Raw genomic sequence first — 115,343 nt, 5'->3', positions numbered from 1 at the left:
CGCGCACACCGTCGCGCAGGGCGGTCATTTCAGGACCACGTTCGATCGCATCGGTCCACATAAACATGGAGATGCTGGTCTGAACCGGGTTATCCAGCGTCGGCATACGTTCAAACGGCACTTCATACGAGCCTTCACGCGCGCCGGTGTTACCGCCGTGAATACCGACGTTGCCGGTCAGAATGGAGAGCATGGAGATGGCACGGGTCGCGATTTCGCCGTTCGCATGGCGCTGCGGTCCCCAGCCCTGGCTGATGTAGGCCGGTTTGGCCGAGCCAATCTCACGCGCCAGCTGAACGATACGCTCGGGCGGAATACCGGTGATGGTGGACGCCCACTCGGGTGTTTTCGCCACGCCGTCGCTGCCCTGCCCGAGAATATAGGCTTTGTAATGACCGTTAGCAGGCGCGCTGGCTGGCAGGGTTTTCTCGTCATAGCCGACGCAGTATTTATCCAGGAAAGGCTGATCGACGAGGTTTTCTGTGATCATTACCCACGCAAGCGCCGAGACCAGCGCTGCATCGGTACCCGGACGGATTGGGATCCACTCATCTTCACGTCCGGCGCCGGTGTCGGTATAGCGCGGATCGATAATGATCATGCGGGCATTGGATTTGGCGCGGGCCTGTTCGAGGTAATAGGTTACCCCGCCGCCGCTCATGCGGGTTTCGCCCGGGTTGTTACCGAACAGGACGACCAACTTACTGTTTTCGATATCGGACGGGCTGTTGCCGTCCGCCCAGCCGCCGTAGGTATAGTTCAGGCCCGCAGCAATCTGCGCCGATGAGTAGTCGCCGTAGTGGTTGAGATAACCGCCGCAACAGTTCATCAGGCGTGCCACCAGCGTTTTACCCGGTGGCCAGGAGCGGGTCAGCGTACCGCCGAGCGTCCCAGTGCCGTAGTTCAGGTAGATGGATTCGTTGCCGTACTCTTTGATAAGGCGCTGCATATTGGTGGCGATAATGTCGTAGGCTTCATCCCAGCTAATCCGCTCGAACTTCCCTTCCCCACGCTTACCGACGCGCTTCATCGGATATTTCAGGCGGTCCGGATTATACACGCGACGACGCATTGAGCGGCCGCGCAAACAGGCACGAACCTGATGTAACCCTTCATAGTTATCGTCCCCGGTATTGTCGGTTTCGACATATTTTATTTCGCCATCCACCACGTGCATACGCAGCGGACAACGGCTACCGCAGTTTACGGTACAGGCACTCCACACCACTTTTTCCGGAGCTGAGGCTGGGGATAGTGCATCAGCCGCTGAGGCCAGTCGGGTAAAAGGAAGCGTGAAGGCGCTGCTGGCTACGGCCAGGCCGCCTATTGCCGTGGTTTTCATCAACCCACGGCGAGTGACCTCGGCAGCCATTAATGCTTCAGGCGCGTTGATTTTCATAGAGACTCACTTTGGTTGCTCACAAAGAAAAGAGTGGCGGCGCAAACCGCTATGTAGTTTTATATACAACGAATTTTTACGTAATCAGCTTTTTATGCTGACTTTCATTCGGAGGAGTATTACTACTTTAGAGGGAGGGGGTATTGCGTCGTGTCAATTCAGAGGCATAAAAAAAGCGCCCAAAGGCGCTTTTTTGTTGTGAGGCAAAGAATTAGCCGATGTACTGCTGGCCTTTCATGTATGGACGCAGCACTTCAGGGATCTCAATACGACCGTCTGCCTGCTGGTAGTTTTCCAGCACGGCAACCAGCGTACGGCCCACAGCCAGACCAGAACCATTCAGGGTATGCACCAGACGGGTTTTCTTGTCAGATTTGCTGCGGCAGCGTGCCTGCATACGACGCGCCTGGAAATCCCAGACGTTAGAGCAGGAGGAGATCTCACGATAGGTGTTCTGAGCAGGCACCCACACTTCCAGATCGAAGGTTTTGCAGGCGCCAAAGCCCATATCACCGGTGCACAGGGCCATACGACGGTACGGCAGGCCCAGCAGCTCCAGCACTTTCTCAGCGTGGCCGGTCATCTCTTCCAGCGCGTCCATGGACTCTTCAGGGCGGACGATCTGCACCATCTCAACTTTGTCGAACTGGTGCATACGGATCAGACCGCGCGTGTCGCGACCGTAAGAACCTGCTTCAGAACGGAAGCACGGTGAATGTGCCGTCAGCTTAATTGGCAGATCGTCTTCATCGATGATCTCATCACGCACGAGGTTAGTCAGCGGCACTTCAGCGGTTGGGATCAGCGCGTAGTTGCTGCTGTCTGCTTCCTCGTCAAGCGGACGGGTATGGAACAGATCGCCGGCAAATTTCGGCAGCTGGCCCGTACCGTACAGCGTATCGTGGTTGACCAGATACGGCACGTAGGTTTCGCTGTAGCCATGCTGCTCGGTGTGCAGATCCAGCATGAACTGCGCCAGCGCGCGGTGCAGATGGGCAATCTGGCCTTTCATCACCACAAAACGGGAGCCGGTCAGCTTAACCGCTGCCGCAAAGTCCAGGCCCGCGTGCATTTCGCCCAGCGTCACATGATCGCGCACTTCGAAGTCAAACTCACGAGGCGTACCCCAGCGTTTCACTTCAACGTTGTCGTTTTCATCTTTGCCGACAGGCACGCTGTCGTCAGGAATATTCGGGATAGCCAGGGCAATATCACGAATCTCGGCCTGAAGAACGTCCAGCTCAGCTTTTGCCTGATCCAGTTCTTCACCCAGTTTGTTCACTTCCAGGCGTAATGGCTCAATATCTTCCCCGCGCGCTTTCGCCTGGCCGATGGATTTCGATCGAGAGTTACGCTCTGCCTGCAGATTTTCAGTTTGTACCTGCAGAACTTTACGACGCTCTTCGAGAGCGCGCAGCTTATCTACATCCAGCTTAAAGCCCCGGCGTGCCAGTTTTTCAGCGACTGCGTCTGGCTCATTACGCAGCAGATTGGGATCGAGCATGCTTATCCTGTGCTTATCGAATTAAAATAGGAAAATGTGACCACAGCCTGCGGCCACAAGGATACATTGCCAACATTACCGCAACGATTGAACTAACGGTAGCGTTTTATAGGGCTATTTTGATCCTGTCCGGCGAGCCAGGTGAGCTTTTCACCAATCTTGCCTTCAAGACCTCTGTTTGTGGGGTGATAATAGCGCGTTTGTGCCATCTCCTGCGGGAAATATTCCTCCCCGGCAGCGTAGGCATTGGGTTCATCATGAGCGTAACGGTACTCCTGCCCATACCCCATCTCTTTCATCAGTTTGGTCGGCGCGTTACGCAGGTGAACCGGCACATCGTAGTCAGGACGTTCACGCGCGTCGGACATCGCCGCTTTAAAGGCGGTATAAACCGCATTGCTTTTCGGCGCGCAGGCCAGATAAACAATCGCCTGCGCAATGGCACGTTCGCCTTCCGCAGGTCCAACGCGGGTGAAGCAGTCCCAGGCCGACAGCGCAACCTGCATGGCGCGAGGATCGGCATTGCCGACATCTTCTGACGCAATCGCCAGACAGCGACGCGCGACATATAAAGGATCGCCGCCCGCAGTGATAATGCGCGCGTACCAGTAAAGCGCCGCATCCGGCGCGCTGCCGCGCACGGACTTATGCAGCGCCGAGATCAGGTCGTAAAAACGGTCGCCTTTGTTATCGAAACGCGCGCTGCGCTCCCCCGCAATCTCGGTGAGCAGTTCCGGTTTCAGCACCCGCTTCCCGGCATCGTCGATTTCGGCCATATCGGCCATCATTTCCAGCGTGTTCAGCGCACGCCGCGCATCACCGTTGACCAGCTCGGCAATCGCACGACGCGTGTCGTCAGGCAGAACGATATCCTGCCCGCCGTAGCCGCGCGCTTTGTCGTCCATCGCCTGGGTGAGAACCTTTTCGATATCCTCGGTGGTCAGCGATTTAAGCAGGTAAACGCGCGCGCGGGAAAGGAGCGCCGAGTTCAGTTCAAACGATGGGTTTTCGGTGGTCGCACCGATGAAGAAGATCGTGCCGTCTTCAATATGCGGCAGGAAGGCATCCTGCTGGCTTTTGTTGAAGCGGTGGACTTCGTCCACGAAGAGGATGGTACGCCGCCCGGCGTTGCGGTTCTGCCGCGCACGCTCGATCGCCTCGCGGATCTCTTTCACGCCGGAGGTGACCGCCGAGATACGTTCAACGTCCGCGTTGGCATAGCGGGCGATAACTTCTGCAAGCGTGGTCTTGCCGGTGCCCGGGGGGCCCCAGAGGATCATGGAGTGAAGATGCCCGGCCTCAATGGCGCGCGGCAATGGCTTACCGGCAGCCAGCAGATGTTGCTGGCCGATGTACTGCGCTAAATTTTCTGGCCGCATACGGGCGGCCAGAGGTTGAAACGCGTTATCTGAAAAATCGAGCGACAGATTGCCCACTCACGCCTCTTACTTATTGCGTTGGTCGTCCACCGTTACGCCCTGCGGCGGGGTAAAGGTGAATTTCGATGCATCAACGGCGCCGTTTTGCTGAGACTTGAGCTGGTAGCTGCTGCGCTGATCGTCCTGCTCAACCGCGCCAAACTGATTAATCGTACCGTTGGTGCTTACGTTAATGGTGAACTGCTTCAGGTTGCCGTTACTGCCTTTCGGCGTCAGGACAAACTCGTCACCCGTCTGTTTAATATTGTACTGCTGCCAGTCGCTGGACTGGTTACGGGCAATCAGCATAAACGGCGTATTGCTGGTGGCATCTTTCAGCCAGGTCGCCGTTGCCTGCTCAACGAACGGGTTGAAGAACCATAAGGTTTTGCCGTCAGAGACCAGGATGCTCTCATCCGGCTGGGTCATGTGCCAGTTGAACAGATTTGGGCGTTTTACCCACAAATCTCCCTGACCTTCCTGCACCGCGTTGCCGCTGCCGTCAGTCACTTTTTGCGTGAAGCTGGCGTGGAAGCTGCTTACTTTATCCAGTCGGCTTTTAAGGTCGCTGGCTGCATCAGCCCAGACGCTGCTGGCGGCAAAACTGGTGAGTAATGCACAGGCGATGGCGATTTTTTTCATTGTTATTCCTTAAAATACGTCTTCCCGATATGGGGTTTCCGTCTTCTATTCTGGACCTGCCCGAAGGCAGGCGACAGAAGAAAATGCTTAATTTTGGCTGATTTACCCTTCTTTGCAATCGCTGAAGGTTAATCAAACGGCGGTGGTGCCAGCACCTCGCGGTTACCGTTATGCCCCTGCTCGCTCACAATACCCTGCGCTTCCATCTGCTCGATGATGCGCGCTGCGCGGTTATAGCCGATGCGGAACTGACGCTGCACGCCAGAGATGGACGCTTTGCGTTTTTCGGTAACGAAGTTAACCGCCTGATCGAATAACGGATCCAGCTCTTCGCCGCCGTCGAAGCCACCGCCGCCGCCTTCGCTTTCCGTGTCGCTGGTAATACCGTCAACGTATTGCGGACGACCGCGCGCTTTCCAGTCCTGCACGACGGCGTGAACTTCCTCATCGCGGACGAACGCACCGTGGACACGCACCGGAGAGGTGGAGTTCGGGCCTGAATAGAGCATGTCACCCATACCCAGCAGCGACTCTGCGCCGCCCTGGTCAAGAATGGTACGGGAGTCAATTTTACTGGATACGGTAAAGGCGATACGCGTCGGGATGTTCGCTTTGATAAGACCAGTGATCACGTCCACGGAAGGACGCTGGGTCGCCAGCACAAGGTGAATACCGGCCGCACGCGCTTTCTGCGCCAGACGGGCAATCAACTCTTCTACTTTCTTACCGACGGTCATCATAAGGTCAGCGAATTCATCGACCAGCACGACGATATAAGGCAGTTTTTCCAGCACCGGATGCTGGGCATCCATGCTGTCACCCGGCTTCCAGTAAGGATCCGGGATCGGACGCCCCATGCGCACAGCCTGGGCAATTTTCTCGTTATAACCGGCCAGGTTACGCACGCCCAACGCAGACATCAGCTTGTAGCGGCGTTCCATCTCGTTGACGCTCCAGCGCAGGGCGTTGGCGGCGTCCTTCATATCGGTGACCACTTCGGTCAGTAAATGTGGGATGCCTTCGTAGACCGACAGTTCGAGCATTTTCGGGTCGATCATAATGAAACGCACATCTTCCGGCTGCGCTTTATAGAGCATGCTGAGGATCATGGCGTTCACACCAACAGACTTACCGGAACCTGTGGTACCCGCTACCAGCAGGTGAGGCATTTTGGCGAGATCCGCGACTACCGGATCGCCAGCGATATCTTTACCCAGCACCACCGTCAGCGGAGATGGGTTATCCCGGAATTTGGTGTTATCCAACACTTCACGCAGGTAGACGGTCTGACGTTTCTTGTTCGGCAGCTCAAGGCCAACGTACGGTTTGCCCGGTATCACTTCCACCACACGTACCGCAACGGTCGAGAGAGAACGCGCCAGGTCGCGGGACAGGTTGGAAATACGCGCGGCTTTAACGCCGGGCGCCAGGTTCAGTTCAAAACGGGTGATCACAGGACCCGGTGAGTAGTTCACCACGTCCGCTTTGATGCGGAAGTCAGCCAGACGCGCTTCAACCAGACGCGCCATCTGCTCCAGCGCGAAGGTATCGACCGGCTCCACTTCTGACGGCGGAGGCGTTAACAGATCCAGCGACGGCAGCGGAGTGCTTGGACGCTGCAGCGGACGGCTGTCACCGTTACGCATCAGCAGCGGGTGAATCAGGCTTTCCTGCGGCTGAGGCGCAGGCTGCTGGAACTGCGGTGGCTGCTGCGGTTGCTGAACAGGTTGATGCGGCTGCGCATACGGCTGCTGAACAGGCTGCTGCGGCTGCGCGTAGGCCTGTGGTGCCGGCTGCTGGCGCACAGGCTCCGCTTCCGGCATCACGCTCGGGGTAAATAAAGGCTCGCTAGGGCCATCATCCACCAGATCCTTCATCGGCGAGAATTCAAAATCAGACAGCGAGAACGGATTTGCACCAGCCGGTTGTTCACCTGAATAGCGCTGCTGCTGGGTGGCGGCAAACTGGCGCGCCAGTTCTGCTTCAGCCGCGTCCTCTTCGTCTTCCAGCATAGGTTCATCGTGCTGGTATTCATTACCGTAGCGCTGATTCTGCTGCGCGGCGAACTGACGGGCCAGCTCGTCCTGCTGCATTTCATCGGCGTCATCTTCGTACTCAGGCTCGCGCGCTTTCTCTTCCGCCATACGCTGGGAAGGCAGCTTGATGCCATAAGAGGCAAGCTCACGGCGGGTTGGAACGCGAACGCGGTTAGGGCGAGGCAGTTGCGGACCAATCCCCTCCTTCACCTGAGGACGTGGCGCGCCTCCTGTTGCCAGGCTAAAGACAGGTGCAGCCACGGCAGCGGCCGCGGTAGCCTGCTTCACGCTTTCCGCTACGGGTGCGACTGCAGGCGTCGGGTCGATCGGTGGAACGGAAACAGAAGGCGCTTTCGTCACCGGCTCCTGCACCGGTTCAGGCACAGGCTGGTACCAGGCCGCCAGCTGCTCGCGTTCACGCGCACGACGCTCTTCAACTTCTTCAAAATAGTACATTGGTGGACGAGAGGGTTTTACCTCTTCCACGATTTCAGGTTCAGGCTGCGGCTCTACATAAGGCTGCACAGGTTCAACCGGTTCAGGCACATACTCCTGATAAGGTTGGGCCACAGGCTGTTCATAGTGCGGGGACTCTTGCGGTTCATACGCAGGCTGCGGCGGCTGATATGGCTGCTGCCACTGCTCCTGCTGCACAGGGATGTAGCTTTCAGGTTCAGGCGCGATAACCGGCTCCGGCGTGTGAACGCCTGGCGCAGTCTGCCAGTCAACCTGAGGCTGCTGAATAACGGATTCCGGCGGCGAAACCGGCGCGGATGGCATCACGGCGTCGACAGGCGCGGCATACGCCTGCGCAGCGGTCGTCGCGGCTGCGGCGGCTGCAACCGGCTCGGTAACCGAATGGCCATTTAACAGCGGATCGTATTCGTCGAAGTCACCCGGAGTGGCCCGGCTGCCGGAGAAGAGCACATCGTCAGGATCGACGGCGACACCCGCAGCGCGATACGCCACCTGCTCGTCTTCATCCATGCGTTTACCGGAGAAGAGCGCCGCATCGGTTTTACGACCCAGCGGGTTGGCAAATTTCTCTGCAACACGCTGACGACGCGCCAGCGCGCCGCGCAAAATACGCGCACGACGAGACTCGCGACGCTGCACAGGCGCGTCATCTTCCTCTTCATCTTCGTATTCGTCTTCATCAACCCACGTATCGTCACGGCGGGTACGGTTGCTGGCGAAAGTCAGAATGGTGAGGATAAAACTTCCGATCTTCTCAGCAATGCTCACCCAGGACCAGCCGGTAAACAACGTCAGCCCGGCCGCCCAGATGCAGAGCAGCGCCAGCGTGCCGCCGCTGCTGTGCAGCATCGGCTGCAGCGCAGAACTGAGTAAACTGCCGATCACTCCGCCAGAGGCGAAGTACCAGATATCATCCGCATTGATTGCCGCCAGCCCGCACGAGGTGAGGATCAGCGCCAGCGCGCCAATCAGGCGCAGCGACACGGCAAAATAGTCGATGTAATCATCGTTCTGACGATGACGCCACGCAAACCAGCATCCGCCAATGATAATGACGGGAAGGGTGTAGGCCATCACACCGAAAATGAAGAACAGCGTGTCCGCAAGCCAGGCACCGGGGACACCGCCTAAATTATGGATAGGCTCATGCCATGCAGTTTGTGACCAGCTGGGATCTGAGGGGTTGAAACTGAGTAAGGCTGCCATCAGCCAGACGGCAAAAAGGGCAATAACAATCAGCAAAGCCTCGAGGAGACGACGTCCGCTGCTTAGCTTCGATAGTGTGACTTCTTTGTCTTCAGTGTATTCCTGGCTCAAAAAAGGCTCTCCAGGTATCAGGCATATCCTGCCTTTTTGCTAAAACGGACAACAGCGCCGGGACTCCCCGGCACTGTTGCTGTATGGATTAACAGGAGTGTAATCAAACTACGCTGATTTTGCACCTGTTCCGTGTTAGCGCGTCTTAATAACCAGACGATTGCTCTGTTTGACCTCTTCCATCACCACATATGTACGGGTGTCGTTCACGCCTGGCAGACGCAGCAGGGTTTCCCCCAGCAGCTTACGGTAGGCGGACATATCAGGCACACGGGTTTTCAACAGGTAGTCGAAATCACCGGATACCAGATGACACTCTTGAATTTCTTCAAGTTTTTGTACAGCGGCGTTAAATTGCTCAAACACATCCGGCGCACCACGATTCAGAGTAATCTCAACAAATACCAGAAGTGAGGCATCCAGATAATGCGGGTTCAGCAGAGCAGTATAGCCCTGAATGAAACCCTGTCTTTCCAGTCGGCGCACACGCTCAAGGCACGGCGTCGGGGAAAGTCCCACACGTTTTGAAAGCTCGACGTTGGAAATACGCCCATCCTTTTGCAATTCATTAAGAATGTTACGATCGATACGGTCGAGATCTTTGCCAGGGCGCTTCTTGCTATCTACCATTATTATTGTCTCTCTGTATTCCTTCCCTACTCCTGCCTGGACCCTGTGCACATCACTGTTCAGAGCCTGTACCCGTTAGTCATCACATCGCCTGGTTTTGTATTAGACGCGATGCGGATTCGGGTTCTGTTGGTAAGAAGACCGTTGCCCGAAGGCAGTCACCGACATCACGTATGGCGTCTGTCCACGCCATGCGTAGATTTCACTGACCCGGTAAAAATGGCATTTACGTGCATGCCTATGCGGCATACGGTTAACGCGGTTTTTTTTCTTCCTTGAATGTTTTCGCAAAAGCGCAGGGGATTGTCAAAGCAAAACATCGTTTTTTAGTACAACATGCCGGATATTCATTACGGCAGGGTATTAATCCTCATTTTATTGCCTTACAAACGACCGGTTTTCAGGCGAAAGCGTGATGTTATAGCGCCTCATTCATCGCTCGTGGCTATTACACAGATTGATATCAAAATTGCTGCGCTCTTTTTTTACGACAACAAATTCCCTACAATCCAGCCAAATGTCTGCCAACAACAATGGGGATCTCATGGGCACGGCCAAACACAGTAAGCTGCTAATCCTTGGTTCTGGACCTGCGGGATATACCGCAGCGGTCTATGCTGCACGCGCTAACCTGCACCCGGTACTCATCACCGGCATGGAAAAAGGCGGTCAGCTGACCACCACCACCGAAGTGGAAAATTGGCCAGGGGACCCGAACGACCTGACCGGGCCGCTGCTGATGGAACGTATGCACGAGCATGCCGCTAAATTCGAAACTGAAATTCTGTTCGACCACATCAATAAGGTCGATCTGCAGAACCGTCCGTTCCGCCTGACGGGCGACAGCGGCGAATACACCTGTGACGCGCTGATCATCGCCACCGGCGCCTCTGCCCGTTACCTCGGTCTGCCATCTGAAGAAGCGTTCAAAGGCCGCGGCGTCTCTGCCTGCGCAACCTGTGACGGTTTCTTCTACCGTAATCAGAAAGTCGCGGTCATCGGCGGCGGCAACACCGCAGTGGAAGAAGCGCTCTACCTGGCGAACATTGCCTCTGAAGTGCACCTGATCCACCGTCGCGAAACCTTCCGCGCGGAGAAGATCCTGATCAAACGTCTGATGGATAAAGTGGCCAGCGGCAACATCGTGCTGCACACCAACCGTACCCTGGAAGAGGTGACGGGCGACCAGATGGGCGTTGCCGGTCTGCGCATTCGTGATACCCAGAACACCGATAACGTCGAAACGCTTGAAGTGGCGGGCCTGTTCGTGGCGATCGGTCACAGCCCGAACACCGCGATCTTCGACGGTCAGCTGGAGCTGGAAAACGGCTACATCAAAGTGCAGTCCGGCATTCACGGTAACGCGACCCAGACCAGCATCCCGGGCGTGTTCGCGGCTGGCGACGTAATGGACCATATTTATCGTCAGGCGATCACCTCTGCGGGCACCGGCTGTATGGCCGCGCTGGACGCTGAACGCTACCTCGATGGACTGGCTGAACAAGGTAAATAATCTTTACAAGTCAGTAACAAACGTAAATAAAGGCGGCGATAAGTCGCCTTTATTGTCTCCCCGTTGTAACATTGCGCTGCCCAATTTCTAATAACGTCACCTGCAAAGTACGCAATGGAAAAAACCCGTCAACAAGAGTTAACACGCTGGCTGAAACAGCAAAGCGTTATTTCCCGCCGCTGGCTTACGATTTCCCGTCTCCTGGGGTTCGTTAGCGGTCTGTTGATTGTTGCCCAGGCATGGCTGCTGGCCCGCATTCTTAATCACATGATCCTGGAGAACATCCCGCGCGAAGCGCTGTTGCTGCCTTTTATTGTCCTGATCCTGATTTTTATCCTGCGCGCCTGGGTGGTGTGGCTGCGTGAGCGCGTCGGTTTTCACGCCGGACAGCACATCCGCTACGAGATCCGCCGCCAGGTGCTCGATCGTCTTCAGGAAGCCGGGCCCGCGTGGATCCAGGGTAAACCTGCCGGTAGCTGGGCGACGCTGATCCTTGAGCAGATTGACGATATGCACGACTACTATGCGCGCTATCTGCCGCAGATGGCCCTTGCCGTCTTCGTTCCGCTGCTGATCGTGATCGCCATCTTCCCGGTGAACTGGATGGCTGCGCTGATTCTGATGGGCACCGCCCCGCTGATCCCGCTGTTTATGGCGCTGGTCGGCATGGGGGCAGCGGATGCCAACCGCCGTAACTTCCTGGCACTGGGTCGCCTGAGCGGTCATTTCCTCGATCGTCTTCGAGGCATGGAGACGTTACGCATTTTTGGCCGCGGTGAAGCAGAAACCGAAAACATTCGCCAGGCATCGCAGGACTTCCGTCAGCGCACCATGGAAGTGTTACGCCTTGCCTTCTTGTCCTCCGGTGTACTGGAGTTCTTTACCTCGCTGTCGATTGCCCTCGTGGCGGTCTACTTCGGCTTCTCCTATCTCGGCGCGCTGGATTTCGGCCATTACGGCACGGCGGTAACCCTTTCTGCCGGCTTCCTGGCGCTGATCCTGGCTCCGGAATTTTTCCAGCCGCTTCGCGATCTGGGAACCTTCTATCACGCCAAAGCGCAGGCAGTTGGCGCAGCCGATAGTCTGAAAACGTTCCTGGAAACGCCGCTGGCACACCCGGAGCGGGGTGACGTGACGCTGAATGCTAAAGACCCCGTGACGATTGAAGCGCAGGACTTTTCTATTCTATCACCCGAAGGCAAAGTGCTCGCGGGTCCGCTGAACTTTACCTTACCTGCCGGACAACGGGTGGTGCTCGTCGGCACCAGCGGTTCCGGTAAAAGTTCTCTGCTGAATGCGCTATCCGGCTTTATGGCCTACACGGGTTCACTGCGGATCAACAAAACCGAACTGCGCAACCTCGATCCAGACGCCTGGCGTAAACAGCTTAGCTGGGTGGGCCAAAACCCACAGCTTCCAGCCTCAACGCTGCGCGAAAACGTCCTGCTGGCGCGCCCGGACGCGCGTGAAGATGAACTGCAGTCGGTGCTCGACCGCGCCTGGGTCAGCGAGTTTCTGCCGCTGCTTCCGCAGGGGGTAGATACCGTGGTCGGCGATCAGTCCGCCGGGCTGTCGGTCGGACAGGCGCAGCGCGTGGCCGTTGCCCGCGCGTTGTTGAATCCTTGTCAGCTGATGCTGCTGGATGAGCCCGCCGCCAGCCTGGACGCGCACAGCGAACAGCGCGTGATGGAGGCCCTGAACGCCGCCTCCCGGCAGCAAACCACCCTGATGGTTACCCACCAGCTGGAGGGGATTGCCGACTGGGACCAGATCTGGGTCATGGAGGACGGCCGTATTGTTGAGCAAGGCGATTACGCCTCTCTCGTTGCCGCCCAGGGACCGTTTGCCGCCCTGCTGGCGAACCGTCAGGAGGACATCTGATGCGTGCTCTGCTGCCTTATCTTGCGCTCTATAAACGCCACAAATGGATGCTGACGCTGGGGATTGTGCTGGCGATTGTCACGCTGCTCGCCAGCATTGGCCTGCTCACGCTTTCCGGCTGGTTCCTGTCGGCCTCGGCCGTCGCGGGCTTTGCCGGTTTATACAGCTTCAACTATATGCTCCCGGCTGCCGGTGTTCGCGGTACCGCCATCACCCGTACAGCCGGGCGCTATTTCGAACGTCTTGTCAGCCACGACGCCACTTTCCGCGTGCTGCAGCACCTGCGCATCTACACCTTTAGCAAACTGCTGCCCCTCTCCCCTGCCGGGCTGGCGCGTTTTCGTCAGGGTGAGTTACTTAACCGTGTCGTTGCGGATGTCGACACGCTGGATCACCTTTACCTGCGCGTGATTTCCCCGATCGTGGGCGCGTTTGTGGTGATTGTGGTGGTCACGCTGGGGCTGTCTGTTCTGGATGTTTCCGTTGCGCTGACGCTGGGCGGGATCATGCTGCTGACGCTCATCATTCTGCCGCCGCTGTTTTACCGCGCCGGGAAATCCACCGGGGAAAACCTGACGCGCCTGCGCGGAGACTACCGCCAGCAGCTCACCTCCTGGCTTCAGGGGCAGGCAGAGCTGACGATATTTGGCGCCAGCAAGCGCTATCGCGCCCGCATGGAAAGTACGGAGCTTAACTGGCATGAGGCCCAGCGCCGCCAGTCGGAGCTGACGGCCTTCTCTCAGGCGCTGATGATGTTAATCGGCGGCGTGGCGGTGATTGCCATGCTGTGGCTGGCTTCCAGCGATGTCGGGGGGAATTCACAGCCGGGTCCTCTTATTGCCCTTTTCGTCTTCTGCGCGCTGGCGGCGTTTGAGGCGCTGGCCCCGGTAACGGGCGCCTTCCAGCATCTGGGCCAGGTGATCGCCTCTGCCCTGCGCATCACGCAGATTGCCGAGCAGGAGCCTGAAGTCACGTTCAGTGCCGGGCAGACCGCGGTACAAGAGCAGGTTGCGCTGACGCTTGAAGATGTCACCTTCGCCTATGACAAACAGGCGCTGAACGCGCTGGACGGTATCAACCTTTCTGTTAATGCAGGACAGCGGATGGCGATCCTCGGCCGTACCGGCTGCGGTAAATCGACGCTGCTGCAGTTGCTGACCCGCGCCTGGGATCCGCAGCGCGGCCAGATTCGTTTTAATAACACGTTGCTGACTGATTTTAGCGAGCAGGCCCTGCGCAAGACGGTGAGCGTCGTTCCGCAGCGCGTGCATCTGTTTAGCGCCACACTGCGCGATAACCTGCTGCTGGCCGCGCCAGAGGCCTCTGATGATGCGCTTCGCGCCGTGCTGGAGCAGGTCGGACTGCAAAAACTGCTTGAGGACGACGGGCTAAACAGCTGGCTGGGCGAAGGCGGCCGTCAGCTGTCCGGCGGTGAACTGCGCCGTCTGGCCATTGCGCGCGCGCTGCTGCACGATGCGCCGCTGATGCTGCTCGACGAACCCACCGAGGGGCTGGATGCCACCACCGAGAGCCAAATCCTTGATTTACTGGCAAATGTTATGACCGGCAAAACCGTGCTGATGGTCACACACCGCCTGCGCGGACTGGCGAGTTTTGATCGGATAATTGTGATGGACAACGGACACATTATTGAGCAAGGTAGTCACGCAGAGCTGTTGGCGAAACAGGGTCGCTACTACCAGTTTAAACAGCGTCTGTAGACTATATTTGTAGCGTCCTTACTCGCGTACTGGAGTTTTGCTGTCATGCGCCTGGTCCAGCTTTCTCGTCATAACATCGCGTTCCCTTCTCCGGAAGGGGCGCTGCGTGAGCCCAACGGGCTGCTGGCCCTTGGTGGTGACCTCAGTCCCGCACGGCTTTTGATGGCGTACCAGCGCGGTATATTTCCCTGGTTTTCCCCCGGCGATCCGATTTTATGGTGGTCCCCCGATCCGCGTGCCGTGCTGTGGCCAGCGCAGTTTCACGCGAGCCGCAGCATGAAGCGTTTCCATGCGAAATCACCCTACCGCGTCACCCTCAACCACGCCTTTGGTCAGGTCATTGAAGGCTGCGCTGAAGACCGCTATGAAGGGACATGGATAACCCGCGATATCATTACTGCCTACCACCAGCTCCATGAGCTTGGCTACGCCCACTCCATCGAGGTGTGGGAAGGCGGAGCACTCGTCGGCGGCATGTACGGCGTGGCGCAAGGCACGCTATTTTGCGGCGAGTCGATGTTCTCTCGTGCGGTTAACGCCTCGAAAACCGCACTGCTGGTCTTCTGCGAGGCGTTTGCCCAGCGCGGCGGACGCCTGATCGATTGTCAGGTGCTCAACGAGCACACGGCCTCGCTGGGTGCTGTTGAAATCCCGCGACGCCAGTACATCGAACATCTCGATACCAGCCGTCAGGAGAAGCTCCCGCGCGACTTCTGGATACCGAGAACGCTCTTTATGCCCAATGCCTAAATGTTTTCCGCATATTTTTTGTGAGGGTGTTATAATTATGCCGCAGAGTAGCTTCTGCCTGTTGCCCCGCCGCCGTTTGGGACCCTCGCTTCAGATAACGTCCTGACGTTTATCCTGTTGTCTCCCCTTTACGAATGCGCTTCCTGTTCGGTTGTACCGTGACGCTTGGGCAATGCGCCGAAACTGTTTTGCTGCGTTTTAATCGCGCAATTCTTTACTTAATTGATGAATTTCGGCATTATCTTGCCGGTTCAAAACTTGGTAGTGATACCCCAGAGGATTAGATGGCCAAAGAAGACAATATTGAAATGCAGGGTACCGTACTTGATACGTTGCCTAATACCATGTTTCGCGTAGAGCTGGAAAACGGTCACGTGGTAACTGCGCACATCTCCGGTAAAATGCGCAAAAACTACATCCGCATTTTGACGGGCGACAAAGTGACTGTTGAACTGACCCCGTACGACCTGAGCAAAGGCCGCATTGTCTTCCGTAGTCGCTAATTGTTTTCGCCTGTAATGGCAGATGAATATTAATTAAGGCCGGGATTTTCCCGGCCTTACTTTTTTGTGCTGCAGGCTATTATTTGAACAATTATTTGTCCGTTCGATTCAGCGTCAGGGCTGTCTGTTCGACAGCAATGCCCTTTTAATGGCTGTGTCTGGCTATGCTATCAGCCGTTTGCCACCTGATAACCTATATTTATCAAAGCATCAAGCTCGTCTTTTGCAAACAACCTTGCCCGGTAGCATTCACCAGAGAACTCTGGATAGCCATCCATCGAGCAAATCAGATCGTAGATTGTGGCAATAATATGGCCAGTTGCATCGCTGATAAAGAAAGAGCGTGCGTGGTTGGTGTAGATGCCATAGTAGTCACCATAATCTATTGCTGCCCCCATAAAATCAGTGACCTGAGGAACACGATCGGAGGGTAACTGGATAATGCTACCTGCCTGGGTTGCTGTATTGGCGACGAGATCAACAGCATAGAACATGACTCTCGCAGGATCGGTTTTGTAAGAATCAGTCGTTGAATCACGTGTAATATCTCGAGTAACCGCATTGCCTTCATTATCAACGCAGGAGCGATTATCAAAGAGCGAAAGAACAAATTTTCCTTCAGTCTCATTGCTTAACCCAGCAAAAGCGCTATTTTTAGTGACGAATACGGTATGAGCGCCATTTTCAAAACTCTCAATACCGGAAGTATCTATCTGCGTAACGCCCTGTCCTGCTGCGAAATTACTGTTAAATCCCCCGGTATTAATACTCCATAATATCTTGCCGTCGGCAGGAGAAATACCAAACGTCAGGCCTGCGGAGCGACTATGGACAACAATCGCTTCAGCATTTGCCTCGCCTGCGGGGATCCAGGAAAGCGAGTTAAGGTGAGCATCGTTTGTGGGGCTATTATTCAGGATCTGAGTATTATCAAATGCACGGGTATAATTTTTTGCCCACAGCATCACGCCTGTCTTTTCATCAAATTTTAAAATTGATGCGTCCTGTCTCATCGTGTTGGTCGAACGGTCCGGGTTATCATTACCAATCATGAAAAGATTATCGGCGGAATCCCAAATCAGATCGTGTGTGTTAGCATAGCGGTTACCATCGCGGTCACGTAAATCAAACTCCAGAATCTCGTTGCCCAAAATATCGATTTTGAAAAAGCGTCGCCCATACCAGTGTTCATCTTCATCACTGCCGATATAGAAATAACCATTATGCGTTTTTAGCATCTGATTACGGTAGGGCTGAGCATAATAGCAGCGAAGATCGCCGTTCCGGTCGTAGCCATCACAATTGGTAGTCATTAACCAACTGTTTCCCCATACGGTCGTGAAGTTAGCGGGATCCGTTTGCTCAATATCGATATGGAAAATCGTCCCATCGCGGTAGAGTTGTTGCTGTGTGCTTACCTGGATGGTTTGATTAAAAACTTCCACTCCGCTAAGGTTTTTAAAGACAACCTGCACCTGGTTAAGGTAGTTTGCATACAGCCCAATAACCGGAATTTTTATCTCAGGTAAAGAGACAATGTCATTTGAAGAATACGTAAAGTCTAAACTTGTCGTGCTAGTCGATCTTCCCAGTACCGTATAGGAATATGTTATCGCCTCATCAATTATAAACTTCAGATAGACCGCAAGCTGGTTGTTAGCAGGGGCGAGTTCCATTCCAAGATAGGTAATTGCCATATTATTCACCTGTTGTTAATTATTACTGTGTAACTTCTTTTACTCGCATCTCATTCACCTGTTGGGGAATGATCTTATTTCCTTTCACCAGATAATCAATAACCGCATTGGAAAGGTTATATCCACCTTTTACCTGTTTGTTCTGACCATCAATGAATGCAGTAAAGCCATCGCCACCAGGAGCAAGGAAACTATTTGTCGCTACGCGATAGGTTTCAGAGTCTACAATTGGCTTGCCATTAAGCGTAAGTAGCACAACGCGTTGCCCGACAGGTTTATGTTGGTCGTAGCGCATTTCCAGTCCTTTCGACATCTGCAAAACACCGTTAGTGAGTGACGCACTGTGCTCCATAAGATTTCGTAAGGATTTCCCATTCAAATCCATTACGGTAAGCTCATTTGGAAACGGGAACGCGCTAATAACATCGCCGAGGGTTATCGGACCGGCATTCAAATCAGCACGCAGACCACCTGAATTAGTGAGCGCCAGTTGCGCATCAGGCGCAGCAGCAAGCATTGCATCGGTAAATAAATTGCCCAGCGAAGATGATTCCCCGTAGGCGCGCGTAAGCGTAACAGGCGTCTCTCCAACTTTTTGGCGAACCGTTTCGGAGAGCTTTTTATTCCAGCTATCAATAACACTCTGAGTTGCCGGATCGGGTTTCCATTCATCAGCGTAAAGGGTTTTAAGTTCGAAGCTTTTTATTTTGTTGTGATGTTTTTTTAGATCCACATCCAGGACCAGTTTACCAATATCAATCCCACCGCTGTCAGTCGAAAGCACCAGCGTGTTACCTACTTTAAGCGGCTCCGGTGTTCCAACATGCGCATGTCCGGTAATCAGAATATCCAGTCCTTTCACCTGCTTCGCCGTCTGGATATCCTTATCAAGGGCGCGTTTGACATCAGTATTGCCGATACTGGACTGGCGTGCAGGGAAACCTTCATGCATGAGTGCAACGGTTATATCTACTTTTCCACGTAGTTCATCCAGATAACGCTGGAGATATTTCACCTCGTCACGCGCTTCAATGCCCTGACGCATTGACGATGAAACGGTATCATCAAAAGCGAATACGCCATGCAACCCAATGACCCCAATTTTAATGCCATCCTTTTCAAGGATTGTATACGGCTTATTCCAGAAAAGGACATTACTATTTTTATAAAACACGTTACCTAACAGTATCGGGAATTTAGCCTGACTGAGCTGTATCAGCGTATTATCCCATCCATGGTCGAACTCATGATTGCCGACAGACGCAGCATCAAATGACATTGTATTCATAATATCTATGATTGCCCGCCCTTTTGTCAGGCTGCTAATGTACGGACCGGTAAAGTAATCTCCAGCATCGAAATAAAAAGTAGCCTTATTCTTTTGCTTTTCTTGCTTGACGTAAGTCGCAATATTTGCGAAGCCACCGACAGCTCTTTTACCTTCTGCAACATAAGGGAGTTTATAGGGCTCAACATGTGCATGCAGGTCATTGGTATAAATGACGGTAACGTCCTGCGCTGGACTTAGCGAAGCATATCCCGATAGTAATAAAACCGCGATTACTGTTTTTTTCATTTTTAAACTCTCGAATTAAAGAAAGAATTTCATTATCGATTAGCAAAAAACAGATTTTGTGAACCTTCTCACGACATATGGAAAAGGGAGACACGAAAATTTACGACTAACAGAATCAGTTGGTGAAGCCCATGGAATCCGCTCCAAAAATAGATCTCAATGTTTGTAAAAGCTGGTCATGTCCAAATCTCGGAATACCAGATGCGAATGATTATGTTTTTCCTGTTTATCGTCTGGGCTACGCTGCACTTGAATGTCAAAAATGTGGCAGTCTTCCTCCACTGTTTAATACCAAAGAATGTGACGAGTGGTTCAGTCAATTCATGCAACGAAAATTAGGAAATACAGGACAAGGTTGTCCCCGCTGTTTTACAGCGCACATCATTCGCTATGGATACACAAAAGCCAGAACACCCCGCTTTCAATGTTGTACCTGCCGTTATGTATTTACTCCACACTATGACAATGCTGTAGGCCGGAATAAAAATATCACCCTTCTTTCCCAGCTCGAACAAGGGGTGCACTCTGGTGAAACGACAAACCAAAGGGTCCTTGCGCAAGCGGTTAACGGATTCGAGCACGATCTGCATGTTTCACTCCCTGCGCTAACAAGGGTGTCAACGACCACAATGGTTATACCGTTTCAGGGTCATTCTGCGAGACAGAAACTGTATGTTGTAATCAGTGCCGATGCTGACTCCGGCAAAATTATTCAAATAACAACCAACTATTGCGACTGGAAGGCAGGTGATTCATTGCTCTATCAGGATTCTAAGTCTTTCCCTTCTTCGATACTACCGTCGAGCGACACCGATCTTATTCGGGAGCAAGAGATGCAATTTCTTAAACGGAGTCAATTTGATGAAATTCAGTACGGTAGTGCCGAGCTTAAGCGAAACGATCGCGGAAGCATGGTCCGTCCTGTCATTACCATACACAGTCATTTCCAGAGATTAAAACGACGCTTCCCGGGTGTAACCGATCATTATCTCGCCCATGAGTGCGTTTTGCGCGGCGGCGCTATAACTGCCTGGTCAACAGAAGTCCGACTCGGGAAAACCGATCTTTGGTTTGTGTCTGAAAATATTGAAAACGCCAACCTCTCTGACAAAGCATTTTGCCTTACTGGTAGCTGGAAAATGGGATGGTGGAAAAATGTGTGGCAGCGTTGGGATAATGGCAAGATATGCAAGATGATTGGCCTACTGACCGGACAGCAGAGTACAGCGGAGCCCGCGTTGATTTCACTTGCATCCTGCACTGCATTTGCTGTCTGGCTGAAATCCCATCCATGGTCATTACAGTGTCATAACTTTGGGGCGCGGGTAGTGAGCCAGCATTTAGTGGGTCTTGGCTGTATTTACAACCAACAGATGAAGGAAAATTCAGGCAGTTAAGGGCTACATAACGCGAGCTGTACGGCAGCGAACTGCACTATTTTATTGTCATCAAAAGTTATTAACGGCTTCCCGTAACACCCATTTTTACGAAGATTAATCCATTTGGCGTCAGAGGAACTCCCCCGACGCCTCGGATCGACGTCAGGAAATAATGTGAATTACCGTTTTTGCACTTTGAGGTGCAACGACATCTGCGGCCATCGAATGCGTTATGTCATGCAGCAGTCCCGTCAGGTGCGGCAACATATCGCGGTCAAAATGCGATACCAGCAGTATGTGGTTTAACGCCCGGCAGTAATCACACTGTGCTTCGGTGTCTTCCAGCAACCACTCTTTTTGTCGCGGTTGTTCTGCTTCATCCTCAAATTCCACCACCTGAAAATCACGCATTGATTCTTTGAGGCCGGATTTCATTTCTTCCAGATACGCTCCCAGGCAGCGACAGACGGGCTGCGTTTGTGGGAGTGATGTGCAGTCGAGGAGGATTTCAGTGAGCAATTTGCAGCGCTCTGCAAGGGTTGGGAGATCGGGGTTAAGGGAGAGTTCGCTGTAAAGCAGTGAAAGATTGTTATGTTCCATTTGATTTTGACTCCGTGTGAAATGATGAGATCTCCACCCGAACGCCAACTCAGGTGGCAGACTGAACCGGTTTGGCGTACCGACCCACACGGGAAAATCGGCGCTTCAAAAGAAGCCCCGGTTCAGCCCACCATAATTGAGTCTGCGGATTATATCGCTAGCTTTCAAAAGTGTGAACGAACCTGATGATAGTTGACGTATCAACATCATTTCTCGTGTGTAATCAGGACGCCAATCCTGACACCTGATTTTGCAGGTGCGCCGCCATTTTATTACTGTGGATTTATCCAGCAACTGACTTCGAAAGAAACTGGAAAGCGCCTCGCAAAATTCCTCTGTGGTCTGTTGCCCTCACCCCAACCCTCTCCCACAGGGAGAGGGAGAAAACCCTAAAAACGACAACACTGTTGTCGTTTTGCTTTTACCTTGGCAGGCATAAAAAAACCGGGCAAATGCCCGGTTTTTTACATTAACGTTTAACTCAGTGAGCCGCTTCCGGCTTGTGCTTCGCCGCACTCTGGAAATCGTACGTCAGTTCGTTCTTCGCCTGATCCAGCGCCACGGTCACCTGACCGCCGTCCACCAGCGAGCCAAACAGCAGCTCGTTCGCCAGCGGTTTCTTCAGGTTGTCCTGAATCACGCGCGCCATCGGACGGGCCCCCATCGCACGGTCGTAGCCTTTCTCGGCCAGCCAGTTGCGGGCCTCTTGGCTCACTTCCAGCGACACGCCTTTCTGATCCAGCTGAACCTGCAGCTCGACGATGAACTTGTCCACAACCTGATGGATCACCTCGGTAGACAGATGATCGAACCAGATAATGTTGTCCAGACGGTTACGGAACTCCGGCGTGAAGATCTTCTTGATCTCCTCCATCGCATCGGTGCTGTTATCCTGGTGGATCAGGCCGATGGATTTACGCTCGGTTTCACGCACGCCGGCGTTGGTGGTCATCACCAGCACCACGTTGCGGAAGTCCGCCTTGCGCCCGTTGTTGTCGGTCAGCGTCCCGTTGTCCATCACCTGCAGCAGGATGTTGAACACGTCCGGGTGCGCTTTCTCGATTTCATCGAGCAGCAGGACCGCGTGCGGATGCTTGATCACCGCGTCGGTGAGCAGGCCGCCCTGGTCAAAGCCCACGTAGCCCGGAGGCGCACCAATCAAACGGCTGACGGTGTGACGCTCCATATACTCGGACATATCAAAGCGCAGCAGCTCAATGCCCAGCGCTTTGGAGAGCTGAACCGTCACCTCGGTTTTCCCCACGCCGGTCGGGCCAGCGAACAGGAAGGAACCGACAGGCTTGTGGTCATGCCCCAGCCCGGCGCGGGCCATCTTGATCGCTTCGGTTAAGGCCTCAATGGCTTTATCCTGACCAAAGACCAGCATTTTCAGGCGATTGCCGAGGGTGCGCAGCGTGTCGCGGTCGCTCTGAGAAACGCTCTTCTCAGGGATACGCGCGATGCGGGCCACCACGGACTCAATATCCGCCACGTTAACGGTTTTCTTACGCTTGCTGGCCGGCATCAGGCGCGCACGCGCCCCTGCCTCATCAATCACGTCAATCGCCTTATCCGGCAGATGACGGTCGTTGATGTATTTCACCGCCAGCTCCACCGCGGCACGGACCGCTTTCGCAGTGTAACGCACGTCGTGGTGCGCTTCGTACTTCGGCTTCAGGCCGTTGATGATCTGCACCGTTTCCTCGACGGACGGTTCGGTCACGTCGATTTTCTGGAAGCGACGCGCCAGCGCACGGTCTTTCTCAAAGATGTTGCTGAACTCCTGGTAGGTCGTGGAGCCAATCACGCGGATCTTGCCGCTGGAGAGCAGCGGTTTGATCAGGTTCGCGGCATCCACCTGGCCACCGGAGGCCGCACCTGCGCCGATGATGGTGTGGATCTCATCGATAAACAGGATGCTGTTGGTGTCCTGCTCCAGCTGTTTCAACAGCGCCTTGAAGCGTTTTTCAAAATCACCGCGGTATTTTGTGCCCGCCAGCAGCGAGCCGATATCCAGCGAGTAGATGGTGCAGTCGGCAATCACTTCCGGCACGTCACCCTGCACAATGCGCCAGGCAAGCCCTTCGGCAATCGCGGTTTTACCCACGCCTGACTCACCCACCAGCAGCGGGTTGTTCTTGCGGCGACGGCACAGCACCTGGATCGCGCGCTCCAGCTCTTTATCGCGACCAATCAGCGGGTCGATACCGCCAACGCGAGCAAGCTGGTTAAGGTTGGTGGTGAAGTTTTCCATACGATCCTCCCCGCCTGCTTGCTCTTCATTGTTATTGACCTGATTGCTGGAATCCGATGCCTGGTTAGGCTCGTCTTTGCGCGTTCCGTGAGAAATAAAGTTAACCACGTCGAGGCGGCTGACTTCGTGTTTGCGCAGCAGGTAGGCAGCCTGTGACTCCTGCTCGCTGAAGATGGCGACTAAGACGTTTGCGCCAGTCACTTCGCTACGCCCGGAAGACTGGACGTGGAATACCGCGCGCTGCAGCACGCGCTGGAAGCTGAGCGTCGGCTGCGTGTCGCGCTCTTCTTCACTGGCTGGCAGCACCGGTGTGGTTTGTTCGATGAAGGCTTCGAGTTCCTGACGTAGCGCCACCAGATCCACGGAGCAGGCTTCCAGCGCTTCGCGGGCAGATGGGTTGCTAAGCAGTGCGAGCAGTAAATGCTCGACGGTCATAAACTCATGTCGGTGCTCACGCGCTCTGGCGAAAGCCATGTTTAAACTGAGTTCCAGTTCTTGATTGAGCATAGGCACCTCCCCCAATTTTATGCCTTATCAGGCCTTTTCCAGCGTACACAGCAACGGATGCTCGTTCTCCCTCGCATAGTCGTTCACCATCGCCACTTTGGTTTCCGCCACTTCGGCTGTGAAGATGCCGCAGATAGCTTTGCCACGATAATGAACGGTAAGCATCAGTTGCGTTGCACGTTCTACATCATAAGAAAAGAACTTTTGTAGCACGTCAATAACAAATTCCATCGGCGTGTAATCATCGTTCATTAACATAACTTTATACATAGATGGCGGTTTTAGCGCGTCGCGCACTTTGTCTTCCGCCAGCTGGTCGAAATCCAGCCAATCGTTGGTCTTACCCATTATGCATAACCACTTTGAATCTACCTCAGATGTTAGATAACAATCATCTATTACTGTCATCCGCGATGTCTGTCACAAACTGTTGCAATAGCGTTAACTGCTTCAAACTTTGGTTGATTATTGTCCCATCTCCAGCGCCAAACGCTTGACGACTTCTTTCGTTTCTCTAAATTGTACAAGCGTGAGATGGCGAGGTTTTGAACAGCCCCCACTCCACCACCGGTTCATTCCATCTTAACTTATAAGATTTACGAAGGATGTCGAAGCATGGAAATGGGTACTGTTAAGTGGTTCAACAACGCCAAAGGGTTTGGCTTCATCTGCCCCGAAGGCGGCGGCGAGGATATCTTCGCTCACTATTCCACCATTCAGATGGATGGTTACAGAACGCTCAAAGCCGGGCAGTCCGTCCGGTTCGATGTACATCAGGGACCAAAAGGCAATCATGCCAGCCTAATCGTACCCGTTGAAGCAGAGACGGTTGCATAGCTCTCTGTTTTATTGTGTACATCCCGCAGTCAAAATGCCAGCCCGATCGGCTGGCATTTTTATTTTCGGGTTATTCCCGAGCCAGCGCGTCCACCGGATCCAGCCGCGCCGCGTTGCGGGCGGGCAACCAGCCAAACAAAATGCCGGTAAAGGTCGAACACAAAAATGCGGTAATAATGGCAACCGGCGAGAAGCCAATCTCCCAGCCGGGTAAAAAGAGCTGAAGCGCAAACGCGATCATCATCGAGAGCGCAATACCCATCGCCCCGCCAACCAGACACACCAGCACCGCTTCAATCAAAAACTGCTGCAGCACGTCGCTGGCCCGGGCGCCGACCGCCATGCGAATGCCGATCTCCCGGGTACGTTCGGTTACCGACACCAGCATGATATTCATCACCCCGATGCCGCCGACGACCAGCGAAATCACCGCCACCAGCGTGAGGAACAGCTGAAGAGTACGTGTGGTCTTTTCCGCCGTTTTCAAGAGGCCGTCCATATTCCAGGTGAAGAAATCTTTCTTCCCGTGGCGCAGGGTTAACAGCCGTTCAAGCTGCTGTTCGGCCAGCGCGCTGTCGTAGCCCTCCTTCACGCGTACGGTGATGGAGTTGAGCCAGGACTGCCCCATAATCCGCCCTGAGATGGTGGTGTAGGGCAGCCAGACGCGCAGGATCTTACTGCTGCCAAACATCGACTGCTTCTCTTCCGCCACGCCGATGACCGTGGCAGGCATGTTGCCGACCAGAATCACTTCGCCCACCACGTTGGCTTTGTTTGGGAAGAGCTGCCTGCGCGAGTTCGCGTCCAGCACCACCACCTGCGCCCTGCCCGCCAGCTGCTCGGCGTTGAAGGTAGCGCCTTCGCTGAAGGTCATGCCGTAGACGTTGAAATAGTCTCCGCTCACGCCGTTAGCGCTGGCGGCCACGTCAACGTTGCCCACGCGCAGACGCAGGTTCTGCGAAACCGCAGGCGTGGCGGAGTTCACCCACGGCTGCTTTTGAATCGCCGCCAGATCGTCGTATTTCAGCGCCTGCTGATACTGCGGCTCGTCGTCGCCAAAGTCTTTGCCGGGATAGACATCAATGGTGTTGGTGCCGATGGCGCGAATATCGGCCAGCACCAGCTGCTTCGCCGCGTCGCCCACCACCACGATCGACACCACCGAGGCGATACCGATAATGATGCCGAGCATCGTCAACAGGGTACGCATTTTGTTGGCCGCCATCGCCAGCCAGGCCATGGTCAGCGCTTCGCGAAAGCCGCTGGAGAACTGCCCCCAGCCGGTTGATGCCGGCAGCGCTTCTTTCGGCGCCGCAGCCCTGGACTCACGCGGCGGCGGGTTGCTGACCAGCTCGCCGTCGTGGATCTCGATAATGCGTTCCGCCTGCGCCGCCACCTGCGGATCGTGGGTAACAATGATGACAGTGTGGCCCTGATCGCGAAGCTGGTGAAGGATCGCCATCACCTCTTCGCCGGAATGGCTGTCAAGTGCCCCGGTCGGTTCATCCGCGAGGATCACCTGCCCGCCGTTCATCAGAGCACGGGCAATACTCACGCGCTGCTGCTGGCCGCCGGACAGCTGCGAGGGCTGGTACTCCACCCGCTCCGCCAGCCCCAGACGCGTCAGCAGCATCTGCGCGCGCTCAAGTCGCTTTTTCCGCTCGACGCCCGCATACACCGCAGGCACTTCCACGTTCTGCGCCGCATTCAGGTGAGAAAGCAAATGGTAACGCTGGAAGATAAAGCCGAAATGTTCCCGACGCAGCTTCGCCAGCGCGTCGCCGTCCAGCGTGGAGACATCCGTCCCGGCCACGCGATAGGTACCGCTGGTCGGTTTATCCAGACAGCCGAGAATGTTCATCAGCGTCGATTTACCGGAACCCGATGCCCCGACAATCGCCACCATCTCGCCCGCTTCCACGCGCAGGGAGATGCCCTTCAGCACCTCCACCGGACCGTCGCCTGACGGATAGCTGCGACGAATGTTATTCAGCTCAAGCAGCGCCGTCATTTAGCGGCTCCGGGCAGGCTTTCGCTGACAACAACCTCCTCGCCCTCTTCCAGACCTTTCACCACCACCACGTCGGTGTCGTTGCGCGCGCCGATCACGACCTCACGCTCGCGCGTTTCGCCGTTGCGCAGCACTTTCACTTTATAACGGCTATCCCCGGCGGACTCGCCGAGCGCAGAGAGCGGAATGGTCAGCACGTTCTTCACGCCGGTCAGCTGGATATGCACCTGTGCGGTCATGTCCAGACGCAGCACGCCCTGCGGGTTTGGCACCTCAAAGCGGGCATAGTAGAAGATAGCGTCGTTAACTTTTTCCGGCGTCGGCAGAATGTCTTTCAGCACGCCTTCGTAGCGCGTCTGCGGGTCGCCCAGCACCGTAAACCAGGCGTTTTGTCCGGGCTTAAGATGGATAACATCCGCCTCTGAGACCTGGGCTTTGACCAGCATGGTGCTCATGTCAGCCAGCGTCAGAATGTTTGGCGCCTGCTGCGCGGCAATCACCGTCTGGCCCTGCAGCGTGGTGATCTGGGTGACTTCGCCCGCCATCGGCGCGACGATTTTGGTGTAGTCGAGGTTGGTTTTTGCCGTATCCAGTGAGGCCTGGTTGCGTTTGATCTGCGCGTCAATCGTGCCAATTTGCGCCTGTTTGACCGCCAGTTCTGTGGTGGCAGTATCTAAATCCTGTTTTGAAATAGCCTGGGTTTTGGCCAGCGCCTGCTGACGGGTCAGCGTTACCTGAGCCAGGTTACGCTCTGCCAGCGCCTGCGCACGCTGCGCGCGCAGCTCCATCAGCGTGGCTTCCACCTCGCGGATCTGGTTCTCAGCCTGCTCAGGATCGATAACGCCGAGCAGCTGGCCTTTTTTCACCTTGTCGCCAATCTCAACCGACAGCGTTTTCAGCTGGCCGCTGACCTGAGCGCCGACGTCAACCTTGCGCAGCGCGTCAAGCTTGCCCGTCGCGAGGACGTTTTGCTGCAGTTCGCCCGGGCGAACAATCAGCGTCTGATACTGCGGCACCGGCGCATTCAGCACCTGCCATAGCCAGTACCCACCGGCTAAAACCGCGACCGCCAGCAGCAGAAACAGCGTTCTGCGTTTTCCCTTGAGGTTCATAAATATTCCAAATAAATGTTCTGGCAATTATAAATGTTGATTCTATCTAAACGACTCCTCAACGAAACCCCTGTTCTCCGAAATCGTCCTAATTTGTTTACGAGACGTTGACATTTCCCCTGTTGAAATAGCGATATTCCAAAAGGATTAGGATCTACCATGTCTTCTATCGTCGATACATCACTTTCAAACCTGCCGCAGCCAAAAACCGGCTGGCAACTCTTCAAAAACCTGGCTTTTGGTGAGATCGCACCCGGGCTGGCATGGGAAAAAACCGCCTACCGACGTAAGTTCATGCTGCGTTCACTGGCGACACCGCTCAGCACCGCTCGCCTGCTGTCTGATCTTGCGAAACATCCGCACCTGATGCAAATGCTCCAGGTTCAGCCGGGGCTGCCGTGTCGCCTTCATCGTCCGTGGCTGACGGTCAATATGGATCGACAGCGTGCGCTGGAATCGCTGTCCTGGCACTATCAGATGATGTGCCGCCAGCTGCCGGCGACGCTGACTCATGGTTACCTTTCAAAGCAGGGCGTGACTCTGCTGACCTTAACCGGAAAAGATGAACAGCAATTTACCGTCCGCCTGTGTGCCGACGCGTTTATGGATAAAGAGGGAGAAGCTACCCTCGTTTTCTGTGACAGTCAAAATACGGCGCTGGCGGAGATGACCTTTACGCTATGCCAGTTTGAGGGAAAATCAACGCTGTTCATTGGCGGTTTGCAGGGCGCAAAAGCGCTTGTTCCCCACGAGCTGATCCAGGGTGCGACGAAAGCCTGCCACGGTCTGTTCCCGAAACGTCTGCTGGTCGAGGCCGCAATGACGCTCGGCGCCGCGTTCCCGGTAGAGCAAATAGTCGCCGTCAGTAACGATACCCATATTTATCGCAGCTGGCGCTACCGCAAGAAAAAAGAGGGGAAACTGCTGGCCGATTACGACAGTTTCTGGATCTCCATCGGCGGTGAAAAGCAGGACAACGGTAACTTTATGCTGCCGCTCGTCATGCCGCGTAAACCGATGGAAGAGATTGCCAGCAAAAAACGTTCCGAATATCGCCGCCGCTACGAACTGCTGGATAGCCTGATTCAGCAGGTGAAACAGGCGACCCAGCGCTAATCCGCTTTCCCGCGTGCCAGCCACAGCACGCGGGAGAACATCTTCCGCAGCAGGGTCGGTACCGCCTCCACGCCCCGCCTCCCCGCTTCCGTCGCCACTTCAATGGCTAAATCCGGTTTTGACGAACGGTGAATGGCTTTGGCGATCACCCGCCGCATGTTCATTGGGACATCGACCGGCACCATGGCAATTCGGTGGAAGACGTCGTCGAACCCCTGCCGATACATAAAGTGTTCCATGTCCATCGCGGGCAGCATGGTTAAATGGTCGCGCTCTTCCTCGCGCTCGTTATTCAGCAGGCTCCGCACGGTCGAGGCATATTTTTTACCCGCCTCATCACCGTCTACCAGCACGTGCCACTCGATCCCCATCCGGCGGGCAAATTTTATCAGCGGCTTTAATCCCGACTGGGCGAATTCGATCACCTTAATGCCTTCCGCATCAAAATGGTGGCCGCACTGGCGCGCCAGCTCGTTGATGACCCAGGTTTCCGTCTCCCCCTCCACCAGCAGCCAGCAGCGGGCAAAGAGCGACGACGCCCGATTAAAGCGAATATGAAACGCGATGCGCCGCCCGTCTTCCGCGTTCAAACCGCCCGGCCCAAGCCGGAAAGCGGAGACGCGGGAGGATTCACGCACCAGGCGACAGACGTGTTCTACCGGCGTCAGCGATAATAATTCCCCGGAATTGGTGGTCGTAATGCGCTGTAGCGGCAACAGATTCAGCAGATGCCATGCCACAGAGAGCATGATGGGATGCAGGCGCGTTTCCGGGTCTTCCACCAGCAGCAGCGGCCGGGCGTCCCGGTCCAGACGAACGGTGCCTTTGGCCTGCAGAAGCGTTGAAAACAGCCCCAGCAAAATCACCCGATGGGTGCGACCGCCGGGCCGGTCGATCATCCGGTTAATGATGTCGAGGTAACGCCAGCTTCGCTGCTCATCATGAGAGCGGCGGCGCATCAGACGGTGGCGCGATTCCGACGTGCCCTGCTCGGAAAAATAGTGCTCAAGGAGTTGCACCATTGCGGACAATCCCTGACGAATTTGACCATCCGTCAGATTCTGCGGACGCGACACCAGCTCTCTGGCCAGAAAATCCAGCTCGCGGGCGGTGACTTCCACTTCCGGCATATTGGGTACGGTTCCGTTACGAATACGCCGCATAAAGCGTGCATCGCGCAGGCGTAACACCGGCGTCAGGCGGATCAGGTGGCGGGCCAGATCGTCGATATTGTCCAGCGGGATCGGGTTGGCTTTCTCATCGAGAAAATCACGCAGGGTGAGTACCCCCTCGTTCTCCGCCATCTCGCCTTCCAGCCGATAGAAAATCCGGTGGAAACCGTCATCGCACGGCACCCAGCAGGGTGACAGCGGGCGGAAGCGACGCACGCGGTGACGTCCGGGTTCGGATTCGCGGAACGTCAGGATGATATGCAGGTGCTTCTCGCGCCCCGTCACGTCGCCGGGCGGGAACCAGAAATCGTCGCGGACGAAGTGATACAGATCGTCCTCGGGCGAAAGCAGTAGCGTCAACGCATCCAGCAGGCTGGACTTACCCCACGCGTTCTCGCCGATCAGGACGTTGTTTTGCTCCAGCTGCAGCGACAGGCGGTTAATACCGCGAAACCCGACAATTTCCACACGTTCGAGAAGCATAAATCCCCCGCGATATGATCACTTTTTCCTTCAAGTTATCAGCAGTATAGCGGGATGCAGACGGGCTTGACACTGCAATCCGCCTCCATAACCTGGCGGAAGCACGAAAAATTCAGAATTTATCCATCAGGTTTCATTTGAAATAACCCACATCTCGCAAGATACTACCGCCCGCAAATTGGACTATGCTCTATTTACCTCCAGTTTGAACAAGGATTGACATCACATTGCCTTAAATCAAATTAATCGAATTTATTTAAGTGGCGAAGGGGTGTTGTTGGTTTTTAAAATACGGGCTCTTTGAGTCGTCATCCCTTTATGGCGATATATCCCGCGCGCGGGAATGCGTGCGGATAATTATTTGAGGTGGTTATGTTTAGAAAATTGGCAGCAGAATGCTTTGGTACATTCTGGCTGGTATTTGGTGGCTGCGGTAGCGCCGTTCTGGCAGCAGCATTCCCGGAATTAGGTATCGGTTTTGTCGGCGTCGCGCTGGCGTTTGGTTTAACCGTATTAACCATGGCGTTTGCCGTGGGGCATATTTCCGGCGGTCATTTTAACCCGGCAGTGACGTTAGGTTTATGGGCGGGCGGCCGTTTCCCGGCGAAAGACGTGATTGGCTATATTGTGGCGCAGGTGGTTGGCGGTATTATCGCGGCGGGCGTTCTGTACGTGATTGCCAGCGGTAAAGCCGGCTTCGACGCGGCGGCCAGCGGCTTTGCCTCTAACGGCTTTGGCGAACACTCTCCGGGCGGCTACTCCATGCTGTCTGCCATTGTGATTGAAATCGTGCTGACCGCAGGCTTCCTGCTGGTGATCCACGGCGCAACGGACAAACACGCCCCAGCCGGTTTTGCCCCGATTGCCATTGGTCTGGCGCTGACGCTTATCCACCTGATTTCTATTCCGGTCACCAACACCTCCGTTAACCCGGCACGCAGTACCGCCGTCGCCATCTTCCAGGGCGGCTGGGCGCTTGAGCAGCTGTGGCTGTTCTGGGTGATGCCAGTTATCGGCGGTATTCTGGGTGGCGTGCTGTATCGCACCCTGCTGGAAAAACGCGATTAATCTTTCCTCCCTCTCCCCGTGGTAGAGGGCCGGGGTGAGGGCTACAGGCCGTACACCCCACGTAGACACAAGCCGGGTAAGGCGTAGCCGCCCGGCTTTCTTTTGCCGCTTTACTGAACAGCCTTTATTGGGTAGTGTCACTGGCGCTTAACCGATACTCAAAAAGGACCGGCTGTTCATGTTTTCAGGACTCCTCATCATTTTGCTGCCCTTGATCGTGGGCTATCTTATTCCGCTGCATCGTGAATCCGCATTAAGGCTCATTAATCGATTCCTGAGCTGGATTGTCTACGTTATTCTTTTCTTTATGGGGATTAGCCTGGCATTTCTGGACAACTTATCGGCGAATTTACTCTCCATCCTCCATTATTCTGTCGTCACCGTAGTGGTTATTTTGCTGTGCAATATTGCCGCGCTGCTGTGGCTGGAACGCACTATTCCATGGAAAAATCACCATCATCAGGAAAAACTCCCTTCACGAATTGCAATGGCGCTTGAATCATTAAAATTATGCGGCGTCGTGGTGCTCGGTTTTCTTCTTGGGCTGACCGGTTGGGCATTTTTACAGCACGCGACTGAGGCCAGTGAATATACGCTGATCTTCCTGCTGTTCCTGATCGGTATTCAGCTGCGAAATAATGGCATGACGCTGAAACAAATTGTCCTCAACCGTCGGGGAATGATGGTTGCGGTTATGGTTGTTGCCAGTTCAATGGTGGCGGGCGTCATCAACGCCTTTATTCTCGATCTTCCCCTGAAAACCGGCCTGGCGATGGCGTCCGGTTTTGGCTGGTATTCGCTCTCCGGTATTCTGCTGACCGAATCATTCGGACCGGTGATCGGCAGCGCCGCCTTCTTTAACGATCTGGCGCGCGAGCTGATTGCCATCATGCTGATCCCGAGCCTGGTTCGCCGCAGTCGTTCTACCGCGCTGGGTCTGTGCGGCGCGACGTCGATGGACTTTACCCTGCCGGTACTACAACGCTCCGGAGGTCTGGAGATGGTTCCCGCGGCTATCGTGCACGGCTTTATTTTAAGCCTGCTGGTTCCGGTCCTGATGGCCTTCTTCTCTGCCTGATACTTCTTTGGCGGTAGGTTTCCTGCCGCCAAAATTGCGCTAAATCAATCTCCCTCTATTTTGTAGCAGAAAGCCCTTTTCTCCGTTCTGGCACAGGCATAATCTTAAACATGTATATCAAATATAACTTTAACAGGTGTGATTATGTTTTGTGTGCAATGTGAACAAACCATCCGTACCCCGGCAGGCAATGGCTGCTCTTACGCACAGGGTATGTGCGGCAAAACCGCAGAAACATCTGACCTGCAGGACCTGCTGATTGCGGCTCTGCAAGGCCTTTCCGCATGGGCGTTCAAAGCCCGCGAATACGGTATTGTCGACCACTACGTCGACAGCTTCGCCCCGCGCGCGTTTTTCTCCACGCTGACCAACGTTAACTTCGACTCTCCGCGCATTGTCGGCTACGCCCGCGAAGCGATTGCCCTGCGTGAGGCGCTGAAAGCCCAGTGCCTGAAGGCGGATGCCTCCGCTCGCGTGGAAAACCCGATGTCAGAACTTCAGCTGGTCAGCGACGATTTGGGCGACCTCCAGCGTCAGGCGGCAGAATTCACCCCGAATAAAGACAAAGCGGCGATTGGCGAGAACATTCTCGGCCTGCGCCTGCTGTGCCTGTACGGCCTGAAAGGCGCTGCGGCCTATATGGAGCACGCGCACGTTCTGGGTCAGTACGACAATGAGATTTATGCCCAGTACCACAAAATCATGGCGTGGCTGGGCACCTGGCCTGCCGATATGAACGCCCTGCTTGAGTGCTCAATGGAAATCGGCCAGATGAACTTCCGCGTGATGAGCATTCTGGATGCCGGTGAAACCAGCACCTACGGCCACCCGACGCCGACGCAGGTCAACGTCAAGGCAACCGAAGGCAAGTGCATTCTGATTTCCGGTCACGACCTGAAAGATCTCTACAACCTGCTGAAGCAAACCGAAGGCACCGGCGTTAACGTTTATACCCACGGCGAAATGCTGCCGGCGCACGGCTACCCGGAGCTGCGTAAATTTAAGCATCTCATCGGTAACTACGGCAGCGGCTGGCAGAACCAGCAGGTGGAGTTCGCCCGCTTCCCTGGCCCTATCGTGATGACCTCTAACTGCATCATCGACCCGACCGTCGGCGCGTACGATGACCGCATCTGGACCCGCAGCATCGTTGGCTGGCCGGGCGTGAGCCATCTTGAAGGTGACGATTTCGGTCCGGTTATCGCCCAGGCGCAGCAGATGGCAGGCTTCCCGTACAGCGAGATCCCGCACCTTATTACCGTCGGCTTCGGTCGTGAAACCCTGCTGGGTGCCGCTGATTCGCTGATCGATCTCGTCAGCCGTGAAAAGCTGCGCCACATCTTCCTCGTCGGCGGCTGCGACGGCGCGCGCGGCGAGCGTAACTACTTCACCGATTTCGCCACCAGCGTGCCGGAAGACTGCCTGATCCTGACCCTGGCGTGCGGCAAATACCGTTTCAACAAGCTGGACTTCGGCGACATCGAAGGTCTGCCGCGTCTGATCGATGCAGGCCAGTGTAACGATGCTTACTCGGCCATCATTCTGGCGGTCACCCTGGCGGAGAAACTGGGCTGCGGCGTGAACGACCTGCCGCTGTCGCTGGTGCTGTCATGGTTCGAGCAGAAAGCGATTGTCATCCTCCTGACCCTGCTCTCTCTCGGCGTCACCAACATCGTGACCGGCCCGACCGCGCCTGGCTTCCTGACGCCGGACCTGCTGGCGGTGCTGAACGAGAAATTCGGCCTGCGTTCCGTGACCAACGTTGAAGATGATATGAAACAGCTGCTGAGCGCGTAAGGAGTTATTCATGACCATGCCAACCTCACAATGTCCGTGGCGGATGCAGGTTCATCACATCCATCAGGAGACGCCGGATGTGTGGACGCTGTCGCTGCTGTGCCATGACTACTATCCGTACCGTGCAGGCCAGTACGCGCTGGTCAGCGTTCGCAATTCGGCGGATACGCTGCGCGCCTACACGATCTCCTCCACGCCGGGCGTGAGCGAGTACATTACGCTCACCGTCCGCCGCATTGACGACGGCGCGGGCTCTCAGTGGCTGACGCGGGACGTCAAGCGCGGGGATTATATCTGGCTGTCCGACGCGCAGGGGGAATTCACCTGTGACGATAAGACGGACGATAAATTCCTGCTGCTGGCGGCGGGCTGTGGCGTAACGCCAATTATGTCGATGCGCCGCTGGCTGGCAAAAAATCGCCCGCAGGCCGATGTGCAGTCGATCTTCAGCGTCCGTTCCCCGGAAGATGTGATTTTTGCCGGGGAATGGCGTGATTATCCGGTGACGCTGGTGGCGGAGCACAACGCGACCCACGGCTTTGTGCCCGGTCGCCTGAGCCGCGAGCTGCTGCAAAGCGTACCGGATATCGCGAACCGCACCGTGATGACCTGCGGCCCGGCGCCGTACATGGATATCGTGGAGAAAGAGGTGAAAGCGCTTGGCGTGACCCGCTTCTTCAAAGAGCAGTTCTTCACGCCGGTGGCGGAAGCGGCAACAAGCGGCATTACCTTCACCAAACTGCAGCCTGCGCAGACCTTCTTTGGCCGCGTGGGGACCACGCTGCTGGAGGCGCTGGAAAGCAACAAGGTGCCGGTAGTGGCTGCCTGTCGTGCGGGCGTGTGCGGCTGCTGTAAGACGAAGGTGGTTTCCGGGGAGTACACCGTCACCAGCACCATGACGCTGTCCGACGCGGAAATTGCCGAGGGTTACGTGCTGGCGTGCTCATGCCATCCACAGGGCGATCTGGTCCTCGCATAAACGGTAAGCGTTCGATCGTAGGCCCGGTAAGCGTCAGCGCCACCGGGCTTTTTGTCGGGTGACGCTGCGTTTACCCGACCTACAACAACCTCACCGCCACGCGGGCGCTTTACCCAGCGCAAACCGCCCCGCCCCTAAAAACGCGACCGCCAGCGAGCCGATAAAGAAGTACACCAGGCTTTCAATCGCCCATGCGCCTACCTTATCGAGGGCGAGCGTTTCCCCCATTCCCACCATCAGCCACGCAACAATCATCGTAAAGGCCAGCACCAGCGCAGCAGGACGCGTAAAGAGCCCGACAATAATCATGATCGGTGCCACCACTTCGCCAACCAACACGCCGTAGGCGATAAATCCCGGCAGCCCTTTTTCCACCAGCATGCCGCTAATAAAGCCCACGCCGCCAAAAAGCTTGTGCAAACCGTGAAAAAGCATCAGCCCGCCGACGGCAAGTCGTAACAAGAGTTTGCCAAGATCGTCGCACGATAGCTTTTCATTAACAGCGATTAACAATGATTTAACCATTTGAAATAATTCCTGTTTTTACCGAGGTAACACCAGATTATGCCGAATAATTGCGCATGAAAAGCACCTTTTAATTGGGGGGATGCGACGGGCAATACGGAGACTTTCTTCTAAGCTTGTAAGCGATATCACAAAAAGGAGACGGACAACCATGAAACAAACCGTGGCTGCATATATAGCGAAAACGCTCGAACAGGCTGGCGTGAAACGTATCTGGGGCGTAACCGGCGATTCCCTGAACGGACTTAGCGACAGCCTCAACAAGATGAAGACTATCGAATGGATGCCCACCCGCCATGAAGAGGTTGCCGCCTTCGCCGCAGGCGCTGAAGCACAGCTTACGGGGGAACTGGCCGTCTGCGCCGGATCGTGCGGTCCCGGCAACCTGCATCTGATCAACGGGCTGTTCGACTGTCACCGCAATCACGTGCCGGTGCTGGCGATTGCCGCCCACATCCCCTCTTCCGAAATCGGCAGCGGCTATTTTCAGGAGACGCATCCGCAGGAGCTGTTCCGTGAATGCAGCCACTATTGCGAGCTGGTTTCATCCCCGGAGCAGATCCCGCAGGTGCTGGCGATCGCCATGCGCAAGGCCGTGCTGAACCGCGGCGTTTCTGTAGTCGTTATCCCGGGCGATGTGGCCCTCAAGGCTGCGCCAGAAGGGGCCAGCACCCACTGGTATCACGCCCCACAGCCGGTGGTGAGGCCTGCGGAAGAGGAGCTGAAAAAGCTGGCTCAGCTGCTGCGTTACTCCAGCAATATCGCCCTGATGTGCGGCAGCGGCTGCGCGGGCGCGCACAAGGAGCTGCTTGAATTTGCGGGTAAGCTTAAGGCCCCTATTGTCCACGCCCTGCGCGGCAAAGAGCACGTCGAGTACGACAACCCCTTTGATGTGGGGATGACCGGTCTGATCGGTTTCTCCAGCGGCTTCCACACCATGATGAACGCCGACACGCTGATCCTGCTCGGCACCCAATTCCCGTATCGCGCGTTCTACCCGACGGATGCCAAAATCATTCAGATTGATATCAACCCGGCCAGCATCGGCGCGCACAGCAAGATCGATATGGCGCTGGTGGGCGACATCAAATCCACGCTTGCCGCCCTGCTGCCGCTGCTTGAAGAAAAAACGGACCGCAAGTTCCTTGATAAGGCCCTGAGCGACTATCGCGACGCCCGCAAGGGGCTGGACGACCTCGCCAAACCGAGCGACAAAGCGATTCACCCGCAGTATCTGGCGCAGCAGATCAGTCATTTCGCGGACGACGACGCCATCTTCACCTGCGACGTGGGCACGCCAACCGTCTGGGCGGCACGCTATCTGAAGATGAACGGCAAGCGTCGCCTGCTCGGCTCGTTCAACCACGGCTCGATGGCCAACGCCATGCCGCAGGCGCTGGGCGCAAAAGCGACGGCCCCGGAGCGTCAGGTGGTGGCGATGTGCGGCGACGGCGGGTTCAGCATGCTGATGGGGGATTTCCTGTCGGTGGTGCAGATGAAGCTCCCGCTGAAAATCGTGGTCTTTAACAACAGCGTGCTGGGCTTCGTGGCGATGGAGATGAAGGCCGGAGGCTATCTCACGGACGGCACCGAGCTGCAAGACACCAACTTCGCACGCATCGCCGAGGCCTGCGGTATCACCGGTATTCGCGTGGAGAAAGCCTCAGAGGTGGATGAAGCCCTGCAGCGCGCATTTTCCATCGACGGCCCGGTGCTGGTGGATGTCGTCGTCGCCAAAGAAGAGCTGGCGATCCCGCCGCAGATCAAGCTTGAACAGGCCAAAGGCTTTAGCCTGTATATGCTGCGCGCCATCATCAGCGGGCGCGGCGACGAGGTGATCGAACTGGCAAAAACCAACTGGCTCAGGTAAAACATCTGGCATCGCCTTTTTAATAATAAGGACATGCCATGATCGATTTACGCAGTGATACCGTAACCCGCCCGAGCCGCGCCATGCTCGAAGAGATGATGGCCGCCCCGGTCGGGGATGACGTCTACGGCGATGACCCAACGGTCAACGAACTGCAGCGTTACGCGGCAGAGCTGAGCGGCAAGGAAGCGGCCCTGTTTCTGCCAACCGGCACGCAGGCTAACCTGGTGGCGCTGCTCAGCCACTGCGAGCGGGGGGAAGAGTATATCGTCGGCCAGGGCGCGCATAACTATCTCTATGAAGCAGGCGGCGCGGCGGTGCTCGGCAGCATTCAGCCGCAGCCGATTGACGCCGCGCCGGACGGCTCCCTGCCGCTCGATAAAGTCGCGGCGAAAATCAAAGCTGACGATATTCACTTCGCCCGCACCCGACTGCTCAGCCTCGAAAACACCCACAACGGCAAAGTGCTGCCGCGCGAATACCTGAAAGCAGCGTGGGAATTCACCCGCGAGCGCCGGCTCGGCCTGCACGTGGACGGCGCGCGCATCTTTAACGCCGTCGTGGAGTATGGCTGCGAGCTGAAAGAGATTGCGCAATACTGCGACTCGTTCACCATCTGCCTCTCAAAAGGGCTGGGCACGCCGGTGGGCTCTCTGCTTGTGGGCGACGCGGACTACATCAAGCGCGCCAACCGCTGGCGTAAAATGACCGGCGGCGGCATGCGTCAGGCGGGTATTCTGGCGGCTGCCGGGCTGTATGCCCTGAAAAATAACGTGGCGCGCCTGAAGGACGATCACGACAACGCCGCGTGGATGGCGGCGCAGCTGCGCGAGATTGGCGCCGACGTGATGCGCCACGACACCAACATGCTGTTCGTACGCGTGGGCGATGACCGCGCCGCCGCGCTGGGTGAGTTTATGAAATCACGTGGCGTGCTGATCAACGCCTCACCCGTCGTGCGCCTGGTCATGCATCTCGACGTGAGCCGCGAACAGCTGGCGGACGTGGTGAAACACTGGCAGGCGTTTTTACAGCGATAAGGAGCATCACGTGCCGCAACGAATTCTGGTGCTCGGCGCCAGCGGGTACATCGGTCAGCATCTTACCGCGGCGTTAAGCCAGCAGGGACACCAGGTGCTGGCAGCGGCACGCAACACCGAACGCCTGCAAAAGCTCAGTTTGCCTGGCGTCACCTGCCACAGCGTTGACCTCAACTGGCCGAAGGAACTTCCCGCCCTGCTGGAAGGGGTCGACACGCTTTACTACCTGGTGCACAGCATGGGCGAAGGCGGGGATTTCATCGCCCACGAGCGGCAGGTGGCGATGAACGTTCGCGACGCCCTGCTGCAAACCCCGGTGAAGCAGGTCATTTTTTTAAGCTCGCTCCAAGCGCCCGAACACGAGCAGTCCGATCACCTGCGCGCCCGCCAGCTGACGGCTGACACCCTGCGCGGGGCGAATATCCCCGTCACCGAACTGCGCGCCGGGATCATCGTCGGCGCAGGCTCCGCCGCCTTCGAAGTGATGCGCGATATGGTTTACAACCTGCCCGTACTCACGCCGCCGCGCTGGGTACGCTCGCGCACCACGCCGATTGCGCTGGAGAATTTACTGCATTATCTGGTGGCCCTGCTGGATCACCCGGCGGAGCAACACCGCGTGCTGGAGGCGGCAGGCTCTGAAGTGCTGAGCTATCAGGAGCAGTTCGAACATTTCATGCGCGTCAGCGGCCGCCGCCGCTGGCTGATCCCCATCCCCTTTCCAACCCGCTGGATTTCGGTGTGGTTTTTGAATGTGATCACCTCGGTGCCGCCGACGATCGCCAAAGCGCTGATCCAGGGGCTCAAACATGATTTACTGGCGGACGATCGCGAACTGCGGGCACTCATTCCCCAGGATCTGATCCGCTTTGATGATGCCGTGCGCAATACGCTGAAAGAGGAAGAGCAGCTGGTGAACTCCAGCGACTGGGGTTACGACGCTCAGGCGTTTGCCCGCTGGCGGCCGGAGTACGGCTATTACCCGAAACAGGCGGGCTGCACGGTGAAAACCCACGCCAGCATGGCCGCGCTGTGGGAGGTGGTGAACCAGATTGGCGGCAAAGACGGTTATTTCTTCGGTAATATCCTGTGGCAAACGCGCGGAGCAATGGATCTGCTGGTGGGGCACAGGCTGGCAAAAGGCCGCCCGGCACGCCCGTATCTTGAGGTGGGCGACGCGGTCGACAGCTGGAAGGTCATCATCGTCGAGCCGGAAAAACAGCTGGCGCTGCTGTTCGGTATGAAAGCCCCGGGGCTGGGCCGGCTCTGCTTTACCCTGAAAGACAAAGGCGATTGTCGTGAACTGGACGTCCTCGCCTGGTGGCATCCCCACGGAATGCCGGGTCTGTTCTACTGGCTGTTGATGATCCCCGCCCACCTGTTTATCTTCCGCGGGATGGCAAAGCGGATTGCGCAACGGGCAGAACAAAAGACGGAAAAGATCTAAATAAAACTCTCTTTCTTTCACCTTTCCCATTGCATAGCGCCGTAATTCACGAAAGAATGCGCACGAAATTCTTTTCAACACAGTGGATTGATATGAAGGTACTGGTTACCGGGGCGACCAGCGGCTTAGGCCGAAATGCGGTCGAATTTCTGCGCAACAAGGGCATCAGCGTCAGGGCTACCGGTCGCAACGAAGCGATGGGAAAACTGCTGCAAAAAATGGGCGCGGAGTTCGTCCATGCTGACCTGACGGAGCTGGTCTCCTCTCAGGCGAAAGTGATGCTCGCCGGTATCGACACGCTGTGGCACTGCTCCAGCTTCACCTCCCCGTGGGGTACCCAGGAAGCCTTCGATCTCGCCAACGTGCGGGCAACCCGCCGTCTGGGCGAATGGGCCGTTGCCTGGGGCGTGCGTAACTTTATTCATATCTCGTCACCTTCACTCTATTTCGACTATCACCACCATCGTGACGTGCAGGAAGATTTCCGTCCCGCTCGCTTTGCCTGCGAGTTTGCCCGCAGCAAGGCGGCCAGCGAAGAGGTGATTGACCTGCTGGCACAGTCGAACCCGCACACCCGTTTTACGGTCTTACGTCCGCAGAGCCTGTTCGGGCCGCACGACAAAGTATTTATTCCGCGCCTCGCGCAGATGATGCACCACTACGGCAGCGTGCTGCTGCCGCGCGGCGGCGATGCGCTGGTGGATATGACCTATTACGAAAACGCCGTTCACGCCATGTGGCTGGCAAGCCAGCCGGACTGCGATAAGCTGATCTCCGGTCGCGCCTACAACATCACGAACGGCGAACCCTGCACGCTGCGCAGCATTGTGCAGCGTTTAATTGACGAGCTGCAGATCGACTGCCGCATCCGTTCAGTCCCTTACCCAATGCTGGATATGATTGCCCGCAGCATGGAGCGTTTTGGCAGTAAATCGGCCAAAGAGCCTGCGCTGACGCATTACGGCGTATCGAAGCTTAACTTTGATTTCACGCTGGATATTTCGCGTGCGGAGAACGAGCTTGGGTACAAACCGATCGTGACGCTGGATGAAGGGATTACGCGTACGGCGGCGTGGCTGCGGGATCACGGGAAGTTGCACCGATAGCCTTAATTCACGGAGAGGGATATCCGAAGGATTACCCCTGCCCGTATTTCTCTAAAAGCGCTTCTGCAATAGCCATCGTTTCCACATCAGCTACGCCGTTCCACAGCTGCGGCCTGAAGTGCATCTGGAACACCATGATGATGCGCTTCTGCTGGGCAGGCGTGCTGTTGTCGGGCACCTCATAACCATAGCGTGCGAGTAAATCCAGCAGCGCTGCGGTGTCTACCGGCTGATAAGGCGGTCGCCCGTTTATATAGAACGCAACGCGCCCGGCATCGGGCCATGCACCAATCCCCTGCTGCGCCAGCTCACGCCACGGGAACAGCGGGCCGGGATCGTCTTTGCGCTGCGGGGCGATGTCCGAATGGGCCACCACGTTTTCAGGCCTGATGTTGTAGCGGGTAATAATGTCTTTGGCGAGCGGAACCAGCGCCGCAATTTGCGCCGGCTCAAACGGTGTAAAATGCTTAACGCCCGACGTTTTTTGCCAGCCACGGTTCTCCAGCTCAATGCCGACAGACGTATCGTTAATCCGGTTGGTGCCGCGCCAGAAGCTGATGCCCGCATGCCAGGCCAGTTCGCTTTCAGGCACCAGCTGCCAGATGCGGGGCTTACCGTCCGGTGCCGGGGGTTTAGCCGGGATCAAATAGTGGGAGCTGACGTTCTTATCCGTCAGCGTGGCCAGCGAGCTGTCAAAGTCATCTGCGGTGTAGTGGATCACCAGCACCTTTATACGCGGGTAAGCCGCCTGCGCCTGATGACGCGTGTCCAGCTCGTAGGCGCCTTTGTCGATAATCCCTTTTTCCGTGGCACACCCTGCCAGCAGCAGCGCCAGCAGGAGCGTTGCAAGCGAACGCGTCATCGGAGGGTTTTCACCGCCGTACCGCTTACGCTCACCATCAGCATGCTGGCATCTTTCCCGACCGTTTCGTAGTCGATATCAATCCCCACAACCGCATCAGCGCCGAGGGCTTCCGCCTGCTCGCCAAGCTCTTTAAAGGCGATTTCACGCGCTTTGCGCAGCTCTTTTTCGTATGCGCCCGAGCGGCCGCCAACGATATCGCGGATACCGGCAAAAAAGTCGCGGAAGATATTGGCGCCGAGAATGGCTTCGCCGGTAACCACACCGCAATACTCGGTTATTGTCTGCCCTTCCAGGGTTGGCGTTGTTGAAAACTGCATGGTTTCTCTCCTTCTTTAGCGTTCAATGCCTTAGGCACAGCATTATCGGTTCGTTACGCTATGATTGAAAGGATAGTTAATAAATAAGGAAATCAACATGCGCTATTCTGCTTTAACACTTTTGGTGCCCTGCGCGCTGGTGCTCAGCGCCTGTACCACCACGGTCACGCCAGCCTTTAAGGATATCGGTACCCGCAGCGGCCCCTGCATTGAGGGCGGCCCGGACGCCGTGGCGCAGCAGTTCTATGATTATCGCATTCAGCACCGCAGCAACGATCTCACCGGCCTGCGCCCGTACCTAAGCGACGGTCTGGCAAAACTGCTTAACGACGCTACCCGCGATCCGCAGCATAACGCCCTGCTGAAATCCGATCCGTTCTCCAGCCGCACCACGCTGCCGGACAGCGCCGAAGTAGCCAGCGCGTCAACCATCCCGAACACGGATGCGCGTAATATTCCGCTGCGCGTTAAGCTGACGCAGGGAACCCAAACCTGGCAGGATGAAGTACTGATGATCCGTGAAGGACAGTGCTGGGCGGTAGACGACGTGCGCTACGTTGGCGGCAGCGTTCATGCCCCGGCAGGCACGCTTCGCCAGTCGATTGAAAATCGCTAAACCCGCCGATACAACCCGGTAACCCCCGTAAAATGTGCGGCATTTCATGCGGAATGCCGACATTTATTCTCGCCGACCTTACCGTTCGCTATTTTGTGCTATGTTTAAGAGGAAACACGGGTTATATTTAACTTTTAACGCATAAATATTGCATAACTATTCTGTCAACGGTACTATCTGCGGCCTCAATTGCTATAGATTGCCTGGATGAGTAAAGACTGCCCCGATGAGTATTAAACTAAACGGCATTAACTGCTTCTACGGCGCACACCAGGCGCTGTTTGACATCACGCTGAACTGCCCGGAAGGCGAAACGCTGGTTTTGCTTGGCCCAAGCGGTGCAGGCAAAAGCTCCCTTCTGCGCGTCCTTAATCTGCTTGAAATGCCCCGTTCAGGTACGCTGGCAATTGCCGGTAACCATTTTGACTTCGCGAAAACGCCGTCTGATAAAGCGATTCGCGAACTGCGTCAAAACGTCGGCATGGTCTTCCAGCAATACAATCTCTGGCCGCATCTGACCGTCCTGCAAAACCTGATTGAAGCGCCGTGCCGCGTGCTGGGGTTAAGCAAGGAGCAGGCGATCGCGCGCGCTGAAAAGCTGCTGGATCGTCTGCGCCTTAAGCCTTACAGCGACCGCTATCCGCTGCACCTTTCCGGTGGCCAGCAGCAGCGCGTAGCCATTGCCCGCGCGCTGATGATGGAGCCTGCGGTATTGCTGTTTGATGAGCCAACCGCGGCGCTGGACCCGGAAATTACCGCCCAGATCGTCAGCATCATTCGCGAGCTGGCGGAAACCAATATTACGCAGGTTATCGTCACCCACGAAGTGGAAGTGGCGCGTAAAACCGCCAGCCGTGTGGTCTACATGGAAAACGGGTATATCGTTGAGCAAGGTGATGCGAGCTGCTTCGCGAACCCGCAAACCGATGCCTTCAAAAACTATTTATCTCATTGATTGTGTCAGGGGAAATATAATGAAAAAAGTATTACTTGCCGTGCTGCTTGCTGGCGTTACCCTTTCCGCTACCGCAGCTCAGACCATTCGTTTCGCCACGGAAGCCTCTTACCCTCCGTTTGAGTCCATTGATGCGAACAACAAAATTGTTGGCTTCGACGTGGACCTGGCTAACGCCCTGTGTAAAGAGATCGACGCGACCTGTACCTTCAGCAACCAGGCGTTCGACAGCCTGATCCCAAGCCTGAAGTTCCGCCGTATCGACGCCGTGATGGCCGGTATGGACATCACCCCGGAGCGTGAAAAGCAGGTTCTGTTCTCTACGCCTTACTACGACAACTCCGCCCTGTTCATTGGTCAGAAAGGGAAATTCACCTCTGTCGATCAGCTGAAAGGCAAAAAAGTTGGCGTGCAGAACGGCACCACGCACCAGAAATTCATCATGGATAAACATCCGGAAATCACTACCGTTCCGTATGACAGCTACCAGAACGCGAAGCTGGATCTGCAAAATGGCCGTATCGACGGCGTATTTGGTGATACCGCGGTCGTAACCGAGTGGCTGAAAGCCAACGATAAACTGGCGCCAGTGGGCGACAAAGTGACCGATAAGGATTACTTCGGTACCGGTCTGGGGATTGCCGTTCGTCAGGGCAACACTGAGCTGCAGCAGAAATTCAACGCTGCGCTGGAAAAAGTGAAGAAAGACGGCACCTACGAAACCATCTACAAAAAATGGTTCCAGAAGTAATTCCTGATGAATGAAATTTTTCCTTTAGCAAGCGCCGCCGGGATGACCGTCGGCCTTGCCGTTTGCGCACTGATTATCGGCCTCGTGCTGGCGATGTTCTTTGCGGTGTGGGAATCCGCGAAATGGTTCCCCGTCGCCTGGACAGGCTCCGCGCTGGTCACCGTGCTGCGTGGGCTTCCGGAAATTCTGGTGGTCCTGTTTATCTATTTCGGCTCCTCACAGCTGCTGCTGACGCTGTCGGACGGTTTTACGATCAATCTTGGCTTTGCGCAGATCCCGGTGCAGATGCAGATTGAAAACTTCGACGTCAGCCCGTTCCTGTGCGGCGTGATTGCCCTCTCCCTGCTCTACTCCGCGTACGCGTCGCAAACCCTGCGCGGTGCGCTGAAAGCCGTGCCGCAGGGTCAGTGGGAGTCGGGTCAGGCGTTAGGCCTGTCGAAATCAGCGATCTTCTTCCGTCTGGTCATGCCGCAGATGTGGCGCCATGCCCTGCCGGGCCTCGGCAACCAGTGGCTGGTGCTGCTGAAAGATACCGCGCTGGTGAGCCTGATCAGCGTTAACGATTTGATGCTGCAAACTAAAAGCATCGCCACCCGTACCCAGGAGCCTTTTACCTGGTACATTGTGGCGGCGGCTATCTACCTGGTGATCACGTTGCTCAGTCAGTACATCCTCAAGCGTATTGACCTGCGTGCGACGCGCTTTGAACGGAGACCAGGCTGATGCTTGAATATTTCCCCGAGCTGATGAAAGGGCTGCACACCAGCCTGACGCTGACCGTGGCGTCCATTATCGTGGCGCTGATCCTGGCCCTTATCTTCACCATCATCCTGACGCTGAAAACGCCGGTGCTGGTGTGGATTGTGCGCGGCTACATCACCCTGTTTACCGGTACGCCGCTGCTGGTGCAGATCTTCCTGATTTACTACGGCCCGGGCCAGTTCCCGTCGCTGCAGGAGTATCCGGTTATCTGGCATCTGCTTTCTGAACCGTGGCTGTGTGCCCTGATTGCCCTTTCGCTGAACAGTGCGGCCTATACCACCCAGCTGTTCTACGGCGCGATCCGCGCCATTCCGGAAGGACAATGGCAGTCCTGCGGAGCGCTGGGCATGAGCAAGAAAGACACGCTGGCGATCCTGCTGCCGTACGCCTTTAAGCGCGCGCTCTCCTCTTACTCCAACGAAGTGGTGCTGGTGTTCAAAAGTACCTCTCTGGCCTACACCATCACCCTGATGGAGGTGATGGGTCACGGACAGCTGCTCTATGGGCGCACCTATGACGTGATGGTGTTCGGTGCGGCAGGCGTGGTCTATCTGGTGGTTAACGGCCTGTTGACGCTGATGATGCGCCTGATCGAGCGTAAAGCGCTGGCGTTTGAGCGCAGATCGTAGGCCGGGTAAGCGCAGCGCCGCCCGGCAAGAAGTGCATAAATGTGATTAATCAATGCGGGTAACTTTCTGGTTATCCGCTTTTTTTTGCCATAAAAATAATACTTAATCATTTTTATTGCATATAAATTCATTAAATGGCATTGTACATCCATGCCGCAGACACGGCGCATAAATAAGACAGACGGGAGTATTACAATGAAAAAGTTAGTTCTGGCCGCATTACTCGCCACCTTCGCCGCTGGCGCATCCGCAGCTGATAAAATCAATTTTGGCGTGTCCGCCACCTATCCGCCGTTCGAATCGCTGGATGCCAGCAACCAGATCGTGGGCTTCGACATTGACCTGGCGAAAGCGCTGTGCAAACAAATGCAGGCCGACTGCACCTTTACCAACCATGCCTTCGACAGCCTGATCCCGTCGCTGAAATTCAAAAAATACGACGCGGTGATCTCCGGGATGGACATCACGCCTGAGCGCAGCAAGCAGGTTGCGTTTACCGACCCGTACTACGCCAACTCGGCGGTCGTGATTGCGAAGAAAGGCGCCTATACCTCTTTCGATCAGTTGAAAGGCAAACGCATCGGGATGGAAAACGGCACCACGCACCAGAAATACCTCCAGGACAAACATCCTGAAGTGAAAACCGTGGCCTATGACAGCTACCAGAACGCGATTATCGACCTGAAAAATGGCCGTATCGACGGCGTGTTCGGCGATACCGCCGTGGTGAACGAATGGCTGAAAACCAATCCGCAGCTGGGCACCGCAACCGAGAAAGTGACCGATCCGCAGTACTTCGGCACGGGTCTGGGCATCGCGGTACGTCCGGATAACAAGGCTCTGCTGGAAAAACTGAACGGCGCGCTGAAAGCGATTAAAGCGGACGGTACGTACCAGAAAATCAGCGAGCAGTGGTTCCCGCAGTAAGATTTTTTTGCCGGGTGGCCCGGCCTACGGGGGTGGTAGTCTGTAGGCCGGGTAAGGCGAAGCCGCCACCCGGCACTCTCTCACAGTGGCACAAAGAACCTGAACCGCGCCCCGCTCACCGACTCCATCAGCCTGATCCCACCGCCGTGCAGCTCCAGCATACGTTTCACGATTAACAGCCCCAGCCCGCCGCGATTCTCCCGCGATGCCTGGGTGTTCAACGCCGATGGCCGCTGGAACAGATCGTCGCGCAGCGAGGCATCTACGCCCGTTCCGCTGTCAGCCACTTCGACCTGAAGCCGTTCATTCTCCTGCCAGACCGCCAGACGAATTTCCCCGCCAGATGGCGTATGGCGCATCGCGTTATCGAGCAGGTTGGTCACCACGCGTTCGATCATCGACACGTCGGCGTTAATCAGCGGCAGCGGTCCCGGCACGTCAATATGCAGATTCACTTCGCGCGTGCGGGCGGTGAGCTCAAACTTCTGCGCCACGTCGGAAATCAGCTCCCCCATCGCGAAACGCTCGCGCTGCGGCTTAATGCCGCCGTGCTCAAGGCGCGCCAGCTCGAACAGCTGCTGCGATAGATGACGGACTTTTTGCCCCTGACGCAGCGCGGTGGCGAGATACTGCTGGTGCTCCTGCGGCGTCAGCGTGGCGGATTTTAGCGACAGGGTTTCCAGATAGCCCAGCAGCGAGGTCAGCGGCGTACGGAGATCGTGCGAAATGTTGGCGATAAACTCCCGGCGCTGGCGATCGCTGTCGGCCAGCTGGTCCCACTGGCGGGTGATTTTGCGTGCCAGCTCGATAAAGCTGTTGCGCAGGATCGCCACTTCATCTCTGGCCGCCGCGTCCAACGGCTGCGCCGCCAGCTGTCTGATAGCGCTGATGCTGTCCTGCTCCAGCCCGGCGACCTCCACCGTCAGCTGTTTTACCGGGCGCGTGACCCAGTACCAGACCAGTAAACCTGCCAGCAGGCCAAACAGCGCGACCCACAGCAATGACCACAGCACCGTGCTCCACAGCGCCTTATGCCAGGCCATTTCCGCCAGGGCGTTTGACTCCTCGCCCTGCAAAATAATGTACAGATAGCCTTTTAGCTCGCCGTCCTGCCGCAGCGGCGTGGCGCTAAAGACCTTTTTATTTTGACTGCGAGGATCGTCGCCCAGGACCGGTATGGCGGTACCGCTCAGGAAGGTCTGAACCGGGGCCAGATCGATTTTTTGCCGCTGAATGTGGCCCGGCGGTGCGGCATCGGCCAGGATATCGCCGTCCGGGGAGACAACGTACAGCTCAACGCTCGGATTAAAGGTCATCAGCCGATCGAACAGCGGCTTGAGCGCCGTTCGGTCGACCCTGCCCTGCGCGTCCAGAATCGGTTCACGCAGGACTATCTGCTGTGCCAGCCCGCCCGACAGCCGCTGCACCATCGCGTTGCCGTACTGCGTACTGGTGTAGAGCTGTACCGCACAGGCGACGGTGGCGCAGAGCATCATCAGCAGGATAAACAGCAGCGTCAGGCGCTGGCCCAGGCTAAAGCGGCGCATCATGATTTGGCTCCGCAAATTTATAGCCCTTGCCCCAGACGGTGCGAATAATCTCCGGCTCGGCGGCGTCCTTCTCAATCTTGATGCGCAGGCGGTTGATATGGGTGTTAACGGTGTGCTCATAGCCTTCGTGCTGATAGCCCCAGACCTGCTCCAGCAGCGCCAGACGCGAAAAGACCTCGCCAGGATGACGGGCAAAGAAGTACAGCAGCTCGAATTCGCGCGGGGTGAGATCCACCACCTGGCCGTGAAGCAGCACGCTGCGCGCCAGCGGATCGATGGTCAGACCGTGGGCCTGAATTTGACCGTCGGTTTGCGCCTGCCCCATCGCCTGCTGGCGGCGGAAAAGCGCTTTGATGCGCGCAATGAGTTCCTGCACCGAGAACGGCTTCGCCAGATAATCATCGGCGCCGGTTTCCAGCCCGGTAATGCGGTCGGTCTCGCTGCTGCGGGCGCTGATGATGATCACCGGCAGGTAGCGCGTCATCTGACGGATGCGGCGGCAAATCTCCAGACCGTCAACGCTGGGCAGCATCAGGTCAAGGATCACCGCATCCCACGGCTGTTTTTCAAGACGCAGTAAGGCCTTGCCCCCGTCGGGCTCGTGGGTAATGGCGTAGCCTTCGTCTTCTAAATTGAGTCGCAGAAGCGCCGCGATATCGTGGTCGTCTTCCACCAGCAGGATCTGCTTCATGGGTAAGCCTTTATTCATCTCTTATGACGTAAGCTTACCTGATTTCGAGCGGGGGAAGAGTTCACATTTTGTTTAAGATTTCACGAGCAACGTCAGCACTTCATAATGCGCGGTATGCGGGAACATATCGAAAAGCTGAACGCGTTCAATGCGGTAGCCCGGCAGGCTGGCGATGTCTTTCGCCATGGTCTGGGCGTTACAGCTGGAATAGACGATGTACTCGGGTGCCATATGGCTCAGGTAGTCGCACAGCGCCTTGCCGATGCCGCGGCGCGGCGGGTTGACCAGCACCAGCTCCGGCACGTTGCCCTGGCCGGTCGCAAACTGCGTGGAGTCCAGCGCCTGGAAGTGCAGATTCGTTAACCCCAGCCCGGCGGCGGACTGCTTCGCGCAGGCAATCGCTTCGGCAGAGATCTCAATGCCGGTGAGCTGCATCTCTGGCGTGGCGCAGTGCAGACCAAAGCCGCCCACGCCGCAGAAGAGATCCCACATATGATGGACGTTTAACGCACGAACCCAGTCGCGGGCGGTGGCGTACAGGCTGCTTGCCACGGTCGGGTTGGTCTGGAAGAAGCTTTGCGGGCGGATCCACAGCGGCACGCCGTTGAAGCTTTCGGCCAGCGCGTGCTGGTCGGTGAAGAAAATCTCTTTCTCCCCTTCCATGATCGCCATATGCACCGGCTGAACGTTTGCCGTAATGACCTTCAGCTGCGGCAGCTGTTCCTGCAGCCACGGCAGCGCCGCGCGCAGCTGCTCCAGCTTGGCTTCCGAGCGCAGCACGAAGCGCAGCATCATGCCGCCGTCGAGTTGGCTTTCCGTCAGCAGAAGGTACTTCAGCTCGCCGCGCCTGCGGGCGACGTTGTAAGGCGTTAACCCTGCACGCGCGATAAACGGTTTCAGCGCGGCAAAGACGGGTTCAAACGAGGCGGGATACAGCGGGCAGCCGGTCAGGTCTTCCGGCGTGCCGTCGCGGTGCAGCATTCCCAGCAGCGGTTTTTCAACGCTGCCGCTGACCACCATTTTGGCTTTATTACGAAAGCCCTGCTCCGGGCCACTGACGGGTGCGCACCACTCGCCCACCGCGTGTGCTGCCAGCAGCTGTTGCAGGTCGGCCATTTTGGCGGTGAGTTGTTGAGAGACCGGCTGTTCTATCCACTGACAGGAGCGGCAGCGTCCGGCGTCATAGAGTGCGCACTGCATATGAAAACCTTAAGAATCACGAGGGCTGCGATTATACACATTATTGCAGGCGGAAGAACCGCCGGCTTGAGGCCGGAACGAAGAGTAGACAGAGCACCAGCATATCCGGCAATTTTTGCATAAACAGCGCGCGCAGGATCTCGCGTTTGGATTCCCCGGCAATGCTGAACAGCTCCGGGTAACCGTATCCCAGCGAGGCGGCCCACAGATAGCTGGCGGCGGTAATTTGCGTCAGCAGATAGACCCAGCGCGCCCAGTTGCGCCCTTTGACCAGCGAAAACGCGCAGTAGATCTCGATAAACACCAGCACCAGGCTGCTCAAAAAGACCAGCGTCAGATTCCAAGTCTGCACGCTGCGGTGAATGAATTCAGCTATGCCGCGCACGCCCAGGGTGTTCAGAATCATCAGCACGTCCAGGCAGCGGATCATAATAATGGCGAGCGCCGCCACCTGAACCAGAGCAGGTACGTTAGGACGCGCGTGCGTAGTACGTGATTTTTTTAATAATCCCAATGTCTTACTTCCCTGAAAAACAGTGCCGCGTCATGCGCGGCACATCACTGGAAATTTTAAATCCTTCAGCCGCGTCTTGCACGCTGGATATCGCGCACGCGCTGTTTTTCCGCGCGCGCCATCAAATACCAGGCGATAAATCCGACAATTCCGACCACGCCGAGGATGATGGAAGCCAGAGCGTTAATCTCCGGGTTGACCCCCATACGCACGCTGGAGAAGACCAGCATCGGCAGCGTCGTCGCGCCCGGTCCGGAGACAAAGCTGGCGATAACCAGATCGTCCAGCGACAGCGTAAACGCCAGCAGCCAGCCGGAGATCACCGCCGGCATAATCATCGGCAGGGTAATGATGAAAAAGACCTTCAGCGGCGTCGCACCAAGATCCATCGCCGCCTCTTCAATGGAGCGATCCAGCTCGCGCATGCGGGAGGAGATTACAACCGCCACGTAGGCCGTACAGAAGGTGACGTGCGCCAGCCAGATGGTGAGCATGCCGCGATCCGCCGGCCAGCCGATGGCGTGCGCCAGGGCCACGAACAGCAACAGCAGCGCGAGACCGGTGATCACGTCCGGCATGACCAGCGGCGCGGTGATCATAAAGGCGAACCCGTTTGAGCCACGAAAACGCCCGAATCGCACCATCACCAGCGCGGCGATCGTGCCCAGCACCGACGCCATTGTCGCCGCAAGGGCAGCAATGGTCAGACTCAGCCCCACCGCGCTCATCATCGCATCGTCGTGGAACAGCTCGCTGTACCAGCGCGTCGACCAGCCCGCCCAGACCGTTACCAGCTTAGAGCTGTTGAACGAGTAGATCACCAGCATCAGCATCGGCGCATACAGGAAGGTAAAGCCGATAACGAGGATCGCAATTCGCCACGGGGAGCGCACTACCGGTAAGTTGTTCATCCGTGATCTCCCATCTGTTTCTGCTGATGCTTGTGGAACCACATAATCGGCACGATCAGCAGCAGGAGCATCACGATCGCCACCGCCGAGGCCACCGGCCAGTCGCGGTTATTGAAGAACTCCTGCCACAGCACGCGGCCAATCATGATGCTGTCCGGGCCGCCGAGCAGTTCCGGGATCACAAACTCCCCTACCGCCGGGATAAAGACCAGCATTGACCCGGCGATAATGCCGCCTTTGGTCAGCGGGACAATCACGCTGAAGAAGGTTTTTAACGGACGGGCGCCAAGATCGAGCGACGCTTCCACGAGCGAGTAATCAATACGCGTCAGGGCCGTGTAGATCGGCAGAACCATAAACGGAAGATAGGCGTACACGATGCCAATATAGACCGCGAGGTTGGTGTGCAGGATCGTCAGCGGCTGATCGATAACCCCGAGCCACATCAGGAAGTTATTCAGCACGCCGTTGTTTTTCAGGATCCCCATCCAGGCGTAAACGCGGATCAGGAACGAGGTCCACGACGGCAGGATCACCAGCAGCAGCAGGATATTGCGCGTCGACGGCTTGCTGTGCGCCACCGCCCACGCCAGCGGGTAGCCCATCACCAGACAGCAGAGCGTCGAAATCGCCGCCACCTGCAGCGACTGCAGATAGGCTTCGAAATAGAGCGGATCGTCGGTGAGCTGCAGGAAGTTGCCGAGGTTAAGCGTCAGCGTCAGCTGCCCGTCGGCCCAGTCCAGCAGGTTGGTATAGGGCGGGATCGCCCGCGCCATTTCCGCCAGGCTTATCTTGAAAACAATCAGGAACGGCAGCAGGAACAGCAGGATCAGCCACACGTACGGCATGGCAATCACCAGCTTGCGGCCGTGGTTCATCTGCAAGCGCGTTAGCCACTGGGCAAAGCCGCCCGGCTTTTCTGCGCGAGCTGGAGGTTCAAGTGCACTCATTTGCCGCTCCTTATACCGTCAGCACGACGCAACTGTCAGCATCCCAGCACAGGCGCACTTCGTCACCCCATGTTGGCTGCCCCTTGCGGTAGCGATGTTCGTTCTGTAGCTGCGCGCTGAGCATCTGCCCGCTTTTCAGCCGCACGTGGTAGATAGACAGATCGCCCAGATAGGCAATGTGCACCACTTCGCCCACGGCAAAGTTATAGCCATCGGCAGGCGGATCCTCACAGAGCATGATCTTCTCCGGACGCAGCGCGACGTAGACCGGCACGTTGTCCACCACGGAGTTATCCGGATCGACCTTAAGCGGATGCTGCAGCCCCGGCGATTCGATGACCAGGCCATCCTCCTGACGATCTTTCAGCAGCCCTTCGAAGACGTTGACCGAGCCGATAAACTCCGCGCTGTAGCGTGTGGTCGGGTGCTCATAAATCTCTTCCGGCTCGCCAATCTGCACGAACTTCCCGCGGTTCATGATCGCGATGCGTCCGGCCATGGTCATCGCTTCTTCCTGGTCGTGGGTCACCATCACGCAGGTCACCCCCACGCGCTCGAGGATATCCACCACTTCGAGCTGCATACGGTCGCGCAGTTTTTTATCCAGCGCGCCCATCGGCTCATCGAGCAACAATAATTTCGGGCGTTTTGCCAGACTGCGAGCCAGAGCCACACGCTGGCGCTGGCCGCCGGAGAGCTGGTGCGGCTTACGCTTCGCGAACTCCTGCATGTGCACCAGGCTCAGCATCTCGGCCACGCGCGCGGTAATTTCGGCCTTCGGCAGCTTGTCCTGCTTCAGGCCAAAAGCGATGTTCTGCTCCACCGTCATGTGCGGGAACAGCGCGTAGGACTGGAACATCATGTTAATCGGGCGCTGATACGGCGGCACGCTGGAGAGATCCACGCCATCAAGCATGATTTGCCCGGCGGTGGGCTGTTCAAAACCGGCCAGCATACGCAGCAGGGTCGATTTACCGCAGCCAGAAGCCCCCAGAAGGGCAAAAATCTCGCCTTTATAGATAGTCAGGCTGACGTCATCCACGGCATGCTGGCCATCGAAAGATTTGGTGAGGTTACGAATTTCAAGAAGCGGGGTCAGCGCTTTACGGACTTTCGCCTGCGGGCGGGGGATCGCGTCATTCACGGGGTGTTCTCCGGCATAGATCAGTACTGGTGCAAACGCACCGTCAGGGTGCGCATCGCCGGGCGGCGCTAACGCTTGCCCGGCCTACGGGTTGTACAGGCCCGGTAGGCGACAGCGCCACCGGGCAACAATACCCAACGCCGTTATTTACCGCTTTTCACCTTGGTCCACGCGCGGGTACGCACGCGGTCAATTTTTGGATCCTGCACTTTCAGGGTGAAGAGCTTGGCGAACACATCCGCTGGCGGATAGATAGCCGGGTTGTTACGGATTTCTTCGCTTACCAGCGGCACGGAGGCCTTGTTACCGTTCGCGTAGTAAACGTGGTCGCTGATGTGGGCGATCACCTCAGGACGCATGAGGTAGTTGAGGAACTGATACGCTTCGTCTTTGTTTTTCGCATCAGCCGGCATCGCGAAGACGTCAAAGAAGGCCAGCGCCCCCTCTTTCGGAATGAAGTAAGAGACGTTCACGCCGTTTTTCGCCTCTTTCGCGCGGTTAGCCGCCTGCCACACGTCCCCTGCCCAGCCGATCGCGACGCAGATGTCGCCGTTCGCCAGGTCATTGATGTACTGAGACGAGTGGAAGTAACGAATGTTTGGACGCAGCTTCAGCAGCAGATCGGTCGCCGGGCCGGTGTAATCATCGGCTTTACTGCTGTTCGGGTCTTTGCCCAGGTAGTTCAGCACGGTGGCGAAAATCTCTTCCGGCGCATCGAGGAAGGAGACGCCGCAACTTTTCAGCTTCTCAAGGTTTTCCGGCTTCAGCACCACGTCCCAGCTGTCCAGCTTGACGTCCGGGCCCAGCACCGCTTTGACTTTATCCACGTTGTAGCCGATACCGGTGGTCGCCCACAGGTAAGGCATGGCGTATTTGTTGTCCGGGTCATGCTTCGCCACCAGCTTAAGCACTTCCGGATCGAGGTTTTTCCAGTTCGGTAACTTGCTCTTGTCCAGAGGCTGGAAGACGCCTGCCGTCAGCTGGCGCTCAAGGAAGCTTGCGGAAGGCACCACGAGATCAAACCCGGTGCTGCCCGCCATCAGTTTTCCTTCCAGCACTTCGTTGGAATCGAACACGTCGTAGACCACTTTAATGCCGGTCTCTTTTTCAAAATTCGCCACCGTGTCCGGCGCGATATAGTCAGACCAGTTGTAAACGTGCAGCGTTTTTTGTTCCGCAGCGAGCGTGCCGGCAGAGACGGCCATCAGAGCACCCGCAACCAGACCCGATAACCATTTTTTATTCAAGGCGATCATATCTTTATTCCTTCTGAAAGCTCGTTAACAAACGAACTAAAACTGTGCAATCTGAAGATATGCAATAATCATGCATAGTTTGTCGCTCTGCCCAAAATAAAAAGAAACCTCTTTACCCGGCAGCTTCCGCTCGCTTTTTTAAGCATCGCAAGAATAACTGTAGCCCGTGTCTCCGGCTATAGCCCAGACGAAAAAACGCCTTTTATCAATTTTTTATGCAGGTTATGTCTACGTGATAAGCCGAAACGGCCTTCAGGGAGGTGAAAAATTCTTTAAAGAAAGGTTAAAAGCAGCAGAAAAAATGGCCTTCTGCAGCCGCTATGGCAGCGACTGCGCAAAAGTCAGACAGGTTCAGTGAAGAAAATTGGGAGATGCATCATTATTCTCTGCATCATCTTCCGCGCTATACAGCAGATGGTGTGCATTGGCTTCCATCATGACCATGGAAATTTGCTCTTCGCTCAAGCGCATAAACCAGGAGAACTGCTTGAACGACAGCCCGGCACCGGAGAATAAAGACTGGCAAACGACCAGTTTTGGCAGATTATCATCCTGTATGTCGAGAAATGCTTTCACCGTCAAAGAACTGGCGTTGATCGCTGACAGGTCGGAGGCCAGCGCCAGCAGCGCGGACGGCTTCACTTCGGCCAGCGCGGAGAAAAGGATCACGTCGTTAATGAGATCGATTTTGGCATCGAAAATGCCGTCGAAATTCTGCATATGAGGCAGATGCAGCGCCTGGCAGGAATCGCATTCGAAGAACGTAATTCCGGCATCATCAAGCCATTGACGTAACGTATCCAGTGTAGGTACGACCTGTAAATCCATCGCTGTGCAGCCTCTTAATTAAAAACTTCGCATATACCCGTCATACTTCAAGTTGCATGTGCGTTGGCTGCGCTCGTTCACCCCAGTCACTTACTAATGTAAGCTCCAGGGGATTCACTCCCTTGCCGCCTTCCTGCAACTCGAATTATTTAGGGTATAGATTACGCAAAAAGTGCGTTCAATACCATTTAACCGCCCGTTTTCAGACAGTAGCCTGGCGTGGCATGACGCTCGATCCATGCGATCATTTTACCTGCAATATCGACACCTGTGGTTTTTTCTACGCCTTCCAGCCCCGGCGAAGCGTTCACCTCCATGACCAGCGGCCCGCGCGTCGCCCGCAGAAGGTCTACGCCCGCCACGTCCAGCCCCAGGGTTTGCGCCGCTTTTACGGCAATTTCACGTTCGCGATCGCTAATATGAGCTACCCGCGCCACGCCGCCGCGGTGAAGGTTAGAGCGGAAGTCGCCCTCTTTCGCCTGGCGCTCGATGGCCGCCACCACTTCATTGCCGACCACGAAGCAGCGAATATCGCGCCCTTTCGCCTCTTCGATGTACTCCTGCACCAGGATGTGGGCATTGAGGCCCCTAAAGGCGTCAATCACGCTCTCCGCCGCCTGACGCGTTTCCGCCAGCACTACGCCAATGCCCTGCGTGCCTTCCACCAGTTTGATGACCAAAGGCGCGCCGCCCACCATGTCGATGAGATCGCTGGTGTCGTCAGGTGAATGGGCAATCCCCGTGACGGGGAGATCGATCCCCTGACGGGCGAGGAGCTGCAGCGAGCGCAGCTTGTCGCGGGCGCGCGAAATGGCGACGGATTCATTGAGCGGATAGCTGCCCAGCATCTCGAACTGGCGCAGCGCGGCGGTGCCGTAATAGGTGATCTGGGAGCCGATGCGCGGGATCACGGCATCAAAGTGCGGCAGCTTGCGGCCTTTGTAGTGAATCGACGAGGCGGCCGGGTCAATGTTCATATAGCAGGACATCGGGTCGAGGATCTCAACCTGATGCCCGCGTTTCGCCGCCGCGTCTCGCAGGCGCTTACATGAATAGAGCGTTCCATCCCGGGACAATATGGCAATTTTCACCCTGCACCTCTCTGAAGACATGGAAAAAGCCTGCATATCATATACGCAGGCAGGCGCAGGCGGAATGGACTATCGCGTCGCCCAGCCCTGTTTGTGCAGGTAATCAAGAATAAACGGGCGGTTTTCTTTAATGATGGTGCGACGAATATGGTCAGTCCAGGTATCGCGACGGTTATTGCTGCCGCGCGTCAGGTAGTAGTTCGCCAGTTCTTCATCATATTGATTCAGAACGTCCTGATCGACCGGCTGGTAGTGGTTTTCGTGCACCAGCATGGCGGCAGGAATACGCGGCTTCAGATCCGGGTTATCCGCAGGCCAGCCGAGGCACAGGCCGAACAGCGGCAGGACGTGTTTTGGCAGCTTCAGCAGCTCGGTCACGCTTTCAATGTTGTTACGCAGGCCACCGATGTAGACACCGCCTAATCCCAGCGACTCTGCCGCCGTAAAGGCGTTTTGCGCCATCAGTGCGGTATCCACCACGCCCAGCAGCAGCTGTTCGGCCAGCCCCAGCTCGGCCTCAGGGCAGATCTGCAGGTGGCGGTTAAAGTCGGCGCAGAACACCCAGAACTCCGCGGCCTGGGCCACATGCTTCTGTCCGCCGGTCAGCGCGACCAGCTGTTCACGCATGGCCGGGTCGGTAATGCGGATAATCGAGCTACACTGCAGAAAGCTGGAGCTGGAGGTCGCCCTGGCGCTGTTAATAATCGCTTCGCGCTGCGCCTCGGTAATCGGCTCATCGGTGAAGTGGCGAATGGAACGGTGGGATGTGAGCAGGTCTATGGTTGGCGTCATCTTGTCTCTCTTTGTCTTGCTTAAACCTTATGGCAGCCAGTATAGGCAATGATTTGCGCGGTGTAATTGGCGAAACATAGCCTTACTGTATCAAAGCGACAGGCGAAACCTTCTTTAATGGCGGCAGGTTATCGGGCACTATATGTCCTATTCGCCGTCAGGCTTGTTTTTTGAGGAGAGAGAAATGTTTGCAGTAATTTTTGGTCGTCCAGGGTGCCCTTACTGTGTGCGCGCGAAAGAGCTGGCTGAGAAACTGACCGAAGAGCGCGATGACTTCAACTTCCGCTACGTGGACATCCACGCGGAAGGCATCACCAAAGCGGATCTCGAAAAAACCGTCGGCAAGCCGGTTGAAACCGTACCGCAGATCTTCCTCGATCAGAAACACATCGGCGGTTGCACTGACTTTGAAGCTTACGCCAAAGAGCATCTGGGCCTGTTTGCCGCCCAGTAATGCGAAGACGCCCTCACCCGGAGGGCGTTTTTATTTGTGGTGCCGTCGATGCTTAATCAGGCTGCACACAAACAAATAGCACAGGGCGCCGAGGGCGCACCAGAAGACGCCGCTCAGCAACCACGCCATCTCCTGCCAGAAACTTCGCGTTGACACATACAGCATGCGCATCAGCAGCAGACACAGCGGTGCCGCCAGCATTGCGCCAATAAGCGGCTTGACCACTTCTCCTTTACGGGAAAGAAAACTGGCTGCCGCTCCCGGCAGGGTAAAAAAGAGCAGCCCCAGCTCCGGGTGTCCGGCAGCCCTGAATGCCCCCTTCACATTAAAAGCGAGCGACATGCACACGACGGTAAACAGCAAAAAGCAGCTGATCACCCCCGCCCAGTTTCGTTTAATGTTCAAACTATCCTCCTGACTTATCTCTATCAAATACACCTTCGTCGGGTAGACGCCCAGTCAGATAAAGCAATGCGGCAATCCTTGCCAAAGTACGCACAGGGTGATGCGATAATAGGTAGCTGTCAGTAGCTAATACGATTAAACTATCGGCCAGCTAATGTTTTAGGGAATAAATTAGGTAACAGGGAGGGTTGAACACGTTCCCTGGCTCAGAAAACAGTAGCCCAAATAGTCCTTTCATTCAACAACTTACTGGTAAACAAGAAGTTAGCCTCCGTGAATATAAACGTCGCAGACTTGTTAAATGGGAATTACATCCTGTTATTATTTGTGGTACTGGCGCTGGGCCTCTGCCTGGGTAAATTGCGCCTGGGTTCAGTTCAACTTGGTAATTCCATTGGCGTTTTAGTCGTCTCCTTATTATTAGGCCAGCAGCACTTCAGCATTAACACGGACGCGCTCAACTTAGGCTTTATGCTGTTTATTTTTTGTGTTGGCGTGGAAGCGGGACCGAACTTTTTTTCAATTTTCTTCCGCGACGGCAAAAATTATCTGATGCTGGCGCTGGTGATGGTTGGCAGCGCGCTGCTGATCGCGTTAGGGCTGGGTAAACTGTTTGGCTGGGATATCGGGTTAACGGCCGGTATGCTGGCAGGCTCCATGACCTCCACCCCCGTGCTCGTGGGTGCCGGTGATACCCTGCGCCATTCCGGTATGGCCGGCGCGCAGCTTTCTACCGCCCTCGACCACCTGAGCCTGGGCTATGCCCTGACCTATCTGATTGGTCTGGTGAGCCTGATCGTCGGCGCGCGCTACCTGCCAAAACTTCAGCATCAGGATCTGCAGACCAGCGCCCAGCAAATCGCGCGCGAGCGCGGTCTCGATACCGATTCCAAACGTAAAGTCTATCTCCCGGTGATCCGCGCCTATCGCGTCGGGCCAGAGCTGGTGGCATGGGCTGACGGCAAAAACCTGCGCGAGCTGGGGATTTATCGCCAGACGGGCTGCTATATCGAACGTATCCGCCGCAACGGCATTCTGGCGAACCCGGACGGCGACGCGGTGCTGCAGATGGGCGACGACATCGCGCTGGTGGGTTACCCGGACGCCCACGCCCGTCTCGACCCGAGCTTCCGTAACGGCAAAGAGGTGTTCGATCGCGATCTGCTCGACATGCGTATCGTCACCGAAGAGATCGTGGTGAAAAACCATAACGCCGTGGGCCGCCGTCTGGCGCAGCTGAAGCTGACCGACCACGGCTGCTTCCTCAACCGCGTGATCCGCAGCCAGATTGAGATGCCGATCGACGATAACGTCGTGCTCAACAAAGGCGATGTTTTGCAGGTCAGCGGCGACGCGCGACGCGTGAAAACCGTTGCCGACCGCATCGGCTTTATCTCCATTCACAGCCAGGTCACCGACCTGCTGGCCTTCTGCGCCTTCTTTATCGTTGGCCTGATGATCGGGATGATCACCTTCCAGTTCAGCAACTTCAGTTTTGGCATCGGTAACGCCGCCGGGCTGCTGTTCGCCGGGATCATGCTGGGCTTCCTGCGAGCCAACCACCCAACCTTCGGCTACATTCCGCAGGGCGCGCTGAACATGGTGAAAGAGTTCGGTCTGATGGTGTTTATGGCGGGCGTCGGCTTAAGCGCGGGAAGCGGCATCGGCCACAGCCTGGGCGCCGTTGGCTGGCAGATGCTGGTTTCCGGACTTATCGTCAGCCTGGTGCCGGTGGTGATCTGCTTCCTGTTCGGCGCCTACGTGCTGCGCATGAACCGCGCCCTGCTGTTCGGGGCGATGATGGGCGCACGTACCTGTGCGCCGGCCATGGAAATCATCAGCGACACCGCGCGCAGCAACATCCCGGCGCTGGGGTATGCGGGCACGTACGCTATCGCTAACGTGCTGCTGACCCTGGCGGGTACGCTGATCATCATCATCTGGCCCGGACTCGGATAACTCCTAAGTTTGCGCGCGGGGAAAATTATTTTCGTCACGCGCAGAACTTTTTTATCAGGGGGCAGTCATAACTAGTGCCACTGCTTTTCTTTGATGTCCCCAATTTGTGGAGCCCATCAACCCCGCCGTTTTGGTTCAAGGTTGATGGGTTTTTTGTTGCCTGAAATTCCCGTACCTCTCATCTCCGCTTCTATCCTGCAATCAAAACATATATGATTAAACATATATAAATCATTCCACCTGCAGGAACGCCCATGCTCCACCCACTCCAGCTCTTTAAAACCCTCTCCGACGAAACGCGGCTCGCCATCGTCATGCTGCTCCGCGAAGCGGGCGAGCTGTGCGTCTGCGATCTCTGCTCCGCAACCACCGAGTCGCAGCCTAAGGTCTCCCGCCACATGGCGTTGCTGCGCGAGTCCGGGCTGGTTATCGACCGTCGCGAGGGGAAATGGGTCCATTACCGTTTGTCTCCCAACATGCCTGCATGGGCGGCAACCGTTATCGACAACAGCTGGAACTGCCTGCGGGAAGAGACGCGCATGAAGCTTAAAAACCGACTTTCAGGCTCGTGCTAGGCAAAACACATTCACAAAAACAGATATAACGGAGTAGAAGATGTTTCTGGCAGGGGCTATTTTTCTGTTTACGCTGGTACTGGTCATCTGGCAGCCCAAAGGGCTCAGTATCGGCTGGAGCGCGACTATCGGCGCCGTACTGGCGCTGGCCAGCGGCGTGATTCACATTAACGATATTCCGGTCGTGTGGAATATCGTCTGGAACGCCACGGCAACGTTCATTGCCATCATCATCATCAGCCTGCTGCTGGATGAGTCCGGCTTTTTCGAGTGGGCGGCGCTGCACGTTGCCCGCTGGGGGAACGGTCGCGGGCGATTGCTGTTTACGTATATCGTGCTGCTGGGCGCAGCCGTGGCGGCGCTGTTTGCCAATGACGGTGCGGCGCTGATCCTGACCCCTATCGTCATCGCCATGCTTCTGGCGCTGGGGTTCAGCAAGCAGGCCACGCTGGCGTTTGTGATGGCGGCGGGCTTCATCGCCGATACCGCCAGCCTGCCGCTGATTGTGTCTAACCTGGTCAACATCGTGTCGGCAGACTTCTTTAAGCTGGGGTTCAGCGAATACGCCTCGGTGATGATCCCGGTAGATATCGCCGCGATTGCCGCAACGCTGGTGATGCTGCATCTGTTCTTTCGCAAGGAAATCCCCCCGGAATATGACCTGGCAAAACTCCGCGAGCCCGCGCGGGCCATTCACGATCTCCCGACGTTCAGAACGGGCTGGATCGTCCTGCTGCTTCTGCTCGTCGGTTTCTTTGTGCTTGAACCTCTCGGCATTCCGGTCAGCGCCATCGCGACCGTCGGCGCGCTGATTTTATTCGCTGTCGCAAAACGCGGACATGCGATAAACACCGGAAAAGTGCTGCGCGGCGCGCCGTGGCAAATCGTCATCTTCTCGCTGGGGATGTATCTGGTGGTGTATGGCCTGCGCAATGCCGGGCTGACGGAATATCTCTCAGGCGTACTGGATAGCCTGGCCGGACACGGTCTGTGGGCCACCACGCTGGGAACCGGGTTCATCACCGCGTTTCTGTCATCCATAATGAACAATATGCCCACGGTGCTGATTGGCGCGCTCTCCATCGAGGGCAGTACGGCGACAGGATTGATTAAGGAAGCGATGATTTACGCCAACGTGATTGGCTGCGATCTGGGGCCGAAAATCACGCCTATCGGCAGCCTCGCCACCCTGCTCTGGCTCCACGTGCTGGCGCAGAAAAACATGACGATCACCTGGGGCTACTATTTCCGGACGGGCATCGTTATGACGCTGCCGGTCCTGTTTGTGACGCTCGCCGCGCTGGCGCTACGTCTCTCCTTCACACTGTAATGAGTCACTGATATGAGCCACATCACCATTTACCACAACCCCGCCTGCGGAACCTCGCGCAACACGCTGGAGATGATCCGCAACAGCGGGACGGAGCCAGAGATTATCCTTTATCTGGAAACCCCGCCGTCGCGCGATAAGCTGACCACCCTGATTGCCAAGATGGGCATTTCAGTGCGGGATCTGCTGCGTAAAAACGTGGAGCCCTATGAACAGCTCGGCCTTGCCGACGATAAGTTCACCGACGACCAGCTTATTGATTTTATGCTGCAGCACCCGATCCTGATTAACCGTCCGATCGTGGTGACGCCGCTGGGCACCCGCCTGTGCCGACCGTCTGAAGTCGTCCTCGACATCCTGCCGGATGTGCAGAAAGGGGCGTTTACGAAAGAAGATGGTGAAGCCGTCGTGGACTCCAGCGGCAAAAAAATATCGCCAAAGTAACCCGTTGATAATGGCGCAGTAAGGCCTTCCAGCCGCATACCCCACCCATCTGCCAGGTTGCATCAGCCGAAACCCGGCACATACTTCTGAGGGTTAATCCTGGTGAGGGTATGCAGCTATGGGCTTTAAGAACAAAACCGCCGTTATCTTTGGCGGAAGCGGCGTCATCGGCAGTTCAGTGGCGCACGCTCTGGCGCGTGAAGGGGCGGATGTGTACTTCGCCGCACGCGACCACGCCAGGCTGGAGCAGGTCGCCAGCAGCATTCGCGCCGCGGGCGGTTCTGCCAGCACGTTTGTTTTCGATGCGCTCGAGGAGTCCTCGCTGCTCCCCGACCTTGCCCGCATTGATATCGTCGTCAACGCCACGGGCTTTATGCACGATCAGGGCAAACGCCTTGAGGCGTTAACGCTTGATGAGTTCAGGCAGGGTTTTGATCCCTTCCTGGCTGCCTACTTTAACATTGCGAAAGCCGTGTCGCCCCGCATGGGCGGCGAGCATGGTGGAGTCATTATTACCGTCGTCGCGCCTGCCGCGAACATGACGATCGCGGGCCACCTCGGGCATATCGTCGGCTGCGCGGGAACGGAAGCCTTGACCCGGGCGCTGGCGGCGGAACTGGGGACAAAAAATATTCGCGTGCTGTGCGTGCGTTCGCACGCGATAGCAGACGCGGTGCAGGCGGGTTCGTATGTGGGAGCCATTTTCGCCGCCAGGGCGCAGACGATGGGGATTACGGTTGAGCAGTTTCTCAGCGGTGCCGCGCAAAGCACCCTGACGCGTCGCCTGCCGACGCTGGCACAGGTGGCAGACACGATTACGTTTCTGGCCTCAGATGCGGCAGGCGCTATGACGGGAACCACCGTCAATATGACCGCGGGCGCAACCTAGCGGCCACCCTCGCCCGCAATTCTCCCCACCATCGCCCGGATCTCTTCGCGCGTTAACGGCGCCCGGTCGGTGACATAGTGCAGCGTCATCCCTTCGATAAACGCGTCCAGGGCGCGGGTGGTAACCGGGTCGAACCACTGCTCCAGCGTGGTCTGGCTCATTTTCATCCAGTCCTGCATCACCGTTTTGAGCGCCGCGCTGCGGTGCATAAAGGCGTAGAGCTGATACATCAGCGCCATGTTGTGCGGCGTGGTCACCTGCGAGCTGTGGATCAGGGTGGTGATGGATTCGCACGCCATTTCCGGCCCGGTGACGCCGGCGAAGAAATCCCGGTACTGCTGCGACATCTGCCGGGTAAACCACGTGAAGGCCTCCTCCAGCAGCGGCTCCATGCCGTCGAAATAGTAGGTCATCGACCCCAGCGGCACGCCCGCGCAGGTGGCGATTTTACGGTGCGTGACGGCGTGAATGCCGTGCTCGGCAATGGTATCGAGCGTTGCCTGCAGGATCTTCTCCCGGCGATGCGGATCGTTCGGTGGTCTGCTCATAAATTCCTCACGTGGTTTGTGTACAAATGTACACAAACTTGCTAGTGTTGTCGCTATTGTTGTACTTCTGGTGCTACCCCAATGACGAAGACCTCTCCCCGTAAAGCCCTGCAGCGACGCCTGTGGGCGCTGTTTATGTTCTTCTTTATTCCCGGCCTGCTGATGGCCTCCTGGGCCACGCGCACCCCCGCCATTCGCGATATTTTGTCCGTTTCTACCGCCGAGATGGGCATCGTGCTGTTCGGCCTGTCGATAGGCTCCATGAGCGGCATCCTCTGCTCCGCGTGGCTGGTAAAGCGCTTTGGTACGCGAGCGGTGATCCGCACCACCATGTGCTTTGCCGTGTTCGGGATGGGCATATTAAGCGTGGCGCTGTGGTTTGCCTCGCCGGTGCTGTTCGCCCTGGGCCTGACGGTATTTGGCGGCAGCTTCGGTTCGGCGGAAGTTGCCATCAACGTGGAAGGGGCGGCGGTCGAACGTGAGATGAATAAAACCGTGCTGCCGATGATGCACGGTTTTTACAGCCTCGGCACGCTGGCCGGTGCGGGCGTGGGGATGGCGCTGACGGCCACCGGCGTAAGCGCGAATCTGCATATCCTGCTGGCGGCGCTGGTGTGCATCATTCCGATCCTGACCGGCATCCGGGCCATCCCGGACGGCACCGGTAAAAACTCCGCTGACGAACAGCACTCGGCTGAAAAAGGGCTGCCCTTCTACCGCGACTTCCAGCTGATGCTGATCGGCGTGGTGGTGCTGGCGATGGCGTTCGCGGAAGGTTCCGCCAACGACTGGCTGCCGCTGCTGATGGTGGACGGTCACGGCTTTAGCCCGACCTCCGGCTCGCTGATTTACGCCGGGTTTACGCTGGGGATGACCGTCGGGCGCTTCACCGGCGGCTGGTTTATCGACCGCTATAGCCGCGTGGCGGTGGTGCGCGCCAGCGCCCTGCTCGGCGGCCTGGGTATCGCGATGATCATCTTTGTGGACGTGGACTGGATTGCGGGCGTTTCCGTGATCCTCTGGGGACTGGGGGCATCACTTGGCTTCCCGCTGACCATTTCCGCCGCCAGCGACACCGGCCCGGATGCCCCGACGCGCGTCAGCGTGGTGGCGACCACGGGCTATCTCGCCTTCCTGGTCGGGCCGCCGCTGCTCGGCTTCCTCGGCGAGCACTACGGGCTGCGCAGCGCCATGCTGGTGGTGTTAGGGTTGGTCATCATCGCCGCGCTGGTGGCGCGCGCGGTGGCAAAGCCGGAAACGAATCAAACGACACTGGAGAAGGGATATGAGCGTTAAACTGATCGCCGTCGACATGGATGGTACTTTTCTGAGCGATGCCAAGACCTATAATCGGCCGCGCTTTCTGGCGCAGTACGCCCGCATGAAGGCGCAAGGAATCCGCTTCGTGGTCGCCAGCGGCAACCAGTATTACCAGCTGATCTCCTTTTTCCCGGAGATTGCGCATGAGATTGCGTTCGTCGCCGAAAACGGCGGCTGGGTCGTGAGCGAAGGTGAAGATGTCTTTAACGGCGAACTGTCGAAAGCCCATTTCGAGACCGTCGCGAACGTGCTAAACGAGGTTCCGGGCATTGAGATCATCGCCTGCGGGAAAAGCAGCGCGTACACGCTGAAATGCTATGACGAGGGCTTTAAGGATATCGCGGCGAAGTATTACCACCGCCTCGAAATGGTCAGCGATTTCGATAACCTGAACGATATTTTCTTCAAGTTCGGGCTTAACGTCTCTGACGATGAAATTCCGCGGATTCAGGCGCTGCTGCATGAAAAGCTGAGCGACATCATGGTGCCCGTCACCACCGGTCACGGCAGTATCGATCTGATTATCCCCGGCGTGCATAAAGCTAACGGCCTGCGGATCCTGCAAAAGCGCTGGGGCATAGACGACAGCGAAGTGGTGGCCTTCGGCGACAGCGGCAACGACGTGGAGATGCTGCGCCAGTCCGGGTTCAGCTTTGCGATGGCGAATGCCAGACCGCATATTAAATCGGCCGCGCGTTTTGAAGCGCCGCACAATAACGATGAAGGCGTTTTAAACGTGATTGAGAAGGTGTTGAACGGGGAGGCACCGTTTAATTGACCGCGTGCGGTCTGGCGCCCTCACCCCTCACCCTGGCCCTCTCCCCAAAGGGGAGAGGGAAAAAAGATTATGGTTGCAGGGCGTTCCCGACGCGTTTATCTTTCAGGAACACCACCATCAGGCCAACCCACAGCGCGCCGTTGGCGAGGTTAAACAGGCTGAACAGCCCGTTGCCGCCCATCGCGTAGGCATGTTTGCTCACTTCAATACCGACGGTAAAAATCAGCATCTGCAGCATTCCCATCGCCGCTGACACCGTGCCTTTACTCATCTCGCTGGCAAACAGCGTCAGGCGCACCAGCCCGGCGTTGGCCACGCCAATTCCGAAGGCATAGAGGCTCAGCCCCGCCGTCATCCACAGGTAGGCGTGGGATGACGCGACGGTCGCCACCGCAGCCAGAATCAGCCCTGCCGCAATCGGCCAGCCGCCCATGATAATCAGGGAACGCACGGTCCGGCGTGACGTCAGGCGTGCCAGCACCAGGTTACCGATAATCAGCGCGCCAAAGATCGGCACCTGCAGCAGGCCATACTCGTAGCTGCTGAGCTTTTCACCGCTGATGATAATGACCGGCGACTGCGCGATCCACGCCAGCAGCGGCAGGCTAACGAACCCGGTCGCCAGCGCGCCCGCCACAAATCGGCCATTCTTCAGCACTTCTTTGTAATCCCGACCCAGCTCTTTCAGCGAGAGTTTCTCGCCGATGCGGGTGGCCGTTTCCGGCATCGCCCGGTGCAGGCCAAAGAACGCGAAGGCGGCGAGAAGCGCAAAGAGCACAAACATCCCTTCCCACGGCGCAACGTGCACCCACGCGGCCCCCACCAGCGGCCCGAGCAAGGGGGCGATCAGCGCGACGTTCGCCATCAGCGCGGTAATTTTGATACATACCGCCTCTTCAAACGACTCCTGAATGGCGGCATACCCCACGGCGCCGATAAAGCACAGGCTCACCCCCTGCAGGAAACGCAGCAGGGTAAATTGTTCAATGTTTTGCGCCAGCAGCGTGGCGAGACAGGTGACGATGAACCACACCACGCCCGTCAGCATTACCGGACGACGGCCAATACGATCCGACAGCGGGCCTAACAGCCACTGTAAAAACATGCCGCCGGCCAGATAGGCGGTCATGGAGGTCGGCACCCACTCAATACCCGCGTTGTACTGCGCCACAACGGCCAGCATACCGGGCTGGATCATATCGTTGCCGATATAGGTAGAGAATTCGTAGAGCACCAGACACAGAGGGAAAAGCAACGCCTGACGACCCAGACGTGAACCAGAAGAAGAACGGTTTAACATGCAATCTCTTTATAATGACAAAATCGCGACGAGTTTAATGAAATGCCGCAGCCCGAGATAGTGATTTATCGAGGATAAACAGAAATAAAGCACATATCGTCTTCGTTTAAGGTTTCCTTAAGTTGACACTTTTATGATAGCGCGATTACTCGTCAACGATCCCAAATTATGGCACTCACCTCCAGCCGTTCAGAATTGTCTAACTTACAGACAAATAAGACAAAACGACTTTACCGCTTACCGACCCGCTTTTATGGTTATCAGCTTTTCGTACTGATCGCCCTTGCCGTGGTCTTTACGTGGCTATCGCGCAGTGAAGCGCTCGACAGATGGATCACCGGCTTTTGGTATGACGCGGCAACGCAGAGCTTTCCGCTCCAGAAGGACCACCTGCTGGATCTGCTGAACCACCGACTGGCGAAGTACATCGCCATCGGCTTAGGTGCCGTAGCGCTGTTTTACGGCGCCTACAAGCGCAACGCAAGGCTGGTGACGGCGGCGCTACTGATGGGCGTTGGCGCGCTGGTGGTAGGCGTGCTGAAAAGCGTGAGCCATCACAGCTGCCCGTGGGATCTGGTGGAATATGGCGGTAAGGCTATGTCTTATCCCCTGTTCAGCGCCGTCCCTGCTGACAGCGGTCCGGGGCGCTGTTTTCCCGGCGGTCATGCATCCAGCGGCTTTATGGTGATGGGGCTGTTTTTTGCCTTCTGGCGCGAGCGTCCGCGTCTCGCCTGGTGCTTCGTCGCGCTGGGCGTGGTGTTAGGTCTGGCGATGGGCTACGGCCAGGTCATGCGCGGGGCGCATTTTTTCTCTCACAACCTGTGGGCCGGGTGGTGGGTCTGGTTTTCCCAGGTGGTGGTCTACGGACTTATTTCCATCCGGTTTGCTAAAGAGTGATAACGCTATGTTAGAGAATCTGAATTATCAGCTGTTTTATCTGATCAACGCCACGCCGGCCTCGCCTGAGTGGACGATCGATTTTGCCACCTTTCTGGCAAAAGATCTGATCAGCATCGTGCCTACACTGGCTGCGATTCTCTGGCTGTGGGGTCCCCGCAGCCAGGTGAAGGCGCAGCGCCAGCTGGTGATTAAAGTCGCGATGGCGCTCGGGGTAAGCGTCCTGGTCAGCTACATTCTCGGCCATGCGTTCCCGCACGATCGTCCTTTTGTCGATCATGTCGGCTATACCTTCCTGCACCACGCGCCGGATGACTCGTTCCCGAGCGATCACGGAACGGTGATCTTTACCTTCGCGCTGGCTTTCCTGTTCTGGCATCGCCTGTGGTCCGGTGCGGTCCTGATGGTGGCGGCCCTGGCAATTGCCTGGTCTCGCGTTTACCTGGGCGTTCACTGGCCGCTGGATATGGTGGGCGGTTTCCTGGTGGGGCTGATTGGCTGCGTGAGCGCGGCTATCCTGTGGAGCCTCTTTGGCGAAGCGCTTTACCGCACGCTGTCTTCGCTTTATCGCGCCATTTTCGCTATCCCGATCCGCAAAGGCTGGATACGTGACTAACCCCAACCTGACAGGTTACACTTGAACCCCCGCCCTGCGGGGGTTCACTTTTTTATCCCGAGGAACTATGGAAACACGTCGCGATGACCGCATTGCTCAGCTGCTACAGGCGCTGAAGCGCAGCGATAAGCTGCATCTTAAGGAAGCCGCCAACCTCCTCGGCGTCTCAGAGATGACCATTCGTCGGGATCTGAACAGCGAAAGCGCGCCCGTCGTGCTGCTCGGCGGGTATATTGTGCTTGAGCCGCGTAGCGCCAGCCATTATCTGATCAGCGACCAGAAGACGCGCCTGGTGGAAGAGAAACGCAAAGCCGCCCGGCTTGCGGCCTCACTGGTACAGCCGCACCAGACGCTGTTTTTTGACTGCGGAACCACCACGCCGTGGATTATCGAAGCCATCGACAGCAGCATCCCTTTTACCGCCGTGTGCTACTCCCTGAACACCTTTCTGGCGCTTCAGGAGAAACCGGAGTGCCGGGTGATCCTCTGCGGCGGTGAGTTTCACGCCAGCAACGCCATCTTTAAGCCGCTCAACCTGCAGGATACGCTCAGCAATCTCTGCCCGGATATCGCGTTTTATTCCGCCGCAGGCGTCAACGTGCGTCAGGGTGCGACCTGCTTTAACCTGGAAGAATTACCGGTGAAGCACTGGGCGTTAAGCGCGGCGCAGTATCATGTGCTGGTGGTCGATCACAGCAAGTTTGGCAAGGTGCGTTCGGCAAGAATGGGCGAGCTGGCGCAGTTCGATGCCATCGTCAGCGACTGCCGCCCGGACGACGAGATCGTGGCCCACGCGAAGGCGCAGCAGGTGAAGTTAATGTATTAAGAGGGTGCGGTCTGATGCCCGCCCCCCGCCCCTCTCCCACAGGAGAGGGAGAAAAAACGTAGGCCGGGTAAGCGCAGCGTCACCCGGCAAAAAACTTAGCTAAACCAGCTGCCAAACCACCCGTGGAATTTCATCATCACGAAATCCCACATCCGGCTGAAGAAGCCGCCCTCTTCCACCGCCTCCATTACAATCAGCGGACGCTGTTCAATCGACTTACCGTTTAGCTGGAAATCAATCGTCCCGACCACCTGGCCTTTTTTCAGCGGAGCCGTAAGCTGCGGGTCGGTCAGGGTATAGCTGGCCTTCAGGTTTTTCAGCTGACCGCGCGGAATGGTCACCGAGCCGCCTTCACCCGCCCCGAGATTGACTTCACTCTTGTCGCCAAACCAGACGCGCTGGCTGACGAACGTGGCATCCGGTTTAATCGGCGTCACGGTTTCATAGAAGCGGAAGCCCCAGGTCAGCAGTTTTTCTGACTCATTAAAGCGAATACGGTCGGTTTTGGTGCCCAGCACCACCGAAATCAGGCGCATGTCGCCCTGGGTCGCGGAGGCCACCAGGTTATAGCCCGCGCCCGCCGTGGTGCCGGTTTTCATTCCGTCCACGTTAACGTTGCTGCTCCACAGCAGGCGGTTGCGGTTCGGCTGGCGGATTTTATTGAAGGTAAACTCTTTCTCTTTATGGATGGCGTATTCATCCGGCACGTCGTGGATCAGCGCTTTCCCCAGCAGCGCCATGTCGCGCGCGGTACTGAACTGTCCCGGCGAATCCAGACCGTGAACCGTTTTGAACGTGGTGTTGGTTAAGCCCAGTTTCTGCGCGTAGCCATTCATCAAGCCAATGAAAGAATCCTGGCTGCCGGCAACGTAATCGGCCAGCGCGATGCACGCATCATTTCCCGACTGAATAATTACCCCTTTGTTCAGATCGGAAACGGAGACCTGATCCCCCGGCTTCAGGAACATCACCGAAGAGCCCCGCAGCGCCGGGTTGCCGGTCGCCCAGGCATCCTTCCCGATGGTGACCATATCGTCCAGCTTGATCTTGCCCGCTTTCAACGCCTGGCCGACCACATAGCTGGTCATGATTTTGGTCAGGCTTGCCGGATCGAGTTTCTCATCCGCGTTGCCTTCCGCCAGCACTTTACCGCTGGAGTAGTCCATCAGGATCCAGGCGCGCGCATCCACAGGCGGCGCTTCGGGCGCAGCCTGTTCAGCTGCGTAGAGCGTTGGTGCAAAAAGGAAAAGGAGCGCAGAGCCTGTCGCAAGGCTGCGCAGAGAAGTCATTTTACGCGTCATAAATGCCACCCGAGTGTCCATTCAAAAATTACGTCACATCACCGTGTCGCAAGAAGCGATGAGTAATAGCGCACTAAAACGGTTAAAGAAACCCAACGAGGGTAAAGTTATTAAAGTTTATGCAATAACATTCAGATACGCTTTGATTCAGACGATTTTTTTGTCTTCTGTTGCGTAATTGTTAGGTTTATCTCACCATGGCGAAAGCTGACCCGGATTCACATCTCATCAGGAGTAAATATGATTACGCTATGGGGCAGGAACAACTCGACCAACGTTAAGAAAGTGCTCTGGACGCTTGAGGAGCTGGATTTACCGTTCAATCAAATCATGGCCGGCATGTCGTTCGGCGTGAACAAAGAGGCCGACTATCTGGCCATGAACCCGAACGGCCTGGTGCCGCTGCTGCGCGATGATGAAACCGACGCGACGCTTTGGGAATCCAACACCATTGTCCGTTACCTCGCCGCCCAGTACGGTCAGGGCCGCCTGTGGGTTGAAAGCCCGGCCCGTCGCGCCCAGGGTGAAAAGTGGATGGACTGGGCGAACCAGACGCTATCGCCAACCCACCGCGTGATCCTGATGGGGTTAGTCAGAACCCCTGAAGCCGAGCGCGACTACCCTGCCATTCATGCCGCTCAGGATGCGTGTGAAAACCTGTTTGCGATGATGGATGACGAACTGGCGAAGCACGCCTGGTTCTCCGGTGAGGCGTTCGGCGTGGGCGATATTGCCGTGGCGCCGTTCGTCTGGAACCTGACCAACCTCGGCCTGAAGTGGACGCCGCGCCCTCACCTTGAGCGCTGGCTAAAACAGCTAAGCGATCGCCCGGCGTACCGCAACGTGGTAATGATCCCGGTCACCTGATTACGCACCGGACGGGCTGACTTTTAACAGCTGCCCGTCCGTCTCGTCGGTCAGAACGTATAAATAGCCGTCCGGCCCCACCCGCACATCGCGAATACGTTTATCCCGGTCGCCGAGAATTCGCCCGTCCTCCGTGACCTTATTGCCCTCCACGCTCAGCACGATAACGTCCTTTTCCTTCAGCGCGCCGATAAACAGCTTGTTTTTCCACTGCGGGAAAACGTCGCTGTTGTAAAACGCCATACCGCTCACGGCAGGCGACACTTTCCAGACGAACAGCGGTTTTTCGGTTCCCTCAACGTGCTCGCCTTTGGCTTCCGGAATTTTCAGACCGCTGTAGTTAATGCCGTGCGTCGCCAGCGGCCAGCCGTAGTTCTTTCCTTTCTCCGGGATGTTGATCTCATCCCCGCCGCGCGGACCGTGCTCGTTCAGCCACAGCGCGTCGCTCCAGGGATTCATCGCCATCCCCTGCGGATTGCGAATGCCGTAAGACCAGATTTCGGGTCGCGCGCCGGGGGTATTCACAAACGGGTTATCCGGCGGCACTTTTCCGTCTTCGGTGAGGCGCACCACTTTACCCTGCAATTTATCCAGATCCTGCGCCGTCGGACGCTGGTTATTCTCGCCGAGTCCGATAAAGAGCGAGCCTTTGCCGTCGAACACCAGTCGCCCACCAAAATGGTTACCGGTGGAGAGTTTCGGCATCTGGCGGAACACCACCTGGAAGGCTTCAATGCGCGTCAGATCGTCACTCAGTCGGCCATAGCCCACCGCCGTTCCGGCCTTGCCGTCACTCCCGGCTTCGGCGAAGCTCAGCCAGATGCGGCGTGATTTTTTAAAATCCGGGGCGAGGACCACGTCCAGCAATCCTCCCTGACCGTTTGCCCAGACCTTCGGCACGCCGACAATCGGATCGGACAGCCCTTTTCCGGCCTGCCAGCGTTTGAGCTGACCGCCCTTCAGGGTCACCAGCAGGCCTTTATTGTCCGGCAGAAACGCCAGAGACCAGGGATGATCGAGTTTGTTTTGCAGCACCTCGACCTTGACTGCCTCTGGGGCCGCAAGAAGCGAAAACGGAATGAACAGCGCAGGCAGGGAAATTAGCGAGGATCGAGGCATAACACGCTCCTTTATCGGCATATGGCATAAAGGTTAGCCACTGCATCCGGGCGCGTTACCACTTTTACAAAAGCTTAATCAGAAGGGGGAGTTGCCTCCCCCTGGGTCAGTGCTGTTCAAGCTTCTCGTGCTCGTTCAGGCACATGATGCATAGAGAGAGCGTGGTCAGGCAGTTTTCAAGCTTCTCCGCGTTAACAGCGATAAAATTCGGGCAGTCGTGGCGTCCGTTCATCAAACATACCCCAGCGATGGAAAGTACCTCAGCGGCGCGGCGCAGGGCGATCAGCTCACTTTCGCCGTATTTCGCCTTCAGGGTCGGTGCTTTTTCACGCATGAAATTGCAAAGTTCAAACAGGTTATCACGCAGATGTTCGCTTTCGCTGACTGACATATACCCTTTTGCCTTCCTCAACTGCAGGTACGCGGCCAGGTCGATTCGGGCGTTGATCAGCTTGTTAAGCAGATCGCGTTTTAGTCTGTCAACGGTCATGCTCTTTCCTCCTCTGTCAGCCATTGTGCATAATCAGGATAAGTACATTTTTTGTACAGTTTAATGCCTGGGATCAATTTTTATTAACTGATTAACATTATTTACAATGTTACAACGTCTGCCCGGCGCATCCGCCTTGCAAAGAGTGTATAAATCCCCCGCGATACGCTGTAAAATCCCGCCCTGATAACTCCATAATTGATGAATTTTTAACCTATGAGCAATGTTACGCACCAGCCTAAAATCGGCTTCGTCTCCCTGGGCTGCCCGAAAGTCTAAAATAATACATTGCTGCTTTTTTTCTAATCCCCAGTATGACTGGCTTAGGCGAAAAAAAGCCGGGATAAAAACCCGGCGCTTGAATCAATATTTAATGCTGTCTCCCGCAAATTCATTCTTCACGAAAGCCGGGTTTACCGTTGGCTTTACGCCATGCTTTAACCTCTTTACCCCCCCTTCAGGACTATCTTCACGGTCATATCGGGGGTAGTAGATAAGGTCAGACCCGTCAGGGTGCTCGGTCAGGTGCTTAAACTCCAGTATGTTTTTATATCTTCACTTTCTGAAATGTCCGCAACGTTAAAGAATTTACGGACGAACTCCAGGAACTCGTTTTCTGTGTAGTCACTGAATGACCGCTTCAAGATGTTTCCCCGCCAGCGATTTGCACGATAACGTCTTCCGAATAGAATTTTTCGCCGAGTAAATTTTCTAAATCCAATGCCTGTTTTTGGCTAACATTGAACCCTGCGATGCCTTTGACAAATGCATCTTCGTCATCCGGCCCCCACCCCATGACAGCAGCAACTCCTTTCAGTTTGCTCTTAGGGATCTCAACCTCTAAAACCAACTCTTCGCTTTGTTTATCAAAAACTTCCACAGAATAAATTATCATCACTTTTCTACCTTTCTGGTTGGATCTGCTGGCTTGGTTTGCTCACCTGTTATGTGATTGAACTCGCCTAAATGGTTGCGGCCCGAACGATCATAAACTTCGACTGTGCCATGTTGAGAGTCCCATTCATAAATTTTACCTTTGGCATCTTTCCATCTTGCCCGAAGTTGTCCGCCACCTTGAATAGCTGTCTTACGTGGTGCTCTTTTCGCATCAGGGAATGCTGGTAATGGTGGGGTCCCTTTTGGTGCTGTGTGGTATTTGTGATCCGCATTCAGATAGACGTAAATCGGATCAAAGGTCCCTGCTGGATGCACCAGAATATAATCCCGGAATGAACGTTCTCCCGGTGCTGGGTTAACTGTTGACCACGGGCTGTTGATTTCACTTTCCGGGTAAACCAGTACATTCGGAGGAATATAGACATTGTTCTGGTTGCCAGTGTTGGTCGGGGAAGAATATCCCGGATCGTCAGGAGTCCAAACGATTGTCGGCTTATCTGCGCCATCCTCCCAGAACTCATAGTTCCCGGTGGTGGTGTTCTTCTGAAGCATGCGCACAGGCACTTTGTCCTGTCCACCTCTGGCGCTGACGTGGAAGCCTTTCGGCCTCATGGTGCCGAACTGGTCAGCTTCCCAGCGAAAGCGAACACGGGTCAGAACATCTTCTTTATTCCGTGCGGCCTGCTCAAGGCGCATTTTATCAATGTAGTCCTGTTCGCCACTGTTGAGCTTTGGCGAGTAGAACATGCCAAATAGAAAAACGGTTGGAGGACTCGGGGCTATCCAGCGACCAGCCGTTGAAAGATTTCCTCCGATTTTTTGCACTGCTGCGTATCCGGCCTCAGTTGCTGCATCAGTGGCGATCCCTGCGCTCGCAGCCGCTTTCGGGGCATCCGAGGAACTGTAAAGGCGCTTATACCACGGGCGGTTATCTTCTGGTGGTGGAGTCGGTTCGGCTGGTTTGAGTTTCTTTGCAGCCTGCGCGTGTTGGACGGGTTCCGATTCTGTTTGTTCCGGTTGAGGAAGTGCTCGGTAGTAGCCAACATGACCGAAATTATCAACAGATTCCTGATCAGTTCCTGCGTCAGTGCAGCCTTCACCTCGCAAACATGATTTTGCAAAAACGGGTAGAGCACTAAGGGCAGTAACGGCAACAGCATTGTTTACTGGAGGTTCTGACATACCGAACGGATCGCTGATCTCCACAGTGCCAGGGGCGATCAGGAAGTTCGATCCACTTGGACAGTCACAATGGATGATTGAACCATCAACGGCGACCGCTTCGCCGTTCGTTTGTCGGTGATCTCCACTAACAATGACTCCGATTTTCCCACATTTCGGGCAAGGTGTGGTCTTATCGCCGATATAGAGTTTCCACTTTCCCATGACAGACATACCAGGGCGTGCGGCTATGCATCGTGAGCCTGTAGAGGTTTTATCCCCGTCTAGCCCAACATTTTTACCGTGAACAATACAGCCTCTGTTTACAGATGCCATAGTGACCGCCTTAGTTCAGAAAATTCTCTTTTGTACTGTTGCATAAGTCCCTCTACTTGTTATAAAAATAATCCACTAGGCCATTTTACAAGCAATAACCAGACATAAAATAGGCATTAGTTCTAATCAAAACATCGTTTCTTAATCAGAAGAATCGGTTGGCACCGAAAACCTGCCGCGAGCACAATTCTTCAGTACAAATTTCCCCCCAAACTCTGTAGAATCCCTGCCCTGACCATTCCAAAAATCGAACAATTTTTAACCTATGAGCAATGTTACGCACCAGCCGAAAATCGGCTTCGTCTCCCTGGGCTGCCCGAAAAACCTCGTGGATTCCGAACGCATCCTGACCGAACTGCGCACCGAGGGCTATGACGTGGTGCCAAGCTACGACAACGCCGATATGGTGATCGTGAACACCTGCGGGTTTATCGACAGCGCGGTTCAGGAATCACTGGAAGCCATCGGTGAGGCCCTGACGGAAAACGGCAAAGTGATTGTTACCGGCTGTCTGGGCGCGAAAGAAGACCAGATCCGCGAAGTGCACCCGAAGGTGCTGGAGATCACCGGCCCGCACAGCTACGAGCAGGTGCTGGAACATGTTCATCACTACGTGCCAAAACCAAAGCACAACCCGTTCCTGAGCCTGGTGCCAGAGCAGGGCGTGAAGCTGACGCCGCGCCACTACGCTTACTTAAAAATTTCCGAAGGCTGCAACCATCGCTGCACCTTCTGCATCATCCCGTCCATGCGTGGCGATCTGGTGAGCCGTCCGATTGGCGAAGTGCTGGCGGAAGCTAAACGTCTGGCCGACGCGGGCGTGAAGGAGCTGCTGGTCATCTCCCAGGACACCTCGGCTTACGGCGTGGACGTTAAACACCGCTCCGGTTTCCACAACGGCGAGCCGGTGAAAACCAGCATGGTAGGCCTGTGCGAACAGCTGTCTAAACTCGGTATCTGGACGCGTCTGCACTACGTCTATCCGTATCCGCGCGTTGACGACGTGATCCCGCTGATGGCGGAAGGCAAAATTCTGCCGTACCTGGATATCCCGCTGCAGCACGCCAGCCCGCGTATCCTGAAGCTAATGAAGCGTCCTGGATCCGTTGATCGCCAGCTGGCGCGTATCAAGCAGTGGCGTGAAATCTGCCCGGATCTGACCCTGCGCTCCACCTTCATCGTCGGCTTCCCGGGTGAAACCGAAGAAGACTTCCAGATGCTGCTCGACTTCCTGAAAGAAGCCCGTCTGGACCGCGTAGGCTGCTTCAAGTACAGCCCGGTTGAAGGCGCTACCGCCAACGAGCTGGCGGACCAGGTGCCGGAAGAGGTGAAAGAAGAGCGCTGGAACCGCTTCATGCAGCTGCAGCAGCAGATCTCTGCCGAGCGTCTGCAGGAAAAAGTGGGCCGCGAGATCATGGTCATCGTTGACGAAGTGGACGAAGAAGGCGCGATTGGCCGCAGCATGGCGGACGCCCCGGAAATCGACGGCGCGGTGTACCTGAACGGCGAAACCAGCGTTAAGCCGGGTGATATTATTCGCGTGAAGGTTGAAAACGCGGACGAATATGACCTGTGGGGTAGCCGGGTTTAATCTCCTTCCCCCTCACCCTAACCCTCTCCCCACTGGGGAGAGGGGACTGCTCGGTGCGGTTTTTCACCCTCGCCCCTTTGGGGAGAGGGCCGGGGTGAGGGGCAAGCAAAAGCCTACCCCTTAATCCTCGGATCCAGCGCGTCGCGCAGCCCGTCCCCCAGCAGATTAAACGCCAGCACGGTCAGGAAAATCGCCAGACTCGGGAAGATCGCCACGTGCGGCGCAATCACCATATCCGCCCTCGCCTCGTTCAGCATCGCGCCCCACTCCGGGGTCGGAGGCTGCGCCCCTAGCCCCAGAAACGACAGGCTGGCCGCCGAGATAATCGACACGCCGATACGCATGGTGAAATAGACCACGATGGACGACACCGTACCCGGCAGAATATGGCTGAACAGGATGGTGGCATCGCTGGCCCCCATGCTGCGGGCTGATTCGATAAAGGTCTGCTGTTTCAGCACCAGCGTGTTGCCGCGCACCAGGCGCGCGAACGCCGGAATCGAAAATACCGCGACCGCAATGATGACGTTCGCCATGCCGCTGCCCATGATCGCCACCACGGCAATCGCCAGCAGAATGCCGGGAAAAGCAAACAGCACATCGCAGATGCGCATGATGATGCGGTCCCACCAGCCTTCGTAATACCCGGCAACGAGGCCCAGCACGGTACCGATGGCCGCGCCGATCAGCACCGCGAACACCCCGGCGGCGAGCGAGATCTGCGCCCCGACCAGCACGCGGCTAAAGATATCGCGCCCGAGTGAGTCCACACCGAACCAGTGCAGCATCGACGGTCCGTCGTTCAGACGGTCATAGTCAAAATAGTTTTCCGCATCAAACGGCGCCACCCACGGCGCAATCACCGCCACCGCAATCAGCAGCAGCACAAACAGCCCCGCGGTCATCGCGACCGGCTGACGGCGAAAACGCCGCCAGAATTCAGACCACGGGGTGCGGACGTGGTCCGGTTTTAGCCCCGGCATCGCGTTTAAAACGGCCTGACGTCGCCAGTTCAACAATCGCATCTTACTTGTACCTGATGGCCGGGTTAATGGCGGCGTAGAGCACGTCCACCACTAAGTTGATAAGAATAAACTCCAGCGAGAAAAGCAGGACTTCCGCCTGAATCACCGGGTAGTCGCGCATCTCGACGGAGTCGACCAGCAGGCGTCCCAGCCCCGGCCAGTTGAAGACCTTTTCCACGACGATCGAGCCGCCGAGCAGGAAACCAAACTGGAGCCCCATCATCGTCACTACCGGGATCATCGCATTGCGGAATCCGTGCTTGAGAATGACCCACTTCTCGCTGACCCCTTTCGCCCGCGCGGTGCGAATATAATCTTCGCTCAGCACGTCAACGAACGAGGCGCGGGTAAAGCGGGCCATCACCGCCGACACGGCAGCGCCCAGCGTCATGGAAGGCAGGATGTAATGCTTCCAGGTATCGGCCCCGACGGTCGGCAGCCAGCCCAGTTCGACGGAGAAGATCTGCATCAGCAGCATCCCCAGCGCGAACGCCGGGAAGGAGATGCCGGTCACCGCCAGCGCCATGCCGAGCTTGTCCGGCCAGCGGTTGCGCCAGACGGCCGCGATAATCCCGGCGCCAAGCCCAAACACGACCGCCCAGCTCATGCTGGCTATCGTTAACCAGAACGTCGGCATAAAGCGGCTGGCAATCTCCTCCGACACCGGACGGCGCGACACCATTGAGATACCAAAATCGCCCTGCAGAACGTTGCAAATATAGTGGATGAACTGCATATACAGCGGCTGGTCGAGGCCAAGCTGCTTACGCACCAGGTCAATAACGGTGGCATCCGCCTCAGGCCCGGCGACCAGACGCGCCGGATCGCCCGGCAGCATATGGACAAACAAAAACACCAGGACCGCTACAATCAGCAGCGTCGGAATAAGCCCCAGCAGGCGTTTACAAACATAATTCAGCATGAGGTTTATTTTAAATCCGCATCGTCAAAGCTAAAGCCCGTGTCCGGCATGATGTAGAACCCGGTTAACGCTTTGTTATGGGCTGACACCAGTTTCTCCACCACCAGCGGCACCCACGGTGACTCTTTCCAGATAATATCCTGCGCGTCTTTGTAGAGGCGCGCCTTCTCTTCCGGTTTGGTGGTTTTCAGGGCATCGGCCAGGTCTTTGTCCACCTGCGGGTTGCTGTAAAACGCGGTGTTGAACAGGGTTGGCGGCCAGTTCTGCGAGGCAAACAGCGGCGACAGCGCCCAGTCGGCTTCACCGGTCGAGGCCGTCCAGCCGGTGTAGAACATCCGCACGCCGCTCTCTTTCTGGCCTTTCCCCTCCACTTCTGCCGCACGCTGTCCGGCATCCATTGCGGTGACCTGTACCTTGATACCCACCTGCGCCAGCTGCTGCTGGGTAAACTGCAGCACCTTCTGGGCGGTACTGTGATTATGCGAGGACCACAGCGTGGTGCTGAAACCGTTCGGGAAGCCCGCCTCTTTCAGCAGCTCGCGCGCTTTAGCCGGATCGTACGGCCACGGCTGATAGCTTTGCGCATAGGCGATCGCCGGCGGCAGCACGCCGGTGGCCGGAGTGGCATAGCCGGCAAAAGCGACCTTCACCAGCGCCTGACGGTTAATGGCGTAGTTGATGGCTTCACGCACCTTCGGATTATCGAACGGCTTTTGCGTGACGTTCATGCTGATGTAGCGCTGCATGATTGACGGGCTGGCGACCAGCTCCAGCTTGCTGTTTTTCTGCAAAATGGCGGCCTGCTCGTACGGGATCGGGAAGGCAAACTGCGCCTCGCCGGTTTGCAGCATCGCCGCGCGGGTGTTGTTGTCCACCACCGGGCGCCAGGTGATGGTGTCGAGCTTCGGCAGCCCCTGCTGCCAGTATCCCGCGAATTTCTTCACCTTCACAAAATCGGTCTGGTTCCAGGTGAGCAGTTCGTAAGGGCCGGTGCCAACAGGGTGGAAACCGATCTCCTTGCCGTATTTCTTCAGCGCGGCAGGGGAAATCATCGCGGTTGCCGGATGCGCCAGGATATTGATAAACGCGGAGAACGGCTCTTTCAGGGTGATTTTGACCGTCGCCGGGTCGACCACCTCGGTGCTGGCGATATTTTTATACAGGTTATAGCGCTTGAGGCTATTTTCCGGATTGCTGGCGCGGTCCAGGTTAACCTTCACCGCCTCCGCATTGAAGTCTGTCCCGTCCTGGAACTTCACGCCGGTCCTGAGCTTGATGGTATACACCAGCCCGTCGTCGGACACGGTGTACCCCTCCGCCAGCACGTTTTTGAGCTTCATCTCTTTATCGAGGCCAAACAGGCCCTGATAGAACGATTTCGCCACCGCCTGAGAGAGCGTGTCGTTGGCGTCATACGGATCGAGCGTGGTGAAATTGGAGCCGACGGCGACCACCACATCTTTGGCAGCGAACGCGGGGGCAGCGGCCAGGGCTGCCGTCACGCTCGCGGCTAACAACCATCTACGCGCTACAAATGTAACCATTGTGTTCTCCTGCCTGTTGTAAGTTATAACCGCGAAAAAGCGTTGTCCTGACGCGGGGGAGCGACGAAATGACCCGGCCCGACCTCGCGCAGCGTCACGCGCTCCACGGCCTCGCCGCGTTTATGAATATTGCTCGGCATTTCATCCTGCAGCAGCACGCGCTGGCCGTGACGATGCGCGGGATCGGCAACCGGGACCGCCGCAATAAGCTTGCGGGTGTACGGATGCTGCGGGTTTTCAAACACCGCCCTTCGCGGCCCAATCTCCACGATCTGCCCCATAAACATCACCGCCACGCGATGGCTGATGCGCTCGACCACGGCCATATCGTGCGAGATAAACAGAAAGGCGATGCCCATATCCCGCTGTAAATCCAGCAACAGGTTGATGATTTGCGCCCGGATAGAGACATCCAGCGCCGAGACGGACTCATCGGCAATCACCACTTTCGGGTTCAGCGCCAGCGCCCGGGCGATGCAGATACGCTGCCGCTGTCCGCCGGAAAACTCGTGCGGATAACGCCATGCGTGCTCCGGCTTCAGGCCGACGCGCTCCAGCAGCCAGGCCACGCGACGCTGGGCCGCTTCGCCGTCGAGCAGGTTATGTACCCGCAGCGGCTCCATGATCGAATACCCCACCGTATGGCGCGGATCGAGGGAGGCATACGGGTCCTGGAAAATAAACTGAATATCCCGCCGCACCGCCTGCAGCTTGCTGTCCGGAAGGGTATCAATGCGCTCGCCGTTAAAGGTAATGCTGCCTTCCTGTGATTCCACCAGACGGAGCAACGCGCGCCCGGTGGTGGATTTACCGCAGCCGGACTCCCCCACCAGCGCCAGCGTTTCGCCCGGCCAAAGATCGAAACTGACGTTTTCAACCGCGTGCACTTCGCGCTTAACGCGGTTCAGTACGCCGCTGCGCAGCGGAAAACGGGTGACCAGATCGCGCACTTCCAGAATGGGCTTACCCGGCACCACGGTGTCCTGCTCGCGCTCCTCCTCCTGTAGCTCAGACGCCTCAAGAGAAATCAGCGGGAAGCGGCGCGGCAAATCGCTGCCGTTCATCGCCCCCAGGCGCGGAACCGCCGCCAGCAGCGCTTTGGTGTAAGGATGCACGGGCGCGTGAAAAATCTGCTCGACCGGGCCGGTTTCCACCGCGCTGCCCTTGTGCATCACCAGCACCCGATCGGCGATATCGGCGACTACGCCCATATCGTGGGTGATGAATATCACCCCCATCTCCATCTCCTGCTGCAGCACTTTGATGAGCTGCAGGATCTGCGCCTGAATCGTCACGTCCAGCGCCGTCGTCGGTTCATCGGCAATCAGCACCGCCGGACGGCAGGAGAGCGCCATGGCAATCATCACCCGCTGGCGCATGCCGCCGGAAAGCTGATGCGGGTAGCGACCCAGAATGGCCTGCGCCTCCGGAATGCGCACCAGCTCCAGCATCCGTCGGGCCTCTTTGAGCGCTTCATCGCCGCTCAGTCCCTGATGCAGGCGGATGGACTCGGCGATTTGTTCCCCGACCGGGAAAACCGGGTTCAGGGAGGTCATCGGCTCCTGGAAGATCATCGCAATATCCGCCCCGCGCACGCCCTGCATCTGCGAACCGCTTAGCTCATTTAAATCAATGACCTGACGGTTACGGCGGCGCAGGAGCATTTTCTCGCTGCTGATTTGCCCGCCCGTCTGTTCCAGCAGGCGCATCAGCGCCAGCGCGGTGACCGATTTACCGGAACCAGATTCGCCAACTATCGCCAGCGTCTCGCCGCGCCTGAGCGTGAACGATAAATTCTCTACTGCGGGGATGAACTGCCGCTCTTCCTGAAACGCAATATTGAGCTGATGGACAGCCAGCACTTCGCGGTTGTCCAGTTCTTCACTGTGCGGCACGCGCTGCCCCCTTATTCACGATAGATGCCCGTGCTCGGTTCATCACCGGCATAACCCCAGGCGCGGTACATACCTTCGCTGTTGAACGGCAGAGCCACGTTGCCCTCACGATCCACCGCAATGAGCCCGCCGACGCCGCCCAGGGCAGGCAGTTTCTCCATCACCACGCGCTCGCAGGCTTCGCTGAGGCTTAAACCGCCGTAATCCATCAGCGCGGTGATGTCGTAGGCCGCGAGCGCGCGGATAAACACTTCCCCGGTTCCGGTACACGACACCGCCGCCGTCGCGTTATTGGCGTAGCAGCCGGCGCCCGGCAGCGGGCTATCGCCGACGCGCCCGGGCAGCTTGTTGGTCATCCCGCCCGTTGAGGTCGCCGCCGCGAGGTTTCCGGCCTTATCCAGCGCCACCGCGCCGACCGTGCCCATTTTGGTGGTTTCATCCAGCGGCGCACTGTGGTCAAGCTGCATCATGCCCGCCGAACGGGCTTCCAGCAGCTGCTGATAGCGCTCCTCGGTGGAAAACAGATCCGGCGATACCGGTTCCATCCCGTGCCCGAAGGCAAACGCCTCTGCCCCGGCCCCTGTGAGCAGGACGTGCGGACTCGCCTCCATCACCAGACGCGCCGCCAGCACCGGATTGCGCAGATGACTCACGCCGGCCACGGCGCCCGCTTTCAGGGTGACGCCGTCCATCACGCAGGCATCCAGCTCGTGCGTTTCATCCCGGGTAAAGACCGAACCGATCCCCGCATTAAATAACGGACACTCTTCCAGCAGGCGCACCGCCTCGGTGACCACGTCCAGCGCGCTTTCGCCCGCTTCCAGCATTTTCTGACCCGTTTCCACAATGGCGTACAGCGCGTCGATATAGCGCTTTTCCTGCTCGGGACTGAGCTGTGCTCGGGTGATTGCCCCGGCGCCACCATGAATTGCGATTACCGCATTAACCATTCGCATCACCCGTTAGCCTGATTTGCGGCTTTTTCTATAAATATCATTATCGTCGATGAAACTTCAGATGATTTTTGAATATAGAAAGACGTAACTGTGATGTAAAGCGTACACCCATCGGGTCATACAGTTAGCCGCACTTTTCTGCCATAATGGCCGCTTTCGTTGTTACTCCGCAGGAGCCCACCATGGATTTTACCGCCGGACTGATGCCGCTTGAGACGGCACTCACGCAGATGCTTGACCGAGTTTCCCCGCTGAATGACGTTGAGACGCTGCCCCTCGTGCGCTGTTTTGGCCGTATTGCCGCGCGCGATATCGTCTCTCCGCTTAACGTGCCGGGGTTTGATAATTCCGCGATGGACGGTTACGCGGTACGCCTGGCGGATCTCCAGACGGGTAACGCCCTGCCGGTGGCGTGTAAAGCCTTTGCGGGCCAGCCGTTTAACGGTGAATGGCCTGCGGGCACCTGCGTGCGCATCATGACCGGCGCGCCGGTTCCGGCTGGCTGCGACGCCGTGGTAATGCAGGAAGAGACCGAACAGACCGACGACGGCGTGCGTTTTACCGCGAACGTTAAAGCGGGCCAGAACATCCGCCGCACGGGCGAAGATATCACCCTTGGCGCGACGGTCTTTGCCGCCGGGCAGAAGCTGACGGCAGGTGAGCTGCCGGTGCTGGCGTCGCTCGGCGTGGCTGAAATCGACGTTATCCGTAAAGTGCGCGTGGCCGTTTTCTCCACCGGCGACGAGCTGCAGCTTCCGGGCCAGCCGCTGCAGGACGGTCAGATTTACGACACCAACCGCCTGGCGGTACACCTGATGCTGGAGCAGCTGGGCTGCGAGGTGATTAACCTCGGCATTATTCCTGACGATCCGGAAAAACTGCGCGCCGCGTTTATCGAGGCGGATAACGCAGCCGACGTGGTCATCAGCTCCGGCGGCGTCTCCGTGGGCGAAGCGGATTACACCAAAACCATCCTCGAAGAGCTGGGGGAAATCGCCTTCTGGAAGCTGGCCATCAAGCCGGGCAAACCGTTCGCGTTTGGCAAGCTCACGCGCGGCTGGTTCTGCGGCCTGCCGGGTAATCCGGTCTCGGCGGCACTCACCTTCTACCAGCTGGTGATCCCGCTGCTGGCGAAGCTTTCCGGCAACAGCGCCAGCCCGCTGCCGGAACGCCAGCGCGTGCGCGCCGCCACGCGCCTGAAAAAATCGCCGGGCCGCCTCGATTTCCAGCGCGGCATTCTGGCGCGCAACGCGGACGGCGAGCTGGAAGTGAGCACCACCGGGCACCAGGGCTCACACATTTTCAGCTCCTTCAGCCAGGGCAACTGCTTTATCGTCCTGGAGCGCGAGCGCGGCAATGTGGAAGCAGGCGAGTGGGTTGAGATCGAGCGTTTTAACCACCTGTTCGGAGGCTGACATGACGGTGGAGCTGAGCGACCCGGAGATGATGCGCTACAACCGCCAGATTGTGCTGCGCGGGTTTGATTTCGAAGGTCAGGAAGCGCTTAAGGCAGCAAGCGTGCTGGTTGTTGGTCTGGGCGGCCTGGGCTGCGCCGCCGCGCAGTATCTTGCCGCGGCGGGCGTGGGCAGAATGACGCTGCTGGATTTTGATACCGTGTCGGTGTCTAACCTGCAGCGCCAGACGCTGCACAGCGATGCGACGGTTGGCCAGCCGAAAGTGGATTCTGCCCGCACGGCGCTGGCGCGCATCAACCCCAACGTTCAGTTCACCCTGATTGACGCGATGCTGGATGACGAGGCGCTGTCCGCGCAGATTGCACAGCACGACCTGGTGCTGGACTGCACCGATAACGTCACGGTCCGTAACCAGCTGAACGCGGGCTGCTTTGCCCACAAAATCCCGCTGGTCTCCGGCGCGGCGATCCGCATGGAGGGGCAAATCAGCGTTTTCACGTACGCGGAAGGTGAACCCTGCTACCGCTGCCTGAGCCGCCTGTTCGGCGAGAACGCGCTGACCTGCGTTGAAGCGGGCGTGATGGCGCCGCTGGTCGGCGTGATTGGCTCCCTGCAGGCGATGGAAGCGATCAAAGTGCTGGCGCGCTACGGCACGCCTGCGGCGGGGAAAATCGTAATGTATGACGCGATGACCTGCCAGTTCCGCGAGATGAAGCTGATGCGTAACCCGGGGTGTGAGGTTTGCGGAGGTTAAAGCAAACGGCAACCTTCAGGTTGCCGTTTTAGTGTTTGCTCCCTCTCCCTGTGGGAGAGGGTTGGGGTGAGGGCATCAGGCCGCACCCGTTAGATCGACGTCCGTCCAAACGCCCCCTGCCAGTCCTGCTCAAACTTCACAATCGCCGCATCCACAGCCGGAGAGGTAATAAACTGCTGCGCCACGTCCAGCGGCAGCGTGATGGACTCGCAGCCTGCCAGCAGGCAGTCCAGCGCCTGACGCGGGGTTTTGAAGCTCGCGGCCAGCACCTTTGACTGCGGGGCGTGCAGCGTCAGCAGCTGTTGCAGTTCAACCACGGTCTGGATCCCGTCCCCGCCCTGCGCGTCCAGGCGGTTAACGTAAGGCGCTACATACTCCGCGCCCGCCAGCGCGGAGAGCATCCCCTGCGCAGCACCGTAAACCGCCGTACCCAGCGTCGGGATCCCTTCCGCTTTCAGCATCTTGATCGCCGCCAGCCCTTCGGCGGTCACCGGCACTTTTACCACCAGGTCGTTGATGATGGCGCGCAGCTTACGCGCGTCCTCCACCATCCCTTCGGCGGTGGTCGCCATCACCTGCGCGAACAGACGGCCTTTGCCGCCCAGCGCGTCGTGCAGCGCTGGCAGCAAAACGTCCAGCGGCGTTTTACCTGCCGCCACAATGCTTGGGTTGGTGGTCACGCCCGCCAGCGGGAAGATGCGCGCCAGCTTTTTGACTGCCGCAACGTCAGATGTGTCGAGATAAAGTTCCATGATGTCACCCTCAAATTTAGCCTGCACTTACCCTATCACGACAAAACTTGCTCAGTAGTTGACCTGCATCAAGATAACTTTCATTCGAAAGTAATTTAATCTTCATATGCAATGCGAGAGGCGAAATCATGATCTTCAATATTCAGCGTTACTCTACCCACGATGGCCCCGGTATTAGAACCGTGGTGTTCCTGAAAGGCTGCTCGCTGGGCTGTCGCTGGTGCCAGAACCCGGAAAGCCGCTCCCGCAGCCGGGACGTGCTGTTTGATGCGCGCCTGTGCCTGGACGGCTGTGACCTGTGCCAGCAGGCGGCACCGGGCTGCATCGAACGCGCGCTGAATGGCCTGGTTATCCACCGCGAGAAGCTTGATGAAGCGACGCTCAACGCCCTTAGTGACTGCTGCCCGACGCAGGCGCTGACCGTCTGCGGTGAAGAGCAGCAGGTCGAGGAGATCATGGCGACCGTACTGCGCGATAAACCCTTTTACGACCGCAGCGGCGGCGGGATCACCCTCTCCGGCGGCGAGCCGTTTATGAACCCTGAGCTGGCGCACGCCCTGTTTAAAGCCAGCCACGAACAGGGGATCCACACAGCCGTGGAAACCTGCCTTCACGTGCCGTGGCACTATATCGAGCCGTCATTACCGTACGTCGATCTGTTCCTCGCCGACCTGAAGCACGTCGACGGTGAGGTGTTCAAACAGTGGACGGACGGTTCGGCTAAGCGAATCCTGGACAACCTGAAACGCCTTGCCGCCGCCGGGAAAAAAATCACCATCCGCGTGCCGCTGATCCAGGGCTTTAACGCTGACGAAGCGTCCATCACCGCCATTACCAACTTCGCCGCCGACGAGCTCGGCGTCGACGATATTCATTTTCTGCCGTATCACACGCTGGGCATGAACAAATACACCCTGCTCGGCCAACCCTACTCTGCCCCTGACAAACCGCTGGATAACCCTGCCCTGCTGGATTTCGCGCAGCAGTACGCCTGCCAGAAAGGGTTAACCGCGACCTTACGAGGATAAACCTATGACGACCCTGAATCTCAACACCCTCAGCGAGCGCATTAAGGCGCACAAAACGGCGCTGGTGCATATTGTTAAGCCGCCGGTCTGTACCGAGCGCGCCCAGCATTACACCGAAATGTACAAGCAGCACATGGACAAGCCGATCCCGGTGCGTCGCGCGCTGGCGCTGGCGCATCACCTGGCCGAGCGTACCATCTGGATCAAACACGACGAGCTGATTATCGGTAACCAGGCAAGCGAAGTGCGCGCCGCGCCGATTTTCCCGGAATACACCGTCTCATGGATTGAGAAAGAGATCGACGATCTGGCGGACCGCCCGGGCGCGGGCTTTGCGGTGAGCGAAGAGAACAAGCGCGTGCTGCACGACATCTGCCCGTGGTGGCGCGGCCAGACGGTGCAGGACCGCTGCTACGGCATGTTCACCGACGAGCAAAAAGGCCTGCTGGAAACCGGCATTATCAAAGCCGAAGGCAACATGACCTCCGGCGACGCGCACCTGGCCGTTAACTTCCCGCTGGTGCTGGAGAAAGGCCTCGACGGCCTGCGCGCTAAGGTGGCCGAGCGCCGCACGCGCATCAACCTGACGGTGCTGGAAGACCTGCACGGCGATCAGTTCCTGAAGGCGATCGATATCGTGCTGGAAGCCGTAAGCCTGCATATCAAACGCTTTGCCAATCTGGCGCGTGAAATGGCGTCCACTGAAACCCGCGAAAGCCGCCGCGACGAGCTGCTGGCGATGGCGGAAAACTGCGACGTGATTGCCCACGAGCCGCCAAAAACCTTCTGGCAGGCGCTGCAGCTGTGCTACTTCATTCAGCTGATCCTGCAGATTGAGTCCAACGGCCATTCCGTCTCCTTCGCGCGTATGGACCAGTATCTCTATCCGTACTACCGCCGCGACGTCGAGTTGAACCAGAGCCTCGACCGCGAACACGCTATCGAGCTGCTGCACAGCTGCTGGCTGAAGCTGCTGGAAGTGAACAAAATCCGCTCCGGCTCGCACTCCAAGGCTTCTGCCGGTAGCCCGCTGTACCAGAACGTCACCATCGGCGGCCAGAAGCTGGTCAACGGTGAGCCGATGGACGCGGTGAACCCGCTCTCCTACGCGATTCTGGAATCCTGCGGCCGCCTGCGCTCAACCCAGCCGAACCTGAGCGTGCGCTACCACGCGGGCATGAGCAACGACTTCCTCGACGCCTGCGTGCAGGTGATCCGCTGCGGCTTCGGGATGCCCGCGTTCAACAACGATGAAATCGTCATTCCGGAATTCATCAAGCTCGGCGTTGAACGAGACGACGCCTACGACTACGCGGCCATCGGCTGTATCGAAACCGCGGTGGGCGGCAAGTGGGGCTACCGCTGCACCGGCATGAGCTTTATCAACTTCGCCCGCGTGATGCTGGCCGCGCTGGAAGGCGGGCGCGACGCCACCAGCGGCAAGGTGTTCCTGCCACAGGAGAAAGCGCTCTCCGCCGGTAACTTCGACAACTTCGACGAAGTGATGGCGGCGTGGGACAGCCAGATCCGCTACTACACCAGCAAATCTATCGAGATTGAGTACGTGGTGGATACCATGCTGGAAGAGAACGTCCACGACATTCTCTGCTCGGCGCTGGTGGACGACTGCATCGAACGTGCGAAAAGCATCAAGCAGGGCGGCGCGAAGTACGACTGGGTCTCCGGCCTGCAGGTGGGCATCGCTAACCTCGGCAACAGCCTGGCGGCGGTGAAGAAGCTGGTGTTCGAACAGGGCACTATTGGTCAGCAGCAGCTGGCGGCGGCGCTGGCGGATGACTTCGACGGGCTGACCCACGAGCAGCTGCGTCAGCGCCTGATCAACGGCGCGCCGAAGTACGGCAACGACGACGACAGCGTGGACATGCTGCTGACGCGCGCCTACCAGACCTACATTGAAGAGCTGAAGCAGTACCATAACCCTCGCCACGGCCGCGGCCCGATTGGCGGTAACTACTACGCGGGCACCTCTTCCATCTCCGCAAACGTGCCGTTCGGCGCGGCAACGATGGCCACCCCGGACGGTCGTAAGGCGCACACCCCGCTGGCGGAAGGAGCAAGCCCGGCTTCCGGTACGGACCACCTCGGCCCGACGGCGGTAATTGGCTCGGTGGGTAAACTGCCGACGGAAGCGATTCTCGGCGGCGTGCTGCTGAACCAGAAGCTGAACCCATCGACGCTGGAAAACGACAGCGATCGCCAGAAGCTGATGGTGCTGCTGCGCACCTTCTTCGAGGTGCATAAAGGCTGGCATATCCAGTACAACATCGTCTCGCGCGAAACGCTGCTGGAAGCGAAGAAACATCCTGACCAGTATCGTGACCTGGTGGTGCGCGTCGCGGGCTACTCGGCGTTCTTCACCGCCCTGTCGCCGGATGCGCAGGACGATATTATCGCCCGTACTGAGCATACGCTGTAACGGCATATCCCCTCACCCCGCCCCTCTCCCACGGGGAGAGGGAGAAAACACTAACAACGGCAACCACGGTTGCCGTTTTGCTTTTACTTTCGAATGAAATTAAATTTGTGCTCCCCGTCACCTTGTTATTAGAATGTTTCAAAACGCAGTGACCCAGGAGCACAGTATGACCGTTAAAGTTATCGTCACCGATATGGACGGAACTTTCCTTGATGATGCCAAGCAGTACGATCGTGACCGCTTCCAGGCACAGTTTGAACAGCTTAAAGCCCGCGACATTGAATTCGTTGTCGCCAGCGGCAACCAGTATTACCAGCTCATCTCCTTCTTTCCGGAGCTGAAAGACAGGATCTCCTTCGTGTCGGAAAACGGCGCGCTGGTGTTCGATCGCGGCGAACAGATTTTCCACGGCGAGCTGACGCGTCATGAATCGCAGATCGTGATTGGCGAACTGCTGAAAGACAAAGGGCTGAACTTCGTGGCCTGCGGGCTGGAGAGCGCCTGGGTCAGCGACCAGGCTCCTGAAGAATTCGTGGCGCTGATGTCAAAGCACTATCACCGCTTAAAGCGCATCAGCGATTACCGCGAAATTGACGACGTGCTGTTTAAGTTCTCTCTGAACCTGCCGGACAGCGATATCCCTAATCTGGTGGATAAACTGCACGTCTCCCTGGACGGCATCATGAAGCCGGTCACCAGCGGCTTTGGTTTTGTTGATTTGATTATCCCCGGCCTGCACAAGGCCAACGGCATTAGCCGTCTGCTGAAACGCTGGAAACTCTCCCCGCAGGAGTGCGTAGCTATTGGCGACAGCGGCAACGATGCCGAGATGCTGAAGCTGGTGAAATATTCCTTTGCGATGGGCAACGCGGCAGAGAGCATCAAAGAAATCAGCCGCTACGGCACCGACGACAACAACCATCAGGGCGCGCTGAACGTCATCCAGGCCGTGCTCGACAACCATTCCCCGTTCGACGTCTGATCCTTTCCTCGCCGGAGCGTCGCTCCGGCCTCTCACTCTTTTTCCGACCTGTGGCTTGCGTCAAGTTTTTAAACTTGCATTAACTTATTTTTAACTTAAAGTATCACTTGTAGACACTTTTACTTTCGAATGAAAGATACGAGGCAGTTATGACCTTTACCAGTGAAACCTTGCCAGCGGATCACAAAGCGGCAATCCGTCAGTTAAAACGTGAGCTGCGCGCGCAGATCGGCGACGTGCAGGCAGTGTTTAATAAGCTCAGTGACAAAATTGCCACCCGCGTGGCGGAAATCAACGCGCTTAAGAACAAAGGCGAATCCGTCTGGCCGGTGATCCCGTTTGCGGATGTGAAAAACGGCACCATTACCGACGCACAGCGCGAGGCCGTTAAACGCCGCGGCTGCGCGGTGATTAAAGGTCACTTCCCGCGCGAGCAGGCGCTGGCGTGGGATCAGTCGATGCTCGACTACCTCGATCTGAACAAGTTTGATGAGGTCTACAAAGGCCCGGGCGATAACTTCTTCGGCACCCTGACGGCCTCTCGTCCGGAGATTTACCCGATTTACTGGTCTCAGGCGCAGATGCAGGCGCGCCAGAGCGAAGAGATGGCGCAGGTGCAGTCGTTCCTGAACCGTTTATGGACATTCGAGAGCAACGGCAAACAGTGGTTCGACCCGGACGTGAGCGTGATTTACCCGGACCGTATCCGCCGCCGCCCGCCGGGAACGACCTCGAAAGGACTGGGCGCGCATACCGACTCCGGCGCGCTGGAGCGCTGGCTGCTTCCGGCTTATCAACAGGTGTTCGCCCGCGTGTTTGACGGCAACGTCGAGAAATACGATCCGTGGAACGCCGCGCACCGTACCGAAGTGGAAGAGTACACCGTCGATAACACCACCAAATGCTCGGTGTTCCGCACCTTCCAGGGCTGGACGGCGCTGTCGGATATGATCCCAGGTCAGGGGCTGCTGCACGTGGTGCCAATCCCGGAAGCGATGGCCTACATTCTGCTGCGGCCGCTGCTGGACGACGTGCCGGAAGACGAGCTGTGCGGCGTGGCGCCGGGGCGCGTCCTGCCGGTTTCAGAGAAATGGCACCCGCTGCTGATCGAGGCGCTGACCAGCATTCCGGCACTCGATGCGGGCGATTCCGTGTGGTGGCACTGCGATGTGATCCATTCCGTCGCGCCGGTGGAAAATCAGCAGGGCTGGGGCAACGTGATGTACATTCCTGCCGCGCCGATGTGCGAGAAAAACCTCGCCTACGCGAAAAAGGTCAAGGAAGCGCTGGAAACCGGCGCGTCGCCGGGAGACTTCCCGCGCGAGGATTATGAAAAAAGCTGGCAGGACCGCTTTACCGTGAACGATCTCAACATCCACGGCAAGCGCGCGCTGGGCATGGTTTAACTGTCGTACAGCCCTTCCCGCTCTACGGCGGTGCGTCGTTTCCCCTGACGTATCCGCCGTACCGATTCCCGCACGGCCAGCGTGCCGTTAAGCAGCAAGGTTCCCACCGGCGCGTCCGGGCGCATCAGCCGCTGCTGGAGCATATATACCGCTTCGGTTCCCAGCTCATCGCGCGGAACGTGCACCGCCGTTAATGGAACATCCTGAATCGCCGCCAGGTTAAAGCCGTCAATGCTCATCACCGACACGTCCTGCGGCACGCGCAGGCCGTGGTTTTGTAATGCGCTAATGGTGCCCGCCGCCATAAAATCGCCGCCGACCAGGAACGCGGTAGGTAAATCCTTCCCCTGCACTTCACTGAGCCAGCCGCTGACCATCTGTTCCGTTTCGCGCGCGCTGAAGCTGGGCACTACCAGCAGATCGCGTTTATCGTTGAATTTCAGGTTGTGAGACTGCCACGCGTCGCGGATCCCCGCCAGGCGCAGCTCCATGGTGTAGCGGCGCAGGCACAGCACGTTCATCACCTCACGGTGTCCCATCTCGAACAGATATTCCGCCGCCCGCTCGCCGATAGCGCGATGATCCGGCGCGACGGCAGGCAGACGCATGTGCCGGTCGCGGCAGTTAATCAGCATGCAGGGTTTACCCACGTCCACCGCCAGATCGTGGATATGGGGATCGTCGATGCCAAGAAGGATTGCCGCCTGAGTGTCCGCTTCGTTCATGCGTGCCAGAAACAGCTGGGCGTCGCTGTCGTTCTCCTCCAGCGCGCAGTAGCGAAGACGCACATCGTGGGACGCCAGGCCTTTACTCACGCTCTGGATCACGCGGTAGTAAAAGATGTCGGACCGCTCGTCAAACGCCCGCTGCGGGGCAAAAACCACCAGGCTGTTAAGCAGCAGACGCCCTGCCGCCATGCCGTCCATCACCCCCAGCTCCCGCGCGCACGCCAGCACCTTTGCGCGCGCTTTTTCACTGGTATTCGCTTTTCCCGCCAGCACCCGCGACACGGTGCTGATCGAGAGCTGCGTCCGGGCCGCGATTTCGGTGATTTTTAGCCTTTTGTCCATTTTGTGATCTGGCTCCATTTGCGAAATGAAAAAATTTTCATAGCGTGTTGGTCAGGCAATAGCTGACATAAAGGGCATCATGCCAGAGGGTTTACGTCAGTTATGAGAAATTTTGCACAAAATCCACTTTTGCCCACTCATTTTCTTCCTTAAGGTGAACTTGTCACACAACTTCCATACTAGTTGTATACCAACTTAAGCATTTTAAACGGATAGAAATCAAAGGCATAAAAATCCGTGTGACACCTGAACCTCCGTCCCCTTACCGTCCGTCTTGTGGAGAGTAAAATGAGTCAGGACATCAATAACACCGTAGCGACAAGCAAAACCCGTCGCGTCATCAAGAACCTGCGCTGGTACGTGCTGGTGCTGTTCTTACTTGGCGTCACTGTCAACTACATCACCCGTAACTCACTCGGGATCCTCGCCCCGGAACTGAAAGAGAGCCTCGGGATCACCACCGAGCAATACTCCTGGATCGTCGGTGCGTTCCAGATCGCCTATACCATTTTCCAGCCCCTGTGCGGCTGGCTGATTGACGTCATCGGCCTGAAGATTGGCTTTATGGTCTGCGCCGGGATCTGGGCGCTGATGTGTATTTTTCACGCGGGCGCCGGAAGCTGGCTGCACCTCGCTATTCTGCGCTTCTTTATGGGTGCCTCTGAGGCGGCCGCTACCCCGGCGAACGCCAAAACCATCGGCGAATGGTTCCCGAAATCAGAGCGACCCGTTGCCGCCGGCTGGGCGGGCGTGGGCTTCTCCATCGGCGCGATGCTGGCCCCGCCTATCATCTACTTTGCTCACGCCTCGTTCGGCTGGCAGGGCGCGTTTATGTTTACCGGCGTGCTGGCGCTGCTGTGGGTGATCCTCTGGTGGGCGTTCTACCACAACCCGGAGCAGCACCCGAACCTGAGCAAGGACGAACTGGCGTTTATCAAGCAGGATAACGAACCGCCTGCGGTGAAACTGCCTTTCCTGACCGCGCTGAAAACCGTCTCGAAAAACAAACGCTTCTACGGTATCGCCATCCCGGCCTTTATGGCAGAACCGGCCTGGGCGGTGCTGAGCTTCTGGGTGCCGCTGTACCTCGCCAAAGAGCACGGCATGGACCTGAAGCAGATTGCGATGTTTGCCTGGCTGCCGTTCCTCGCCGCCGACCTCGGCAGCGTGGCGAGCGGCTACCTGACGCGTCTGTACACCCGTCTGTTCGGCTGCTCACGCGTTAACTCGGTCGTTGCCAGCTCCGTGACGGGCGCGTTCCTGATGATCTCTCTGGGCATCGTGGCTATTACACGCGACCCGTATATCACCATCGTGCTGATCTCCATCGGCGGTTTCGGGCACCAGATTATCTCCTGCATGCTGAGCGCCCTGGTCGTTGAGTCGTTCGACAAAGGCCAGATGGCGACCGTCAACGGCATGCGCGGCTCGGCGGCGTGGATCGCCAGCTTCCTGTTCTCGCTGTTAATCGGTGTGACCGCCGACAAAATCGGCTTTAACCCGCTCTTTATTGCCATGGGCTTCTTTGACCTGATTGGCGCTGTCTTCCTGGTAGCATTTATTGCTGAACGTCGCGCCAAGCGCGCCTGATAGTGGATGTATTGCATATGAAAACCCTGAAAAACTGGACCCTTGATACGCAGTCGGCAAACCATCTGGAACTGCTGGTCGATAACCAGCACCGCCTGTGCCTGTATGTGCTGGAAGAGAACCTGTTCCGCGTGCTGATCAAACGCAAAGGCGAGCTGGCGCTGGACCGCACCTGGAGCATCGCGCCGGAAAAAGACGTGCCGTGGGAAGGCCGCCGTCGTGAGGATATAAGCGGTTTCTCCTGCCCGGCCTGGACCCTGACGCAGCAGGAAGAGACGCTCACCGTGGCAACCGAACAGCTGCGCGTGACGGTCCACCAGCCGCTGTGGCTGGAGTGGCACTACCGCAATGAGGCGGGCGAGTGGCAGCCGCTGGTCAACGACCGTCCAACCAGCGCCTACCTGCTGAACGCCCACGGCGACGGCGTGGCGCACTACCTCAGCCGCCGCAAGGACGAGCGTTTCTACGGCCTGGGCGAAAAAGCGGGCGATCTGCAGCGCAACGGCAAGCGCTATGAGATGCGCAACCTCGACGCAATGGGGTACAACGCGGCCAGCACCGACCCGCTCTACAAGCATATTCCGTTCACTATCGCCCGCCGCGACGACGTCAGCTACGGCCTGTTCTACGACAACCTGAGCAGCTGCTGGCTGGATCTGGGTAACGAAATCGACAACTACCACACCGCCTATCGTCGCTGGCAGGCGGAAGCGGGCGACATCGATTACTACATCTTTACCGGCACGCGCGTGCTGGACGTCACCAAAGCCTTCGTGCGCCTGACCGGGAAAACGCTGTTCGGACCGAAATGGAGCCTGGGCTACAGCGGCTCTACCATGCACTACACCGACGCGCCGGACGCGCAAAACCAGCTGATGAACTTCATCCGCCTGTGCGAAGAGCACGCCATTCCGTGCGACTCGTTCCAGCTCTCCTCCGGCTATACCTCAATCAACGGCAAGCGCTACGTATTTAACTGGAACTATGACAAGGTGCCGCAGCCGAAGGTGATGAGCCAGGCCTTCCACGACGCGGGGCTCAAGCTTGCGGCCAACATCAAGCCGTGCCTGCTGCAGGACCATCCGCGCTATAACGAAGTGGCGGAGAGCGGCCTGTTCATTCGCGATTCAGAAACCGATGCTCCGGAACGTTCCAGCTTCTGGGATGACGAAGGTTCGCACCTCGACTTTACCAACCCGCAGACGGTGCAGTGGTGGCAGAACGGCGTGACCACGCAGCTGTTGGAGATGGGCATCGACTCCACCTGGAACGACAACAACGAATATGAAGTGTGGGACGGGGAAGCGCGCTGCTTTGGCTTCGGCAAGGAAATCGCCATCAAGCACATTCGCCCGGTGATGCCGCTGCTGATGATGCGCGCCTCGCTGGAAGCGCAGCAGCGTTTCGCGCCGGAAAAACGTCCGTACCTGATCTCCCGCTCCGGCTGCGCCGGGATGCAGCGCTACGTTCAGACCTGGAGCGGCGACAACCGCACCAGCTGGGACACCCTGCGCTATAACATCCGCATGGGTCTGGGCATGAGCCTGTCCGGTCTGTTCAACGTCGGTCACGACGTCGGCGGTTTCTCCGGCGACAAACCGGACGCCGAGCTGTTCGTGCGCTGGGTGCAGAACGGCGTGATGCACCCGCGCTTTACCGTTCACTCGTGGAACGATGACCACACCGTGAACGAGCCGTGGATGTACCCGGGCGTCACACCAGCCATTCGCGGCGCGGTTGAGCTGCGCTACCGCCTGCTGCCGTACCTCTATACCCTGCTCTGGCAGGCGCACGCCGACGACGAGCCGATGCTGCGCCCGACCTTCCTCGACCACGAGCATGATGCGCAGACGTTTGAGGAGTGCGATGACTTCCTGCTGGGCCGCGACCTGCTGGTGGCCAGCGTCGTCGAAGCCGGGCAGCGCGAGCGCCGCGTCTGGCTGCCGGATAACGCCACCGGCTGGTATGATTTTTACACCCACGCGTGGTATGCGGGCGGCCAGTCAATCGTCCTCGACGCGCCGCTGGAAAAACTGCCGCTGCTGGTGCGCGCCGGTGCCGGTCTTCCGCTGAGCGAACGCATCACGCATGTGAGTGCCGAAAAAGATACGACCCGTGAGCTGAAGCTGTTCCCGGTGAAGGGCGTCGGGACAACCTCAGGCATGCTGTTTGAAGACGACGGCGAAAGCTGGGGCTACCAGAACGGCAACGCGCTGTGGGTGGAGTGGGAAATGGTGTGCGACGGCGCAACCATCAACCTGAAGGTCAACGCGCGCGGGGATTATCGTCCGGCGTGGAAATCGCTTAAGGTGTCGCTGCCTGCAGGGGAAAAACGTACGCTGCTGGTGAACGGGGTCGAAGGGGGCGAGTGGGTGGTCTAGTGCGGCCTGATGCCCTCACCCTAACCCTCTCCCACGGGGAGAGGGAACAGAACGTAGGCCGGGTAAGGCGAAGCCGCCACCCGGCTTTTTTTTAGTTCTCGATACCTTTACTGCGCAGGTAATCTTCGTAATTACCGGTGAAGTCCACCACGCGCTCTGGCGTAATTTCGATCACGCGGGTCGCCAGCGAGCTGACGAACTCACGGTCGTGAGAGACGAAGATCAGGGTACCCTGATACATCTCCAGCGCCATGTTCAGGGATTCGATAGATTCCATGTCCAGGTGGTTGGTCGGTTCGTCCATCACCAGGATGTTTGGTTTTTCCATCATCAGCTTGCCGAACAGCATGCGGCCCTTCTCACCACCGGAGAGCACCTTAGCCGGCTTTTTGATGTCGTCCTGGCTGAACAGCAGACGACCCAGAATGCTGCGCACCGCCTGCTCGTCGTCGCCTTCCTGCTTCCACTGGCTCATCCAGTCAAAGACGGTCAGGTCGTTTTCGAACTCGTACTCATGGTCCTGCGCGTAGTAGCCAATCTGCGCGTTTTCAGACCACTTCACGGTGCCGTTGTCCGGCTGCAGTTCGCCGACCAGGGTTTTCAGCATGGTGGATTTACCCACGCCGTTGGCACCGAGGATGGCAATCTTCTCGCCCACTTCCAGCAGCAGGTTGAATTTTTTAAACAGCGGACCGTTCTCAAAGCCTTTTTCAAGGGCTTCCACTTCCAGCGCGTTACGGAACAGCTTCTTGTCCTGCTCGAAGCGGATGAACGGGTTCTGACGGCTGGAGGCTTTGACTTCGTCCAGCTTGATTTTGTCGATCTGACGGGCACGCGAGGTCGCCTGACGCGACTTAGAAGCGTTGGCGCTAAAGCGGCTGACGAAGGACTGCAGGTCCGCAATCTGCGCTTTCTTCTTGGCGTTATCCGCCAGCAGACGTTCACGCGCCTGGGTAGCCGCCGTCATGTACTCGTCGTAGTTGCCCGGATAAACGCGCAGCTCGCCGTAGTCCAGATCCGCCATGTGCGTACAGACCATGTTCAGGAAGTGACGGTCGTGCGAGATGATGATCATGGTGCTGTCGCGATCGTTCAGCGTCTGCTCCAGCCAGCGGATGGTGTCGATGTCCAGGTTGTTCGTCGGTTCGTCGAGCAGCAGGATGTCCGGGTTAGAGAACAGCGCCTGTGCCAGCAGCACGCGCAGCTTCCAGCCTGGCGCCACTTCGCTCATCGGGCCGTAATGCTGTTCAACCGGAATACCCACGCCCAGCAGCAGCTCGCCCGCGCGCGCTTCCGCAGAGTAGCCGTCCATCTCGCCGTACTGCGTTTCCAGATCGGCTACTTTATAGCCGTCTTCTTCGCTCATTTCGGCCAGCGCGTAGATGCGATCGCGCTCCTGCTTCACTTCCCACAGTTCCCCATGCCCCATGATCACGGTGTCGAGCACGGTGAACTCTTCGAAGGCGAACTGATCCTGACGCAGCTTACCGATACGCTCGTTAGGGTCGAGCGATACGTTACCGAGCGTCGGCTCCAGGTCACCGCCGAGGATCTTCATAAAGGTGGATTTTCCGCTACCGTTGGCACCAATCAGGCCGTAACGGTTGCCGCCGCCAAATTTGACGGAAATGTTTTCGAACAGCGGCTTACTGCCAAACTGCATAGTGACGTTGCTGGTAACTAACACGGGGAGATTCCTGCGAAAAGTGTGATAAACACGGCATTATGCCACAATTCCGAATTGAGATCCCGTGTTGCGGCAATCCACTAAACTTTAACAAAATCGAAAAAAATGTGATTTCGTACACATCTGAATTCCCTGTTAGCGGGAATGCACATATAATGCGCTCCCATCACAGATTCAGACTTATCAACTCATCGCCAGAATGGCTTAGATACCTCGCACAACATGAACATGAAATTAACAACGCTTTTTGCGGCGGCGTTAGCCGTAGTAGGTTTTTGTAAGACCGCGTCTGCGGTGACGTATCCCCTGCCAACAGACGGTAGCCGTCTGGTAGGCCAGAACCAGGTTGTGACGGTACCAGAAGGTAACTCTCAGCCACTGGAGTATTTCGCTGCGCAGTACCAGCTGGGCCTGTCTAACATGCTGGAAGCGAACCCGGGCGTTGACCCGTATCTGCCGAAAGCGGGTACCGTGCTGAATATTCCACAGCAGCTGATCCTGCCGGATACCGTTCATGAAGGTATCGTGATTAACAGCGCCGAAATGCGTCTGTATTACTACCCGAAAGGCACCAACACCGTTATCGTGCTGCCAATCGGTATCGGCCAGCTGGGTAAAGACACCCCAATGAACTGGACCACCAAAGTTGAGCGTAAGAAAGCGGGCCCAACCTGGACGCCGACTGCCAAAATGCACGCGGAATACATCGCTGCGGGCGAACCGCTGCCAGCCGTTGTACCGGCAGGCCCGGATAACCCAATGGGTCTGTACGCGCTGTACATTGGCCGCCTGTACGCTATCCACGGTACCAACGCCAACTTTGGTATCGGCCTGCGCGTAAGCCACGGCTGCGTGCGCCTGCGTAACGACGACATCAAATTCCTGTTCGAAAACGTGCCGGTCGGTACGCGCGTGCAGTTCATCAACGAACCGGTGAAGGCGACCTCTGAGCCAGACGGCAGCCGCTACATCGAAGTGCACAACCCGCTGTCCACCAGCGAAGACCAGATCAACAACAACGAAATCGTCCCTGTTACGCTGAACAGCGCGGTGCAGGCGGTGACTTCTCAGCCAGACGTAGAAACGGCGATTGTTGACCAGGCCGTGCAGAACCGCTCCGGTATGCCGGTGCGTCTGAACTAACAGAGAAGCATTAAAAAAGCGGGCCTCGTTGCCCGCTTTTTTTTTATCCGTTATTCACGATCACAATCCCGCCGTGGTCGTACCGATAGTGACAGTGGGCATACTCCAGCGGCGTGCCGTCCTCCAGATAAATCACCTGCTCCACTTCCAGGACGGGATCTGTCTGCTCGCAGACCAGATGCTCCCTGTCCAGCGCGTTGGGCTTAAGCGCCCGCACCACCCGATACGACCCCATAATTTTCAGCGCCAGCGTCTCCTGCACGTACTGGAAAACTGAACCTTCAAGATGGTTTTTCGTCAGGCCCGGCACCAGATTCATCGGCATCACCGTGGAATCCAGCGACATCGGTTCGCCGTTCAGCAGACGGAGTCGAATGAAGTCATAGATCGGCGCATCGGCGTTAATCATCAGCGACGCCTGCTCTTTTTCGTTCGGGAAGCGCAGCTCGAAATGCACTACCCGGCTGGTCACCGTGCCCAGATGCGCCCAGGTTTTAGTCGCGCCAAAGTAGTCGCTGCCGGAGAGGTCCCACTGCGAGAGCTGAAGGAAGTTTTTGCGGATGAACGTGCCCTGGCCCTGGCGGGTATAGACCAGACCTTCGACGATCAGCTGGCGCATCGCCTGCTGAATGGTCATCCGGCTGGAGTTGAACTCCGCCGCCAGCGCAAACTGGTCCGGCAGGGGTTCATTGGCGGCGTACTGCTGGCTGATAATGCGTTTCTTAATTTCCCGCGCTATGGTGATGTACTTCGCCGCCATCGTTCTTCCTTTCAGTTAGTTTTCTATCCCGCTGTTTTTCAACGCCACTCTCTCGGCAATCTTGAGGAAAGGCAGGTAGAAGAATACACCAAATACGATGATTGCCAACTGCACCACCACCGCCCGCCAGTCCCCTGCCGTGGCCAGCCAGGCGCTGAGAATGGGCGGCGTGGTCCAGGGGATCATCACCACGCAGCGCGACATTAGCCCCAGCGTGGTACAGAGCCAGGCGAAGTAAATGCCGATGGCGGGCAGCAGCACAAACGGGATCATCAGCGGCAGGTTAAACACGATCGGCAGGCCGAAAATCACCGGCTCGTTGATGTTGAACAGACCGGGCGCCAGCGACAGACGCGCCACCTGCTTCGCCGATTTTTGTCGGGAGAAGATAAAGATGGCGATCAGCAGCGATATCGTGCTGCCCGTGCCGCCCACCATGCCAAACGTCGGCACGAAGATGTTGTTGATGATATGCGGGATGGGCTGGCCGTTGGCGAAGGCCAGCATGTTCTCGTTGGTGTTGATCAGCAGGAACGGCTCCAGCACCACGCTGTTAACGACTGACTGATGAATACCGAGCGTGAACAGGAAGTTACCGAAGCTGTAGATGAAAATCGTCCCCGGCAGGCTGGTGTTGATCAGCCGCAGCGGCTGCTGGATAAAGGTGGTAATAAGATGGATCAGGTCCGTGTGCAGCACGTTTGCCAGTATCGCCGCCAGCACCGCGAACAGGGAGAGCGTGAGGATGGTCGGGATCAGCGCGGTAAAGGATTTGCTCACCGCCGGAGGCACGTTTTCCCCGAGGGAAATGTGCAGCGCCTTCAGGCGCGAAATGGCGATAAACACTTCCGTTGAGAGCAGCCCGATCAGCACCCCGGCGAAAATCCCGGTTGAGCCAATATTGGTGAACGTCAGCACCTGGGTGACGTTCACCGCGGCATCGCTGCCGACGGGCGTAATCTGCAGGCGCATCGGCATCATGATGATGAAGCTGCTGACGGCGATAACCACTGCCGAGACCGGATTGTCGAAATCTTTGTTGCGCGCCAGCGACCAGGCAATCATCGGAGCCAGCAGCAGCGCGGCGATGTTCAGCGTGCCGTTGATAATCGCCTCGCCCCATACCTTAAACTGCGCGAGCGTGTCGCCGTGAAAAATCCACGGAAATACCACGTTGTTCACCAGCACCGCCAGACCGGCGAGGATGAAGATGGGCATCACCGTGGCGAAAGCGTCGCGCAGGGAGCGCAGGTGCACCTGATTAGCCAGGCGCGCCGAGAACTCTACAAATTTATCGACAAAAGACTGCATGTGCGGTGTTATTTTTGTTTCAGACATAGCGGATAGTTCCCATCAATCAGTCACAAAAACGGCCCGGCAGCGTACGGCTTACATCTCGCGTCCGTTGGTATGGATAACCTGTTTTAACCACGCGTAGCTCTTCTTCGGCACGCGCTTCAGGTCTTTCAGGTCATGGTTTTCACGGTTGACATAGACCACGCCGTAGCGCTTACGCATGTCGCCCTGGGAGCTGAGAATGTCGATTAACCCCCAGCCGAGGTAGCCGATGACCTCTGCCCCGTCCTCGAACATCGCCTCCTTCATGGCATTGATATGCGCCCGGTGGTAGTCGATGCGGTAGGTATCCTCAATCGGGTTCACGCCGTCCCAGGACTCAATCACCCCGATGCCGTTTTCGATCGGGAAGACCGGCATCCGCCAGTCGTTGGCGTAGCGGGTGATGATGGTGCGAAAGCCCAGCGGATCGATCTGCCAGTTCCACTCGGTGGCCTTCAGGTACGGATTGTTTTTCTCGCCGTGCAGCAGGTAATAGTTCACCGGCGTGCCTTCCGGGATCGCATCGCTGTCCAGCGTTTTGCTGGCGTAGTAGCTGAAGGCCATATAGTCGTTTTTAGTCCGCGCCAGCAGCGCTAAATCCTCGGCGCGGTAGATATCGCCAAAGCCCTCCTGCTCCACCACCGCCATCACCGCCGGGCTGTAGCCCTGCCCTGCGAAGACGCGCAGCAGGTTCTGGTTGAGGAACTCGTCGTACTGCTGGGCGCAGAAGATATCGCGCGGTTTGCAGGTGGCCGGGTAGATCAGCTGGTGCGCCAGCATGCCGCCCATCAGCTGGCCCGGTCTGGTCTGATGCAGATATTCGGTCAGCGCCATGTGCGCCACCATCGTATGGTGCTGCAGCTCGTACAGCTCGCGCAGGGTTTTCTCACCGTGCATATAGCCGGAAATGCGGAACGCTTCAGGCATATGGAAGATGTTCTGCTCGTTGAAGGTCAGCCAGTACTTCACGCGGTCGCCATAGCAGTCGATCATCTTTTTGCCGTAGCGGATAAAGGCCTCCATCACGCGGCGGTCGTTGAAGCCGTTGTACTCCTGCGCCAGCGCCAGCGGCATATCGAAGTGGTACAGGCAGACCATCGGTTCGATGCCGCGGGCGATCAGATCGTCGATAAAACGGTCGTAAAACGCGATGCCTTCGTCGTTGAACGCGCCGTCGCCCTGCGGGCAGACGCGGCTCCATGAGATCTGAAAGCGGTAGCAGTTCATGCCCAGATCCTGCATCAGGTCGAAATCTTCCCGGTAGCGGTGGTAGGAGTCGGTCGCGACTTTCCAGTCGGATACGTTCTCCCCGGCTTCGCGAATGTCGTAAACCGACATCCCCTTCCCACCCTCGTTCCATGCGCCTTCCGTCTGCATGCTGGACACCGAGTTGCCCCATAAAAAATTGGCCGGCAGCGAATTGTTCATGCTCTCTCCCTATATGACTAGTCATTTAAAATTTCATGACTAGTCATATAGGCGAAGATGATATGGGGATCAAAGAGGAGGATCGTTTTTTGTGAGCAATGCGGGAAAAAAAGCCCCGGTTAGCGATGCATTGCCGGGGCAAGGAAGGTTATTGTTGCGCGAGCTGATTGCGGCGATATTCCCCCTGCCGCTCCAGCATCCAGCCCGGGTATTCGCGCGGCAGCGCGCTCACCGTATCAAGCTGCTTGAGTTCGTCTTCGCTCAGTCGGATCCCGGTCGCGGCGATATTGTCGTCCAGCTGTTCGACGCGTTTCGCCCCAATGATGACGCTGGTCACCGCTTTCTGATGCAGCAGCCACGCCAGCGCGATTTGCGCGACGGAGACGCCCTTGCTTTCGGCGATAGTGCGCATCACGTCCACGCAGTCGAAGGCGCGATCTTTGTTCACCGGCGGGAAGTCGAACTCCAGACGACGACCGCCGGCTTCGCTCTGACCGTCGCGGCCATATTTTCCGCTCAGCAGACCGCCTGCCAGCGGGCTCCAGACCATCAGCCCGACGCCTTCGCTCTGCATCATCGGTACCAACTCGCGCTCCAGATCGCGCCCGGCAATGGTGTAATACGCCTGCAGCGACGCGAAACGCGCCAGTCCAAGACGTTCAGAAATACCGAGCGCTTTGGCAATCTGCCACGCCGCCCAGTTAGAGACGCCGATGTAGCGCACGTGGCCGTGCTGCACCAGGTTATCCAGCGCATAGAGCATCTCTTCAATCGGCGTTGCGGGGTCGAAGCCGTGAAGCTGGTAGAGATCGATATGATCGAGCTGCAGGCGGCGCAGGCTCTCCTTCACGCTGCTGATGATGTGATAGCGCGAGCTGCCGCGCGAGTTCACCCCTGCCGTTCCCGTTTCGCCGAACACTTTCGTGGCGACCACCACGTTCTCGCGAGGGATCTTCAGGTTTTTCAGCGCCTGACCGGTGATCTCCTCCGAGCGTCCTTCCGAGTAAACGTCCGCGGTGTCGATAAAGTTGATCCCGGCATCCAGCGCGCGGCCCACCAGCTGCTCGGCTTCACTTTGCTGGAGCTGGCCAATCTTGCCCCACATGCCGCCCTCGCCGCCGAAGGTCATGGTGCCGAGGCACAGTTCAGAAACAAACAGACCGGTGTTGCCCAGTTTTTGATAACGCATAAGTTATTCCTCGCATGTCGATTGGGTACCCGATAGTTATACCCGCCCCTCAGCCATCGCGAATGTGGTGTTCCTGTCCGTTTCTTGCCCAATCCTCTGAATTTATCCGCGCGGGGCGTCGCCAAAGACGCTGTAGTCCGGTAATTGCACCTGCTGATACGGCTCCCAGCCGCCGCCGAGGGCCTTGTAGAGTGCCACCAGATCGAGCGCGCTCTGCACCTGCGCCTGTGCGCGCTGCTGCTGGGCCTGCGCCAGCTGACGCTGGGCGTCCAGCACGTCGATAAAGCTGGCGATCCCCTGCCGGTAGCTGTCGCTCGCTAAATCAAAGGCGTTTTGCAGGGCGTCGATCGTTTTTGCGAGACCCGCTTCACGCTGCTGGTCGGTGCGATAGCTCACCAGCGCGTTTTCCACATCCCCGAGCGCGGTCAGCACCGTCTGGCGATAGTCCAGCACCGCCGCTCCCTGCTGCGCGCGCGCCACCTTGACGCTGGAGACCAGTCGACCGCCCTGGAAGATGGGAATGGAGACCTGCGGGCCAAAGCTGTAGAAGTGGCTGCTCCAGTCGGTCAGCCAGTTGGTTTCGCTGTTGCGCAGGCCAAACTGCCCGGAGAGCGTAAAGCTCGGGAACAGCTCCGCCACCGAGACGCCGATTTGCGCCGTGGCGGCATGAAGGTTCGCCTCCGCTTCGCGCACGTCCGGACGGCGTCGTGCCAGCGTGGACGGAATGCCGGTCTGCACGATATCCGGCAACGCCGGCATCGGCTGCGCAGACTGAAGTTCGCCATCCAGCGCCCCTGGCGGCTTGCCGAGCAGGATCGCCAGGCCGTTCATCGCCTGCCGCTCCTGCGCCTGATATTGCGGAAGCTGTGCTTCAAGGTTGCCTAACTGCGCCCGGGCGTTTTCCACATCCATCTGCGGCGACAGCCCGCCCCGCTGGCGGCTTTCGGTGAGATCCAGCGTCTGCTGCGCGCTTTTAATCTGGGTGTTCAGCGTGGCGATAATGCTCTGCGCCCCGCGCAGCTGGAGCCACGCGCGCGCCACTTCGGCCTCCAGCGATACCAGCGCGTCGTTACGCTGCTCGATAGCCGCTTTCTGCTGCGCTTCGGCGGCTTCCACCTGACGACGCACCTTGCCCCACAGGTCGATTTCCCACTGGGCGTCGAAGCTGCCCTGGTATAGGTTAATCGGCTGCGTCAGCGGCCCCAGCGCGCCCTTCAGGTTGGGATCGATACTATCCACCTGGTCATACACGCCGTGGGATTTCAGCTCTCCTTCCAGGCCAAGCTGCTGGCGCGTCGCTTGCAGATTGCCGTTCACCGACGGATAAAACGCCCCACCCGCCTGGTTAATCTGCTCTCGCGCCCCGGCGATGCGCAGCACCGTCTGCTGCAGCGTCAGGTTTCCGGCAATGGCGCGCTCAACCAGGCTGTCGAGCTGCGGCGAGCCGAAGGTCTTCCACCAGCGCGGATTGGTCGCGGCGGAAGTAGTTTGCGATTTCACCGCGCTGTCGCCCTTATCGTTCCAGTGCGTAACGGCGGGCGGCGCAGGCTGCTGGTAGTCAGGCCCAACGGCGCAGCCCGCCAGCAGCATCATTATCATCAGGGGGTGTAAACGTCTGTGTATCATCAATGTGCTCCTGCACTCCCCTCGCTCTTAACCGGCGAGAGCAACAAACAAAACGGAATCAGTAACAAGGCCACCGCGCTCAGGATGGTAAAGACGTCGATGTAGGCCAGGAAGCGCGACTGCTCGATCATGGTCTGGTACATGCGTCCGGTGGCGATGCCGGTGGGGTCGCCCACCTGGGTGGTGAAGTTCTGGATCGCCTGGGCGCTTTCGCGTATCGCCTGCTGGAACTGCTCGTTAAGCGGCGAGGCGTGGTACGCCAGATGCGCGCTGTGCGCCTGCGCGCGTTCGGTGATGGCCGCCGTCGAAAGGGATATGCCAATCGAACCCGCGACGTTGCGGAACATGGTAAACAGCGCCGCCGCATCGGCATTCAGCCGCCTCGGTATCGAGATAAATGCAATCGTCGTGAGCGGCACAAACAGGAACCCCAGCCCTATCGACTGGGCGCTGCGGAACAGCACCAGGGTTTCGAAGTCGATATCCGGCGTCAGCGTTCGCGACCAGAAGAACGACACCGCCAGACAGGTAAAGCCAAAGGCGATAATCCAGCGCGTCTGCACCACCGGCATCAGCTTCAGCACCAGCGGGATAGTTAATACGATCAGCACCGCCCCGGGCGACAGCACCAGCCCGGACCAGGTAGCGGTGTAGCCCAGGTCCTGCTGCGCCAGCTGCGGGATCACCACCGAGCTGCCGTACAAAATCATCGCCATCCCCGCCATCAGCAGGCTGGAGATGGCAAAGTTGCGGTCCTTCATGCAGTGCAGATCCACCACCGGCTTTCTGGCATACACCAGCCAGTAGATGGCGCCGATAATGCCGACAAGCGTCAACACGCCGAAGGTGCGGATAAAGTTCGAGTAGAACCAGTCCTCATCTTCTCCCCGGTCGAGCATCACCTGCAGACAGCCCAGCCCCAGCGCGATCAGGCCGATCCCCGTCCAGTCGATAGTCAGCTTCTCTTTTGATTTGCTCTCCCACGGCGGATCTTCCAGCAGCTGGTAGATCGCCAGCACCGTGACAATCCCCACCGGAATGTTGATAAAGAACACCCAGCGCCAGGAGTAGTTATCGGTGATCCAGCCGCCCAGCGTCGGGCCGAGCACCGGCGCAACGATAATCGCAATGGAGGACAGACCAAACGCTTTGCCCCTGTCTTCGGGTTTGAAGTAGTCGAGCAGCACCGACTGCTGCGTGGGCTGCAGCCCGCCGCCAAAAAAGCCCTGCATCACGCGGAACAGGATGATCTGCCACAGCTCGGTGGCAATCCCGCACAGGAACGAGCAGACGGTGAACATGACGATGCAAATCAGGAAGAACTGCTTGCGGCCAAACACCCGGCTCAGAAACGCTGAGATGGGCAGCACGATGCCGTTCGCGACCAGATAGCTGGTTAACACCCAGGTGGATTCGTCATAGCTGGACGAGAGCGAGCCTGCCACGTGGGGGAGCGCCACGTTGACGATGGTGGTGTCCAGAATTTCCATGAATACCGCCAGGGTGACGACAATCGCCACCGCCCACGGATTGCTGGCGGGTTTCCAGCTGTCGTGGCTGTGATCCGTCATTCCACCGTCACCTTCGGTGCAACCGACAGCCCCAGCGGCAGCGGTTTGTTTGGATCCAGGCCCTTATCAATCACGATCTTGACCGGCACGCGCTGCACAATTTTGACGAAGTTGCCGGTGGCATTTTCTGCCGGGAAGGCGGAGAAGCGCGAGCCGCTGCCCTGCTGGATACTGTCTACGTGCCCTTCAAGCTCCATATCCGGCCACGCGTCGACGGACACGGTGACCTTATCGCCCGGCTTCATGCGCTCGAGCTGCGACTCTTTAAAGTTCGCGACCACCCACACGTTCGGGGAAACCAGCGAGAACAGCGCCGTCCCCGCCTGCACCAGCGTGCCGGGCTGCACGTTGCGTTTGGTGACAACGCCGTCGAACGGGGCGCGGACTTCGGTATAGGAGAGATTAAGGTTGGCGGTTTCCAGCTGCGCTTTAGCCTGATCGACCTGACGCTCGCGCGCTTCAACGTTGGTTTCCTGCTGGCGGATTTGCAGCTGGACCTGCTCTGCCACTTCCAGCTGCGCCTGAGCGCTGGCCAGCCCCGCCTGTGCGCTACGCAGCTGTGCGTTCGCGGAATCGATACTTTGCTGAGTGGTCGCACGCGGGTCGACGCCGCGCTGACGACGGTACTCTGCCTGCGCGTTCGCCAGATCGGCCTGCGCTTTCAGCACCTGCGCTTTGGCTTCGTCACGCTGGGCGGGATACTGGACTTTTGAAAGCGCCAGCTGCGCCTGAGCCTGATGCAGCTGCGCGATAGCCAGCCCAAGCTGGGCCTGAGCCTGATCGCGCTGCGCGGTGGTGTCCCGCGGATCGATAACCACCAGCAGATCGCCCTTTTTCACGCGCTGGTTATCGCGCACGCGCAGCTCGGTAACGTAGCCCGCCGTTTTGGGGGCAATCGTCACCACGTCGCCGTCGGTAAAGGCGTCGTCGGTCGTCTCTTCGTTACGGGTTAAAAACCACCAGACCAGCGCCACGACGACCATCACCACCACGACAATGCCGAGGATAATTAACGGTTTCTTGCCCGGGCGCTTACGCTCATTATTGTTTTTGTCCTGCTCGTCAGCAGGCGGGTTTTGATCTTCAGCCATAGTTCAGCAACGGTCCTGTCAGTGAGCGGCATCACACTATGCCGTTCACTAAAGCTAGGACGTTGCTATACGTTTGCCAGGAAAAACTGACAAATTGCGCACTATATGAGAAGGAATATTCCGAAACCGATCGCCGCGGCCCAAACCAGCATCGGAATCGACCAGACGTGGAAACGCCACCAGATACGACGGTCGTTGGCCATGCGCAGCGCAATCAGGTTTGCCAGCGAGCCGGGCAGCAGCCCAAACCCGCCGATGTTCACCGCCCAGGCCAGAAGCGTATCGGGCGGAACATAGTTGAGCAGCAGAATGGTGGACGGTACGTTGCTGATAAACTGCGACAGGCCAATCGCCGTCAGCCACAGTCCCGGCTGAGACAGCGTGCTGACGCTGTGCAGAACGTTCTGCAGTACCGGAAGCTGGATAAGGAGATGCACATCAATAAACATCGCCATAAAGACCAGCAGCAGCGTCCAGTCCACGCTCACCAGCACGCGACGCGCCAGGACGACAAAGCCTGCGGCAACGAGCAGGACGCCCGCCAGCTCATACTTCAGCTCCAGCGCGAACAGAAAGACGATGTATAACCCGAGACAGCTCCACACCAGGCGCGGCTGCCACTGCGGGCCGGTTGTGCCGCTGTGATACTGCAGCTTTTTATCCGGAAACGCGAACCAGCACACCGCCATCAGCGACAGCATCATCACCAGCGCCAGAGGGGCCATCTGCCAGGTAAAGGCGGCGAACGACAGCCCGGACCGTCCCCACAGAAGGATATTTTGCGGGTTGCCGATTGGCGTCAGAAGCGAGCCCGCATTGACGGCCAGCGCTTCAAAGATGATCAGCCGGCTGACGGGGATCTCGCACAGCTTACGCAGCGTGAGCGTGAGGGGTACGATGATAAACAGCGCCACATCGTTGGTCAGAAACGTCGACAGCACCGCGGCGGAGAACACCATAAACAGGGACAGCCTGCGCTCGGTGGCAAAGCGGCGCACCATTTTACGGCCCAGAACGTCAAAATAGCCGCTCAGCTCGACCCCTTTGGTGAGCATCATCAGGCCGCTCAGGGTAATGATGGTGCGCCAGTCAATTGCGGCGGGCCAGGCGTGTGGCGCAAAAGGCACAAAGAGGCTTAACGCTGCGCCAATGATTAATAAGAGATGGAAGAAACGATCGCGTGCCAGGGCCTGCAGTCCGGGGATTTTCATTCAGCGGAGGGACCATATTTAAGGGTAAATTCGCGAAACTTCACCAGCGTCTCTTCGCTGACGTGGTGTTCCATGCCTTCCGCATCCCGGCGGGCGATCTCCGGGCTGACGCCCAGCACCAGCAAAAAATTCTCGACAAGCTGATGGCGCTCGCGGCTCTCCTGCGCGAGTTTCTCCCCTTCCGGCGTCAGAAAAACACCGCGCCAGGGGATCATTTCAATTAAGCCCACGGAAGCCAGGCGTTTTAACATTTTAGCGACAGTTGGCTGTGAAACCCCCAGCCTGGCGGCCATATCGACCTGGCGCGCTTCACCAACCTCACGAATCAGATCGGAAATGAGTTCAACATAATCATCAATCAGTTCACGCCGGTGCGCTTCACGGACCTGGCGAAAACCTTCGACATGTTCTTCAACATTCACCAGTTGCGTCGTTTTCCTCATTGTCGGATGACCTGCGCGACGGTTCATTGTACTTCCTCAGTGGGGTGACGCTTCCAGCGCCCGGATTCGAGAGCGCACATTGTAAACCATAGCTCCGCAAGCACAAAAAATTAACGAAATAGCCATAGCTATACAATATAGCCTGTGCTATATCTGTATGTAATGCAGTCACCCTTCACGGATCGAAGGGATCAAAACTCAGGAGGTCTTATGAACGAATTCAAGAGGTGCATGACCGTGTTTACCCACTCTCCCTTTAAAGTGCGCTTAATGCTGTTGAACATGCTGTGCGATATGTTTAACAACAAACCGCATCAGGACGACAAACCTTCCCACTAAGCGGCGTTGCGGTACGCCGCTTCATTTTCCCGTCACAATCTCGCTGTAAACTGGCTTCCAGCCGCCTTATTCCCGATCTTTTTTACGGATTTGCAGTCCCCTTCGCAAAACATCTGCTTAGCAACTGTTGATATTCTTTAGCGCTCGCACTATCTTCTTGCAGCCCTGCACAATTTGCGGCTCGCTGAAGCGGACCCTCATTCCCTCTCCACGCACTGTCAGGCAGGTTATGACCCTTGACGCCAGGGTGAGCACATGGCGTTTTCATCCATGATAGTGACCTATGAATGTAACCCTGATAGATACCGTTGTGACCCGCAGCCGGGCCTTAAGCCCGTGGACGGGTTTTTACTTTTTGCAGTCATTACTGATTAACTTTGCGCTGGGTTATCCCTTTAGTTTGCTCTACGCGGTGGCGTTCACCTGCGTTCTGCATGTGCTGTGGCGATCCGCACCGCGCGTGCAAAAAGCGTTAATCGGGATCTGCTCGCTGGTCGCTGCACTCTATTTCCCGTTTGGCCAGGCTTACGGCGCGCCAAACTTTAATACCCTGCTGGCGCTGCACTCGACCAATATGGAAGAGTCAACGGAGATCCTGACGATCTTCCCGTGGTACAGCTACGTGGTCGGGATCTTTATCTTCGCGTTGGGCGTCATCGCCATCCGCCGTCAGCCGGGCGAGAAAAAAAACTGGGGTAAGATCGAAATACTCTGTCTGGTGTTCAGCGTTGCCGTGGCGTTTGTCGCCCCCATCCAGAATATTCCCTGGGACGGTAAGCTAAGGCTCACCAATATCGGCTATCCGGTTTTCCGCTTCGTGAAGGACGTCGTTGTCAATAATAAAGAGGTTCTCGACGAGCAGGCGCGCATGGCTGAGCTTTCCAATATGAAAGACACCTGGAACGTGCTGGCCGTTAAGCCGAAATATCACACCTATGTGGTGGTGATTGGCGAAAGTGCACGTCGCGATGCAATGGGAGCCTTCGGCGGACACTGGGATAACACACCGTTTGCCAGTTCGGTTAAAGGCACGCTGTTTACCGATTATGTCGCGGCCAGCGGCTCGACGCAGAAATCGCTCGGCCTGACCCTAAACCGTGTCGTCGACGGCAAACCCCAGTATCAGGATAATTTTGTCACCCTGGCAAACCGCGCGGGTTATCAGACCTGGTGGTTCTCCAATCAGGGGCAAATTGGCGAATACGATACGGCCATCGCCAGTATCGCCAAACGTGCGGACGAAGTGCAGTTCCTGAAGAACGGCGACTTTGAAGCTGACAAAAACACCAAAGACGAAGCGCTGTTGAAAATGACGGCACAGGTTTTCGCCACCCCGCGCACCCAGCCTCAGCTGATCGTCCTGCACCTGATGGGGTCGCACCCGCAGGCCTGCGATCGGACCGGCGGGAAGTACGCGGAGTTCGTGCAGTCCAAAGAGACCTCTTGCTATCTCTACACCATGACGCAAACCGACGACCTGCTGAGCAAGCTGTACGATCAGCTGCGCAATACGGGCGATAGCTTCTCCATGGTCTATTTCTCGGATCACGGGCTGGCGTTTAAAGAGCGTGGTAAAGAGGTGCAGTACCTGGCGCACGATGACAAGTTCCAGCAGAACTTCCAGGTGCCGTTTATGGTGCTGTCGAGCGACGATAAAACGCATCGCGTGATTAAAGCGCGCCGTTCGGCAAATGATTTCCTGCAGTTCTTCTCGCAGTGGACGGGGATTACAGCCGAGCAGATAAAAACGGCTTACCCGTTTGTCTCTAACAAGAAAGCTCCCCCAGTGTACGTTACCAACTTCAAGTTACAGAAAGTTGACTACAACCATCTGGGTACGGATATTTTCGATATTAAGAGTAAGTAGCGGTCCGATACCCTCACCCTCTCCCACAGGGAGAGGGAAAAGACAAAAAAAAATCCGCCACATTGGGCGGATTTTTTATTAGCTCACCGGAGTGATTAGAAGCGGTAACCTACGCCCGCGATCCAGGTGCCAACGTCAACGTTGCGGATACGGCTCTGCTCATAGGAGAAGTCCAGAGCAACGTCCTGGATTGGGTTGAACTGCAGGCCTGCGCCATAGGAGAAGCCATAGTCGCTGTTGCTTGCAGTGCGGCTTTCGCTCTGGTTTTCAGTCTGCTGGAATTTACCGTAGCCAACACCTACAACACCGTAGATGCTCGCCCAGTCATTCAGACGGTAAGCTGGACCAGCGGTGATACCGTAGTACTGGCCTTTGTTGTATGCGCCGTTTTCAGAACGATCTTTCTCGGTGTAGGTGAAAGAACCGATCACGCCCAGTGGGTTGTTATCCTGCTCGTAACGATACTTCAGGTTGAAACCGTTAGCTTTGTTCATCACGCCCTGATAGTCGCTCTGAGCGTAACCACCAGTAACAGTAGAAGTAGCAGCTACAGCGGTACCTGCGGAAACAGCCAGTACAGCGGCCAGTGCTGAAAGACATGCAATTTTTTTCATAACCACCTCAAATGTGCTTCAAGTAAGTCCGTAAGTTTTAAATATATCAAAAAAATTTGCGAAACTCTTTGTGATTCGTGATGTCTAATGAAACCTTTCCTGTAACAGAACGTTTCCAGCATCAGCTATCTCTTTCAAATCACATGCAATTTTCACTACTAAAAGCGCATATTGCGCGTACGCGCCGTTACATTCATCCAGATTATTCCTAATCTATCAGGCGATAAATCCACCAGCGCTTAACCATTTTACGGATTTGACACGGTTTTTTTTCAACAGCGCCTCAACCGTTGCCGCTTATTTCCTTTACACTGCAACCTTTACCTCATTTGACATAAGCTGACAGGAGAAAGGATGCCTGGGTTATCCCGCACGTCGTCGGTCTGGTTGCCGGTGGCAGTCATACTCATTGCCATGTTGTCCATTCAAAGCGGTGCTTCGCTGGCAAAATCACTTTTCCCGCTGGTTGGTGCGCCAGGCGTGACTGCCCTGCGTATCGTGCTGGGCACGGCGATACTGGTGGTCATTTTCAAACCCTGGCGTCTGCGCTTCAAAAAGGAGCAGCGTTTACCCCTGCTGTTT

The 115,343-nt window shown here is 57.1% G+C and carries 101 protein-coding genes and 1 pseudogene (2 of these 102 cut by a window edge); 47 read left to right on the top strand and 55 right to left on the bottom strand.

The window, feature by feature from the left end:
• The 6 genes from dmsA to lrp all read right to left on the bottom strand — a co-directional run.
• A protein-coding gene (gene dmsA, locus USF70_RS03040) for a dimethylsulfoxide reductase subunit A (RefSeq protein WP_033145085.1) crosses the window boundary here: on the bottom strand, nucleotides 1-1,399 show its 5' portion. 1,046 nt of this gene lie to the left of the window's left edge; only the first 1,399 of its 2,445 coding nucleotides appear in the window; it begins with the start codon at nucleotides 1,397-1,399; the stop codon falls past the left edge of the window.
• Between the two features lie 211 nt (nucleotides 1,400-1,610).
• Complete coding sequence (serS, locus tag USF70_RS03035) at nucleotides 1,611-2,903, bottom strand: serine--tRNA ligase (protein ID WP_008499983.1); 1,293 nt, start codon at nucleotides 2,901-2,903, stop codon at nucleotides 1,611-1,613.
• 92 nt (nucleotides 2,904-2,995) lie between these two features.
• Nucleotides 2,996-4,339, bottom strand: coding sequence for a replication-associated recombination protein RarA (rarA, locus tag USF70_RS03030; RefSeq protein ID WP_033145084.1), 1,344 nt, complete (start codon nucleotides 4,337-4,339; stop codon nucleotides 2,996-2,998).
• A 9-nt stretch (nucleotides 4,340-4,348) separates the two neighbouring features.
• The gene (gene lolA / locus USF70_RS03025) at nucleotides 4,349-4,963 is read right to left on the bottom strand and encodes an outer membrane lipoprotein chaperone LolA (RefSeq protein WP_320735257.1); all 615 of its coding nucleotides are present in this window, start codon (nucleotides 4,961-4,963) and stop codon (nucleotides 4,349-4,351) included.
• A 128-nt stretch (nucleotides 4,964-5,091) separates the two neighbouring features.
• On the bottom strand, nucleotides 5,092-8,793 hold the full coding sequence (locus tag USF70_RS03020; protein ID WP_210867297.1) for a DNA translocase FtsK 4TM domain-containing protein: 3,702 nt from the start codon (nucleotides 8,791-8,793) through the stop codon (nucleotides 5,092-5,094).
• Nucleotides 8,794-8,928: 135 nt separating this feature from the next.
• Complete coding sequence (lrp, locus tag USF70_RS03015; protein ID WP_000228469.1) at nucleotides 8,929-9,423, bottom strand: leucine-responsive transcriptional regulator Lrp; 495 nt, start codon at nucleotides 9,421-9,423, stop codon at nucleotides 8,929-8,931.
• A 544-nt stretch (nucleotides 9,424-9,967) separates the two neighbouring features.
• Between lrp and trxB the strand changes: the two genes are divergently transcribed.
• From trxB to infA, 5 genes are all read left to right on the top strand, one after another.
• A complete protein-coding gene (trxB, locus tag USF70_RS03010; protein ID WP_032638969.1) occupies nucleotides 9,968-10,936 on the top strand; it encodes a thioredoxin-disulfide reductase in 969 nt (322 codons plus the stop codon).
• Nucleotides 10,937-11,050: 114 nt separating this feature from the next.
• Nucleotides 11,051-12,817 carry a heme ABC transporter permease/ATP-binding protein CydD gene (cydD, locus tag USF70_RS03005; RefSeq protein ID WP_232938390.1) on the top strand — a complete coding sequence of 589 codons (1,767 nt, stop codon included), beginning with the start codon at nucleotides 11,051-11,053 and terminating at the stop codon, nucleotides 12,815-12,817.
• Nucleotides 12,817-14,538, top strand: a complete 1,722-nt coding sequence (gene cydC / locus USF70_RS03000; protein WP_320735256.1) for a heme ABC transporter ATP-binding protein/permease CydC — start codon at nucleotides 12,817-12,819, stop codon at nucleotides 14,536-14,538. Before cydD ends, cydC begins: the two co-directional genes overlap by 1 nt.
• Nucleotides 14,539-14,583: 45 nt before the next feature.
• Nucleotides 14,584-15,288, top strand: coding sequence for a leucyl/phenylalanyl-tRNA--protein transferase (gene aat, locus USF70_RS02995; protein WP_048976849.1), 705 nt, complete (start codon nucleotides 14,584-14,586; stop codon nucleotides 15,286-15,288).
• A gap of 284 nt (nucleotides 15,289-15,572) precedes the next feature.
• Nucleotides 15,573-15,791, top strand: a complete 219-nt coding sequence (gene infA / locus USF70_RS02990) for a translation initiation factor IF-1 (RefSeq protein WP_002211347.1) — start codon at nucleotides 15,573-15,575, stop codon at nucleotides 15,789-15,791.
• 170 nt (nucleotides 15,792-15,961) lie between these two features.
• Here the strand turns inward: infA and USF70_RS02985 are convergent, their stop codons facing one another.
• The gene (locus USF70_RS02985; protein ID WP_232938392.1) at nucleotides 15,962-17,488 is read right to left on the bottom strand and encodes an aryl-sulfate sulfotransferase; all 1,527 of its coding nucleotides are present in this window, start codon (nucleotides 17,486-17,488) and stop codon (nucleotides 15,962-15,964) included.
• Nucleotides 17,489-17,510: 22 nt separating this feature from the next.
• Nucleotides 17,511-19,064 carry a bifunctional metallophosphatase/5'-nucleotidase gene (locus USF70_RS02980; RefSeq protein WP_232938393.1) on the bottom strand — a complete coding sequence of 518 codons (1,554 nt, stop codon included), beginning with the start codon at nucleotides 19,062-19,064 and terminating at the stop codon, nucleotides 17,511-17,513.
• 122 nt (nucleotides 19,065-19,186) lie between these two features.
• On the opposite strand from USF70_RS02980, the gene USF70_RS02975 reads away from it, so the two are divergent.
• Nucleotides 19,187-20,461 (top strand): hypothetical protein, encoded by a 1,275-nt coding sequence (locus USF70_RS02975; RefSeq protein WP_320735255.1) that lies wholly within the window; start codon nucleotides 19,187-19,189, stop codon nucleotides 20,459-20,461.
• A gap of 144 nt (nucleotides 20,462-20,605) precedes the next feature.
• Here the strand turns inward: USF70_RS02975 and USF70_RS02970 are convergent, their stop codons facing one another.
• The 3 genes from USF70_RS02970 to clpS all read right to left on the bottom strand — a co-directional run bounded on the left by USF70_RS02970 (nucleotide 20,606) and on the right by clpS (nucleotide 24,152).
• Nucleotides 20,606-21,043, bottom strand: coding sequence for a hypothetical protein (locus tag USF70_RS02970; protein ID WP_213787506.1), 438 nt, complete (start codon nucleotides 21,041-21,043; stop codon nucleotides 20,606-20,608).
• Between the two features lie 481 nt (nucleotides 21,044-21,524).
• Nucleotides 21,525-23,804, bottom strand: coding sequence for an ATP-dependent Clp protease ATP-binding subunit ClpA (gene clpA, locus USF70_RS02965; protein ID WP_008499992.1), 2,280 nt, complete (start codon nucleotides 23,802-23,804; stop codon nucleotides 21,525-21,527).
• 27 nt (nucleotides 23,805-23,831) lie between these two features.
• Nucleotides 23,832-24,152 carry an ATP-dependent Clp protease adapter ClpS gene (gene clpS / locus USF70_RS02960; RefSeq protein WP_006174393.1) on the bottom strand — a complete coding sequence of 107 codons (321 nt, stop codon included), beginning with the start codon at nucleotides 24,150-24,152 and terminating at the stop codon, nucleotides 23,832-23,834.
• 267 nt (nucleotides 24,153-24,419) lie between these two features.
• On the opposite strand from clpS, the gene cspD reads away from it, so the two are divergent.
• Nucleotides 24,420-24,641 carry a cold shock-like protein CspD gene (gene cspD, locus USF70_RS02955; protein ID WP_006809408.1) on the top strand — a complete coding sequence of 74 codons (222 nt, stop codon included), beginning with the start codon at nucleotides 24,420-24,422 and terminating at the stop codon, nucleotides 24,639-24,641.
• 70 nt (nucleotides 24,642-24,711) lie between these two features.
• Here cspD and macB read toward each other — a convergent pair whose 3' ends face one another.
• The gene (gene macB / locus USF70_RS02950; protein WP_032658224.1) at nucleotides 24,712-26,652 is read right to left on the bottom strand and encodes a macrolide ABC transporter ATP-binding protein/permease MacB; all 1,941 of its coding nucleotides are present in this window, start codon (nucleotides 26,650-26,652) and stop codon (nucleotides 24,712-24,714) included.
• Complete coding sequence (macA, locus tag USF70_RS02945; RefSeq protein ID WP_096150398.1) at nucleotides 26,649-27,764, bottom strand: macrolide transporter subunit MacA; 1,116 nt, start codon at nucleotides 27,762-27,764, stop codon at nucleotides 26,649-26,651. The genes macB and macA overlap by 4 nt, the downstream gene beginning before the upstream one ends.
• A 159-nt stretch (nucleotides 27,765-27,923) precedes the next feature.
• Between macA and USF70_RS02940 the strand changes: the two genes are divergently transcribed.
• Nucleotides 27,924-28,880 (top strand): VirK/YbjX family protein, encoded by a 957-nt coding sequence (locus USF70_RS02940; RefSeq protein WP_320735254.1) that lies wholly within the window; start codon nucleotides 27,924-27,926, stop codon nucleotides 28,878-28,880.
• On the opposite strand, the gene USF70_RS02935 is transcribed toward USF70_RS02940, so the two are convergent.
• Nucleotides 28,877-30,535: an ATP-dependent endonuclease gene (locus USF70_RS02935; RefSeq protein ID WP_029739481.1), complete on the bottom strand. Its 1,659-nt coding sequence runs from the start codon at nucleotides 30,533-30,535 to the stop codon at nucleotides 28,877-28,879. The genes USF70_RS02940 and USF70_RS02935 overlap by 4 nt on opposite strands.
• Before the next feature lie 372 nt (nucleotides 30,536-30,907).
• Here USF70_RS02935 and aqpZ point away from each other — a divergent pair, with 372 nt between their 5' ends.
• The 4 genes from aqpZ (at nucleotide 30,908) to hcr (ending at nucleotide 35,457) form a co-directional block, all read left to right on the top strand.
• A complete protein-coding gene (gene aqpZ, locus USF70_RS02930; protein ID WP_033145073.1) occupies nucleotides 30,908-31,603 on the top strand; it encodes an aquaporin Z in 696 nt (231 codons plus the stop codon).
• A 178-nt stretch (nucleotides 31,604-31,781) separates the two neighbouring features.
• Entirely contained in the window at nucleotides 31,782-32,681 is a 900-nt protein-coding gene (locus USF70_RS02925; RefSeq protein ID WP_033145072.1) for a lysine exporter LysO family protein, read from the top strand.
• 144 nt (nucleotides 32,682-32,825) lie between these two features.
• Nucleotides 32,826-34,478: a hydroxylamine reductase gene (gene hcp, locus USF70_RS02920; protein ID WP_033145071.1), complete on the top strand. Its 1,653-nt coding sequence runs from the start codon at nucleotides 32,826-32,828 to the stop codon at nucleotides 34,476-34,478.
• Between the two features lie 10 nt (nucleotides 34,479-34,488).
• Entirely contained in the window at nucleotides 34,489-35,457 is a 969-nt protein-coding gene (hcr, locus tag USF70_RS02915; protein WP_214538259.1) for an NADH oxidoreductase, read from the top strand.
• A gap of 90 nt (nucleotides 35,458-35,547) precedes the next feature.
• Here the strand turns inward: hcr and USF70_RS02910 are convergent, their stop codons facing one another.
• The gene (locus USF70_RS02910) at nucleotides 35,548-35,982 is read right to left on the bottom strand and encodes a DoxX family protein (RefSeq protein WP_320735253.1); all 435 of its coding nucleotides are present in this window, start codon (nucleotides 35,980-35,982) and stop codon (nucleotides 35,548-35,550) included.
• A 151-nt stretch (nucleotides 35,983-36,133) separates the two neighbouring features.
• Between USF70_RS02910 and poxB the strand changes: the two genes are divergently transcribed.
• The 4 genes from poxB to USF70_RS02890 all read left to right on the top strand — a co-directional run bounded on the left by poxB (nucleotide 36,134) and on the right by USF70_RS02890 (nucleotide 41,445).
• The gene (gene poxB / locus USF70_RS02905; protein WP_320735252.1) at nucleotides 36,134-37,852 is read left to right on the top strand and encodes a ubiquinone-dependent pyruvate dehydrogenase; all 1,719 of its coding nucleotides are present in this window, start codon (nucleotides 36,134-36,136) and stop codon (nucleotides 37,850-37,852) included.
• Nucleotides 37,853-37,890: 38 nt separating this feature from the next.
• Nucleotides 37,891-38,892: a low-specificity L-threonine aldolase gene (gene ltaE / locus USF70_RS02900; RefSeq protein WP_033145067.1), complete on the top strand. Its 1,002-nt coding sequence runs from the start codon at nucleotides 37,891-37,893 to the stop codon at nucleotides 38,890-38,892.
• 10 nt (nucleotides 38,893-38,902) lie between these two features.
• Nucleotides 38,903-40,339, top strand: coding sequence for an SDR family oxidoreductase (locus USF70_RS02895; RefSeq protein WP_320735251.1), 1,437 nt, complete (start codon nucleotides 38,903-38,905; stop codon nucleotides 40,337-40,339).
• A 92-nt stretch (nucleotides 40,340-40,431) separates the two neighbouring features.
• Nucleotides 40,432-41,445 carry an NAD-dependent epimerase/dehydratase family protein gene (locus USF70_RS02890; protein WP_045354430.1) on the top strand — a complete coding sequence of 338 codons (1,014 nt, stop codon included), beginning with the start codon at nucleotides 40,432-40,434 and terminating at the stop codon, nucleotides 41,443-41,445.
• Nucleotides 41,446-41,476: 31 nt separating this feature from the next.
• Here USF70_RS02890 and USF70_RS02885 read toward each other — a convergent pair whose 3' ends face one another.
• Both USF70_RS02885 and USF70_RS02880 read right to left on the bottom strand, forming a co-directional pair.
• Nucleotides 41,477-42,307 (bottom strand): N-acetylmuramoyl-L-alanine amidase, encoded by an 831-nt coding sequence (locus tag USF70_RS02885; RefSeq protein WP_224978675.1) that lies wholly within the window; start codon nucleotides 42,305-42,307, stop codon nucleotides 41,477-41,479.
• The gene (locus USF70_RS02880) at nucleotides 42,304-42,627 is read right to left on the bottom strand and encodes a heavy metal-binding domain-containing protein (RefSeq protein WP_023310944.1); all 324 of its coding nucleotides are present in this window, start codon (nucleotides 42,625-42,627) and stop codon (nucleotides 42,304-42,306) included. Before USF70_RS02880 ends, USF70_RS02885 begins: the two co-directional genes overlap by 4 nt.
• Nucleotides 42,628-42,724: 97 nt before the next feature.
• On the opposite strand from USF70_RS02880, the gene USF70_RS02875 reads away from it, so the two are divergent.
• The 6 genes from USF70_RS02875 (at nucleotide 42,725) to artJ (ending at nucleotide 47,267) form a co-directional block, all read left to right on the top strand.
• A complete protein-coding gene (locus tag USF70_RS02875) occupies nucleotides 42,725-43,243 on the top strand; it encodes a lipoprotein (RefSeq protein ID WP_023310943.1) in 519 nt (172 codons plus the stop codon).
• Nucleotides 43,244-43,469: 226 nt separating this feature from the next.
• Nucleotides 43,470-44,198 carry an arginine ABC transporter ATP-binding protein ArtP gene (gene artP, locus USF70_RS02870; RefSeq protein ID WP_148242699.1) on the top strand — a complete coding sequence of 243 codons (729 nt, stop codon included), beginning with the start codon at nucleotides 43,470-43,472 and terminating at the stop codon, nucleotides 44,196-44,198.
• A gap of 19 nt (nucleotides 44,199-44,217) precedes the next feature.
• Complete coding sequence (gene artI / locus USF70_RS02865; RefSeq protein WP_033145049.1) at nucleotides 44,218-44,949, top strand: arginine ABC transporter substrate-binding protein ArtI; 732 nt, start codon at nucleotides 44,218-44,220, stop codon at nucleotides 44,947-44,949.
• 6 nt (nucleotides 44,950-44,955) lie between these two features.
• Nucleotides 44,956-45,672: an arginine ABC transporter permease ArtQ gene (gene artQ, locus USF70_RS02860; protein WP_023310941.1), complete on the top strand. Its 717-nt coding sequence runs from the start codon at nucleotides 44,956-44,958 to the stop codon at nucleotides 45,670-45,672.
• Nucleotides 45,672-46,340: an arginine ABC transporter permease ArtM gene (artM, locus tag USF70_RS02855; protein WP_033145048.1), complete on the top strand. Its 669-nt coding sequence runs from the start codon at nucleotides 45,672-45,674 to the stop codon at nucleotides 46,338-46,340. Before artQ ends, artM begins: the two co-directional genes overlap by 1 nt.
• 195 nt (nucleotides 46,341-46,535) lie before the next feature.
• Nucleotides 46,536-47,267: an arginine ABC transporter substrate-binding protein ArtJ gene (artJ, locus tag USF70_RS02850; RefSeq protein WP_021240923.1), complete on the top strand. Its 732-nt coding sequence runs from the start codon at nucleotides 46,536-46,538 to the stop codon at nucleotides 47,265-47,267.
• A gap of 80 nt (nucleotides 47,268-47,347) precedes the next feature.
• On the opposite strand, the gene USF70_RS02845 is transcribed toward artJ, so the two are convergent.
• The 11 genes from USF70_RS02845 to nfsA all read right to left on the bottom strand — a co-directional run bounded on the left by USF70_RS02845 (nucleotide 47,348) and on the right by nfsA (nucleotide 58,194).
• Nucleotides 47,348-48,817 carry an ATP-binding protein gene (locus USF70_RS02845; RefSeq protein ID WP_039261494.1) on the bottom strand — a complete coding sequence of 490 codons (1,470 nt, stop codon included), beginning with the start codon at nucleotides 48,815-48,817 and terminating at the stop codon, nucleotides 47,348-47,350.
• Entirely contained in the window at nucleotides 48,801-49,508 is a 708-nt protein-coding gene (locus USF70_RS02840) for a response regulator transcription factor (protein ID WP_033145045.1), read from the bottom strand. Before USF70_RS02840 ends, USF70_RS02845 begins: the two co-directional genes overlap by 17 nt.
• A gap of 72 nt (nucleotides 49,509-49,580) precedes the next feature.
• Entirely contained in the window at nucleotides 49,581-50,708 is a 1,128-nt protein-coding gene (rlmC, locus tag USF70_RS02835) for a 23S rRNA (uracil(747)-C(5))-methyltransferase RlmC (RefSeq protein WP_320735250.1), read from the bottom strand.
• Nucleotides 50,709-50,748: 40 nt separating this feature from the next.
• The gene (locus USF70_RS02830; protein WP_167818285.1) at nucleotides 50,749-51,222 is read right to left on the bottom strand and encodes a YbjO family protein; all 474 of its coding nucleotides are present in this window, start codon (nucleotides 51,220-51,222) and stop codon (nucleotides 50,749-50,751) included.
• Nucleotides 51,223-51,287: 65 nt separating this feature from the next.
• Nucleotides 51,288-52,133, bottom strand: coding sequence for a putrescine ABC transporter permease PotI (gene potI / locus USF70_RS02825; RefSeq protein WP_029739447.1), 846 nt, complete (start codon nucleotides 52,131-52,133; stop codon nucleotides 51,288-51,290).
• The gene (potH, locus tag USF70_RS02820; RefSeq protein ID WP_033145043.1) at nucleotides 52,130-53,083 is read right to left on the bottom strand and encodes a putrescine ABC transporter permease PotH; all 954 of its coding nucleotides are present in this window, start codon (nucleotides 53,081-53,083) and stop codon (nucleotides 52,130-52,132) included. The genes potI and potH overlap by 4 nt, the downstream gene beginning before the upstream one ends.
• A gap of 10 nt (nucleotides 53,084-53,093) precedes the next feature.
• A complete protein-coding gene (potG, locus tag USF70_RS02815) occupies nucleotides 53,094-54,227 on the bottom strand; it encodes a putrescine ABC transporter ATP-binding subunit PotG (protein WP_024907855.1) in 1,134 nt (377 codons plus the stop codon).
• A gap of 143 nt (nucleotides 54,228-54,370) precedes the next feature.
• Nucleotides 54,371-55,483 carry a spermidine/putrescine ABC transporter substrate-binding protein PotF gene (gene potF, locus USF70_RS02810; protein WP_023335062.1) on the bottom strand — a complete coding sequence of 371 codons (1,113 nt, stop codon included), beginning with the start codon at nucleotides 55,481-55,483 and terminating at the stop codon, nucleotides 54,371-54,373.
• A gap of 351 nt (nucleotides 55,484-55,834) precedes the next feature.
• On the bottom strand, nucleotides 55,835-56,311 hold the full coding sequence (locus USF70_RS02805) for a YbjN domain-containing protein (RefSeq protein ID WP_014169308.1): 477 nt from the start codon (nucleotides 56,309-56,311) through the stop codon (nucleotides 55,835-55,837).
• A 188-nt stretch (nucleotides 56,312-56,499) separates the two neighbouring features.
• Nucleotides 56,500-57,402 (bottom strand): 30S ribosomal protein S6--L-glutamate ligase, encoded by a 903-nt coding sequence (gene rimK / locus USF70_RS02800; protein WP_143347322.1) that lies wholly within the window; start codon nucleotides 57,400-57,402, stop codon nucleotides 56,500-56,502.
• Between the two features lie 69 nt (nucleotides 57,403-57,471).
• A complete protein-coding gene (gene nfsA / locus USF70_RS02795) occupies nucleotides 57,472-58,194 on the bottom strand; it encodes a nitroreductase NfsA (RefSeq protein ID WP_033145041.1) in 723 nt (240 codons plus the stop codon).
• A 184-nt stretch (nucleotides 58,195-58,378) separates the two neighbouring features.
• On the opposite strand from nfsA, the gene USF70_RS02790 reads away from it, so the two are divergent.
• Nucleotides 58,379-58,648, top strand: coding sequence for a GrxA family glutaredoxin (locus USF70_RS02790; protein ID WP_006809455.1), 270 nt, complete (start codon nucleotides 58,379-58,381; stop codon nucleotides 58,646-58,648).
• A 30-nt stretch (nucleotides 58,649-58,678) separates the two neighbouring features.
• Here USF70_RS02790 and USF70_RS02785 read toward each other — a convergent pair whose 3' ends face one another.
• Nucleotides 58,679-59,053 (bottom strand): inner membrane protein YbjM, encoded by a 375-nt coding sequence (locus USF70_RS02785; protein ID WP_033145040.1) that lies wholly within the window; start codon nucleotides 59,051-59,053, stop codon nucleotides 58,679-58,681.
• A gap of 273 nt (nucleotides 59,054-59,326) precedes the next feature.
• Between USF70_RS02785 and USF70_RS02780 the strand changes: the two genes are divergently transcribed.
• From USF70_RS02780 to USF70_RS02760, 5 genes are all read left to right on the top strand, one after another.
• Nucleotides 59,327-61,012 (top strand): aspartate:alanine antiporter, encoded by a 1,686-nt coding sequence (locus USF70_RS02780; RefSeq protein WP_014169303.1) that lies wholly within the window; start codon nucleotides 59,327-59,329, stop codon nucleotides 61,010-61,012.
• A gap of 254 nt (nucleotides 61,013-61,266) precedes the next feature.
• Complete coding sequence (locus tag USF70_RS02775) at nucleotides 61,267-61,587, top strand: metalloregulator ArsR/SmtB family transcription factor (protein ID WP_045142923.1); 321 nt, start codon at nucleotides 61,267-61,269, stop codon at nucleotides 61,585-61,587.
• Nucleotides 61,588-61,627: 40 nt separating this feature from the next.
• The gene (locus tag USF70_RS02770; RefSeq protein WP_320735249.1) at nucleotides 61,628-62,917 is read left to right on the top strand and encodes an arsenic transporter; all 1,290 of its coding nucleotides are present in this window, start codon (nucleotides 61,628-61,630) and stop codon (nucleotides 62,915-62,917) included.
• Between the two features lie 12 nt (nucleotides 62,918-62,929).
• Nucleotides 62,930-63,361 (top strand): glutaredoxin-dependent arsenate reductase, encoded by a 432-nt coding sequence (gene arsC, locus USF70_RS02765; protein ID WP_320735248.1) that lies wholly within the window; start codon nucleotides 62,930-62,932, stop codon nucleotides 63,359-63,361.
• A 118-nt stretch (nucleotides 63,362-63,479) separates the two neighbouring features.
• Nucleotides 63,480-64,250 (top strand): SDR family NAD(P)-dependent oxidoreductase, encoded by a 771-nt coding sequence (locus tag USF70_RS02760; protein ID WP_033145036.1) that lies wholly within the window; start codon nucleotides 63,480-63,482, stop codon nucleotides 64,248-64,250.
• Here the strand turns inward: USF70_RS02760 and USF70_RS02755 are convergent.
• Complete coding sequence (locus USF70_RS02755) at nucleotides 64,247-64,798, bottom strand: TetR/AcrR family transcriptional regulator (protein WP_033145035.1); 552 nt, start codon at nucleotides 64,796-64,798, stop codon at nucleotides 64,247-64,249. The genes USF70_RS02760 and USF70_RS02755 overlap by 4 nt on opposite strands.
• Nucleotides 64,799-64,879: 81 nt before the next feature.
• Between USF70_RS02755 and USF70_RS02750 the strand changes: the two genes are divergently transcribed.
• Nucleotides 64,880-66,094, top strand: coding sequence for an MFS transporter (locus tag USF70_RS02750; RefSeq protein ID WP_033145034.1), 1,215 nt, complete (start codon nucleotides 64,880-64,882; stop codon nucleotides 66,092-66,094).
• Nucleotides 66,084-66,896, top strand: coding sequence for a Cof-type HAD-IIB family hydrolase (locus USF70_RS02745; RefSeq protein ID WP_047061466.1), 813 nt, complete (start codon nucleotides 66,084-66,086; stop codon nucleotides 66,894-66,896). The genes USF70_RS02750 and USF70_RS02745 overlap by 11 nt, the downstream gene beginning before the upstream one ends.
• A 67-nt stretch (nucleotides 66,897-66,963) precedes the next feature.
• Here the strand turns inward: USF70_RS02745 and USF70_RS02740 are convergent, their stop codons facing one another.
• Entirely contained in the window at nucleotides 66,964-68,196 is a 1,233-nt protein-coding gene (locus USF70_RS02740) for an MFS transporter (protein ID WP_032661345.1), read from the bottom strand.
• 168 nt (nucleotides 68,197-68,364) lie between these two features.
• Here USF70_RS02740 and USF70_RS02735 point away from each other — a divergent pair, with 168 nt between their 5' ends.
• The 3 genes from USF70_RS02735 to deoR all read left to right on the top strand — a co-directional run bounded on the left by USF70_RS02735 (nucleotide 68,365) and on the right by deoR (nucleotide 70,535).
• A complete protein-coding gene (locus USF70_RS02735) occupies nucleotides 68,365-69,093 on the top strand; it encodes a phosphatase PAP2 family protein (protein WP_058841660.1) in 729 nt (242 codons plus the stop codon).
• A 7-nt stretch (nucleotides 69,094-69,100) separates the two neighbouring features.
• The gene (ybjG, locus tag USF70_RS02730) at nucleotides 69,101-69,709 is read left to right on the top strand and encodes an undecaprenyl-diphosphate phosphatase (RefSeq protein WP_320735247.1); all 609 of its coding nucleotides are present in this window, start codon (nucleotides 69,101-69,103) and stop codon (nucleotides 69,707-69,709) included.
• Between the two features lie 67 nt (nucleotides 69,710-69,776).
• Nucleotides 69,777-70,535 carry a DNA-binding transcriptional repressor DeoR gene (deoR, locus tag USF70_RS02725; RefSeq protein WP_008503427.1) on the top strand — a complete coding sequence of 253 codons (759 nt, stop codon included), beginning with the start codon at nucleotides 69,777-69,779 and terminating at the stop codon, nucleotides 70,533-70,535.
• Between the two features lie 95 nt (nucleotides 70,536-70,630).
• Here the strand turns inward: deoR and dacC are convergent, their stop codons facing one another.
• Nucleotides 70,631-71,836 (bottom strand): serine-type D-Ala-D-Ala carboxypeptidase, encoded by a 1,206-nt coding sequence (gene dacC, locus USF70_RS02720; RefSeq protein ID WP_032661393.1) that lies wholly within the window; start codon nucleotides 71,834-71,836, stop codon nucleotides 70,631-70,633.
• A 240-nt stretch (nucleotides 71,837-72,076) separates the two neighbouring features.
• On the opposite strand from dacC, the gene USF70_RS02715 reads away from it, so the two are divergent.
• Nucleotides 72,077-72,703, top strand: a complete 627-nt coding sequence (locus USF70_RS02715; protein WP_039261465.1) for a glutathione S-transferase family protein — start codon at nucleotides 72,077-72,079, stop codon at nucleotides 72,701-72,703.
• Here the strand turns inward: USF70_RS02715 and USF70_RS02710 are convergent, their stop codons facing one another.
• The 5 genes and pseudogenes from USF70_RS02710 to USF70_RS02690 form a co-directional block, all read right to left on the bottom strand.
• Complete coding sequence (locus USF70_RS02710) at nucleotides 72,704-73,822, bottom strand: PQQ-dependent sugar dehydrogenase (RefSeq protein ID WP_167818288.1); 1,119 nt, start codon at nucleotides 73,820-73,822, stop codon at nucleotides 72,704-72,706.
• A 106-nt stretch (nucleotides 73,823-73,928) separates the two neighbouring features.
• Complete coding sequence (gene bssR / locus USF70_RS02705) at nucleotides 73,929-74,312, bottom strand: biofilm formation regulator BssR (RefSeq protein ID WP_023310914.1); 384 nt, start codon at nucleotides 74,310-74,312, stop codon at nucleotides 73,929-73,931.
• 391 nt (nucleotides 74,313-74,703) lie between these two features.
• A pseudogene (locus tag USF70_RS02700) lies at nucleotides 74,704-74,959 on the bottom strand (bacteriocin immunity protein).
• Nucleotides 74,953-75,210 carry a hypothetical protein gene (locus USF70_RS02695; protein WP_126802266.1) on the bottom strand — a complete coding sequence of 86 codons (258 nt, stop codon included), beginning with the start codon at nucleotides 75,208-75,210 and terminating at the stop codon, nucleotides 74,953-74,955. The pseudogene USF70_RS02700 and the gene USF70_RS02695 overlap by 7 nt, the downstream one beginning before the upstream one ends.
• Entirely contained in the window at nucleotides 75,207-76,706 is a 1,500-nt protein-coding gene (locus tag USF70_RS02690; protein WP_033145026.1) for an S-type pyocin domain-containing protein, read from the bottom strand. Before USF70_RS02690 ends, USF70_RS02695 begins: the two co-directional genes overlap by 4 nt.
• Nucleotides 76,707-76,971: 265 nt before the next feature.
• On the opposite strand from USF70_RS02690, the gene rimO reads away from it, so the two are divergent.
• Nucleotides 76,972-78,297 carry a 30S ribosomal protein S12 methylthiotransferase RimO gene (gene rimO, locus USF70_RS02685; RefSeq protein ID WP_320735246.1) on the top strand — a complete coding sequence of 442 codons (1,326 nt, stop codon included), beginning with the start codon at nucleotides 76,972-76,974 and terminating at the stop codon, nucleotides 78,295-78,297.
• A 113-nt stretch (nucleotides 78,298-78,410) separates the two neighbouring features.
• Here rimO and gsiD read toward each other — a convergent pair whose 3' ends face one another.
• From gsiD to iaaA, 5 genes are read right to left on the bottom strand one after another with little or no spacing between them, the layout of a single operon-like run.
• Nucleotides 78,411-79,322, bottom strand: a complete 912-nt coding sequence (gene gsiD / locus USF70_RS02680) for a glutathione ABC transporter permease GsiD (protein WP_024908682.1) — start codon at nucleotides 79,320-79,322, stop codon at nucleotides 78,411-78,413.
• 1 nt (nucleotide 79,323) lies between these two features.
• Nucleotides 79,324-80,244 carry a glutathione ABC transporter permease GsiC gene (gene gsiC, locus USF70_RS02675; protein WP_023310911.1) on the bottom strand — a complete coding sequence of 307 codons (921 nt, stop codon included), beginning with the start codon at nucleotides 80,242-80,244 and terminating at the stop codon, nucleotides 79,324-79,326.
• 5 nt (nucleotides 80,245-80,249) lie between these two features.
• On the bottom strand, nucleotides 80,250-81,788 hold the full coding sequence (gene gsiB, locus USF70_RS02670; RefSeq protein ID WP_033145024.1) for a glutathione ABC transporter substrate-binding protein GsiB: 1,539 nt from the start codon (nucleotides 81,786-81,788) through the stop codon (nucleotides 80,250-80,252).
• Between the two features lie 23 nt (nucleotides 81,789-81,811).
• Nucleotides 81,812-83,683 (bottom strand): glutathione ABC transporter ATP-binding protein GsiA, encoded by a 1,872-nt coding sequence (gene gsiA, locus USF70_RS02665; protein WP_320735245.1) that lies wholly within the window; start codon nucleotides 83,681-83,683, stop codon nucleotides 81,812-81,814.
• 11 nt (nucleotides 83,684-83,694) lie between these two features.
• Entirely contained in the window at nucleotides 83,695-84,633 is a 939-nt protein-coding gene (gene iaaA / locus USF70_RS02660; RefSeq protein WP_182931688.1) for a beta-aspartyl-peptidase, read from the bottom strand.
• 188 nt (nucleotides 84,634-84,821) lie between these two features.
• Here iaaA and moeA point away from each other — a divergent pair, with 188 nt between their 5' ends.
• The gene (gene moeA / locus USF70_RS02655) at nucleotides 84,822-86,054 is read left to right on the top strand and encodes a molybdopterin molybdotransferase MoeA (RefSeq protein WP_320735244.1); all 1,233 of its coding nucleotides are present in this window, start codon (nucleotides 84,822-84,824) and stop codon (nucleotides 86,052-86,054) included.
• 1 nt (nucleotide 86,055) lies between these two features.
• Entirely contained in the window at nucleotides 86,056-86,808 is a 753-nt protein-coding gene (moeB, locus tag USF70_RS02650) for a molybdopterin-synthase adenylyltransferase MoeB (RefSeq protein ID WP_064672147.1), read from the top strand.
• Between the two features lie 89 nt (nucleotides 86,809-86,897).
• Here moeB and fsa read toward each other — a convergent pair whose 3' ends face one another.
• Nucleotides 86,898-87,560, bottom strand: coding sequence for a fructose-6-phosphate aldolase (fsa, locus tag USF70_RS02645; protein ID WP_047061455.1), 663 nt, complete (start codon nucleotides 87,558-87,560; stop codon nucleotides 86,898-86,900).
• A gap of 128 nt (nucleotides 87,561-87,688) precedes the next feature.
• On the opposite strand from fsa, the gene USF70_RS02640 reads away from it, so the two are divergent.
• From USF70_RS02640 to USF70_RS02625, 4 genes are all read left to right on the top strand, one after another.
• Nucleotides 87,689-88,588: a glycyl-radical enzyme activating protein gene (locus USF70_RS02640; protein WP_232938405.1), complete on the top strand. Its 900-nt coding sequence runs from the start codon at nucleotides 87,689-87,691 to the stop codon at nucleotides 88,586-88,588.
• A gap of 4 nt (nucleotides 88,589-88,592) precedes the next feature.
• Complete coding sequence (locus USF70_RS02635; protein WP_320735243.1) at nucleotides 88,593-91,025, top strand: formate C-acetyltransferase/glycerol dehydratase family glycyl radical enzyme; 2,433 nt, start codon at nucleotides 88,593-88,595, stop codon at nucleotides 91,023-91,025.
• 166 nt (nucleotides 91,026-91,191) lie between these two features.
• Nucleotides 91,192-92,007 (top strand): Cof-type HAD-IIB family hydrolase, encoded by an 816-nt coding sequence (locus USF70_RS02630; protein ID WP_320735242.1) that lies wholly within the window; start codon nucleotides 91,192-91,194, stop codon nucleotides 92,005-92,007.
• Nucleotides 92,008-92,156: 149 nt separating this feature from the next.
• Nucleotides 92,157-93,413, top strand: a complete 1,257-nt coding sequence (locus tag USF70_RS02625) for a DUF1479 domain-containing protein (RefSeq protein WP_047061451.1) — start codon at nucleotides 92,157-92,159, stop codon at nucleotides 93,411-93,413.
• On the opposite strand, the gene USF70_RS02620 is transcribed toward USF70_RS02625, so the two are convergent.
• Entirely contained in the window at nucleotides 93,410-94,483 is a 1,074-nt protein-coding gene (locus tag USF70_RS02620; RefSeq protein ID WP_039261442.1) for a LacI family DNA-binding transcriptional regulator, read from the bottom strand. The genes USF70_RS02625 and USF70_RS02620 overlap by 4 nt on opposite strands.
• Nucleotides 94,484-94,771: 288 nt before the next feature.
• On the opposite strand from USF70_RS02620, the gene USF70_RS02615 reads away from it, so the two are divergent.
• Nucleotides 94,772-96,073, top strand: a complete 1,302-nt coding sequence (locus USF70_RS02615; protein WP_014883122.1) for an MFS transporter — start codon at nucleotides 94,772-94,774, stop codon at nucleotides 96,071-96,073.
• A gap of 17 nt (nucleotides 96,074-96,090) precedes the next feature.
• The gene (locus tag USF70_RS02610) at nucleotides 96,091-98,454 is read left to right on the top strand and encodes a glycoside hydrolase family 31 protein (RefSeq protein ID WP_320735241.1); all 2,364 of its coding nucleotides are present in this window, start codon (nucleotides 96,091-96,093) and stop codon (nucleotides 98,452-98,454) included.
• Nucleotides 98,455-98,545: 91 nt separating this feature from the next.
• Here the strand turns inward: USF70_RS02610 and USF70_RS02605 are convergent, their stop codons facing one another.
• Nucleotides 98,546-100,141: an ABC-F family ATPase gene (locus tag USF70_RS02605; protein WP_039261438.1), complete on the bottom strand. Its 1,596-nt coding sequence runs from the start codon at nucleotides 100,139-100,141 to the stop codon at nucleotides 98,546-98,548.
• A gap of 222 nt (nucleotides 100,142-100,363) precedes the next feature.
• Here USF70_RS02605 and ldtB point away from each other — a divergent pair, with 222 nt between their 5' ends.
• A complete protein-coding gene (gene ldtB / locus USF70_RS02600; RefSeq protein ID WP_029740604.1) occupies nucleotides 100,364-101,284 on the top strand; it encodes a L,D-transpeptidase in 921 nt (306 codons plus the stop codon).
• A 43-nt stretch (nucleotides 101,285-101,327) separates the two neighbouring features.
• Here the strand turns inward: ldtB and USF70_RS02595 are convergent, their stop codons facing one another.
• From USF70_RS02595 to mntR, 9 genes are all read right to left on the bottom strand, one after another.
• Nucleotides 101,328-102,044 carry a GntR family transcriptional regulator gene (locus USF70_RS02595; protein ID WP_039261436.1) on the bottom strand — a complete coding sequence of 239 codons (717 nt, stop codon included), beginning with the start codon at nucleotides 102,042-102,044 and terminating at the stop codon, nucleotides 101,328-101,330.
• A 15-nt stretch (nucleotides 102,045-102,059) separates the two neighbouring features.
• Complete coding sequence (locus USF70_RS02590; RefSeq protein ID WP_167818297.1) at nucleotides 102,060-103,382, bottom strand: PTS sugar transporter subunit IIC; 1,323 nt, start codon at nucleotides 103,380-103,382, stop codon at nucleotides 102,060-102,062.
• Nucleotides 103,383-103,433: 51 nt separating this feature from the next.
• On the bottom strand, nucleotides 103,434-104,810 hold the full coding sequence (locus USF70_RS02585; RefSeq protein ID WP_045887588.1) for a glycoside hydrolase family 1 protein: 1,377 nt from the start codon (nucleotides 104,808-104,810) through the stop codon (nucleotides 103,434-103,436).
• Nucleotides 104,811-104,958: 148 nt separating this feature from the next.
• Nucleotides 104,959-105,999, bottom strand: coding sequence for an aldo/keto reductase (locus USF70_RS02580; RefSeq protein WP_214579141.1), 1,041 nt, complete (start codon nucleotides 105,997-105,999; stop codon nucleotides 104,959-104,961).
• Nucleotides 106,000-106,101: 102 nt separating this feature from the next.
• Nucleotides 106,102-107,625 carry an efflux transporter outer membrane subunit gene (locus tag USF70_RS02575; RefSeq protein ID WP_048976793.1) on the bottom strand — a complete coding sequence of 508 codons (1,524 nt, stop codon included), beginning with the start codon at nucleotides 107,623-107,625 and terminating at the stop codon, nucleotides 106,102-106,104.
• On the bottom strand, nucleotides 107,625-109,196 hold the full coding sequence (locus USF70_RS02570) for a DHA2 family efflux MFS transporter permease subunit (protein ID WP_033145003.1): 1,572 nt from the start codon (nucleotides 109,194-109,196) through the stop codon (nucleotides 107,625-107,627). Before USF70_RS02570 ends, USF70_RS02575 begins: the two co-directional genes overlap by 1 nt.
• Nucleotides 109,193-110,287, bottom strand: a complete 1,095-nt coding sequence (locus USF70_RS02565; protein ID WP_032661279.1) for an HlyD family secretion protein — start codon at nucleotides 110,285-110,287, stop codon at nucleotides 109,193-109,195. The genes USF70_RS02570 and USF70_RS02565 overlap by 4 nt, the downstream gene beginning before the upstream one ends.
• 101 nt (nucleotides 110,288-110,388) lie before the next feature.
• Nucleotides 110,389-111,498, bottom strand: coding sequence for an anion transporter (locus tag USF70_RS02560; RefSeq protein WP_033145002.1), 1,110 nt, complete (start codon nucleotides 111,496-111,498; stop codon nucleotides 110,389-110,391).
• On the bottom strand, nucleotides 111,495-111,968 hold the full coding sequence (gene mntR / locus USF70_RS02555; RefSeq protein ID WP_023310887.1) for a manganese-binding transcriptional regulator MntR: 474 nt from the start codon (nucleotides 111,966-111,968) through the stop codon (nucleotides 111,495-111,497). The genes USF70_RS02560 and mntR overlap by 4 nt, the downstream gene beginning before the upstream one ends.
• A gap of 183 nt (nucleotides 111,969-112,151) precedes the next feature.
• Here mntR and mntS point away from each other — a divergent pair, with 183 nt between their 5' ends.
• Entirely contained in the window at nucleotides 112,152-112,280 is a 129-nt protein-coding gene (gene mntS, locus USF70_RS02550) for a manganase accumulation protein MntS (RefSeq protein ID WP_014831181.1), read from the top strand.
• 283 nt (nucleotides 112,281-112,563) lie between these two features.
• On the top strand, nucleotides 112,564-114,147 hold the full coding sequence (locus USF70_RS02545; protein ID WP_087822221.1) for a phosphoethanolamine transferase: 1,584 nt from the start codon (nucleotides 112,564-112,566) through the stop codon (nucleotides 114,145-114,147).
• 95 nt (nucleotides 114,148-114,242) lie between these two features.
• Here USF70_RS02545 and ompX read toward each other — a convergent pair whose 3' ends face one another.
• Nucleotides 114,243-114,761, bottom strand: coding sequence for an outer membrane protein OmpX (gene ompX / locus USF70_RS02540; protein ID WP_023310884.1), 519 nt, complete (start codon nucleotides 114,759-114,761; stop codon nucleotides 114,243-114,245).
• A gap of 354 nt (nucleotides 114,762-115,115) precedes the next feature.
• Here ompX and rhtA point away from each other — a divergent pair, with 354 nt between their 5' ends.
• Nucleotides 115,116-115,343, top strand: partial view of a threonine/homoserine exporter RhtA gene (rhtA, locus tag USF70_RS02535; RefSeq protein WP_023334998.1) — the beginning only. Its footprint extends 660 nt past the window's final position; 228 of the gene's 888 nt are visible here — the first part of the coding sequence; it begins with the start codon at nucleotides 115,116-115,118; its stop codon lies off the right edge, out of view.

Source organism: Enterobacter sp. 237C8 (assembly GCF_034106865.1).
GTDB classification, from domain to species: Bacteria; Pseudomonadota; Gammaproteobacteria; order Enterobacterales; family Enterobacteriaceae; genus Enterobacter; species Enterobacter asburiae_B.
The sequence above is the reverse complement of the archived record's forward strand: the minus strand, read 5'-3'. Positions and strand labels throughout refer to the sequence as shown.

Bases quoted from the DNA above. Each gene is read 5' to 3' on its own strand.
- serS (WP_008499983.1), bottom strand. From the start codon at position 2,903: ATGCTCGATCCCAATCTGCTGCGTAATGAGCCAGACGCAGTCGCTGAA.
- rlmC (WP_320735250.1), bottom strand. From the start codon at position 50,708: ATGCAGTGCGCACTCTATGACGCCGGACGCTGCCGCTCCTGTCAGTGG.
- USF70_RS02885 (WP_224978675.1), bottom strand. From the start codon at position 42,307: ATGACGCGTTCGCTTGCAACGCTCCTGCTGGCGCTGCTGCTGGCAGGG.
- USF70_RS02580 (WP_214579141.1), bottom strand. From the start codon at position 105,999: ATGCGTTATCAAAAACTGGGCAACACCGGTCTGTTTGTTTCTGAACTG.
- USF70_RS02875 (WP_023310943.1), top strand. From the start codon at position 42,725: ATGCGCTATTCTGCTTTAACACTTTTGGTGCCCTGCGCGCTGGTGCTC.
- USF70_RS02565 (WP_032661279.1), bottom strand. From the start codon at position 110,287: ATGGCTGAAGATCAAAACCCGCCTGCTGACGAGCAGGACAAAAACAAT.
- USF70_RS02620 (WP_039261442.1), bottom strand. From the start codon at position 94,483: ATGGACAAAAGGCTAAAAATCACCGAAATCGCGGCCCGGACGCAGCTC.
- hcr (WP_214538259.1), top strand. From the start codon at position 34,489: ATGACCATGCCAACCTCACAATGTCCGTGGCGGATGCAGGTTCATCAC.
- aat (WP_048976849.1), top strand. From the start codon at position 14,584: ATGCGCCTGGTCCAGCTTTCTCGTCATAACATCGCGTTCCCTTCTCCG.
- gsiC (WP_023310911.1), bottom strand. From the start codon at position 80,244: ATGCTGAATTATGTTTGTAAACGCCTGCTGGGGCTTATTCCGACGCTG.
- USF70_RS02940 (WP_320735254.1), top strand. From the start codon at position 27,924: ATGTCTTCTATCGTCGATACATCACTTTCAAACCTGCCGCAGCCAAAA.
- moeB (WP_064672147.1), top strand. From the start codon at position 86,056: ATGACGGTGGAGCTGAGCGACCCGGAGATGATGCGCTACAACCGCCAG.
- USF70_RS02840 (WP_033145045.1), bottom strand. From the start codon at position 49,508: ATGAAGCAGATCCTGCTGGTGGAAGACGACCACGATATCGCGGCGCTT.
- nfsA (WP_033145041.1), bottom strand. From the start codon at position 58,194: ATGACGCCAACCATAGACCTGCTCACATCCCACCGTTCCATTCGCCAC.
- cydC (WP_320735256.1), top strand. From the start codon at position 12,817: ATGCGTGCTCTGCTGCCTTATCTTGCGCTCTATAAACGCCACAAATGG.
- ompX (WP_023310884.1), bottom strand. From the start codon at position 114,761: ATGAAAAAAATTGCATGTCTTTCAGCACTGGCCGCTGTACTGGCTGTT.
- ybjG (WP_320735247.1), top strand. From the start codon at position 69,101: ATGTTAGAGAATCTGAATTATCAGCTGTTTTATCTGATCAACGCCACG.
- USF70_RS02740 (WP_032661345.1), bottom strand. From the start codon at position 68,196: ATGTTAAACCGTTCTTCTTCTGGTTCACGTCTGGGTCGTCAGGCGTTG.
- USF70_RS02910 (WP_320735253.1), bottom strand. From the start codon at position 35,982: ATGGTTAAATCATTGTTAATCGCTGTTAATGAAAAGCTATCGTGCGAC.
- cspD (WP_006809408.1), top strand. From the start codon at position 24,420: ATGGAAATGGGTACTGTTAAGTGGTTCAACAACGCCAAAGGGTTTGGC.
- USF70_RS02610 (WP_320735241.1), top strand. From the start codon at position 96,091: ATGAAAACCCTGAAAAACTGGACCCTTGATACGCAGTCGGCAAACCAT.
- mntR (WP_023310887.1), bottom strand. From the start codon at position 111,968: ATGAACCGTCGCGCAGGTCATCCGACAATGAGGAAAACGACGCAACTG.
- gsiB (WP_033145024.1), bottom strand. From the start codon at position 81,788: ATGGTTACATTTGTAGCGCGTAGATGGTTGTTAGCCGCGAGCGTGACG.
- USF70_RS02590 (WP_167818297.1), bottom strand. From the start codon at position 103,382: ATGTCTGAAACAAAAATAACACCGCACATGCAGTCTTTTGTCGATAAA.
- ldtB (WP_029740604.1), top strand. From the start codon at position 100,364: ATGAACATGAAATTAACAACGCTTTTTGCGGCGGCGTTAGCCGTAGTA.
- USF70_RS02715 (WP_039261465.1), top strand. From the start codon at position 72,077: ATGATTACGCTATGGGGCAGGAACAACTCGACCAACGTTAAGAAAGTG.
- USF70_RS02790 (WP_006809455.1), top strand. From the start codon at position 58,379: ATGTTTGCAGTAATTTTTGGTCGTCCAGGGTGCCCTTACTGTGTGCGC.
- ltaE (WP_033145067.1), top strand. From the start codon at position 37,891: ATGATCGATTTACGCAGTGATACCGTAACCCGCCCGAGCCGCGCCATG.
- bssR (WP_023310914.1), bottom strand. From the start codon at position 74,312: ATGACCGTTGACAGACTAAAACGCGATCTGCTTAACAAGCTGATCAAC.
- lrp (WP_000228469.1), bottom strand. From the start codon at position 9,423: ATGGTAGATAGCAAGAAGCGCCCTGGCAAAGATCTCGACCGTATCGAT.
- USF70_RS02625 (WP_047061451.1), top strand. From the start codon at position 92,157: ATGACCTTTACCAGTGAAACCTTGCCAGCGGATCACAAAGCGGCAATC.
- macB (WP_032658224.1), bottom strand. From the start codon at position 26,652: ATGACGGCGCTGCTTGAGCTGAATAACATTCGTCGCAGCTATCCGTCA.
- hcp (WP_033145071.1), top strand. From the start codon at position 32,826: ATGTTTTGTGTGCAATGTGAACAAACCATCCGTACCCCGGCAGGCAAT.
- USF70_RS02710 (WP_167818288.1), bottom strand. From the start codon at position 73,822: ATGCCTCGATCCTCGCTAATTTCCCTGCCTGCGCTGTTCATTCCGTTT.
- artQ (WP_023310941.1), top strand. From the start codon at position 44,956: ATGAATGAAATTTTTCCTTTAGCAAGCGCCGCCGGGATGACCGTCGGC.
- USF70_RS02970 (WP_213787506.1), bottom strand. From the start codon at position 21,043: ATGGAACATAACAATCTTTCACTGCTTTACAGCGAACTCTCCCTTAAC.
- mntS (WP_014831181.1), top strand. From the start codon at position 112,152: ATGAACGAATTCAAGAGGTGCATGACCGTGTTTACCCACTCTCCCTTT.
- artI (WP_033145049.1), top strand. From the start codon at position 44,218: ATGAAAAAAGTATTACTTGCCGTGCTGCTTGCTGGCGTTACCCTTTCC.
- USF70_RS02985 (WP_232938392.1), bottom strand. From the start codon at position 17,488: ATGGCAATTACCTATCTTGGAATGGAACTCGCCCCTGCTAACAACCAG.
- artJ (WP_021240923.1), top strand. From the start codon at position 46,536: ATGAAAAAGTTAGTTCTGGCCGCATTACTCGCCACCTTCGCCGCTGGC.
- USF70_RS02925 (WP_033145072.1), top strand. From the start codon at position 31,782: ATGTTTTCAGGACTCCTCATCATTTTGCTGCCCTTGATCGTGGGCTAT.
- USF70_RS02760 (WP_033145036.1), top strand. From the start codon at position 63,480: ATGGGCTTTAAGAACAAAACCGCCGTTATCTTTGGCGGAAGCGGCGTC.
- moeA (WP_320735244.1), top strand. From the start codon at position 84,822: ATGGATTTTACCGCCGGACTGATGCCGCTTGAGACGGCACTCACGCAG.
- artM (WP_033145048.1), top strand. From the start codon at position 45,672: ATGCTTGAATATTTCCCCGAGCTGATGAAAGGGCTGCACACCAGCCTG.
- rimO (WP_320735246.1), top strand. From the start codon at position 76,972: ATGAGCAATGTTACGCACCAGCCGAAAATCGGCTTCGTCTCCCTGGGC.
- USF70_RS02750 (WP_033145034.1), top strand. From the start codon at position 64,880: ATGACGAAGACCTCTCCCCGTAAAGCCCTGCAGCGACGCCTGTGGGCG.
- artP (WP_148242699.1), top strand. From the start codon at position 43,470: ATGAGTATTAAACTAAACGGCATTAACTGCTTCTACGGCGCACACCAG.
- USF70_RS02845 (WP_039261494.1), bottom strand. From the start codon at position 48,817: ATGATGCGCCGCTTTAGCCTGGGCCAGCGCCTGACGCTGCTGTTTATC.
- deoR (WP_008503427.1), top strand. From the start codon at position 69,777: ATGGAAACACGTCGCGATGACCGCATTGCTCAGCTGCTACAGGCGCTG.
- USF70_RS02570 (WP_033145003.1), bottom strand. From the start codon at position 109,196: ATGACGGATCACAGCCACGACAGCTGGAAACCCGCCAGCAATCCGTGG.
- iaaA (WP_182931688.1), bottom strand. From the start codon at position 84,633: ATGGTTAATGCGGTAATCGCAATTCATGGTGGCGCCGGGGCAATCACC.
- USF70_RS02560 (WP_033145002.1), bottom strand. From the start codon at position 111,498: ATGAAAATCCCCGGACTGCAGGCCCTGGCACGCGATCGTTTCTTCCAT.
- USF70_RS02935 (WP_029739481.1), bottom strand. From the start codon at position 30,535: ATGCTTCTCGAACGTGTGGAAATTGTCGGGTTTCGCGGTATTAACCGC.
- USF70_RS02595 (WP_039261436.1), bottom strand. From the start codon at position 102,044: ATGGCGGCGAAGTACATCACCATAGCGCGGGAAATTAAGAAACGCATT.
- macA (WP_096150398.1), bottom strand. From the start codon at position 27,764: ATGAACCTCAAGGGAAAACGCAGAACGCTGTTTCTGCTGCTGGCGGTC.
- cydD (WP_232938390.1), top strand. From the start codon at position 11,051: ATGGAAAAAACCCGTCAACAAGAGTTAACACGCTGGCTGAAACAGCAA.
- USF70_RS02585 (WP_045887588.1), bottom strand. From the start codon at position 104,810: ATGAACAATTCGCTGCCGGCCAATTTTTTATGGGGCAACTCGGTGTCC.
- lolA (WP_320735257.1), bottom strand. From the start codon at position 4,963: ATGAAAAAAATCGCCATCGCCTGTGCATTACTCACCAGTTTTGCCGCC.
- USF70_RS02775 (WP_045142923.1), top strand. From the start codon at position 61,267: ATGCTCCACCCACTCCAGCTCTTTAAAACCCTCTCCGACGAAACGCGG.
- trxB (WP_032638969.1), top strand. From the start codon at position 9,968: ATGGGCACGGCCAAACACAGTAAGCTGCTAATCCTTGGTTCTGGACCT.
- USF70_RS02980 (WP_232938393.1), bottom strand. From the start codon at position 19,064: ATGAAAAAAACAGTAATCGCGGTTTTATTACTATCGGGATATGCTTCG.
- USF70_RS02890 (WP_045354430.1), top strand. From the start codon at position 40,432: ATGAAGGTACTGGTTACCGGGGCGACCAGCGGCTTAGGCCGAAATGCG.
- potI (WP_029739447.1), bottom strand. From the start codon at position 52,133: ATGAACAACTTACCGGTAGTGCGCTCCCCGTGGCGAATTGCGATCCTC.
- USF70_RS02745 (WP_047061466.1), top strand. From the start codon at position 66,084: ATGAGCGTTAAACTGATCGCCGTCGACATGGATGGTACTTTTCTGAGC.
- USF70_RS02575 (WP_048976793.1), bottom strand. From the start codon at position 107,625: ATGATACACAGACGTTTACACCCCCTGATGATAATGATGCTGCTGGCG.
- infA (WP_002211347.1), top strand. From the start codon at position 15,573: ATGGCCAAAGAAGACAATATTGAAATGCAGGGTACCGTACTTGATACG.
- arsC (WP_320735248.1), top strand. From the start codon at position 62,930: ATGAGCCACATCACCATTTACCACAACCCCGCCTGCGGAACCTCGCGC.
- USF70_RS02690 (WP_033145026.1), bottom strand. From the start codon at position 76,706: ATGGCATCTGTAAACAGAGGCTGTATTGTTCACGGTAAAAATGTTGGG.
- USF70_RS02630 (WP_320735242.1), top strand. From the start codon at position 91,192: ATGACCGTTAAAGTTATCGTCACCGATATGGACGGAACTTTCCTTGAT.
- USF70_RS02770 (WP_320735249.1), top strand. From the start codon at position 61,628: ATGTTTCTGGCAGGGGCTATTTTTCTGTTTACGCTGGTACTGGTCATC.
- potH (WP_033145043.1), bottom strand. From the start codon at position 53,083: ATGAGTGCACTTGAACCTCCAGCTCGCGCAGAAAAGCCGGGCGGCTTT.
- USF70_RS02640 (WP_232938405.1), top strand. From the start codon at position 87,689: ATGATCTTCAATATTCAGCGTTACTCTACCCACGATGGCCCCGGTATT.
- gsiD (WP_024908682.1), bottom strand. From the start codon at position 79,322: ATGCGATTGTTGAACTGGCGACGTCAGGCCGTTTTAAACGCGATGCCG.
- USF70_RS02735 (WP_058841660.1), top strand. From the start codon at position 68,365: ATGGCACTCACCTCCAGCCGTTCAGAATTGTCTAACTTACAGACAAAT.
- USF70_RS02805 (WP_014169308.1), bottom strand. From the start codon at position 56,311: ATGGATTTACAGGTCGTACCTACACTGGATACGTTACGTCAATGGCTT.
- dacC (WP_032661393.1), bottom strand. From the start codon at position 71,836: ATGACGCGTAAAATGACTTCTCTGCGCAGCCTTGCGACAGGCTCTGCG.
- USF70_RS02545 (WP_087822221.1), top strand. From the start codon at position 112,564: ATGAATGTAACCCTGATAGATACCGTTGTGACCCGCAGCCGGGCCTTA.
- USF70_RS02615 (WP_014883122.1), top strand. From the start codon at position 94,772: ATGAGTCAGGACATCAATAACACCGTAGCGACAAGCAAAACCCGTCGC.
- fsa (WP_047061455.1), bottom strand. From the start codon at position 87,560: ATGGAACTTTATCTCGACACATCTGACGTTGCGGCAGTCAAAAAGCTG.
- USF70_RS02755 (WP_033145035.1), bottom strand. From the start codon at position 64,798: ATGAGCAGACCACCGAACGATCCGCATCGCCGGGAGAAGATCCTGCAG.
- potF (WP_023335062.1), bottom strand. From the start codon at position 55,483: ATGATCGCCTTGAATAAAAAATGGTTATCGGGTCTGGTTGCGGGTGCT.
- clpS (WP_006174393.1), bottom strand. From the start codon at position 24,152: ATGGGTAAGACCAACGATTGGCTGGATTTCGACCAGCTGGCGGAAGAC.
- aqpZ (WP_033145073.1), top strand. From the start codon at position 30,908: ATGTTTAGAAAATTGGCAGCAGAATGCTTTGGTACATTCTGGCTGGTA.
- poxB (WP_320735252.1), top strand. From the start codon at position 36,134: ATGAAACAAACCGTGGCTGCATATATAGCGAAAACGCTCGAACAGGCT.
- USF70_RS02635 (WP_320735243.1), top strand. From the start codon at position 88,593: ATGACGACCCTGAATCTCAACACCCTCAGCGAGCGCATTAAGGCGCAC.
- USF70_RS02880 (WP_023310944.1), bottom strand. From the start codon at position 42,627: ATGCAGTTTTCAACAACGCCAACCCTGGAAGGGCAGACAATAACCGAG.
- clpA (WP_008499992.1), bottom strand. From the start codon at position 23,804: ATGCTCAATCAAGAACTGGAACTCAGTTTAAACATGGCTTTCGCCAGA.